At 71.8% G+C, this 115,343-nt stretch carries 87 protein-coding genes, 1 tRNA gene and 7 pseudogenes (1 of these 95 running past the window's edge); 50 read left to right on the top strand and 45 right to left on the bottom strand.

Annotated features, from left to right (window positions below):
* Positions 1-814, bottom strand: the 5' end (the start) of a protein-coding gene (locus ACWCRJ_RS24360; protein WP_450941263.1) for an AMP-dependent synthetase/ligase. 1,013 nt of this gene lie to the left of the window's left edge; only the first 814 of its 1,827 coding nucleotides appear in the window; it begins with the start codon at positions 812-814; the stop codon falls past the left edge of the window.
* A 330-nt stretch (positions 815-1,144) separates the two neighbouring features.
* Positions 1,145-2,020 (bottom strand): LysR substrate-binding domain-containing protein, encoded by an 876-nt coding sequence (locus ACWCRJ_RS24355; RefSeq protein WP_450941262.1) that lies wholly within the window; start codon positions 2,018-2,020, stop codon positions 1,145-1,147.
* Positions 2,021-2,105: 85 nt separating this feature from the next.
* Here ACWCRJ_RS24355 and ACWCRJ_RS24350 point away from each other — a divergent pair, with 85 nt between their 5' ends.
* Entirely contained in the window at positions 2,106-3,203 is a 1,098-nt protein-coding gene (locus ACWCRJ_RS24350) for a bile acid:sodium symporter family protein (protein WP_450941261.1), read from the top strand.
* Here the strand turns inward: ACWCRJ_RS24350 and ACWCRJ_RS24345 are convergent.
* The 7 genes and pseudogenes from ACWCRJ_RS24345 to ACWCRJ_RS24315 all read right to left on the bottom strand — a co-directional run bounded on the left by ACWCRJ_RS24345 (position 3,142) and on the right by ACWCRJ_RS24315 (position 13,160).
* The gene (locus ACWCRJ_RS24345) at positions 3,142-4,377 is read right to left on the bottom strand and encodes a hypothetical protein (RefSeq protein ID WP_450941260.1); all 1,236 of its coding nucleotides are present in this window, start codon (positions 4,375-4,377) and stop codon (positions 3,142-3,144) included. The genes ACWCRJ_RS24350 and ACWCRJ_RS24345 overlap by 62 nt on opposite strands.
* A 10-nt stretch (positions 4,378-4,387) precedes the next feature.
* A pseudogene (locus ACWCRJ_RS24340) lies at positions 4,388-6,297 on the bottom strand (exo-alpha-sialidase).
* A gap of 387 nt (positions 6,298-6,684) precedes the next feature.
* Positions 6,685-7,548: a formate dehydrogenase accessory sulfurtransferase FdhD gene (fdhD, locus tag ACWCRJ_RS24335; protein ID WP_450941259.1), complete on the bottom strand. Its 864-nt coding sequence runs from the start codon at positions 7,546-7,548 to the stop codon at positions 6,685-6,687.
* Between the two features lie 8 nt (positions 7,549-7,556).
* Positions 7,557-8,417, bottom strand: a complete 861-nt coding sequence (locus tag ACWCRJ_RS24330; protein WP_450941258.1) for a 2Fe-2S iron-sulfur cluster-binding protein — start codon at positions 8,415-8,417, stop codon at positions 7,557-7,559.
* Positions 8,414-10,246, bottom strand: coding sequence for an NADH-ubiquinone oxidoreductase-F iron-sulfur binding region domain-containing protein (locus tag ACWCRJ_RS24325; protein WP_450941257.1), 1,833 nt, complete (start codon positions 10,244-10,246; stop codon positions 8,414-8,416). The genes ACWCRJ_RS24330 and ACWCRJ_RS24325 overlap by 4 nt, the downstream gene beginning before the upstream one ends.
* A 6-nt stretch (positions 10,247-10,252) precedes the next feature.
* Entirely contained in the window at positions 10,253-12,178 is a 1,926-nt protein-coding gene (locus ACWCRJ_RS24320; protein ID WP_450941256.1) for a molybdopterin oxidoreductase family protein, read from the bottom strand.
* Positions 12,179-12,188: 10 nt separating this feature from the next.
* On the bottom strand, positions 12,189-13,160 hold the full coding sequence (locus ACWCRJ_RS24315; RefSeq protein ID WP_450941255.1) for a 2-dehydropantoate 2-reductase: 972 nt from the start codon (positions 13,158-13,160) through the stop codon (positions 12,189-12,191).
* Positions 13,161-13,430: 270 nt separating this feature from the next.
* Here ACWCRJ_RS24315 and ACWCRJ_RS24310 point away from each other — a divergent pair, with 270 nt between their 5' ends.
* The gene (locus tag ACWCRJ_RS24310; protein WP_450941254.1) at positions 13,431-14,771 is read left to right on the top strand and encodes an OFA family MFS transporter; all 1,341 of its coding nucleotides are present in this window, start codon (positions 13,431-13,433) and stop codon (positions 14,769-14,771) included.
* Positions 14,737-14,874 carry an MFS transporter small subunit gene (locus ACWCRJ_RS24305; RefSeq protein ID WP_450941253.1) on the top strand — a complete coding sequence of 46 codons (138 nt, stop codon included), beginning with the start codon at positions 14,737-14,739 and terminating at the stop codon, positions 14,872-14,874. Before ACWCRJ_RS24310 ends, ACWCRJ_RS24305 begins: the two co-directional genes overlap by 35 nt.
* 66 nt (positions 14,875-14,940) lie before the next feature.
* Here ACWCRJ_RS24305 and ACWCRJ_RS24300 read toward each other — a convergent pair whose 3' ends face one another.
* Positions 14,941-16,305 carry a hypothetical protein gene (locus ACWCRJ_RS24300; RefSeq protein ID WP_450941252.1) on the bottom strand — a complete coding sequence of 455 codons (1,365 nt, stop codon included), beginning with the start codon at positions 16,303-16,305 and terminating at the stop codon, positions 14,941-14,943.
* Between the two features lie 190 nt (positions 16,306-16,495).
* Positions 16,496-16,966 (bottom strand): GtrA family protein, encoded by a 471-nt coding sequence (locus ACWCRJ_RS24295; RefSeq protein WP_450941251.1) that lies wholly within the window; start codon positions 16,964-16,966, stop codon positions 16,496-16,498.
* A gap of 112 nt (positions 16,967-17,078) precedes the next feature.
* On the opposite strand from ACWCRJ_RS24295, the gene ACWCRJ_RS24290 reads away from it, so the two are divergent.
* Positions 17,079-18,077 carry a glycosyltransferase family 2 protein gene (locus ACWCRJ_RS24290; protein ID WP_450941250.1) on the top strand — a complete coding sequence of 333 codons (999 nt, stop codon included), beginning with the start codon at positions 17,079-17,081 and terminating at the stop codon, positions 18,075-18,077.
* A gap of 3 nt (positions 18,078-18,080) precedes the next feature.
* On the opposite strand, the pseudogene ACWCRJ_RS24285 reads toward ACWCRJ_RS24290, so the two are convergent.
* Positions 18,081-18,197 (bottom strand): annotated as a pseudogene (locus ACWCRJ_RS24285) (YciI family protein); the annotation flags it as partial.
* A 238-nt stretch (positions 18,198-18,435) separates the two neighbouring features.
* Between ACWCRJ_RS24285 and ACWCRJ_RS24280 the strand changes: the two are divergent.
* The 17 genes from ACWCRJ_RS24280 (at position 18,436) to ACWCRJ_RS24200 (ending at position 39,358) form a co-directional block, all read left to right on the top strand.
* On the top strand, positions 18,436-19,374 hold the full coding sequence (locus ACWCRJ_RS24280; RefSeq protein ID WP_450941249.1) for a beta-ketoacyl-ACP synthase III: 939 nt from the start codon (positions 18,436-18,438) through the stop codon (positions 19,372-19,374).
* A gap of 201 nt (positions 19,375-19,575) precedes the next feature.
* Complete coding sequence (locus ACWCRJ_RS24275; RefSeq protein WP_450941248.1) at positions 19,576-20,250, top strand: GntR family transcriptional regulator; 675 nt, start codon at positions 19,576-19,578, stop codon at positions 20,248-20,250.
* Between the two features lie 178 nt (positions 20,251-20,428).
* The gene (locus tag ACWCRJ_RS24270) at positions 20,429-21,610 is read left to right on the top strand and encodes an ROK family protein (protein WP_450941247.1); all 1,182 of its coding nucleotides are present in this window, start codon (positions 20,429-20,431) and stop codon (positions 21,608-21,610) included.
* Positions 21,611-21,743: 133 nt separating this feature from the next.
* Entirely contained in the window at positions 21,744-23,327 is a 1,584-nt protein-coding gene (locus ACWCRJ_RS24265) for a sugar ABC transporter ATP-binding protein (protein WP_450941246.1), read from the top strand.
* Positions 23,324-24,340 carry an ABC transporter permease gene (locus ACWCRJ_RS24260; protein ID WP_450941245.1) on the top strand — a complete coding sequence of 339 codons (1,017 nt, stop codon included), beginning with the start codon at positions 23,324-23,326 and terminating at the stop codon, positions 24,338-24,340. Before ACWCRJ_RS24265 ends, ACWCRJ_RS24260 begins: the two co-directional genes overlap by 4 nt.
* A gap of 36 nt (positions 24,341-24,376) precedes the next feature.
* A complete protein-coding gene (locus ACWCRJ_RS24255) occupies positions 24,377-25,414 on the top strand; it encodes a substrate-binding domain-containing protein (RefSeq protein ID WP_450941244.1) in 1,038 nt (345 codons plus the stop codon).
* 109 nt (positions 25,415-25,523) lie between these two features.
* Positions 25,524-26,810, top strand: coding sequence for a Gfo/Idh/MocA family protein (locus ACWCRJ_RS24250; protein ID WP_450941243.1), 1,287 nt, complete (start codon positions 25,524-25,526; stop codon positions 26,808-26,810).
* Positions 26,811-26,822: 12 nt separating this feature from the next.
* On the top strand, positions 26,823-27,827 hold the full coding sequence (locus tag ACWCRJ_RS24245) for a sugar phosphate isomerase/epimerase family protein (protein ID WP_450941242.1): 1,005 nt from the start codon (positions 26,823-26,825) through the stop codon (positions 27,825-27,827).
* A gap of 92 nt (positions 27,828-27,919) precedes the next feature.
* Entirely contained in the window at positions 27,920-30,418 is a 2,499-nt protein-coding gene (locus ACWCRJ_RS24240) for a PQQ-dependent sugar dehydrogenase (RefSeq protein WP_450941241.1), read from the top strand.
* A gap of 8 nt (positions 30,419-30,426) precedes the next feature.
* Positions 30,427-31,824, top strand: a complete 1,398-nt coding sequence (locus tag ACWCRJ_RS24235) for a ThuA domain-containing protein (RefSeq protein WP_450941240.1) — start codon at positions 30,427-30,429, stop codon at positions 31,822-31,824.
* Between the two features lie 126 nt (positions 31,825-31,950).
* Positions 31,951-33,171 (top strand): inositol-3-phosphate synthase, encoded by a 1,221-nt coding sequence (locus tag ACWCRJ_RS24230; RefSeq protein WP_450941239.1) that lies wholly within the window; start codon positions 31,951-31,953, stop codon positions 33,169-33,171.
* Positions 33,168-34,070, top strand: a complete 903-nt coding sequence (locus ACWCRJ_RS24225; protein WP_450941238.1) for a sugar phosphate isomerase/epimerase family protein — start codon at positions 33,168-33,170, stop codon at positions 34,068-34,070. Before ACWCRJ_RS24230 ends, ACWCRJ_RS24225 begins: the two co-directional genes overlap by 4 nt.
* Positions 34,067-34,777, top strand: coding sequence for an EboA domain-containing protein (locus ACWCRJ_RS24220; RefSeq protein ID WP_450941237.1), 711 nt, complete (start codon positions 34,067-34,069; stop codon positions 34,775-34,777). The genes ACWCRJ_RS24225 and ACWCRJ_RS24220 overlap by 4 nt, the downstream gene beginning before the upstream one ends.
* The gene (locus tag ACWCRJ_RS24215) at positions 34,777-35,625 is read left to right on the top strand and encodes a TatD family hydrolase (protein ID WP_450941236.1); all 849 of its coding nucleotides are present in this window, start codon (positions 34,777-34,779) and stop codon (positions 35,623-35,625) included. Before ACWCRJ_RS24220 ends, ACWCRJ_RS24215 begins: the two co-directional genes overlap by 1 nt.
* Positions 35,626-35,628: 3 nt before the next feature.
* Positions 35,629-36,798 (top strand): metabolite traffic protein EboE, encoded by a 1,170-nt coding sequence (eboE, locus tag ACWCRJ_RS24210; protein WP_450941235.1) that lies wholly within the window; start codon positions 35,629-35,631, stop codon positions 36,796-36,798.
* Positions 36,795-38,228, top strand: a complete 1,434-nt coding sequence (locus ACWCRJ_RS24205; protein ID WP_450941234.1) for an alkaline phosphatase family protein — start codon at positions 36,795-36,797, stop codon at positions 38,226-38,228. The genes eboE and ACWCRJ_RS24205 overlap by 4 nt, the downstream gene beginning before the upstream one ends.
* A gap of 80 nt (positions 38,229-38,308) precedes the next feature.
* The gene (locus tag ACWCRJ_RS24200) at positions 38,309-39,358 is read left to right on the top strand and encodes a sugar phosphate isomerase/epimerase family protein (protein ID WP_450941233.1); all 1,050 of its coding nucleotides are present in this window, start codon (positions 38,309-38,311) and stop codon (positions 39,356-39,358) included.
* 77 nt (positions 39,359-39,435) lie between these two features.
* On the opposite strand, the gene ACWCRJ_RS24195 is transcribed toward ACWCRJ_RS24200, so the two are convergent.
* The 4 genes from ACWCRJ_RS24195 to ACWCRJ_RS24180 all read right to left on the bottom strand — a co-directional run bounded on the left by ACWCRJ_RS24195 (position 39,436) and on the right by ACWCRJ_RS24180 (position 46,036).
* Positions 39,436-40,824: an OFA family MFS transporter gene (locus tag ACWCRJ_RS24195; RefSeq protein ID WP_450941232.1), complete on the bottom strand. Its 1,389-nt coding sequence runs from the start codon at positions 40,822-40,824 to the stop codon at positions 39,436-39,438.
* Between the two features lie 108 nt (positions 40,825-40,932).
* Positions 40,933-43,077 carry an acetate--CoA ligase family protein gene (locus ACWCRJ_RS24190; RefSeq protein ID WP_450941231.1) on the bottom strand — a complete coding sequence of 715 codons (2,145 nt, stop codon included), beginning with the start codon at positions 43,075-43,077 and terminating at the stop codon, positions 40,933-40,935.
* 3 nt (positions 43,078-43,080) lie between these two features.
* Positions 43,081-44,340, bottom strand: a complete 1,260-nt coding sequence (gene frc / locus ACWCRJ_RS24185) for a formyl-CoA transferase (RefSeq protein ID WP_450941230.1) — start codon at positions 44,338-44,340, stop codon at positions 43,081-43,083.
* Between the two features lie 10 nt (positions 44,341-44,350).
* Positions 44,351-46,036 (bottom strand): thiamine pyrophosphate-binding protein, encoded by a 1,686-nt coding sequence (locus ACWCRJ_RS24180; RefSeq protein WP_450941229.1) that lies wholly within the window; start codon positions 46,034-46,036, stop codon positions 44,351-44,353.
* A gap of 166 nt (positions 46,037-46,202) precedes the next feature.
* Between ACWCRJ_RS24180 and sucC the strand changes: the two genes are divergently transcribed.
* The 6 genes from sucC (at position 46,203) to fusA (ending at position 54,855) form a co-directional block, all read left to right on the top strand.
* Positions 46,203-47,333 (top strand): ADP-forming succinate--CoA ligase subunit beta, encoded by a 1,131-nt coding sequence (gene sucC / locus ACWCRJ_RS24175; protein ID WP_450941228.1) that lies wholly within the window; start codon positions 46,203-46,205, stop codon positions 47,331-47,333.
* An 11-nt stretch (positions 47,334-47,344) separates the two neighbouring features.
* Positions 47,345-48,229, top strand: a complete 885-nt coding sequence (gene sucD / locus ACWCRJ_RS24170; RefSeq protein WP_450941227.1) for a succinate--CoA ligase subunit alpha — start codon at positions 47,345-47,347, stop codon at positions 48,227-48,229.
* Between the two features lie 93 nt (positions 48,230-48,322).
* Positions 48,323-49,894, top strand: a complete 1,572-nt coding sequence (locus ACWCRJ_RS24165) for an aldehyde dehydrogenase family protein (RefSeq protein WP_450941226.1) — start codon at positions 48,323-48,325, stop codon at positions 49,892-49,894.
* Between the two features lie 174 nt (positions 49,895-50,068).
* A tRNA-Leu gene (locus ACWCRJ_RS24160) sits at positions 50,069-50,153 on the top strand.
* A 286-nt stretch (positions 50,154-50,439) separates the two neighbouring features.
* Entirely contained in the window at positions 50,440-52,455 is a 2,016-nt protein-coding gene (locus ACWCRJ_RS24155; RefSeq protein WP_450941225.1) for a glycosyl hydrolase, read from the top strand.
* A 324-nt stretch (positions 52,456-52,779) separates the two neighbouring features.
* Positions 52,780-54,855: an elongation factor G gene (gene fusA / locus ACWCRJ_RS24150; protein WP_450941224.1), complete on the top strand. Its 2,076-nt coding sequence runs from the start codon at positions 52,780-52,782 to the stop codon at positions 54,853-54,855.
* A gap of 162 nt (positions 54,856-55,017) precedes the next feature.
* Here the strand turns inward: fusA and ACWCRJ_RS24145 are convergent, their stop codons facing one another.
* Positions 55,018-56,388: a glycoside hydrolase family 43 protein gene (locus ACWCRJ_RS24145; protein ID WP_450941223.1), complete on the bottom strand. Its 1,371-nt coding sequence runs from the start codon at positions 56,386-56,388 to the stop codon at positions 55,018-55,020.
* 321 nt (positions 56,389-56,709) lie between these two features.
* Between ACWCRJ_RS24145 and ACWCRJ_RS24140 the strand changes: the two genes are divergently transcribed.
* The 3 genes from ACWCRJ_RS24140 (at position 56,710) to ACWCRJ_RS24130 (ending at position 62,234) form a co-directional block, all read left to right on the top strand.
* Positions 56,710-57,078 (top strand): hypothetical protein, encoded by a 369-nt coding sequence (locus ACWCRJ_RS24140; protein WP_450941222.1) that lies wholly within the window; start codon positions 56,710-56,712, stop codon positions 57,076-57,078.
* 183 nt (positions 57,079-57,261) lie between these two features.
* Positions 57,262-61,167 (top strand): nSTAND1 domain-containing NTPase, encoded by a 3,906-nt coding sequence (locus ACWCRJ_RS24135; protein WP_450941221.1) that lies wholly within the window; start codon positions 57,262-57,264, stop codon positions 61,165-61,167.
* A gap of 191 nt (positions 61,168-61,358) precedes the next feature.
* Positions 61,359-62,234 carry an NlpC/P60 family protein gene (locus tag ACWCRJ_RS24130; protein ID WP_450941220.1) on the top strand — a complete coding sequence of 292 codons (876 nt, stop codon included), beginning with the start codon at positions 61,359-61,361 and terminating at the stop codon, positions 62,232-62,234.
* A 78-nt stretch (positions 62,235-62,312) separates the two neighbouring features.
* On the opposite strand, the gene ACWCRJ_RS24125 is transcribed toward ACWCRJ_RS24130, so the two are convergent.
* Entirely contained in the window at positions 62,313-63,278 is a 966-nt protein-coding gene (locus tag ACWCRJ_RS24125) for a glycoside hydrolase family 6 protein (RefSeq protein WP_450941219.1), read from the bottom strand.
* 341 nt (positions 63,279-63,619) lie between these two features.
* Between ACWCRJ_RS24125 and ACWCRJ_RS24120 the strand changes: the two genes are divergently transcribed.
* Positions 63,620-64,633: a LacI family DNA-binding transcriptional regulator gene (locus tag ACWCRJ_RS24120; RefSeq protein ID WP_450941308.1), complete on the top strand. Its 1,014-nt coding sequence runs from the start codon at positions 63,620-63,622 to the stop codon at positions 64,631-64,633.
* A gap of 72 nt (positions 64,634-64,705) precedes the next feature.
* On the opposite strand, the gene ACWCRJ_RS24115 is transcribed toward ACWCRJ_RS24120, so the two are convergent.
* Positions 64,706-65,716 (bottom strand): Gfo/Idh/MocA family protein, encoded by a 1,011-nt coding sequence (locus ACWCRJ_RS24115; RefSeq protein WP_450941218.1) that lies wholly within the window; start codon positions 65,714-65,716, stop codon positions 64,706-64,708.
* Positions 65,717-65,794: 78 nt separating this feature from the next.
* On the bottom strand, positions 65,795-66,556 hold the full coding sequence (locus ACWCRJ_RS24110; RefSeq protein ID WP_450941217.1) for an SDR family oxidoreductase: 762 nt from the start codon (positions 66,554-66,556) through the stop codon (positions 65,795-65,797).
* A 216-nt stretch (positions 66,557-66,772) separates the two neighbouring features.
* On the opposite strand from ACWCRJ_RS24110, the gene ACWCRJ_RS24105 reads away from it, so the two are divergent.
* A complete protein-coding gene (locus tag ACWCRJ_RS24105; protein WP_450941216.1) occupies positions 66,773-67,816 on the top strand; it encodes a LacI family DNA-binding transcriptional regulator in 1,044 nt (347 codons plus the stop codon).
* Positions 67,817-67,965: 149 nt separating this feature from the next.
* Positions 67,966-68,517 (top strand): annotated as a pseudogene (locus ACWCRJ_RS24100) (zinc-binding dehydrogenase); the annotation flags it as partial.
* Positions 68,518-68,607: 90 nt separating this feature from the next.
* On the opposite strand, the gene ACWCRJ_RS24095 reads toward ACWCRJ_RS24100, so the two are convergent.
* Positions 68,608-69,423 (bottom strand): CDP-alcohol phosphatidyltransferase family protein, encoded by an 816-nt coding sequence (locus ACWCRJ_RS24095; protein WP_450941215.1) that lies wholly within the window; start codon positions 69,421-69,423, stop codon positions 68,608-68,610.
* A 107-nt stretch (positions 69,424-69,530) separates the two neighbouring features.
* On the opposite strand from ACWCRJ_RS24095, the gene ACWCRJ_RS24090 reads away from it, so the two are divergent.
* The 5 genes and pseudogenes from ACWCRJ_RS24090 to ACWCRJ_RS24070 all read left to right on the top strand — a co-directional run.
* Positions 69,531-70,511 (top strand): zinc-dependent alcohol dehydrogenase, encoded by a 981-nt coding sequence (locus ACWCRJ_RS24090; protein ID WP_450941214.1) that lies wholly within the window; start codon positions 69,531-69,533, stop codon positions 70,509-70,511.
* A 168-nt stretch (positions 70,512-70,679) separates the two neighbouring features.
* Complete coding sequence (locus tag ACWCRJ_RS24085; protein ID WP_005484824.1) at positions 70,680-71,078, top strand: 6-pyruvoyl trahydropterin synthase family protein; 399 nt, start codon at positions 70,680-70,682, stop codon at positions 71,076-71,078.
* Positions 71,075-72,316, top strand: coding sequence for a glycosyltransferase family 4 protein (locus tag ACWCRJ_RS24080; RefSeq protein ID WP_450941213.1), 1,242 nt, complete (start codon positions 71,075-71,077; stop codon positions 72,314-72,316). The genes ACWCRJ_RS24085 and ACWCRJ_RS24080 overlap by 4 nt, the downstream gene beginning before the upstream one ends.
* The gene (locus ACWCRJ_RS24075; protein ID WP_450941212.1) at positions 72,313-73,281 is read left to right on the top strand and encodes a methyltransferase domain-containing protein; all 969 of its coding nucleotides are present in this window, start codon (positions 72,313-72,315) and stop codon (positions 73,279-73,281) included. Before ACWCRJ_RS24080 ends, ACWCRJ_RS24075 begins: the two co-directional genes overlap by 4 nt.
* Positions 73,278-74,300 (top strand): annotated as a pseudogene (locus ACWCRJ_RS24070) (lysylphosphatidylglycerol synthase transmembrane domain-containing protein); the annotation flags it as partial. The gene ACWCRJ_RS24075 and the pseudogene ACWCRJ_RS24070, both read left to right, overlap by 4 nt.
* 65 nt (positions 74,301-74,365) lie before the next feature.
* Here ACWCRJ_RS24070 and ACWCRJ_RS24065 read toward each other — a convergent pair.
* Positions 74,366-75,160: a creatininase family protein gene (locus ACWCRJ_RS24065; protein WP_450941211.1), complete on the bottom strand. Its 795-nt coding sequence runs from the start codon at positions 75,158-75,160 to the stop codon at positions 74,366-74,368.
* A gap of 77 nt (positions 75,161-75,237) precedes the next feature.
* Here ACWCRJ_RS24065 and ribA point away from each other — a divergent pair, with 77 nt between their 5' ends.
* The 4 genes from ribA to ACWCRJ_RS24045 all read left to right on the top strand — a co-directional run bounded on the left by ribA (position 75,238) and on the right by ACWCRJ_RS24045 (position 79,423).
* Positions 75,238-75,897 carry a GTP cyclohydrolase II gene (ribA, locus tag ACWCRJ_RS24060; RefSeq protein ID WP_450941210.1) on the top strand — a complete coding sequence of 220 codons (660 nt, stop codon included), beginning with the start codon at positions 75,238-75,240 and terminating at the stop codon, positions 75,895-75,897.
* A 193-nt stretch (positions 75,898-76,090) separates the two neighbouring features.
* Entirely contained in the window at positions 76,091-77,236 is a 1,146-nt protein-coding gene (locus ACWCRJ_RS24055; RefSeq protein WP_450941209.1) for an NAD(P)/FAD-dependent oxidoreductase, read from the top strand.
* A complete protein-coding gene (locus ACWCRJ_RS24050) occupies positions 77,233-78,273 on the top strand; it encodes a saccharopine dehydrogenase (protein ID WP_450941208.1) in 1,041 nt (346 codons plus the stop codon). Before ACWCRJ_RS24055 ends, ACWCRJ_RS24050 begins: the two co-directional genes overlap by 4 nt.
* A gap of 7 nt (positions 78,274-78,280) precedes the next feature.
* Positions 78,281-79,423, top strand: a complete 1,143-nt coding sequence (locus ACWCRJ_RS24045; protein ID WP_450941207.1) for a saccharopine dehydrogenase family protein — start codon at positions 78,281-78,283, stop codon at positions 79,421-79,423.
* 26 nt (positions 79,424-79,449) lie between these two features.
* Here ACWCRJ_RS24045 and ACWCRJ_RS24040 read toward each other — a convergent pair whose 3' ends face one another.
* The 6 genes from ACWCRJ_RS24040 to ACWCRJ_RS24015 form a co-directional block, all read right to left on the bottom strand.
* The gene (locus tag ACWCRJ_RS24040; protein ID WP_450941206.1) at positions 79,450-80,706 is read right to left on the bottom strand and encodes a serine hydrolase domain-containing protein; all 1,257 of its coding nucleotides are present in this window, start codon (positions 80,704-80,706) and stop codon (positions 79,450-79,452) included.
* Between the two features lie 25 nt (positions 80,707-80,731).
* Positions 80,732-82,177: an MFS transporter gene (locus tag ACWCRJ_RS24035; RefSeq protein ID WP_450941205.1), complete on the bottom strand. Its 1,446-nt coding sequence runs from the start codon at positions 82,175-82,177 to the stop codon at positions 80,732-80,734.
* A complete protein-coding gene (locus ACWCRJ_RS24030; protein WP_450941204.1) occupies positions 82,174-82,752 on the bottom strand; it encodes a TetR/AcrR family transcriptional regulator in 579 nt (192 codons plus the stop codon). The genes ACWCRJ_RS24035 and ACWCRJ_RS24030 overlap by 4 nt, the downstream gene beginning before the upstream one ends.
* 88 nt (positions 82,753-82,840) lie before the next feature.
* A complete protein-coding gene (locus ACWCRJ_RS24025; protein WP_450941203.1) occupies positions 82,841-83,410 on the bottom strand; it encodes a hypothetical protein in 570 nt (189 codons plus the stop codon).
* Positions 83,411-83,579: 169 nt separating this feature from the next.
* Complete coding sequence (locus ACWCRJ_RS24020; protein ID WP_450941202.1) at positions 83,580-84,920, bottom strand: MFS transporter; 1,341 nt, start codon at positions 84,918-84,920, stop codon at positions 83,580-83,582.
* 316 nt (positions 84,921-85,236) lie between these two features.
* The gene (locus tag ACWCRJ_RS24015; RefSeq protein ID WP_046917344.1) at positions 85,237-85,902 is read right to left on the bottom strand and encodes a TetR/AcrR family transcriptional regulator; all 666 of its coding nucleotides are present in this window, start codon (positions 85,900-85,902) and stop codon (positions 85,237-85,239) included.
* Positions 85,903-86,168: 266 nt separating this feature from the next.
* On the opposite strand from ACWCRJ_RS24015, the gene ACWCRJ_RS24010 reads away from it, so the two are divergent.
* Together ACWCRJ_RS24010 and ACWCRJ_RS24005 are read left to right on the top strand one after the other, a co-directional pair.
* Positions 86,169-87,068: a shikimate dehydrogenase gene (locus ACWCRJ_RS24010; RefSeq protein ID WP_450941201.1), complete on the top strand. Its 900-nt coding sequence runs from the start codon at positions 86,169-86,171 to the stop codon at positions 87,066-87,068.
* Between the two features lie 61 nt (positions 87,069-87,129).
* Entirely contained in the window at positions 87,130-88,920 is a 1,791-nt protein-coding gene (locus tag ACWCRJ_RS24005; RefSeq protein WP_450941200.1) for a bifunctional sugar phosphate isomerase/epimerase/4-hydroxyphenylpyruvate dioxygenase family protein, read from the top strand.
* A 6-nt stretch (positions 88,921-88,926) separates the two neighbouring features.
* On the opposite strand, the gene ACWCRJ_RS24000 is transcribed toward ACWCRJ_RS24005, so the two are convergent.
* From ACWCRJ_RS24000 to ACWCRJ_RS23965, 8 genes and pseudogenes are all read right to left on the bottom strand, one after another.
* On the bottom strand, positions 88,927-90,402 hold the full coding sequence (locus ACWCRJ_RS24000; protein ID WP_450941199.1) for a membrane-associated oxidoreductase: 1,476 nt from the start codon (positions 90,400-90,402) through the stop codon (positions 88,927-88,929).
* Between the two features lie 589 nt (positions 90,403-90,991).
* Positions 90,992-91,405 carry a hypothetical protein gene (locus ACWCRJ_RS23995; protein WP_450941198.1) on the bottom strand — a complete coding sequence of 138 codons (414 nt, stop codon included), beginning with the start codon at positions 91,403-91,405 and terminating at the stop codon, positions 90,992-90,994.
* 71 nt (positions 91,406-91,476) lie between these two features.
* Entirely contained in the window at positions 91,477-92,355 is an 879-nt protein-coding gene (gnd, locus tag ACWCRJ_RS23990; protein ID WP_450941307.1) for a phosphogluconate dehydrogenase (NAD(+)-dependent, decarboxylating), read from the bottom strand.
* A gap of 10 nt (positions 92,356-92,365) precedes the next feature.
* On the bottom strand, positions 92,366-93,316 hold the full coding sequence (gene opcA, locus ACWCRJ_RS23985; protein ID WP_450941197.1) for a glucose-6-phosphate dehydrogenase assembly protein OpcA: 951 nt from the start codon (positions 93,314-93,316) through the stop codon (positions 92,366-92,368).
* Positions 93,313-94,842 (bottom strand): glucose-6-phosphate dehydrogenase, encoded by a 1,530-nt coding sequence (zwf, locus tag ACWCRJ_RS23980; RefSeq protein WP_450941196.1) that lies wholly within the window; start codon positions 94,840-94,842, stop codon positions 93,313-93,315. The genes opcA and zwf overlap by 4 nt, the downstream gene beginning before the upstream one ends.
* Entirely contained in the window at positions 94,839-96,020 is a 1,182-nt protein-coding gene (tal, locus tag ACWCRJ_RS23975) for a transaldolase (RefSeq protein ID WP_450941195.1), read from the bottom strand. Before tal ends, zwf begins: the two co-directional genes overlap by 4 nt.
* A gap of 19 nt (positions 96,021-96,039) precedes the next feature.
* Positions 96,040-96,402: pseudogene (locus ACWCRJ_RS23970) on the bottom strand (transketolase-like TK C-terminal-containing protein); the annotation flags it as partial.
* A 57-nt stretch (positions 96,403-96,459) separates the two neighbouring features.
* Positions 96,460-96,540: pseudogene (locus tag ACWCRJ_RS23965) on the bottom strand (hypothetical protein); the annotation flags it as partial.
* Between the two features lie 132 nt (positions 96,541-96,672).
* On the opposite strand from ACWCRJ_RS23965, the pseudogene ACWCRJ_RS23960 reads away from it, so the two are divergent.
* Positions 96,673-97,242, top strand: a pseudogene (locus ACWCRJ_RS23960) (AraC family ligand binding domain-containing protein); the annotation flags it as partial.
* 158 nt (positions 97,243-97,400) lie between these two features.
* Here ACWCRJ_RS23960 and ACWCRJ_RS23955 read toward each other — a convergent pair.
* Positions 97,401-98,789 (bottom strand): glycoside hydrolase family 16 protein, encoded by a 1,389-nt coding sequence (locus ACWCRJ_RS23955; protein WP_450941194.1) that lies wholly within the window; start codon positions 98,787-98,789, stop codon positions 97,401-97,403.
* Between the two features lie 542 nt (positions 98,790-99,331).
* On the opposite strand from ACWCRJ_RS23955, the gene ACWCRJ_RS23950 reads away from it, so the two are divergent.
* Positions 99,332-100,429 carry a serine hydrolase domain-containing protein gene (locus tag ACWCRJ_RS23950; RefSeq protein WP_450941193.1) on the top strand — a complete coding sequence of 366 codons (1,098 nt, stop codon included), beginning with the start codon at positions 99,332-99,334 and terminating at the stop codon, positions 100,427-100,429.
* Positions 100,430-100,454: 25 nt separating this feature from the next.
* Here the strand turns inward: ACWCRJ_RS23950 and ACWCRJ_RS23945 are convergent, their stop codons facing one another.
* Both ACWCRJ_RS23945 and ACWCRJ_RS23940 read right to left on the bottom strand, forming a co-directional pair.
* Complete coding sequence (locus ACWCRJ_RS23945; protein WP_450941192.1) at positions 100,455-101,348, bottom strand: IclR family transcriptional regulator; 894 nt, start codon at positions 101,346-101,348, stop codon at positions 100,455-100,457.
* 4 nt (positions 101,349-101,352) lie between these two features.
* Positions 101,353-101,778 (bottom strand): MarR family winged helix-turn-helix transcriptional regulator, encoded by a 426-nt coding sequence (locus ACWCRJ_RS23940; RefSeq protein WP_005484765.1) that lies wholly within the window; start codon positions 101,776-101,778, stop codon positions 101,353-101,355.
* A 240-nt stretch (positions 101,779-102,018) separates the two neighbouring features.
* Here ACWCRJ_RS23940 and ACWCRJ_RS23935 point away from each other — a divergent pair, with 240 nt between their 5' ends.
* The 4 genes from ACWCRJ_RS23935 to ACWCRJ_RS23920 all read left to right on the top strand — a co-directional run bounded on the left by ACWCRJ_RS23935 (position 102,019) and on the right by ACWCRJ_RS23920 (position 105,903).
* Positions 102,019-102,936, top strand: coding sequence for an SDR family NAD(P)-dependent oxidoreductase (locus tag ACWCRJ_RS23935; protein ID WP_450941191.1), 918 nt, complete (start codon positions 102,019-102,021; stop codon positions 102,934-102,936).
* A gap of 20 nt (positions 102,937-102,956) precedes the next feature.
* A complete protein-coding gene (locus ACWCRJ_RS23930) occupies positions 102,957-103,832 on the top strand; it encodes an amidohydrolase family protein (protein ID WP_450941306.1) in 876 nt (291 codons plus the stop codon).
* A gap of 76 nt (positions 103,833-103,908) precedes the next feature.
* Positions 103,909-105,417 carry an o-succinylbenzoate--CoA ligase gene (gene menE / locus ACWCRJ_RS23925; RefSeq protein WP_450941190.1) on the top strand — a complete coding sequence of 503 codons (1,509 nt, stop codon included), beginning with the start codon at positions 103,909-103,911 and terminating at the stop codon, positions 105,415-105,417.
* 30 nt (positions 105,418-105,447) lie between these two features.
* The gene (locus ACWCRJ_RS23920) at positions 105,448-105,903 is read left to right on the top strand and encodes a MaoC family dehydratase (RefSeq protein ID WP_239758770.1); all 456 of its coding nucleotides are present in this window, start codon (positions 105,448-105,450) and stop codon (positions 105,901-105,903) included.
* 70 nt (positions 105,904-105,973) lie between these two features.
* Here the strand turns inward: ACWCRJ_RS23920 and ACWCRJ_RS23915 are convergent, their stop codons facing one another.
* The 6 genes from ACWCRJ_RS23915 to ACWCRJ_RS23890 are packed head-to-tail and all read right to left on the bottom strand — an operon-like array spanning position 105,974 to position 115,250.
* Entirely contained in the window at positions 105,974-107,662 is a 1,689-nt protein-coding gene (locus tag ACWCRJ_RS23915) for a PHP domain-containing protein (RefSeq protein ID WP_450941189.1), read from the bottom strand.
* A 20-nt stretch (positions 107,663-107,682) separates the two neighbouring features.
* Entirely contained in the window at positions 107,683-109,515 is a 1,833-nt protein-coding gene (locus ACWCRJ_RS23910; protein WP_450941188.1) for a LamG-like jellyroll fold domain-containing protein, read from the bottom strand.
* Between the two features lie 28 nt (positions 109,516-109,543).
* Positions 109,544-112,501, bottom strand: a complete 2,958-nt coding sequence (locus ACWCRJ_RS23905) for a glycoside hydrolase family 2 TIM barrel-domain containing protein (RefSeq protein WP_450941187.1) — start codon at positions 112,499-112,501, stop codon at positions 109,544-109,546.
* Positions 112,498-113,472, bottom strand: a complete 975-nt coding sequence (locus ACWCRJ_RS23900; RefSeq protein ID WP_450941186.1) for an alkaline phosphatase family protein — start codon at positions 113,470-113,472, stop codon at positions 112,498-112,500. Before ACWCRJ_RS23900 ends, ACWCRJ_RS23905 begins: the two co-directional genes overlap by 4 nt.
* A 27-nt stretch (positions 113,473-113,499) precedes the next feature.
* Positions 113,500-114,369 (bottom strand): carbohydrate ABC transporter permease, encoded by an 870-nt coding sequence (locus ACWCRJ_RS23895; protein ID WP_450941185.1) that lies wholly within the window; start codon positions 114,367-114,369, stop codon positions 113,500-113,502.
* Complete coding sequence (locus ACWCRJ_RS23890; protein ID WP_005484753.1) at positions 114,366-115,250, bottom strand: carbohydrate ABC transporter permease; 885 nt, start codon at positions 115,248-115,250, stop codon at positions 114,366-114,368. Before ACWCRJ_RS23890 ends, ACWCRJ_RS23895 begins: the two co-directional genes overlap by 4 nt.
* Between the last annotated feature and the right edge of the window lie 93 nt (positions 115,251-115,343).

Below are 115,343 nucleotides of genomic sequence, written 5' to 3'. Positions count from 1 at the left end.
AGGCGGCGAGGTCGGGCAGCAGGACGGCGGCGTTGAGCTGCGGCTGGTGGCCGAACTTGACCTTTCCGCGGATGCCCGCGACCTGCACCATCCGCCCGAAGACATGGGCGAGCGGCAGGAACAGCAGCGTCGCCGCCGCGTCGCCCTTGCGGGACTTGAACAGCGGCGCCCAGCGCTCGATGACCGTGTCCGCCTCCACCATGAAGTTGGCGTGCGAGATGACACAGCCCTTGGGGCGGCCCGTCGTGCCGGAGGTGTAGATGATCGTCGCGATCGACTCCGGGGTCACGGCGAGGCGGTGCCGGTGCACCACCTCGTCGTCGAGATGCGCCCCCGACTCGTACAGCTCCTGTACCGCGCCGACGTCCAGCTGCCAGAGCCGGCGCAGCTGCGGCAGCCGGTCGATGACCGTGGCGATGGTCATCGCGTGGTCCTCGTGTTCGACCATGGCCGCCGTGCACTGGGAGTCGTACAGCATCCAGAAGACCTGCTCGGCGGAGGAGGTCGGGTAGACGGGGACGACCTGGGCGCCGACGGTCCACAGCGCGTAGTCGAACAGGGTCCACTCGTAGCGGGTACGGCACATGATGGCGACCCGGTCGCCGAACCGGATGCCCTGCGCCAGCAGCCCCTTCGCGAGCGCGAGGACCTCGTCGCGGAACTCGGCGGAGGTCATGTCGCGCCACTCGCCCCGCTCGTCCTTGCGGCCGAGCGCGATGTGGTCCGGGTCCTCCTGGGCGTGCTCGAAGACGACGTCGGCCAGGCCGCCCACCGGCGGCGCCGACGCCAACGGGGGGGTGGTGAACTCGCGCAAACCCGCTCCTCGTGGCGCTCCGAACAGCGCGTGAAAGCTACCTCACCGCGAGAACGGACGGGAGGGTTGTGGAGGGGGCGCATAGGGATGCATGGCGCGAGTCGGTGCCGGAAAACGACCGCAGAAGCGGAGGTATCCGGCATAGCGCCGGACCTCGCGGTAAGTCCCGTGAGGTCAATCTCCACTGAACCCGCACGCCCCGGTCGCGCTGCGTGTCCTCGTGAACACCGTCCGCCCTGGTCGGACGCGAACATCCCTCACCTCTGCCGGACGGCTCGTCGGGCTGTCCGACGGTCGGGCCTCGGCCCGGGATTCCGCCCCCGCCTCCGGTCAGATCTCTCGTGCTCGGCCGTGCAGTCGGTTTCCGCCGGAGAGGATGGCCGCCGCGAGGGCGTCCGCCGCGCCGGCGGCCGCGCCGGGGCGGCGGCCGTGGACGAGGACGAAGTCGACCTCGCCCAGCTCCGGCAGCCCGGCCCGCTCCGGGACCCGGACCAGTCCGGGAGGCACCAGGCGGCGGGAGTGCGCCATCACGCCGAGGCCCGCCCGGGCGGCGGCGATGAGCCCGTTGAGGCTTCCGCTGGTGCAGGCGATACGCCAGGAGCGGCCCTCGCGCTCCAGGGCCTCCAGCGCCAGGGCGCGCGTGATGCCCGGCGGCGGGTAGGCGATCAGCGGGACCGGGCGGTCGGGGTCGACACGGAGCCGCTCCGCTCCGATCCAGACGAGCCGGTCCGTCCACACGGGTTCGCCGCGCGGGTCCTGCGGGCGCCGCTTCGCCAGCACCAGGTCGAGCCGGCCGGCCGCGAGCCGCTCGTGCAGCGTGCCCGACAGTTCGACCGTCAGCTCCAGATCCACCTCGGGATGGTCGTGCCGGAAGGCCTCCAGGATCTCCGGGAGCCGGGTGAGCACGAAGTCCTCGGACGCGCCGAACCGCAGCCGCCCGCGCAGCCGGGTCCCGGTGAAGAACGCCGTCGCCTGCTCGTGCACCTCCAGCAGCCGCCGGGCGAAGCCGAGCATCGCCTCGCCGTCCTCCGTCAGCTCCACGGAGTGGGTGTCCCGCGAGAGCAGCTGCCGCCCGACCGCGTCCTCCAGGCGGCGGACATGCTGGCTGACCGTGGACTGCCGCAGCCCCAGCCGCCGGGCGGCCTGCGTGAAGCTCAGCGTCTGGGCCACGGCGAGGAAGGTGCGCAGATGGGAGGGCTCGTACACGATCGCCACCCTACTCGGTCATCGCGAAACGTGATGACAGTCAGAACGGTATGACTGATTCCCGATCAAGGGGTCGAGGAGGACGATGGAGAGGGGCCTTCCGGTCCCGGACACCACCCTCGTCGACAGCACGTGGAGCACCGTGAAACGCCTGAAGTGGCCGAGCCGGCTGCCGATCGACCCCTACATCCTGCTGCTGCTCGCGACCGTGGGCGTCGCGGCGCTCCTCCCGGCGCGGGGAACGGCCGCCGAGGTGGCGTCGGGCGCGTCCACCGCCGCGATCGCCTTCCTCTTCTTCCTCTACGGGGCCCGGCTCTCCACCCGCGAGGCCCTCGACGGCCTCAAGCACTGGCGGCTCCACGGCACCGTCCTGGCCTGCACGTTCGTCGTCTTCCCGCTGCTGGGCCTGGCGGCCCGGGGCCTGGAACCGGTGTTTCTGAGCCACTCCCTCTACACCGGGCTCCTCTTCCTCACCCTCGTCCCGTCGACCATCCAGTCCTCGATCGCCTTCACCTCGATGGCCCGGGGCAACGTGCCCGCAGCGATCTGCGCGGGCTCCTTCTCCTCCCTCGCCGGCATCGTCCTCACCCCGCTGCTCGCGGCGGCCCTGCTCGGCGGCAGCGCCGGCGGGTTCTCCGCCGACTCGGTGCTGAAGATCGTGCTCCAGCTGCTGGTCCCGTTCGTCGCCGGGCAGCTCGCCCGCCGCTGGATCGGCGCCTTCGTCACCCGGCACAAGCGGATCCTCGGCCTCGCCGACCGGGGCTCCATCCTCCTCGTCGTCTACGTCGCGTTCAGCGAGGGCATGGTGCGCGGGATCTGGAGCCAGGTCAGCCCGCTGCGGCTGGCCGGACTCCTCGTCGTCGAGGCCGTCCTGCTCGCGGTGATGCTGCTGCTCACCTGGTACGGCGCCAAGGCCCTGGGCTTCGACCGGGCGGACCGGATCGCCATCCAGTTCGCCGGCTCCAAGAAGTCCCTCGCCTCCGGACTGCCCATGGCGAGCGTCCTGTTCGGCCCCGAGGCCTCCCTCGCCGTCCTGCCGCTGATGCTGTTCCACCAGATGCAGCTCATGGTCTGCGCGGTCATCGCCAAGCGCCGCGCGCACGACCCGGTGGAGCCGGCCGTCACGGAGGAGCGAGACGAAGCGATACGAACCGCGGTCGGTACAGGGACACGTTCCGCGTGATGTTCAGCTGCGCCGCCGCCGCGTCGGCGTCCAGCCAGTTGACGTCGTAGCTGAGCACCAGGCGCCCGTCGTCCGCCGGCCGGTGCGCCTGGGGGTTGTACGCCGCGACCCCGCTGTTCGGCAACGGGGGACTGAACCCCTTGGTGGGCCCGTGCCACGGCCCGGTGGGGGAGCAGGCCCAGTACGCGGTCACGGTCGTCAGCCCCGCCGTCCCGGCCGCCATGGTGAGCAGCACATACGTACGCCCGTCCCGTACGACGGTGAAGGCGCTGCCCACCCCCTTGTCCGCCCCGTTCCCGAGCACGGGCGCCCGTCGCCCCCGCACCTCCCAGCGCGCGCCGTCCCAGTACTCCCACGCCCCCGGCTCCCCGAGCCTGCCGCGCGGCACCCGGGCGACGTACGCGTGCGAGGTCGGCCGGGAGGCGGCCTGCGCGTCGGTGCCGCCGAAGACGTACGTCCACTCACCCGCGTCGACGGCCGTCGTCCCGAACAGCACCCGCCGGGCCGGATCGGCGACCGACGCCTGGTCCAGCACCGTCGTGATCCCCTCCAGCCGCAGACCGGGCAGCGACAGCGTGGCCACCTCCGTCGAGGTGGGCACCCCGTAGATCCACGGCGCCCTGCCCGCCGTACGCGTCCACAGCAGCACCCGTACGACCTTCTCGTCCGAGCCGGGGGAGCGGGGCTCGACCCGGGCGGCCACCGGCCAGCGCCAGTGCTGCGGGGCCGGGTCCGGGAACACGGGGGCCGGGAGCGTGGCTTCGAGACGCCCCGAAGGGGACATCACCACGGCCGAGTTGCGCACCAGCGGCGTCGCGGTGTCCCGCCACGCCACGGACTCGCCCGCAGGGTTGGGCGGGGGGTGCACCTGGCCCAGATACGTGTCCGAGAACAGCCACAGCAGCCGCCCGTCCGGGAGCCGCACCGAGTGGGTCCCGTCGCCGCCGGTCCAGTCGTCGGTACGGGTCGCGTCGTCGCCGTACCGGGTGAACTCGCCGGTCAGGGCCGGGTCCGGGTCCCAGTCCCGGACCGTACGCGCCGTGCAGGCGCCGCCGCCCTCCCGGTCGTCGTCCGGGAGGGCGGTGAGCAGCACGGCCGCGAGGGCCAGGACCAGGGCCAGGATGAGGACCGGTCCGGCCCCCGTCCGCTGTCGTGCTCCTGCGTCATCGGGCACGGGAGGGACGTTAGTTGCCCGCGTCCACCCGGTCCATGGGCAGGCGCAGGATCTCGCCCCGGGTCGGGGCGTCCCGCGTGGCGAGCCCGGCCACCTCCACGTCGCTCAACGCCCGGTCGTACACCCGTACCTCGTCGATCGCACCGGTGAAGTGGGCCCGGCTGTCGACCCGTTGCCCGATGTGCACGCCGAACGGCGCGTTGCGGCTGACCGAACCGGGGACGTCGGCGGTGGCGAACGGGGTGCCGTCGACGAACAGGGTGAGCTGCCCGCCCCTGTCGCGCCGCAGCACCAGCTGATGCCACTGCCCGTCGTTGTACGCGCCCGTGGACCGCACCGATGCCGTCCGGGGCGGCGAGGCGCCGTCCCGGACGGTGATCAGACCGGTCAGCCGCCCGGCCGCGGGCTCCCCGCGCACCCACACCTGCGGCTGGGTCGTCCCGACCCCGCCCATCCACAGCATCGGCTGCTCCCCGGCGGTCGCGGTGTACCGGAACGGGAGCGAGGCGGTGAAGTCCTTGGCGCCGAGCGGGAGGCGGGGCCGGTAGGGCAGGCGGACGGCGTCGTCGACGCCGTCGAACTCGATCGCGCCGCCGGCCGTCCCCTCCGTCGGCCGGGCGCCGCCGAGGACGGCCGCCGGACGGCCGCCCGGGGCCCGGTCGGGCGTCCTCGGGTCGGGGCCCCGGCGCGGCTTCAGCCAGCCTTCGGTGAACCGGGCGAAGCGGATCTCGTCCCGGGCGTCGACCGCGCCGCCCTCGTACAGCAGCCCCACGACATCGTTGCCATGGGGTCCGGCGCCGATCCGGACCAGGTCCGAGTAGCCGGACCAGTCCGTGGTGACGACCGTGCCCCGGTCCACGCTTTCCCAGGTGCGTCCGCCGTCGTAGGAGGAGCGGACGGCCATCGTCCGGCGGCGGTCGGGGTCGGCGGGGGCGGCCAGCAGCATCCGGCCGCCGAGGCGCAGCACGGACCCCTGCACCTGGGGTGTGTACAGGTCCGGGAGGGTCCGGAAAGGTGTGGCGAACGTGGTGCCGCCGTCCCGGCTGACCGTCTGGGCGCGATGGCCCAGGTCGGTGCCGTCCTGCTCGCGCCCGCTGACGAGCACCGAGCCGTCCCCGCGTTCGGCGAGCGTCAGCTCCGACGGCTTCTGGCGGAACGTGCCGTCGTCGGCGATCGGCCACGAGTCGGTGGCGCCGACCTTCCAGTTCTCCCCGCCGTCGTCGCTGGTCACCAGCGCCGCGTGGTTGGCGGTGACCCGGCCGTCCGCCCAGGTCTCGGCGTTGACCCCGAGGACCAGGCGTCCCGCGTGCCGGCCCCGGGTGAGCTGGACGCCGTGCACGGGGCCGGTGGCGTACCAGGAGTTCCAGCCGGCCGGGCGGATCTGGTCGCCGAGGCTGCGCGGCTCGGACCAGGTGAGTCCGTCGTCGTCGCTGTACTGCAGGTGTGGGGTCCGGTCGCAGGGGACCTCGCAACTCGCGCTGTCCGGGCGGCCCGTGTTGTACGTCTCCGCCAGTACGACGCGGCCGGTCTCCCGGTCCACGACCGGCGCGGGATTGCCGTGGGTGTCGCCCCCGCCCTCGTTGACCACCCGCAGCGGCCCCCAGGTGCGGCCGCCGTCCGTGGACCGCTGACCACGAGGTCTATGTCGGCGGCGTCCCCGCAGTTCAGTACGCGTCCCTCGGCGAAGGCGAGGAGGGTGCCGGTGGTGCTCCGCACGACCGCCGGGATCCTGAAGCAGGCGTACCCGGGGTCCTGGGAGGCCTTGCAGAGGACCTGCTGCTCGAACTCGGCGGTGGGGGAAGCGCGTTGGGGTTCGGCCCCGGCGGGGTGGGAGAGCGCGAGGAGGGCGGTGGTGGTGAGCACCGCTGTGAGGGGGGAGGTGAGGGGTGTTCTGAGACGTGCGTGAAGACTCGACGGCATGGTGCGGCCAGCCCTTCATCCGTCTGGGTGATGGGACATCGGACGTCCCACGTCCGATGTGCGGCCATGACGGTACTGGTGGGTTCTGGGGCCCACAAGAACCGTGCGGGTGGTCGGGCGTGTTTTCGCGGGAGGGGGTGGGGGTTCGGGGGTGCGGGCGTGTGCGGGTCCGGTGGGGGCTTCTCGCGCAGTTCCCCGCGCCCCTGAAAAGCAGGGGCTGTGCCCTGCCCTTTTCAGGCCCGCAGGGCCCGTGTCTTTCAGGCCAGCAGGGTCTGGTCTTCCAGGGGCGCGGGCCTGGTCTTTCAGGGGAGCGAAGTGACGGGGCCCCCAGGGCGCAGGGGGCGCTCCCCGCCACCGGGGGCCCCGCCGTCGTGGACGCGGACCCGGTCAGCCCCGGTCGGCCGCGGCCCGCAGAGCGATCCGGTGCTCGCCCGCGTACACGTTCATGGAGGATCCCCGCAGGAACCCCACCAGCGTCAGCCCGGCCTCGGCCGCCAGATCCACCGCGAGTGACGACGGCGCCGACACCGCGGCCAGCACCGGTATCCCCGCCATCACCGCCTTCTGCGCCAGCTCGAACGAGGCTCGCCCGGACACCAGCAGCACCGCCCGGGACAGGGGCAGGCCGCCGTTCTGCAGGGCGCGGCCGACCAGCTTGTCGACGGCGTTGTGCCGGCCCACGTCCTCCCGTACGTCGAGGAGTTCGCCGTCCTCGCCGAACAGGGCAGCCGCGTGCAGACCCCCGGTCCGGTCGAAGACCCGCTGCGCCGCGCGGAGCCGGTCGGGGAGGCTCGCGAGGAGTTCGGGGTCGAGCCGGACCGGGGGAGCCTCACCCCCGTGGGTGTCGTCGACGGCCCAGCGGGCGGTCGTACGGACGGCGTCCAGCGACGCCTTGCCGCACAGCCCGCAGGACGAGGTCGTGTACACGTTCCGTTCGAGCGTGATGTCGGGGACGACGACCTCCGGAGAGGTCCGCACGTCCACCACGTTGTACGTGTTCGAACCGTCCTCAGTGGCGCCCGCGCAGTAGACGATGTTCTGCAGGTCCGACCGCTCGGCGAGCACCCCCTCGCTGACCAGGAACCCCGCCGCCAGCGCGAAGTCGTCGCCGGGCGTGCGCATGGTGATCGCGAGCGGTTTGCCGTTCAGCCGGATCTCCATCGGCTCCTCCGCGACGAGCGTGTCCGGGCGGGTGGAGACCGCGCCGTCCCGGATGCGGATCACCTTGCGTCGTTCCGTGACTCGTCCCATGTCGTGTCTCAGTCCCGGTTCTGTACGTGCTGGTAGCCGAAGCGGCCCTTGATACAGAGGTTGCCGTGGGTCACCGGGTTGTCGTGCGGCGAGGTGACTTTCACGATCTCATTGTCCTGCACATGGAGGGTGAGGTTGCAGCCCACTCCGCAGTACGCGCAGACCGTGGTCGTCTCCGTCTGCGCCGACTCGTCCCAGGTGCCCGCCGCCCGCATGTCGAACTCCGACTTGAAGGAGAGCGCGCCCGTCGGGCACACCTCGACGCAGTTCCCGCAGTACACGCAGGCCGAGTCGGTCAGTGGGGCGTCGTGCTCCACGGCGATCCGCGCGTCGAAGCCGCGTCCGACGACCGAGATCGCGAACGAGTTCTGCCACTGCTCCCCGCAGGCGTCCACGCACTTGTAACACAGGATGCACTTGTCGTAGTCCCGTACGTACAGCTCGTTGTCGACCCTCGGTTCCTCGTTCAGCCGGGCCGCGTCCGGGCCGAAGCGGTCCGGTTTCGCCTCGTACTCCTTGATCCACCCCGCGGCCTTCGGGGTCGTCGAGAGGTCGACCGACGACGCGAGGAGTTCCAGGACGACCTTGCGGCTGTGCCGGGCGCGCTCGGTGTCCGTGCGCACCTCCATACCGGGCTCGGCCCTGCGGGAGCAGGCCGGGACGAGGGTCCTGGCCCCCTCGACCTCGACGACACAGACCCGGCAGGCGTTCTTCGGTGTGAGCGTGTCACCCTCGCAGAGGGTGGGCACGTCCTTGCCGGCGGCCCGGCAGGCGTCCAGGATCGTCGAGCCCTCGGGCGCCCGCACCGGCTCACCGTCGAGGGTGAACTCCAGCAGGCGACGCGGCACTCCCAGCGGGATCACGGTCATTCGTACGCCCCCAAGCGGTCGATCGCGGATTCCACGGCGTTCCACGCGGTCTGCCCGAGACCGCAGATCGAGGCGTCCCGCATCGCGCGGCCGACCTCCCTGAGCAGCGCGATGTCACCGGCCGCCGCCGCGCCGGTCCGCTCGGCGATCCGGTGCAGCGCCTCCTCCTGCCGTACGGTCCCGACCCGGCACGGCACGCACTGTCCGCAGGACTCGTCGCGGAAGAACTCCGCGATCCGCAGCAGCAGCCGGGGCAGCGGCACGGTGTCGTCGAAGGCCATCACGACCCCCGAGCCGAGCGTGGTGCCCGCCTCCCGTGTCCCCTCGAAGGTGAGCGGGATGTCCAGCTCGTCGGGCCGTACGAAACCACCGGCCGCGCCGCCGAGGAGCACGGCCCGCAGCCGCTCCCGCACCCCGGCGAGGGCGAGCAGGTCGCCGAGGGTCGCACCGAAGGGCAGCTCGTAGACGCCGGGCCGGTCCACGCTTCCCGACACGCAGAACAGCTTCGGTCCGGTGGAGCGGCCGGTGCCGATCGCCGCGTACGCCGGGGCGCCCATGGTCAGGATCGGCAGGACGTTCACCAGGGTCTCGACGTTGTTCGCCACGGTGGGCTTGCCGAACAGGCCCTTCTCCACCGGGAACGGCGGCTTCGAGCGGGGCTCGCCCCGGTAGCCCTCGATGGAGTTGAACAGGGCCGTCTCCTCGCCGCAGATGTAGGCGCCCGCGCCCCGCCGGATCTCGATGTCGAAGGCGTAGCCCTGGCCGAGGACGTCGTCGCCGAGCAGGCCGCGGGCGCGGGTCTGGGCGAGGGCGTTCTCCAAGCGGCGCAGGGCCCGTGGGTACTCGCCGCGCAGATACAGGTGGCCCCGGTGCGCGCCGGTCGCGTACGCGGCGATCGTCATCGCCTCGACCAGGGAGAACGGGTCGCCCTCCATGAGCACGCGGTCCTTGAACGTGCCCGGCTCGGACTCGTCCGCGTTGCAGACGAGGTAGTGCGGACGGTCGGGCTGCGACGCCGTGGCCTGCCACTTGCGGCCGGTGGGGAAGGCGGCGCCGCCGCGCCCGACCAGGCCCGAGTCGGTCACCTCGCGGATGACCCCGGCGGGGCCCAGCTCGAAGGCCCGCCGCAGGGCCGTGTAGCCGCCGTGGGCGCGGTAGTCGTCGAGGGAGGTCGGATCGACGACGCCGACGCGGCCCAGCAACGTCAACGACGGGTCCCCGGCCTGGGGCACCGCCAGGGCGTCCGGCGGTTCCTCGTCCGCCGAGTCGGGCGCGCTCGCCGCGAGCACCGCCGCCTCGACGGTCGCCGGCGCCGCCACGGCCGTACGCACCGGGTCCCCGGCCCGGACCGCGAGGGCGGCCGGCGCCCGCTCGCACAGCCCCAGACACGGGCTGCGCTGCACGCTCACCCCGCTGCCGGGGCCGAGACGGGCCTCGACCCCGGCGCACAGGTCGGCCGCCCCGGCCGCCGCGCACGCCAGGTCCGTGCAGACGTGCAGCACGGTGGCCGGGCGCGGCTTGACCGAGAACATCGCGTAGAAGGTGGCCACGCCGTAGGCCTCCGCCGGCGGCACGGTCAGCCGTCGGCAGAGATAGTCCAGCGCACCCTCACTGATCCAGCCGATCCGGTCGTTGAGGGCGTGCAGCCCCGGCAACAGCAGGTCACGGCGGTCCCGGGCCTCCCGGCCGCCCCGCGCCCACCGCAGATCCTCGGCCCTCATCGCGTCGCGGGCCGCGCCCTCCCAGGAGGATTCCGGCGGGCCGAGCAACGCGTCGACGGCCGCCCTCTCCTCATCGGTGGGCTTGCTGTCACCGAAGTGCAGGTCCACTTGACATCACCTCACGATGGTCGCGACGGGCAGCTTCTCGATCCGGACCGCCGACGCCTTGAACTCCGCCGTGCCCGCGATCGGGCAATTGGCCTCGATCGTCAGCTGGTTGGTGTCCACCTCGTCGGGAAAGTGCATGGTCATGAAGGCGAGGCCGGGCCGCAGGGCGAGGTCGATCCACACGGGCGCCACCACCGATCCGCGCCGCGAGGACACCTGCACCTCCTCGCCCACCGCGACCCCGTAGCGTTCCGCGTCCTCCGGACACAGCTCGATGTACTCCCCGCGCCGCAGCGGCGAGGCGTAACCACCGCTCTGCACACCGGTGTTGTACGAGTCGAGCCGCCGCCCGGTGGTGAGCCGGATCGGGAACCGCTCGTCGGTCAGGTCCACCGGCGGATCGTGCTGGACGATCCCGAAGGGCGCGAGCGGGCCCCGGTGCGCGGGGTCGGGGTCCCACAACCGCCCGTGCAGATAGGAGGGTTCGAGCCGGTCCGGGTCCGGGCAGGGCCACTGGATGCCCTGCTCCCGCGCGAGCCGTTCGTAGGTCATCCCGTAGTGGTCCGGCGACACCGACCGCAGCTCGTTCCAGACGGCCTCGGCGTCGGCGTACTTCCACTCGTGCCCGAGCCGCGAGGCCAGGTCGCAGATGATGTCGATGTCCTCGCGGGCCTCGCCCGGCGGAGTGACGGCACGGCGGACCCGCTGGACCCGCCGTTCGCTGTTGGTGGTGGTGCCGTCGGTCTCGGCCCATCCGGCGGTCGCGGGCAGCACGACGTCCGCCAGCTGGGCCGTCCTCGTCAGGAAGATGTCCTGGACGACGAGGAAGTCCAGCTGTCCCAGCCGCCGTACGGCCTGTTCGCTGTCGGCCTCGGACTGCGCCGGGTTCTCCCCGATGCAGTACACGGCCTTCAGCGAGCCCTCCTCCATGGCCTCGAACATCTCCGTCAGGTTCAGCCCGTAGTGCGGCTGGATGACGGTGTCCCACGCCGACTCGAACTTCAGCCGGGACTCCGGGTCGAGGATGTCCTGGAAGCCGGGCAGCCGGTTGGGGATGGCGCCCATGTCGCCGCCGCCCTGCACGTTGTTCTGGCCGCGCAGGGGCTGCAGGCCCGAGGCGTAGCGGCCCACGTGGCCGGTGAGCAGCGAGAGATTGATCAGCGCGCGGACGTTGTCCGTGCCGTTGTGGTGCTCGGTGATGCCGAGCGTCCAGCACAGCTGGGCCCGTTCGGCCCGGGCGTAGGCGTGCGCCAACTGCCGTATGGCGGCGGCCGGTACGCCCGTCACCTTCTCCGCCAGCGACAGCGTCCACGGTTCTACGAGCGCCCGGTACTCCTCGAAGCCGGTGGTCGCCCGCTCGATGAACGCCTCGTTGGCGAGGCCCGCGTGGATGATCTCCCGGCCGATCGCGTGGGCCATCGGGATGTCGGTGCCGACGTTCAGCCCCATCCAGCTCTCCGCCCACTCGGCGGTGGAGGTCCGCCTCGGGTCGACGGCGTACATCCGGGCGCCGTTGTGGATGCCCTTGAGCACGTGCTGGAAGAAGATCGGGTGCGCGAAACGGGCGTTGGAGCCCCACATCACGATGACGTCGGTGTGCTCGATCTCCTCGTACGAGGAGGTGCCGCCGCCCGAGCCGAAGGCGGCCGAGAGGCCGGCCACGCTCGGCGCGTGACAGGTGCGGTTGCAGGAGTCGACGTTGTTGGTGCCCATGACCACGCGGGCGAACTTCTGGGCCACGTAGTTCATCTCGTTCGTGGCGCGGGCGCAGGAGAACAGGCCGAACGCGTCGCGGTTGCGGGCGAGGCCCCGTGCGGCGCGGTCCAGCGCCTCCTCCCAGCCCGCCCGCCTGAAGGGCTCGTCGCGGGAGTCGCGGACGAGGGGATGGGTGAGGCGGGTGTAGGTCTTCGGGGTCCGGTCGCGTTTCCTCATACGACGCTCCTCATGCCGCGCTCCTCAGCGCGAGCAGGTCCGAGATGGCGTGGACGGTGCGCAGGGTGGGCACCTCGACACCCGTGATGTCCGCCAGCTCGACGACGGCGGCCAGCAGGACGTCGAGTTCCAGCGGTTTGCCGCGCTCCAGGTCCTGGAGCGTGGAGGTGCGGTGGTCGCCGACCCGTTCGGCGCCGGCCATCCGCCGTTCGATGGAGACACCGACCTCGCAGCCCAGGGCCCGGGCGACGGCGAGGGTCTCGGCCATCATCGTCTCGATGACCTGGCGGGTGCCGCCGTGCAGACACATCTGTCGCATGGTCGCCCTGGCCAGGGCACTGATCGGGTTGAACGAGATGTTGCCGAGCAGCTTGATCCAGATGTCGCCCCGCAGATCGGGCTCCACCGGACACTTCAGGCCACCGGCGATCATGGCCTCGCTGAACGCCCGGCAGCGTGCCGAGACCGTACGGTCCGGCTCACCGACGGAGAAGCGGGTGCCTTCCAGGTGCCGTACGACACCGGGCCCTTCGAGCTCGGTCGCCGCGTAGACGACACATCCGACGGCCCGTTCGGGCGCGAGCACCGCACTGACCGCGCCTCCCGGGTCGACGCTCTCGACACGGTGGCCGTCGTGCGGGCCGCCGTGCCGGTGGAAGTACCACCAGGGGATGCCGTTCTGGGCGGCGATCACCGCCGTGGTGCTGTGGAGCAGGGGCTCGATCAGCGGCCCGCACGCCGCGTACGAGTTGGCCTTCAGGCCCAGGAAGACGAAGTCGACCGGGCCGATCTCGGCCGGGTCGTCGGTGGCGTGGGCGCGGGCGGTGAAGTCCCCGCGCGAGCTGAGCACCCGCACCCCGTTCCGCCTCATGGCCGCGAGATGCGGTCCACGGGCGACGAGGTGGGTGTCCGCGCCGGCGCGGTGGAGCGCGGCGCCGACGTAGGCGCCGATCGCACCGGCGCCGAGAACTGCGACTTTCATGGCGAGGGAGCTCCGTTCGGTCGAGGGATACCGCGGAGATGACGCACTGCTGAAATCTGTCGACGAAATATTGTCTACAGTATGGAAGTTGGGGCGGCAAGGGTTCACGCAACGGCCAGGCAAGGCATTACCGGGACATGACGGTGGCCGGTCCTCGGGCGTGCGGGTGGCCGAGGAACGACCGTTCGGCGCGCGGTGCATACCGCTCACCGCATACGGTCGACGCGCCGCCTTTCCAACTCCCCTCGGCACTCCCTACCGTCCGGGATCATGAGTCCCCCCGTCGCGCCTCCGGGCTGGAGCCGCTGGCTCGTCCCCCCGGCCGCGCTCTCCGTTCATCTCTCCATCGGGCAGGCCTACGCCTGGAGCGTCTTCAAGCCGCCGCTCGAATCCGCGCTCGGCCTCAGCGGCACCCAGAGCGCATTGCCCTTCCAGCTCGGCATCGTCATGCTGGGCCTGTCCGCCGCGTTCGGCGGCACCCTCGTCGAGCGCAACGGGCCGCGCTGGGCGATGACGGTGGCGCTGCTCTGCTTCTCCTCCGGCTTCCTGATCGCCTCGCTCGGCGCGGCCACCGAGCAGTACTGGCTGATCGTCTTCGGCTACGGCTTCGTCGGCGGGATAGGCCTCGGCATCGGCTACATCTCGCCCGTCTCCACCCTGATCAAGTGGTTCCCGGACCGGCCCGGCATGGCCACCGGCATCGCGATCATGGGCTTCGGCGGCGGCGCGCTCATCGCCTCGCCGTGGTCCGCCCAGATGCTGGAGTCCTTCGGCTCCGACTCCTCCGGCATCGCCGTCGCCTTCCTGGTCCACGGACTGTCGTACGCCGTGTTCATGCTGCTCGGGGTGCTGCTGGTACGGGTGCCGCGCGGCGAGGACCGCGCGAGCACCGACACGGGACCGGGCGTCCTGGACGGTCCGCAGGTCTCGGCCCGCAACGCCATTCGCACCCCGCAGTTCTGGTGCCTGTGGGTCATCCTCTGCATGAACGTCTCCGCGGGCATCGGCATCCTGGAGAAGGCCGCCCCGATGATCACGGACTTCTTCGCCGACTCCTCCACCCCGGTCACCGTCACCGCGGCCGCCGGCTTCGTCGCGCTGCTCTCGGCGGCAAACATGACCGGCCGGATCGTCTGGTCCTCGACCTCCGACCTGATCGGACGCAAGAACATCTACCGCGTCTACCTGGGCGTCGGCGCGCTGATGTACCTGCTGATCGCCCAGTTCGGCGACTCCTCCAAGCCGCTGTTCGTCATCTGCGCTCTGGTCATCCTGTCCTTCTACGGCGGCGGCTTCGCCACGATCCCCGCCTACCTGAAGGACCTCTTCGGCACGTACCAGGTCGGTGCCATCCACGGCCGGCTGCTCACCGCCTGGTCCACGGCCGGCGTCCTCGGACCGCTGATCGTCAACTGGATCGCGGACCGGCAGGAGGAGGCGGGCAAGTCCGGGCCCGACCTGTACGGCACGTCCTTCTTCATCATGATCGGCCTGCTCGTGATCGGCTTCGTCGTCAACGAACTGGTCCGGCCCGTCGACCCCCGCTTCCACATCCCCGCCCCGAGGGAGGCCACCGATGTCGTCCAGCGCCAGCAGCCCGAATCCGCCTGACCGGCGCCCCCTGATCGTCTTCGCGTGGATCTGGGTGGGCGTACCGCTCGCCTACGGTCTGTACGAACTCGTACGGAAGGCCACGCAACTCTTCACCGGGTGAGAGCCACGAGCGAGCTGTGCCGATGCCGATGCCGATGCCGATGCCGATGCCCCGGCATCGGCACACTCACGTCGCGGACCGGTCCTCGGGAGCCGTCGGCCGATGCGCCGTCACGACGGTGGGGAGGATGACGGCGGCGCTGTCGCGCCGGACGCCGGAGCCGGCCGTGGGCCGGTCGGGGACGGCGCGGTCCAGCCAGAGCAGCAGGAGACCGAGCGCGCAGGCGAGCGCAGGCCAGTAGACGTAGCGGTAGTTCGTCGCCGGCACGATGGGCAGGTAGCCGAGCACGTAGGCCAACGAGCTGATGCCCAGCGCCCGGATCGGCAGGGAGAACCTCCCCCGGCCCGGCCGGACGGTGAGCACGAGCGCGACGGCGAGCCAGAACCACCCCCGGAAGAGGGGCCGCAGATCGGTGGCCGCGCCGATGACGTACGAGGCGAGGGTGGCTTCCAGCCGGGGGCGGGCCACTTCGATGCCGAGGTCGTTGGCGAAGACCCCTTGCTGGTACACGTAGCCCGTCTCGAAGAGCAGGGCGGTGAAGAGCCGCAGCCGGTATTGGACGTAGCCGGAGGCATGTCCGGGCATCTCGCGCAGCCACAGGGAGGTGAGCTGGTCCGCGTCCCGGGACAGTCCGTCCGCCGAGCGTTGGTAGCAGGCCCAGTAGGCGTCCGACACGGCGTTGACGCGGTCGCACTCCTCGGCGGCGGCCACCAGGCGGTCCCGCAGCTCCGGCCGGACGTCGGCCGACCGCAGTTCCTCCACGGTCAGGACGTGGACGAGATCGTCGAGCAGGATCTGCGCCCCCTGATCCGTCTGCACGGGCCGCGCGAACATGGAGATCGCTGCGGCGGGCAGCACGACGGCGGCCACCAGCGCCGCCGTGCACGCGGCCCACGTGCGACGCCCGGGGGAGTGCCACAGGGCGAGGACGAGCAGGACGAACATCGGAAGGGCGGCGAGGAACGCGTTCTTGCGCACGAGCACGGCGTAGGCGAGGAAGAACACGCCGAGCCAGAGCAGGCCCCAGCGCATCCCGGGGGACAGGCCGCGGTCCCGCAGCCGCAGCCCGACGAACGCCACCGCGCAGGCCGCCAGCAGCGCGCAGGCCGCGTGCACGTCCTTCCACACCACGCCGACGAACGTGAGCACGGGGGGAGTCAGTCCGAGGCCGAGGACGGCGAGCGAACCGGCACGGCTCGCGGTCATCTCCCAGACGCACCGGGCGAGCACCCACAGCGCGCCCCACAGGACGACGGACTGGAGGACGGCCATGGACGCGGGCGTGCCGGTGACGGCGATCAGCGCGCGCCACAGCAGGCTCAGCACGGGCGGATGCCAGTCGGTCAGCGGCGTCCTGCCCATGGCCTGTCGGAGCTGGTCGATGCTGTCGGGACTCATGAACCCGGGGCTGAAGACGATGGTCGTGGCCACGCAACACACCACGGCGACAGCGGTCAGCCACCAGATCCAGTGCTTTTCACCCCGAATGTGCACCATTCGTCCCATGCGGCGGATGCTAACAGCGTCGACGGGACCGTACGGGTCAGGGCGCGGCGCGGCGCGGCGCGGATCGGAACGCGGCGCGGATGGGAACGCGGCGCGGATCGGAACGCGGCACGGATCAGGGTGCGACGAAGACGTAGCGTCGGTAGGTGAAGAAGCGGAACAGGGTGGCGAGGGCCCAGCCGAAGACGCGGGCCGCGTTGTCGCTGCCCATCGACTCCAGCCCGAGCAGATGCCGTGAGGCGAAGACCGTGCCCGCGGTGATGGCGACACCGACCACGTTCACGAAGAGGAACAGGGCCAGTTCCTGCGTCATGTTCGCGCGATGCCGGTGGCGGTAGGTCCAGTAGCGGTTCCCCGCCCAGCTGAAGAGCGCCGCGGCGGCCGTCGCCAGGACGGAGGCCCGCACGGGGGCGGCCCCCATCACCCCGCCCTCCGTGCCGCCGGGAAGGCCGAACACCAGCAGGTTGTAGCCGCCGTTGTCCACCACGAAGGCCAGCGCCCCGACGGCCCCGAACTTGGCGGCCTCGCGCCAGACGCCCCGGATGGCGTCACGCACACGCAGCACCGTGGATACGAGGACCAGCACACGGCGAGAGTAACGACCCGGCGCGTCCCGACCGTTCGGACGCGCCCATAACGCATTATTTCCTATCATCATCCGAAATTCTGTCGTCATCCGACGCCGGATCAGGTAGGGAGTGGCCGTGCAACCGACGATCGCGTGTGTCGTGCCGTGTCACAACGAGGAGGCCGCCGTCGGCAAGGTGGTGCGCGACCTGCGGATGGCGCTCCCCGAGGCGGACATCTACGTGTACGACAACGCCTCGACCGACCGCACGGTGCAGGTCGCCCGTGAGGCGGGTGCGATCGTCCGCGAGGAACCGCGCAAGGGAAAGGGCAACGTCATCCGGCGGGCCTTCGCCGACGTCGACGCCGACGCCCTCCTCCTCATCGACGGTGACGACACCTACGACGCGTCCCGGGCGCGCGACCTGGTCAACCTGCTCTTCGAAGGGCCGTACGACCAGGTGGTCGGCGCCCGCCGCGAGACGGTCAGCGCCGCCTACCGGGTGGGACACGCGACCGGCAACAGGCTGCTCACCGGAGCGGTGCGGTCCCTGTTCGGCAACGACGTGACCGACATGCTGAGCGGCTACCGCGTTTTCTCACGCCGCTTCGTCAAGTCCTTCCCGGCGCTGGCCCGCCAGTTCGAGACCGAGACCGAGATGACCATCCACGCCCTCCACCTCCGGCTCCCCACGGCCGAGGTGGAGGTGGACTACCGGGTCAGGCCCGCCGGGAGCGAGAGCAAGCTGCGCACCTTCCGGGACGGCTGGCGCATCCTGCGGGTCATCCTCGATCTCGCCCGGCGCGAGCGGCCCTCGCTCGTCCACACCGTGGTCGCGGGAGTCCTGGCCTTCGTCTCGGTCGTGCTCGGCATCCCCGTCATCGCCGACTTCATCCGCACGGGCACCGTGCCGCGCATCCCCACGGCGATCCTCGCCGCCGCGATCATGACGATCGCGGTGCTCATCCTGCTCGTCGGGTACATCCTGGAGTCCCTGATGCACATGCGTCAGGAACACTCCCGCCTCGTGCACCTCGCCTACGCGGCGCCGGGCCGGCCACCGCGCTACACCGGCCACCGGCCCGGCACCGGTCCCGTCCCCGCCAGGAACATCTCGGGCCGACGTTAGCCCGATCAGCACCGCCGTCCCGGCCCGCGTGCCGCCGTCGTCGTCCCGTCCGGACGGTACGTCGACGTCGGCGGCCCGCCCCGAACCCAGGCCGAGCACCAGGTACCGGTCGCCGCCGGTCGGGCGGAGGTCGCACACCCGGAAGCGGAGGGCGCCGGTGCCGTCCGCCGGCTTTTGGACGTCACCTGGGACGAAGGTCACCGCGGCAGACTCGCCACGCGGCCGGGACTCATCACGGCTCTGACGGAAGCCCACAACTCGGGCCGCGCTTTACTGTCGCCTCAGCCGCCCTCATACCCGTGAGTCACTGATCAGACTGGTGGATCCCGCTGACCACAGGCTACGAGGGGAACCACTCATGAACGGCTCGCGCATCGTCGCCGTCGGCCACTACCAGCCCGCCAAGGTGCTCACCAACAAGGACCTGGCGGGTCTGGTCGAGACAAGTGACGAGTGGATCACGAGCCGGGTGGGCATTCGCACACGGCACATCGCAGGACCCGACGAACCGGTCGACGAGCTGGCCGGCCATGCCGCCGCCAAGGCGCTGGCCTCGGCCGGTCTCGGCCCGGAGGCCATCGACCTGGTCGTGGTCGCCACCTCCACCGCCATCGACCGCTCCCCGAACATGGCGGCCCGGGTCGCGAACCGGCTCTCCATCCCGAACCCGGCCGCCATGGACGTCAACGTCGTCTGTGCCGGGTTCACCCACGCCCTGGCCACCGCCGACCACGCGGTGCGCGCGGGGGCCGCCACCCGGGCGCTCGTCATCGGCGCCGACAAGATGTCCGAGGTCACGGACTGGGCCGACCGCACGACCTGCGTCCTCGTCGGGGACGGGGCGGGCGCGGCCGTCGTCGAGGCCTCCGAGGAACCCGGCATCGGGCCGGTGCTGTGGGGATCGGTGCCCGAGATGGGCAACGCCGTGCGGATCGAGGGCACCCCGCCGCGCTTCGCGCAGGAGGGCCAGAGCGTCTACCGCTGGGCCACCACCAAGCTGCCGCCCATCGCCCGCGCGGCGTGCGAGAAGGCCGGACTCACGCCCGCCGATCTCGCCGCGGTCGTCCTGCACCAGGCCAACCTGCGCATCATCGAGCCGCTCGCCGCGAAGATCGGCGCGGTCAACGCCGTGGTCGCGCGGGACGTCGTCGAGTCCGGCAACACCTCGGCCGCGAGCATCCCCCTCGCCTTCTCCAAGCTCGTCGAACGCGGCGAGATCTCCAGCGGCGACCCCGTCCTGCTGTTCGGCTTCGGCGGCAACCTGTCGTACGCCGGACAGGTGGTCCGCTGCCCGTGAGCCGCTGAGCAGGGCGTTCGTGGTGCCGCTCTGGGCGGTGTGACGAGGCATACTCGTCGGTCCTCTGGCCATCACGGGTCGTAGACTGTAGACGAAAGACAATCCATACTGGCTGTTGACTCGGACTTTCCAGTTCTTTCCAGTACGGGCCGTTGACTTTCCGTGTGCAGTACACCCAGTGGTGCTCTGGAGGGGGACCCGATGTTGTCGACAGGACTTCCGCAAGGAGCGGTGCCCAAGCTCGAACGCCCCGGCCCGCTGCGCGACCGCGTCTACGAGGCCCTGCTCGAACTCATCACCACGCGCGCGCTGCGCCCCGGCCAGCACCTCGTCGAGAGCGAACTCGCCGGGCACCTCGGGGTGTCCCGGCAGCCCGTGCGCGAGGCCCTGCAGCGCCTCAACACCGAGGGCTGGGTCGACCTCCGGCCCGCGCAGGGCGCCTTCGTCCACGAGCCGACGGAGGCGGAGGCGGACCAGCTGCTGACGGTCCGTACCCTGCTGGAGGCCGAGGCCGCCCGCCTCGCCGCGGCGAACGCCGGCACGGCGGGCATCACGGCCCTGGAGGAACTCTGCGCGCAGGGCGAGGGGGCCGTCGGCGTCGACGACGTGGACGCGGCCGTCGCCCTGAACGCCCGCTTCCACGCCAAGGTCATGGAGCTGGCCGGCAACACGGTCCTCGCCGAACTCGCCGCCCAGGTCGACCGCCGGGTCCGCTGGTACTACACCCCGGTCGCCCGGCAGCGCGGCAACCAGTCCTGGATCGAACACCGCGAACTGATCGCCGCCATCGCCGCCCGCGACGAGGCCCGCGCGACGCAGGTCATGCGGGCGCACACGGAGCACACGCGCAAGACGTACCACGAGCGGGAGAAGTAGAGCGGGGTTCGAGCCGTCGCTCCCGCCCTCTTCCTTGCCCCCTCCTTTGTCCACTCAGTGGAGAAAGTCTGCGCCAATTGATGCGCGACTTCTTCCCAGGCCCGGCAGCCGCTGCTACGTTCCCCTCGAAAGCCAAGCACGGCGGTGCCGATGAGGCGGGGAGGGGCTCGTGAGACGTATGACGGCTCGACCTGCCAACGCGCACCAGGCCAAGCTGCTGCGGCTGTTGCGGGACGGTGGGCCCAACTCCCGGGCGCAGCTCGGTGACCGGGTCGATCTCTCGCGGTCGAAGCTGGCCGTGGAGGTGGACCGGCTGCTGGAGACGGGGCTCGTCGTGGCGGACGGACTCGCCGCCTCGCGCGGTGGGCGCCGCTCGCACAACATCCGGCTCGCCCCCCAACTCCGTTTCCTCGGCGTCGACATCGGCGCCACCTCGATCGATGTGGCCGTCACCAACGCCGAGTTGGAGATCCTCGGCCACATCAACCAGCCCATGGACGTACGGGACGGCCCGGTCGCCGTCTTCGAACAGGTGCTGTCCATGGCCGCCAAGCTGCGCGCCTCCGGGCTCGCGGAGGGGTTCGACGGCGCCGGTATCGGCGTCCCCGGACCGGTCCGTTTCCCCGAGGGCGTCCCCGTCGCCCCGCCGATCATGCCGGGCTGGGACGGGTTCCCGGTGCGCGAGGCGCTCAGCCAGGAACTCGGCTGCCCCGTCATGGTCGACAACGACGTGAACCTGATGGCGATGGGGGAGCAGCACGCGGGCGTCGCCCGTTCCGTGGGCGACTTCCTGTGCGTCAAGATCGGCACCGGCATAGGCTGCGGCATCGTCGTCGGAGGCGAGGTCCACCGCGGGACGACGGGCAGCGCCGGAGACATCGGGCACATCCTCGCCGTACCGGACGGCCGCCCCTGCGCCTGCGGCAACCGGGGCTGCCTGGAGGCCCACTTCAGCGGCGCCGCCCTCGCCCGGGACGCCAACGACGCCGCCCAGCAGGGACTTTCGGCGGAACTCGCCTCCCGGCTGGAGATCAACGGCCCTCTGACCGCCGTCGACGTGGCCGCCGCGGCCGCCGCCGGCGACGCCACCGCGCTCGACCTCATACGCGAGGGCGGCAACCGCACCGGCCAGGTCATCGCCGGACTCGTCAGCTTCTTCAACCCCGGCCTGGTCGTGATCGGCGGCGGGGTGACCGGCCTCGGCCACACCCTGCTCGCCGCCATCCGCACCCAGGTCTACCGCCAGTCACTTCCCCTCGCCACCAACAACCTGCCCATCGTGCTGGGGGAACTCGGACCCACCGCCGGAGTCATCGGCGCGGCCCGCCTCATCAGCGACCACCTGTTCTCACCCGCGTAGGCCGTTTCCCGCCACAAGGCCTCACCGGTCGGCGCCCCGCTCCGCCCCGCGTCGCCCCGCCCTGCCCTGAACACGCCTGCCCTCGCACGCGCAACGCCCTGCAACCGGCCCGCACGCCCGCCAAGGGGAACTCATGGCACCAGAATTACCGCTGCTCACCATGTCCGGCATCACCAAGTCGTTCCCCGGAGTCCGGGCCCTGGACGGCGTGGACCTCGACGTCCAGGCCGGAGAGGTCCACTGTCTGCTCGGCCAGAACGGCGCCGGGAAGTCCACGCTGATCAAGGTCCTGGCCGGCGCCCACCAGCCCGACGAAGGCACCATCACCTGGCGGGGCGAGCCCGTCACCCTGAAGTCCCCGATCGCCGCCATGCGCCTCGGCATCGCCACCATCTACCAGGAACTCGACCTGGTCGAGGGCCTGTCGGTGGCCGAGAACGTCCACCTCGGCCATGAACCCACGGCCGCCGGCTTCGTCGTACGAGGGAAAGCGGCGCGTACGTCGACAGCCGCCCTGCTCAAGCGACTTGGGCACCCGGAGGTCGATCCGGCGCGGCTCGTGGGTGAGCTGTCGGCGGCCCAGCAGCAGATCGTCTCCATGGCGCGGGCGCTCTCCCACGACGTACGGCTGATCGTGATGGACGAGCCGTCGGCCGCGCTCGATCCGGACGAGGTCGACAACCTGTTCAGGATCGTGGGGGCCCTGACCGCCGCCGGGGTGGCCGTCGTCTACATATCGCACCGCCTGGAGGAGATCCGGCGGATCGGCGACCGGGTGACCGTACTGAAGGACGGGCGGGCCGTTGCCGGCGGGCTGCCCGCGAAGTCCACGCCGACACGCGAGGTCGTGGCACTGATGACGGGACGGAACGTCGAGTACGTCTTCCCCGACCGGCCCGTCGCGCCGCCCACCTCCGGCACACCCGTGCTGGAGGTGCGGGGGCTGGCGCGCGCCGGTGAGTTCGAGCCCCTCGACCTGGAGGTACGGCCCGGCGAGATCGTGGGCCTCGCCGGACTCGTCGGCTCGGGGCGGTCGGAGATCCTGGAGACGATCTACGGCGCCCGGAAGCCGACGGCGGGTCGGGTGAGCGTCGACGGGCGGCCGTTGAGGCCCGGCAGCGTACGCGCCGCCGTACGGGCCGGGCTCGGGCTCGCCCCCGAGGAGCGCAAGGCGCAGGGGCTGCTGATGCTGGAGTCCGTCACCAGGAACGTCTCCGTGTCGTCGATGGGCCGCTTCGCGCGCGTCGGCTGGATCGACCGGAGCGCCGAGCACCGCGCCGCGCGGGCCGCGACCCGCGAGCTGTCCCTGCGCCCCGACAACCCCGACGTACCGGTCCGCACGCTCTCCGGCGGCAACCAACAGAAGGCCGTCCTCGCCCGCTGGCTGCTGCGTGGCTGCCGGGTCCTGCTGCTCGACGAGCCCACCCGGGGCGTCGACGTGGGCGCCCGTGCCGAGCTGTACGCGGTGGTGCGCCGGCTCGCCGACGAAGGGCTCGCCGTGCTGCTGGTCTCCAGCGAGGTGCCCGAAGTCCTCGGCCTCGCCGACCGGGTGCTCGTCCTGCGCGAGGGCCGGGTCGTGCACACGGCGCCCGCCCGTGAGCTGGACGAACACCGCGTCCTCGACCTCGTGATGGAAGGAAGCCCGGTGGACAGTGTGGCAAGTCCGGCGGCCGGTGCGGGAAGTCCCGTGACCGGCGAAGGGAGCCCGGCGTCATGACCCAGCCCGTGTCCCCGCCCCGGGGGGCGGACAAAGTGACACCTGTCGACGCGCCGCCCGCCTGGCGGGCCCGCGTGTTCCGCGCCGACGTCCGCACCCTCTCGCTTCTCGGTGTCCTCGCCGCGCTGATCCTCATCGGCGGCTTCACCAGACCCGACGAGTTCCTCGACACCCGCAATCTCCAACTCGTCCTCACCCAGGCCTCGGTGATCGGTGTCGTCACCGTCGGCATGACCTTCGTCATCACCTCCGGCGGCATCGACCTGTCCGTCGGGGCGATCGTCGCCCTGGCGTCCGTGTGGGCGACGACCGTGGCCACCCAGGAGTACGGGTTCGCCGGCATCCTCTTCACGGCGATGATCGTCGGCGTCGGCTGCGGACTGGTGAACGGGCTGCTCGTCGCCTACGGAAGGGTGGTCCCCTTCATCGCCACCCTCGCCATGCTCGCCTCGGCCCGCGGGCTCGCCCTGCAGATCACCGACGGCAGCACCCAGGTCGTCACCGTCGACTCCGTCCTGGACCTCGGCGAGCGCGACGCGTACGTCCTCGGCATCCCGCCACTCGTCCTGGTCTTCGCGGTCGCAACGACCATCGGCTGGTTTGTGCTGAACCGCACCACCTTCGGCCGGCGCACGGTCGCCGTCGGCGGCAACGCGGAGGCGGCCCGGCTCGCGGGCATCGACGTCCGCCGCCAGCGGCTCTACATGTACCTGCTCTCCGGGCTGTGCTGCGGCATCGCCGCGTTCCTGCTGATCGTGCTGTCCGGCTCGGGCCAGAACACCAACGGCAACCTCTACGAACTCGACGCCATCGCCGCCGTGATCATCGGCGGAACCCTGCTCAGCGGGGGACGGGGCACCATCACCGGCTCCGTCCTAGGCGTCCTGATCTTCACCACGATCACCAACATCTTCGCGCTCAACAACCTGCAGAGCGACGTCCAGCAGATCGCCAAGGGCGCGATCATCGTCGCCGCGGTCCTGGTCCAACGACGTACGGCAAGCACGACCTGAGACACCGAAGAGCCGACACGGGAAAGGTCCACCGCCATGCCAGAGATCACCAGCCGCAGAAGACTGCTCTTCGGAACCGCCGCCGTCTCGGCCGGCGCCCTCCTCGTCGGTTGCACCAGCAACGAGCCTGACAGCGACCCGGCCGCCGACAAACAGCCGGCCGCCGACGACAAGCCCGGCAAGGCGGTCACCATCGGCTTCGCCGGACCGCAGGCCGACCACGGCTGGCTCAACGCGATCAACCAGAACGCCAAGAGCCGCGCCGAGCGGTACGAGGACGTCACGCTGGAGATCACCGAGGGCTCCAACGACACCGCCCAGCAGATCGGGCAGATCGAGACCCTCATCAACAAGAAGGTCGACGTCCTGGTGGTGCTGCCCGCCGACGGCAAGGCGCTCACCCAGGTCGGTCTCAAGGCGATGCGGGCCGGCATCCCCGTCGTCAACCTCGACCGGATCTTCAACTCCCCGCAGGCGTACCGCTGCTGGATCGGCGGCGACAACTACGGCATGGGGCTCAACGCCGGGCACTACATCGGCGAGCAGCTCAAGGACAAGGGTGACGCCCGGGTCATCGAGCTGGCCGGGCTCGACAACCTGGAGCTGACCAAGCAGCGCACCAAGGGCTTCGACGACGCGCTGAAGAACTATCCGAACATCAAGAAGGTGGCACGCCAGGCCGCCGAGTTCACGGTCGAGTCGGGCCAGGCCAAGATGGCCCAGCTCCTCCAGGCCCAGTCCGACTTCGACGCCCTGTGGAACCACGACGACGACCAGGGCGTGGGTGCCCTGCGCGCCATCGAGCAGGCCGGGCGCGACGACTTCCTCATGGTCGGCGGCGCGGGCGCGCTCTCCGCGTTCCAGGCGATCAAGAAGGACGACGGGGTGCTGAAGGCCACCGTCCTCTACCCGCCGACCATGGCCGCCTCCGCGATCGACCTCGCCCGCGCCCTCGGCCAGGGCAAGGGCGTCGGCGGCCTCGCCGAGTTCGAGATCCCGTCCTCGCTGACCCTGTACTCGGCCGTCGTGGACAAGGCCAACGTCGACCAGTACATGTCCACGGGCTTCAAGTGACCGGACCCGCCGACGGGGCCCGACCGCCGACGGGACCCGAACCCCCGGCCCCCGCACTCGCGGTCAGGCCCCACCCCCACCGCGCCGCCACCACGAGGAGGACACACGCATGGGACAGCCGCAGCAGCCCGACCAGGCCGAGGCGGAGGAGTCAGGAAGGCCCCGGCCCGGGGGAGGGGCCTGGCCCGCCGGGCACGCCGGGGGGCTCGGCACGCCACCGCTGCGCGTCGGCATGGTCGGCTACGCCTTCATGGGTGCCGCCCACTCCCAGGGCTGGCGCACGGCGGGCCGGGTCTTCGAGCTGCCGCTCAGCCCCGTGCTGGCCGCCGTGTGCGGGCGGGACGCCGACGCGGTGCGGACCATGGCGGACCGGCACGGGTGGGCCTCGACGGAGACCGACTGGCGGGAGCTGATCGCCCGGGACGACATCGACCTGGTCGACATCTGCACCCCCGGCGACAGCCACGCCGAGATCGCCCTCGCCGCTCTCGCCGCGGGCAAGCACGTGCTCTGCGAGAAACCCCTCGCCAACACGGTCGCGGAGGCCGAGGAGATGGCTGCGGCGGCCGAAGAGGCTCACGCGCGCGGCCAGTTGGCCATGATCGGCTTCAACTACCGCCGCGTACCCGCCACCGCGCTCGCCCGCCGTATGGTCGCCGAGGGCCGGCTGGGAGCCCTGCGGCACGTGCGGGTGACGTACCTCCAGGACTGGCTCGTCGACCCGGAGTTCCCCCTGACCTGGCGTCTGCGCAAGGAGTCGGCCGGCTCCGGGGCGCTCGGCGACCTCGGCGCCCATATCGTCGACCTCGCGCAGTACATGGCCGGCGAGCCGGTGGTCGGCGTGTCCGCGCTGATGGAGACCTTCGTCCGCGAACGCCCCCTGCCCGCGGGCGCCTCCGAGGGTCTCGCGTCCACCGGCGGCACCGCGGGCCGGGGCGCGGTCACCGTCGACGACACGGCGCTGTTCACCGGCCGCTTCGCCTCCGGCGCCGTCGCCTCCTTCGAGGTCACCCGCTTCGCCACCGGCCGCAAGAACGCCCTGCGCATCGAACTCAACGGCGAGCGCGGCTCGTTGGCCTTCGACCTGGAACGCCTCAACGAACTCGCCTACCACGACCACACCGAACCCGCCGCCCACGCCGGGTTCCGCCGCATCCTCGTCACCGAGCCGGACCACCCCTACCTGGACGCCTGGTGGCCGCCGGGCCACGGCCTCGGCTACGAGCACACCTTCGTCCACCAGGCCCGTGACCTGGTCCACGCCGTCGCGGCGGGCCACCGGCCCGAGCCGTCCTTCGCCGACGGCCTCCAGGTGCAGCGTGTGCTCGCGGCGGTCGAGGAGAGCGCCGAGAAGAACTGCGTCTACACCCCGACCCACACCCCCACCACGGTCTGAGGAGACCCGGACATGCCGCGCGACTTCACGCTCTTCACCGGCCAGTGGGCCGACCTGCCCCTCGAAGAGGTCTGCCGCCTCGCCCGTGACTTCGGCTACGAGGGTCTCGAACTCGCCTGCTGGGGCGACCACTTCGAGGTCGACAAGGCCCTCGCCGACCCGTCCTACCTGGACTCCCGGCACCAACTCCTGGAGAAGTACGGACTGAAGTGCTGGGCCGTCTCCAACCACCTCGTGGGCCAGGCCGTGTGCGACGCCATCATCGACGAGCGCCACCGCGCCATCCTGCCCGCCCGCATCTGGGGTGACGGGGAGCCCGAGGGCGTGCGCCGGCGGGCCGCCGCCGAGATGGCCGACACCGCGCGGGCGGCGGCCGCCTTCGGCGTCGACACCGTCATCGGTTTCACCGGCTCCGCCATCTGGCACCTGGTCGCCATGTTCCCGCCCGCCCCCGAGTCGATGATCGAGCGCGGCTACGACGACTTCGCGACGCGCTGGAACCCGATCCTCGACGTCTTCGACGCCGAGGGCGTGCGGTTCGCCCACGAGGTCCACCCCAGCGAGATCGCCTACGACTACTGGACGACCCAGCGCGCCCTCGAAGCCGTCGACCGCCGCCCGGCGTTCGGCCTGAACTTCGACCCCTCGCACTTCGTGTGGCAGGACCTCGACCCGGTCGGCTTCCTGTGGGACTTCCGCGACCGGATCTACCACGTGGACTGCAAGGAGGCCCGCAAGCGCCTCGACGGCCGCAACGGCCGCCTCGGCTCGCACCTGCCCTGGGGCGACCCCCGGCGCGGCTGGGACTTCGTCTCGGCCGGCCACGGCGACGTCCCCTGGGAGGACGTCTTCCGGATGCTGCGCTCGATCGACTACCGGGGGCCGATCTCCGTCGAATGGGAGGACGCCGGCATGGACCGGCTCCAGGGCGCCCCCGAGGCCCTGACCCGCCTCAAGGCGTTCGACTTCGAACCGCCGTCGGCCGCCTTCGACGCGGCGTTCGGCGGCAACGAGTAGCGCTTTCCCGTCTTCCGGGGTGACGGCGCACCCCGGCGTACCGCACACACCCGTACACCTCCGTACGACCAGCCCCACTCTGGAGGCATTTCGTGCACCCGTACGACGACAACAGACACCCCACCAGCGCCACCAGCATCTTCAGACGCCGCGGACTGCGCGGACCGATCGCCCTGCTGAGCGGACTGCTGCTCGCGGGCGCCTCGCTCTCGCTCACCGCACCCCCGGCGGGCGCGACCGGTGCCGAACCGAAGGCCACCGCGGCCGAGGACTTTCAGCAGGTCACCCTCGCCAAGGGCGAACCGGAGGTCGGCGAGCCCATGTCACTGGCCGTCCTCCCCGACCGCTCGGTCCTGCACACATCGCGCGACGGCGAACTGCGGCTGACCGACGCGGCGGGCAACACCAGCCTCGCCGGCAAGCTCGACGTGTACAGCCACGACGAGGAGGGCCTCCAGGGCATAGGCGTCGACCCGGACTTCGCCGACAACCGCTTCATCTACCTGTACTACGCGCCCCCGTCGAACACCCCGGCCGGTGACGCCCCCGAGACCGGTACGGCCGCCGACTTCGCGCCCTTCGACGGCGTCAACCGGCTCTCCCGCTTCGTCCTGAAGACCGACGGCACGCTCGACAGGGCCAGCGAGAAGAAGGTCCTCGACGTCCCCGCCTCCCGGGGCATCTGCTGTCATGTCGGCGGCGACATCGACTTCGACGCGGCGGGCAACCTGTATCTGTCGACGGGCGACGACAGCAACCCGTTCCAGTCCGACGGCTTCACCCCCATCGACGAACGCGCCAACCGCAACCCCGCCTTCGACGCCCAGCGCACCTCCGGCAACACCAACGACCTGCGCGGCAAGATCCTGCGCATCAAGGTCGGCGCCGACGGCTCCTACACCGTCCCCGACGGCAACCTCTTCGCCCCGGGCACGGACAAGACCCGCCCCGAGATCTACGCGATGGGCTTCCGCAACCCCTTCCGCTTCAGCGTCGACAAGAAGACCGGCGTCCTCTACGTCGGCGAGTACGGCCCCGACGCGGGCACCGCCAGCCCCTCGCGCGGCCCGGCCGGACAGGTCGAGTTCGCCCGTGTGACCAAGCCGGGCAACTTCGGCTGGCCGTACTGCACCGGCAAGAACGACGCCTACGTCGACTACGACTTCGCCACCGGCACCTCGGGCGCGGCCTTCGACTGCGCGGCCCCGAAGAACACCTCGCCGAACAACACCGGCCTCACCGACCTGCCCCCGGCCGAGCCCGCCTGGATCCCCTACAACGGGCCCAGCGTCCCCGAGTTCGGCGACGGCTCCGAGTCACCCATGGGCGGCCCGGTCTACCACTACGACGCCTCGCTCGACTCCCCGGTGAAGTTCCCCGAGGCCTACGACGGCGACTTCTTCGCCGGTGAGTTCGGCCGCCGCTGGATCAAGCGCGTCACCAGCGACGGCGACGGCACCGTGCGGTCCATCAGCGACGTGCCCTGGACCGGCACCCAGATCATGGACATGGCCTTCGGCCCGGACGGCGCGCTGTACGTCCTCGACTACGGCATCTCCTGGTTCGGTGGTGACGAGCACTCCGCCCTCTACCGCATCGAGAACGCCACAGACGGCCACTCCCCGGTCGCCGTCGCGTCGGCCGACCGCACCTCGGGCCAGGCGCGACTGCGGGTCCGCTTCTCCTCCGAGGGCACCAGCGACCAGGACGGCGACGCCCTGACCTACAGCTGGGACTTCGGCGACGGCGGCACCTCCACGGCCGCCAACCCCCGGTACACCTACCGGACGAACGGCACCTACACCGCGACCGTGACCGCCAGGGACAGCACCGGCCGCACCGGCAGCGCGAGCGTACGGATCGTGGTCGGCAACACCGCGCCCGAGGTCGAACTGCGACTCCCGGAGGACGGGCAGCTGTTCACGTTCGGTGACGCCGTGCCGTTCAGGGTGAAGGTGAGCGACAAGGAGGACGGCACGCCCATCGACTGCGCCAAGGTCAAGGTCACCTTCGTCCTCGGCCACGACAGCCACGGCCACCCGGTGACCTCCGCCAACGGCTGCACCGGCACCATCCAGACCAGCGCCGACGGCGGCCACGACGAGAACGCCAACATCTTCGGGGTGTTCGACGCCGAGTACACCGACGGCGGAGGCGGCGGCCAGGCCCCGCTGACCACCCACGACCGGCACGTCGTCCAGCCCACCCACCGTCAGGCCGAGCACTACGGCGACTCCTCGGGCATCGCGGTCCAGTCGAAGGACACGGCCCACGGCGGAAAGACCGTCGGGAACATCGACGACGGGGACTGGATCTCCTTCGAGCCGTACGTCCTGTCCGACGCCAAGAAGATCACCGCGCGTGTCTCCTCCGGGGGCGCCGGCGGCACGCTGGAGGTCCGCGCCGGCTCGCCGGCCGGCCGTCTCCTCGGCAGCGCCACCGTGCCGGTGACCGGCGGCTGGGACACCTTCCAGAACGTCACCGCCGACCTGGCCAAGGGCCCGCGCGGCAGCACCACGCTCTACCTGGTCTTCAAGGGCAGCGGCGGCGGACTGTTCGACGTCGACGACTTCACCTTCACGAAGCGGTGAGGGGCGCCATGCAGTTCGCCACGCAGCGGAACGGACGATTGCTGACCGCGTTGACAGGCGCCGCCCTGCTGATCGGAGGCGTGTCGGGACCGGCCGTGTCCGATGAGGCGGGCCGCTCCGGGGGCCACGAGGACGAACGCCGGGTGCTGGTCTTCTCCAAGACCGCAGGCTTCCGGCACGACTCGATCCCCGAGGGCGTCACGGCCGTACGGGAACTGGGCGCGGCCCACGGCTTCGCGGTCGACGCCACGGAGGACGCGGGCGCCTTCACCGCCCGCAACCTCCGTCGCTACGACGCCGTGGTGTTCCTCTCGACCACCGGTGACGTCCTCGACCCGGCCCAACAGCGCGCGTTCGAGCGGTACATCAAGCGAGGAGGCGCCTACGTGGGCGTCCACGCGGCTGCCGACACCGAGTACGACTGGGCCTTCTACGGCGGACTCGCGGGCGCGTACTTCCAGTCGCACCCCGCGATCCAGCCCGCCACGGTCGACGTCGAGGACCACGCCCACCCGGCCACCGCCGGGCTGGGCGCGACCTGGAACCGCACGGACGAGTGGTACAACTACCGCTCCAACCCCCGTGACCGGGCCCATGTCCTCGCCTCGCTCGACGAGTCGTCGTACAGCGGGGGCACCATGAACGGCGACCACCCCATCGCCTGGTGCCAGGACTACCAGGGCGGCCGAGCCTTCTACACCGGCGGCGGCCACACCAAGGCGTCCTTCGCCGAACCCGCCTTCCGCCGGCACCTGCTCGGCGGCATCCGGTGGGCGATCGGCGAGTCCCAGGCCGACTGCCGCCCGGAGAACGGCTACCGGCCGCTGCTGGACGGAACCTCTCTGGACGGCTGGCGGCAGGCGGGTCCGGGCTCGTTCACCCTGGCCGACGACGGCACGATCACGTCGTCCGGCGGGATGGGCATGCTCTGGTACGCCGACCGGAGCTTCGGGTCGTACTCCCTGAAGCTCGACTGGCGGATGTCCGGCGCCTCCGGCGACGACAACTCCGGGGTGTTCGTGGGCTTCCCGCCCTCGGACGACCCCTGGTCGGCCGTGAACAACGGCTACGAGATCCAGATCGACGCCACCGACGTGCCCGAGAGGACCACCGGGTCCGTGTACGGCTTCCGGTCCGCCGACCTCAGGAAGCGCGACCGCGCCCTGAATCCGCCGGGGGAGTGGAACACGTACGAGATCCGCGTCGAGGGCGAGCGCCTGCGCGTCTGGCTCAACGGCGTGAAGATCAACGATTTCACCAACACCGATCCGGTACGGAGCCTGCGCGAAGGGCACGTCGGCATCCAGAACCACGGGGCCGGGGACCAGGTGTCCTTCCGTGACGTCCGGATCAAGGAACTGCCCGCACGGGCCGCCGACAGGGCGGACCCGCCGCCGGGCGACTGAGCGACGGCGGGCGGGGGACGCCGGACCTCCGCCCGCCGTCCTGCCCCTTCTCCCTTTTTCTGATCCCTCTTCCCCCACGGAGGGTTCCCGGCCCTTCCCACCGCTGGCCCGACGAGGAGGCTGCCCATGTCCGCGTCCGTGTCCGTCACCCCACCGAGCGTCGGCGTCTGGCTGATCGGAGCACGGGGTTCCGTCGCCACCACCGTCGTCGCGGGCTGCGCGGCCGTCACGGCGGGCCTGCACGCCCCGTCGGGCATGGTCACCGAGACCCCCCTCTTCGCCGGGACGCGCCTTCCGCCCCTGTCCGCCCTCGTCTTCGGCGGCCACGACACGGTCGACTGCCCCCTGCCCAAACGGGCCGAGGCCCTCGCGGCCGGGGGCGTCCTGCCGCACGGCCTTCCGGCGGCCGTCGCAGCCGAACTGGCCGCCGCCGACCGGGAGATCAGGCCGGGCGGCCCCCTCCCGGGCGACACCAGGACCCCCGACGAGCTGATCTCCTCCCACGCCGCCGACATCCAGGACTTCGTACGACGCCGGAACCTGACCCGAGCCGTGGTGGTGAACGTCGCCTCCACGGAACCCGCGCCCACCGGCGCCGCCCTTCCTCCCAGCTCTCTCTACGCGGCGGCCGCCCTCCGCGCGGGCTGCCCCTACGTCAACTTCACCCCCTCGACCGGTCTCCACCACCCGGTACTCGCCCCGCTCGCCGTCTCCGCCGGCCTCCCGTCCGCGGGCCGCGACGGCAAGACCGGCCAGACCCTGCTCCGGTCCGTCCTCGGCCCGATGTTCGCCCAGCGGGCCCTGGCCGTCCGGGCCTGGTCCGGCACCAACCTCCTCGGCGGGGGCGACGGCGCCGCCCTCGCCGACCCGGCCGCCGCCGCTGCCAAGAACGCCGGCAAGGAACGCGTCCTGACCGACAGCCTGGGCGCCACCCCCGAGGGCGAGACCCATATCGACGACGTCCCAGCCCTCGGCGACTGGAAGACCGCCTGGGACCACATCGCCTTCGACGGTTTCCTCGGTACCCGGATGGTCCTCCAGACCACCTGGCAGGGCTGCGACTCCGCCCTCGCCGCCCCTCTGGTCCTGGACCTCGCCCGCCTCCTGGCCGGGGCCCACGCGGCGGGCCTCACCGGGCCCCTGGCCGAGCTGGGCTTCTACTTCAAGGACCCGGTGGGGGACGGTCCGACGGCCCTGGGGGAGCAGTACGCGGCGCTGGCGGGGTTCGCAGAGCGGCTGCGACCGGGGGCGAGGTCCAGGACGCGGCCCCGGCACGACCCGGAAGCCGACCCGGAAGCCGGGCCGGAACCGGGGCGTGCGGCCGAACCGCGAGAGGAGACGCGATGAGCCACCACGACACCCCCCTCTCCTTCGGCTACGGCACCAACGGCCTCGCCGACCTCCGACTGGACGACGCCCTCGCCCTCCTCGCCGACCTCGGCTACGACGGCGTCGGTCTGACGCTCGACCACATGCACCTCGACCCACTCGCCCCCGACCTCGCCGTCCGCACCCGGCGCCTCGCCCACCGGCTGGACGCCCTCGGCCTGACCGTCACCGTGGAGACGGGCGCCCGCTATGTCCTCGACCCGCGCCGCAAACACGGCCCCACGCTGCTGGACGCCGACCCCGACGACCGTGCCCGCCGTGCCGACCTGCTGATCCGCGCCGTGCGGGTCGCCACCGACCTCGGCGCCCATGCCGTGCACTGCTTCAGCTCAGTCGCCCCGCACGGCACGGACGAGGACACAGCCTGGAAACGTCTGCCAGACGCGCTCGCCCCCGTCCTCGACGCCGCCACCGCCGCCGGCGTCCCCCTCGCGATCGAACCCGAACCCGGTCATCTCCTCGCCACGCTCGCCGACTTCCACCGCCTGCGCGAAGCCCTCGACAGCCCCGCCGCCCTGGGCCTCACCCTCGACATCGGCCACTGCCAGTGCCTCGAACCCCTGTCCCCCGCCGAATGCGTCCGCGCCGCCGCGCCCTGGCTCCGCCACGTCCAGATCGAGGACATGCGACGCGGCGTCCACGAGCACCTCCCCCTCGGCGAGGGCGAGATCGACTTCCCGCCCGTCCTCGCGGCGCTGGCCGCCGTCGGCTATCGAGCCCTGACCGTCGTCGAACTGCCCCGCCACTCCCACGCCGGCCCGCACTTCGCCGAGCAGTCCCTCGCGTTCCTCGAACGGTCCCTCGGCCGCCGCCACAGCGCGACCGGCCGCACCACCCTTCCCGGGAGCACCCCGTGATCCACCACCACACCCCGGCCGGACCGACAACCCACCCGGCGCACACCGCTCCCGCCGACCTGCGCCGCCACCTCGACGCCCACCTCACCGAGGCAGCCCGCACCTGGCTGGCACGGGCGCTCGACGAGGCCGCCGACCATCCGGGCACCCATGGCCCCCTCGCCGTCTGGGAGCTGCGCCTCGCCGAGGCCGGCCGGCGCTGCGGCACCGAACACGCCGACGGCGTCCGCGTCCTGATCCTGCACGCGGCCCGCGCCGACGCCGACGCCCTCACCCGGGTCTACGACCAGGGCACCGCCGACGAACGCAGAGCGGTGCTCCACGCGCTGCCCCACCTCGTGCCCGGCCCCGAGGCGCTGCACCTCGTCGAGGACGCCCTGCGGACCAACGACACCCGTCTCGTCGCCGCCGCACTCGGCCCGTACGCCGCCCGCCGTCTGGCCCCGCACCACTGGCGGCACGCCGTGCTCAAGTGCCTGTTCACCGGAGTGCGCGTCGACGAGATCACCGACCTGGCCCGCCGCGCCCACGGAGACAGCGAACTCGCCCGCATGCTCGGCGCCTTCGCCGAGGAACGCGACCGCGCGGGCCGTCCCGCCCCCGGGGACCTGCACCGCGTCCTGGCCCTGACCGCGCCCCCACCGGCCGACGAGCACGACCTCGACAGCGCCCACGGCATCCACGGCACTCACGGCAAGGAGTCCTGATGCGCATCTTCGACCCCCACATCCACATGACGTCACGCACCACCGACGACTACGAGGCGATGCACGAGGCGGGCGTGCGCGCGGTCGTCGAGCCGGCCTTCTGGCTGGGCCAGCCCCGCACCTCGGCCGCCTCCTTCGTCGACTACTTCGACTCCCTGCTGGGCTGGGAGCCCTTCCGTGCCGCGCAGTACGGCATCGCCCACCACTGCGCCCTCGCCCTCAACCCCAAGGAGGCGAACGACCCCCGGTGCACGCCGGTGCTGGACCGGCTGCCCCGCTATCTGCTCAAGGACCGGGTCGTCGCCGTCGGAGAGATCGGCTACGACTCCATGACCCCGGCCGAGGACCACGCGCTCGAACACCAGCTGCAACTGGCCGCCGACCACGGCCTGCCCGCCCTCGTCCACACCCCGCACCGGGACAAGCTCGCCGGTCTGCGCCGCACCCTGGACGCCGTACGGGCCTCCGCCCTGCCCGTCGAGCGGGTGCTGCTCGACCACCTCAACGAGACCACCGTCAAGGAGGCCAGGGACAGCGGCGCCTGGCTCGGTTTCTCCGTCTACCCGGACACCAAGATGGACGAGGAACGCATGGTCGCCGTGCTCAAGGAGTTCGGCCCGGAGAGGGTCCTGGTCAACTCGGCCGCCGACTGGGGCAGAAGCGACCCTCTCAAGACCCGCAAGGTCGCGGACGCCCTGCTCGCCGCCGGGTTCGACGAGGACGACGCCGACCTCGTGCTGTGGCGCAACCCCGTCGCCTTCTACGGGCTCAGCGGGCGCCTCGCCCTCGACGTCACCGGCACGGACCCCACGCACGAGGGCAACAGCATCCTGCGCGGCGGTGAGTGACCCGTGCGCTTCCGCCACCCCGACGGCTCCACCGTCCACCTCGCCTACTGCACCAACGTGCACCCGGCCGAGACCCTCGACGGTGTCCTCGCCCAGCTGCGCGACCACTGCGAGCCCGTACGCCGCCGCCTCGGCCGCGACCGTCTCGGCATCGGCCTGTGGCTGGCCAGGGACGCCGCCACGGCCCTGGTGACCGACCCGTCCGCCCTGCGCGGCCTGCGCGCCGAACTCGACCGGCGCGGCCTGGAGGTCGTCACCCTCAACGGCTTCCCCTACGAGGGCTTCGGCGCCGAAGAGGTCAAGTACCGCGTCTACCGGCCCGACTGGGCCGACCCCGAGCGCCTCGACCACACCACCTCCCTCGCCCGCGTCCTCGCCCGGCTGCTCCCCGACGACGTGACCGAGGGCACCATCTCCACCCTCCCCCTCGCCTGGCGCACCGCCTACGACGACACCCGCGCCGCCCGCGCCCACGCCGCCCTGCGTACCCTCGCCGAACGCCTCGACGCCGTGGCCGAACTGACCGGCCGCTCCATCCGCGTCGGCCTGGAACCCGAACCCGGCTGCACCGTGGAGACGACCGCCGACGCCATCGGCCCGCTGACCGCCCTCGGCCACGACCGCATCGGCGTCTGCGTCGACACCTGCCACCTCGCCACCTCCTTCGAAGACCCGCACACCGCCCTGGACGCGCTCACCCGAGCCCGCGTCCCCGTCGTCAAATCCCAGCTCTCCGCCGCCCTGCACGCCGAACACCCGCACCTCCCCGAGGTCCGCGAAGCCCTCGCCGCCTTCGACGAGCCCCGCTTCCTGCACCAGACCCGCACCCTCCCCGCCGCCGGCCTGCGCGGCACCGACGACCTCGGCGAAGCACTCACGGGCGACGTGCTGCCCGACGCCTCCCCCTGGCGCTCCCACTTCCACGTCCCGCTCCACGCGGCCCCCGCCGCCCCCCTCACCTCCACGCTTCCGGTCCTCAAGACCGCCCTCGCCCACCTCGTCGGCGGCCCCCACCCCCTCACCCGCCATCTGGAGGTCGAGACCTACACCTGGCAGGCCCTGCCACCGGAGCTGCGCCCCGGCACCCGAGCCCAGCTCGCCGACGGCATCGCCGCCGAACTCGCCCTCGCCCGAGACCTGTTGACCGACCTCGGCCTCAAGGAGCTGCCATGAGCCGGGACGACACCGCCCCGCACCCCGGACGCGCGTCCGCGCCCGCGTCCGGCCCCATCCCTCTCCTCGTCCTGGACGTCGTCGGCCTCACCCCCCGTCTCCTCGACCACATGCCCCACCTCAAGGCCCTCGGGCAGTCCGGCTCCCGTGCCCCGCTCGGCACCGTGCTGCCCGCCGTCACCTGCGCCGCCCAGTCCACCTTCCTGACCGGCACGCTCCCCGCCGAGCACGGCATCGTCGGCAACGGCTGGTACTTCCGCGAACTCGGCGACGTCCTGCTGTGGCGCCAGCACAACGGCCTCGTCGCCGGCGACAGAGTCTGGGACGCCGCCCGGCGCGTCCACCCCGGCTACACGGTCGCCAACATCTGCTGGTGGTACGCCATGGGCGCCGACACCGACTTCACCGTCACCCCCCGTCCGATCTACTACTCCGACGGCCGCAAGGAACCCGACTGCTACACCCGGCCCCCGGCCCTGCACGACGAACTCACCGACAAGCTCGGCACGTTCCCCCTGTTCCACTTCTGGGGACCGGGCGCCGACCTCGTCTCCAGCCGCTGGATCATCGACGCGACCCGCCACATCCTCCGCACCCGCCGCCCCGACCTGGCCCTGTGCTACCTCCCCCACCTCGACTACGACCTGCAGCGCCACGGCCCCGACGACCCGCGCTCCCTGAAGGCGGCCGCCGACCTCGACCGGGCCGTGGCACCCCTGCTCGACGACGCCCGCGCGCAGGGCCGAACCGTCGTCGCGCTCTCCGAGTACGGCATCACCCGCGCCGACCGTCCCGTCGACATCAACCGCGCCCTGCGCCGCGCCGGCCTCCTGGACGTGCACACCCAGGACGGCATGGAGTACCTCGACCCCATGGCCTCACGGGCCTTCGCGGTCGCCGACCACCAGATCGCCCATGTCTACGTACGCCGCCCCGAGGATCTGGACGCCACCAGGGAGGCCCTCGCGGACCCGCCCGGCATCGATCAACTCCTCGACGACGAGGGCAAGAAGGCCCACCACCTCGATCATCCGCGCTCCGGCGAACTCGTCGCCGTCGCGGAGCCGGACGCCTGGTTCACGTACTACTACTGGCTCGACGACGACCGTGCGCCCGACTTCGCACGCACCGTCGAGATCCATCGCAAACCCGGCTACGACCCGGTCGAGCTGTTCATGGACCCGCTCGACCCGTATGTGAAGCTCAAGGCGGCCTCGGCACTGGCCCGCAAGAAACTGGGCCTGCGCTACCGCATGGCGGTCGTGCCGCTGGATCCCTCGCCTATTCGCGGCAGCCACGGCCGCCTGCCCACGAGCGACGACGACGGTCCACTCATCATCTGCTCCACCCCCCGAGCCGTCGGCGACCGTATGGCGGCCACCGATGTGAAAGCACTCCTGCTGCGCCTGGCCGGTCTCTCCGACCGGTGACAAGCACCCCCATGTCCGAACTGGTCACAAGTGAAGCACTCACCACTGACAACGCCCGCCCACCCAGAGGAGTTCCAGGCATGAGCCGCACCGACAAGACGGATCCCGAACTCACCCACCGCCTCAGCAGACGAGGCATGCTCGGCGTCGCCGCGGGCGCCACCGTCGCCGCCCTGCTGGGCGCGGCCGCCCCCGCCCAGGCCGCCGCCGGCACCGAGGCGGCCGCCGCGGGCAAGGGCCGGGGCCGCCCCGTCCTCCCGCCCGGCCGTCTCGGCATCCAGCTCTACAGCCTGCGCGACAAGGTCTCCACCCTCGGCTTCGCCCCCGTCTTCGCGGAGCTGGAGAAGTACGGCTACGACGAGATCGAGTTCGCCGGCTACACCCAGGGCTCGGCGGGCGCCATCACCCTCAAACAGCTGAAGCGGCTGGCCCGCGACCACGGCCTGAACCCGATCGGCAGCCACGTCGGCTACTACGCGAGCGACCCGAACGCGTACACCTTCGCCCAGAACCTCACCAAGGTCCTCGACGACGCCCAAGCCCTCGGCCTGAAGCACATCGGCACCGCCGCCGGCCCCTTCCGCTACGGCACGACCGTCGACGCGATGAAGCGTGCAGCCCACGAGTTCAACACCTACGGCGCGGCCGCCAGGGCGCGTGGCATGAAGTTCTACCAGCACAACCACTCCGAGGAGTTCTCCTTCGCCACCGACGACCCCAAGGTCCGCCTCTACGACGTCCTGCTCCGCGAGACCGACCCCGACCTCGTCTTCCTGGAGATGGACATCTTCTGGGCGTACGTGGCCCAGTTCCGATTCTCCAAGCGGCCCGACGGCACCGCCGCGCCCTTCGAGCCGCTCGACTACGTCGTGCGCCGCCCGGACCGCTACCCGCTGTTCCACGTCAAGGACGGCGAGAGCGACCCGTCGAACCCGTACGGCTACCGCATGACGGACGTCGGCGACGGCGACATCGACTACCAGAAGTTCATCTCGGCCGTCAACGATCTGAAGGGTTCCCGACGCGCCCACCACTGGCAGGCCGAGCACGACAACCCCGCCGAGTCCTTCACCTTCGCCCGCCGCTCCAGCGAGCACCTGCACTCGCTGCGGGAGAAGAGCGGCGAGTAGAGGTCGAGAACGAGGACGCAACGCCGACGCCCGGCTGGGAGAACCCAGCCGGGCGTCGGCGGAAACATCGTGCGGCTCTAGTCCGTGTCCCGGCTGATCGGCATCGGGTTGGCCGTCAGGCTTTTCGCCTTCGGTCGGCCCGGTGGGGTCAGGAAGAGGGCGATGAACGCGGCGAACAGTGAGATCGAGCCCGCCAGGGTGAATGCCCCGTTGTGGCCCCAGTTGTCCACCACGACCTTTCCCATACCGGCGCCGAGCAGGCCGGACACCAGCTTGGAGCTGTAGACCAGCCCGTAGTTGGACGCGTTGTTGTTCTCGCCGAAGTAGTCCGCCGTCATCGCCGCGAACATCGGGAAGATGGCGCCCCCTCCGAACCCGGAGATGCTGGAGAAGAGCAGGAACAGCGGCAGGTTCTCGAGGTCGGCCGACCACAGGATTCCGTACTGCGAAAGGCCGAGGACGATACAGACGAAGATCAGGCAGCGCTTGCGTCCGTAACGGTCCGACAGCCAGCCGATCACACCCCGGCCGGTGCCGTTGACGATGGCCTTCATCGACATGGCCGTCGCGACGATGCCGCCGGCGAAGCCGGCCTCCTCGCCTATGTCGACCTGGAAGGCGATGCCGAAGATGTTCACGCCCGAGGTGCACAGCAGGCAGAACCACATCAACGCGACGCGCCCGGTCCGCCAGGCCTCCCCGGGGGTGTACTGCCGCACGGCCGGCGGGTTCATCGCCAGTGCGCGACGGGCCCGCGGGTCGTCCGGCGGCCGCAGCGGGTCGACCTCGGCAGGCCACCAGTTCTTCGGCGGGTCGCGGAAGAAGTAGCCGGCCACGGCCACCGTCGTGGCCAGGAAAAGGCCGACCGAGACGAGGACCCAGCGGAAGTTCGTCAGGTCCATGTAGTTGGTGAAGAGGAAGACGAACGGCACGGAACCGTAGGCGAACCCGCCGTTGACGAAGCCGGTCTTGCCTCCCTTGCGCTCCGGGTACCACTTGCCGACCATGTTCACGCAGGTCGCGTACACCATGCCCGCACCCATACCGCTGAACATGCCGAACCCGACGTACGCGACGATCACATGCGGCGCGAAGGCGAGGGACAGATATCCGAGCAGCGTGCCGAGTGCGCCGAGCATCATCGCCCAGCGGGCGGGCAGTTTTCCGCTCTCCCTGAGCTTTCCGGCGGGGAAGGCCACGGCTGCCTGGAAGAACACCCAGACACCGAGCATCCAGAAGATGTGCCCGTCGTTCCAGCTGTGTGCGATGTGCAGTGTGTCCTCGGCCGATGCGAACGCGTACTCGGCAGAGCTGATGCCCATCATGCCGATCCACGGCAGGATGACCATCCACTTGCGCCTACGGCCCATGATGTCGATATCGGTCTCACCGAGCCGATACACACGGCCGTTCCGGTCCGTCACCTCCCTGTAGGGGACGGGTGTCGAGATGTCGGTGGTAGTCATGACGGATTGCACCCCTTGTGTCGAAAGAGCTGGCCAGCGCCCCCTGTCCCATTCCTTTCGTGCTTTCGGGGTCGGGGGCGGTCCCAGGCCGCCCCCTCCTCGATCACCTCATCGCCCGCCCCCCAACAACCCCGCGGCCCGCGCCCACCGATACTTCGCGCCGAGGACGGCCACCGGCTTCTCGGTCGTGTACGGGTACGCCACGACCCCGTGCTCGAAGAGGTACTGGCACGCCTCCTCGACCTCGACGTCGCCCGCGAGCGACGCGACGACCGGCTTCTCGACGCCCCGTTCGCGGAACTCGGCCACCACGCGCGCGGTCAGCTCGGCGAACACCATGGGCGGGGTGACGATCGTGTGCCAGTAGCCGAGGACGAGCGCGTGGATGCGCGGGTCCTCCAGGCCCAGCCTGATCGTCGCCTCGTACGTCGACGGAGGCTCGCCGCCGGTGATGTCGACCGGGTTGCCGGCGGCCCCGAAGGGCGGGATGAACGCGCGGAAGGACGCGTCCAGGTCCGGCGGGATCTCCATCAGGGTCAGCCCGTTGTCGGTGACCGCGTCGGACAGCAGTACGCCGCTGCCCCCGGCGCCCGTGATGATCACGACGTTGTCACCCTGCGGAGCGGGCAGCACCGGCAACGCGCGCGCGTACTCCAGCATCTCGTTCAGACCCGGCGCCCTGATGACACCGGCCTGTTTCAGGATGTCCTCGTACACGGCGTCGTCGCCCGCCAGCGCGCCCGTGTGCGAGCCCGCCGCCTTCGCCCCGGCCGCCGTGCGCCCCGCCTTGAGGACCACGACCGGCTTCTTCGGGACGGTCGCCCGCGCCGCCTCCACGAAGGCCCGCCCGTCCTTCAGGTCCTCCAGGTGCATCGCGATGCACTCGGTGCGGGGGTCCTCGCCGAACCAGGTCAGCAGGTCGTCCTCGTCCAGGTCCGACTTGTTGCCGAGCCCGACGATCGCCGACACACCCGTCTTCGTGGTCCGCGCGAAGCCCAGGATGGCCATCCCGATGCCACCGGACTGCGAGGTCAGGGCCACCCCGCCCTTGACGTCGTAGGGCGTGCAGAACGTGGCGCAGAGGTCCTGCCACGTCGAGTAGTAGCCGTAGATGTTCGGCCCGAGCAGCCGGACGCCGTGGCGTTCGGCGATCGCCACGATCTCGTCCTGGAGTTCGTGCTCGCCGGTCTCCGCGAAGCCCGACGGGATCAGTACGGCGTTGGGGATGCCCTTGCGGCCCACCTCCTCCAGCGCGGCGGCCACGAACTTGGCGGGGATCGCGAAGACCGCCACATCCACCTCACCGGGAACGTCCGTGACACTCTTGTACGCCTTGCGGCCCAGAATGTCATCGGCCCTGGGGTTCACCGGGTGGATCTCGCCGGAGAAGCCGCCGTCGACGAGGTTGCGCATCACCGAGTTGCCGATCTTGCCCTGCTCGTTGGAGGCCCCGATCACGGCCACCGCCGAGGGCTGCATCAGCCGGCGCATCGACGTGAGGATCTCCTCGCGCGAGTACCGGCGCCGCGGCTTGGGCACCGACTCCGCGAGGATCACCCGGATGTCCGCCGCGACCGCGCCCTGCGGGGTCGCGATCACCGGGTTGAGGTCCACCTCGGCGATCTCCGGGAAGTCCGCGACGAGTTCGGAGACGCGGCGGATCTGCTCGGCGATCGCCCACCGGTCCACGGCGGGCGCCCCTCGCACCCCGCGCAGGATCTCCGCCGCTCGGATCGAGTCCAGCATGGACAGCGCCTCGTCCGCGTCGACCGGCGCGAGCCGGAACGTCACGTCCTTGAGGACCTCCACCAGCACCCCGCCGAGCCCGAACGCGACCACCTTCCCGAACGTCGGGTCCGTCACCGCGCCGACGATGACCTCCTGCCCCTTCGGCAGCAGCTCCTGCACCTGGACGCCCTCGATACGGGCGTCCGGCGCGTACGCGCGCGCGTTGTCGACGATCCGGTGGAACGCGGCCTTCACGTCCGCCGCGCCCTCCACCCCGACGATCACACCGCCCGCGTCGGTCTTGTGGAGGATGTCCGGCGAGACGATCTTCATCACCACCGGCCCGCCGAAGCGCGCCGCGTACGACACGGCCTCCTCGACGTCCCGCGCCAGCTCCTCGCCGGGTACGGCGATCCCGTACGCGTCGGCGATCACCTTGCCCTCGGGAGCGGTCAGCGCGCTCCGGCCCTCGGCCCGTACGGCGTCGAGGAGGCCACGCACCCTCAGCACCCGGTCTTCGGCCATCAATCAGATCACTCCGTTCGACTTGAGCAGGCGCAGCTCCTCGTCGCCGAGCCCCAGCTCGCCGACGTAGACCTCTTCGTTGTGCTCTCCGAGCAGCGGTGAACTGGTGACGTCCACGGGGGAGTCGGACAGCTTCAGCGGGCTGCCGACGGTCACGAACTCGCCGCGCTCGGGGTGCGGCACGGTGACGACCATCTCGTTGGAGACCAGGGACTCGTCCTCGATGATCTCCTTGGTGGAGAGGATCGGCCCACACGGGATGTTGTGGGCGTTGAGCCGCTCCAGCACCTCCCACTTGGGCAGGGTGGCCGACCACTCCTCGATGAGCTGGAACATCTTGCCGAGCTTGGGCAGCCGGGCCTCCGGCGTCGCCCACTCGGGGTCCTCCGCCAGTTCGGGCCGGCCGATCAGCTCACTCATCGGCCGCCAGCCGACGGGCTGCACGATCACGTACACGTAGTCGTTCGGGCCGCCCGGCGCGCACTTCACGGCCCAGCCGGGCTGACCGCCGCCGGACGCGTTCCCGGACCGGGGAACCTCGTCGCCGAAGTCCTCGTTGGGATATTCACGGAGCGGGCCATGGGCCAGCCGCTGCTGGTCCCTCAGCTTCACCCGGCAGAGGTTGAGGACGGCGTGCTGCATGGCCACGTTGACCCGCTGGCCGCGCCCGGTGCTCTCCCGCTGGTACAGCGCGGCGAGAATCCCCGCCACGGCGTGGACGCCCGTGCCCGAGTCCCCGATCTGGGCCCCCGTCGCCAGCGGCGGCCCGTCCTCGAAGCCGGTGGTCGCCATCGACCCGCCCATCGCCTGCGCGACGACCTCGTACGCCTTGAAGTTGGTGTACGGACCGTCCCCGAACCCCTTGATGGAGGCATAGACGATCCGCGGATTGATCTCCTGGATGCGGTCCCAGGTGAAGCCCATGCGGTCGACCGCGCCGGGGCCGAAGTTCTCGACCATGACGTCGGAGCGCCGGATCAGCTCGGTGAGGATCTCCTTGCCGCGCTCGGTCTTGGTGTTGAGGGTGATGCTCCGCTTGTTGCAGTTGAGCATCGTGAAGTAGAGGGAGTCGACGTCCGGGAGGTCGCGCAGCTGTTTGCGCGTGATGTCCCCGCTGGGCGCCTCCAGCTTCACCACGTCCGCGCCGAGCCAGGCGAGCAGCTGGGTGGCGGACGGGCCGGACTGGACGTGCGTCATGTCGAGGACGCGGACACCTTCGAGGGCCTTGCCGGGCGGGGCGGTCCTGACGGTCTCGGTGGTCACCGGGGTCACCTCACTTGTACATCGTCTGGTTCATGGTTCCGGGGGCGTACGCGTCCGGGTCGACCCAGACGTTGATCAGCGACGGCTTGCCCGACTCCCTGGCGCGCCGCAGCGCGGGGGCGATGTCGGCGGGGTCGCGCACCTCCTCGCCGTAACCGCCCAGCATCTGGGCGAACTTGTCGTAGTGGACGTCGCCGAGGGTGTTGCCGATCCGCTCGCGTTCCTCGCCGTACTTGGCCTTCTGGCCGTAACGGATCTGGTTCATGGAGGAGTTGTTGCCGATGATCCCGACGAAGGGGAGGTCGTAGCGGACGAGGGTCTCGAAGTCCCAGCCGGTGAGGGAGAAGGCGCCGTCACCGAAGAGGGCCACCACCTCCTTGTCGGGCCGTGCCTTCTTGGCGGCGAGCACGAAGGGGACGCCGACGCCGAGCGTGCCGAGAGGGCCTGGGTCCATCCAGTGCCCGGGCGACTTGGGCTGCACGACCTGACCGGAGAAGGTGACGATGTCGCCGCCGTCGCCGATGTAGATCGAGTCCTCCGTCAGGAATTCGTTGATCTCGCTGACCAGCCGGTACGGGTGGATCGGGGAGGCGTCGGACTTCAGGCTGGGCAGCCGCTTCTCGATGGCGGTCTGCTCGGCGGCGCGCAGCTCGTCGAGCCACTCCTTGCGCTTCGACGCGCCCCCGTTGATGCGCCCGGAAGCCGCCTCCGTCACCGACTTCAGCACCAGGCCCGCGTCGCCGACGATCCCGAGGTCGATGTCGCGGTTCTTGCCGACGGTCCGGTAGTCGAGGTCGATCTGTACGACGGTCGCGTCCGGCGACAGCCGCTTGCCGTAGCCCATGCGGAAGTCGAAGGGTGTTCCGACGATCACGATGACGTCGGCGCCCGAGAAGGCGTACCGGCGGGAGAGCTGGAAGTGGTGCGGGTCGCCGGGAGGCAGGGTGCCGCGTCCGGCGCCGTTCACGTAAGCGGGGATGTTGAGGGTGCGTACGAGGTCGATGGCGGCCTCGGTGCCCCGCGTCGTCCACACCTGGCTGCCCAGCAGGATCGCGGGCTTCTCGGCGTGCACCAGCAGGTCGGCGAGCTTCTCGACGGCCTCGGGGTCACCGGCCGAACGGGTCGAGGCCCGGTAGGCACCGGCCTTCGGCACGCGCGCCTTCTCGACGGGCACCTTGGCGTCCAGGACGTCGCGCGGGATCTCCAGGAAGGAGGGGCCGGGGGCGCCGTGGTAGCACTCACGGAACGCCATCGACACCATGTCGGCGGCGCGGGCCGTGTCCGGCACGGTCGCCGCGAACTTGGTGATCGGCGTCATCATGTCGACGTGCGGCAGGTCCTGCAGCGACCCCATCTTGTGCTGGGTGTGCGCTCCCTGGCCGCCGATCAGCAGCATCGGGGACTCCGCGCGGAAGGCGTTGGCGACACCGGTCACGGCGTCGGTCGTACCGGGGCCGGCGGTGACGACCGCGCAGCCGGGCTTGCCGGTGATCCGGGCGTAACCGTCGGCGGCGTGGGCGGCGACCTGCTCGTGACGGACGTCGACGACCTCGATGCCCTCGTCGACGCAGCCGTCGTAGATGTCGATGATGTGGCCGCCGCACAGGGTGTAGATGACCTCCACACCCTCGGCCTTGAGTGCCTTGGCGACGAGGTGACCACCGGAGATGAGGTCCTGGCTGTTGCCCTCGGGCATGGCGAAGTCCTGTCCCTTCGTAGGGGTTTTCGTGGGTCTTCGTTGAGCGTGGGGAGCGCACTCGCGGTTGATTGCATACAGTCGACGAATACTGTATGAACCTTGTTATCCCGCATCCCATCGATGGTGTCCAGGGGGCGTGCGGCACTTTGAGTCAGGAGCCGGAATGGACCTTTTCGAGCACCAGGCAAGGGAACTCTTCGAGGAACACGGCATCGCGGTCCCGCGGGCCGAGGTCACCGACTCGCCCAAGGAGGCCCGCGAGATCGCCCGCAGACTGGGCGGACGCGTCGTCGTCAAGGCACAGGTGAAGACCGGCGGACGCGGCAAGGCGGGCGGGGTGAAGCTCGCCGCCGACCCCGCCGCCACCGAACTGACGGCACGGCAGATCCTCGGCATGGACATCAAGGGCCACACCGTCCGCACGGTGATGATCGCCGAACCGGTCGCCATCGAGAGCGAGTTCTACGTCTCCTACGTTCTCGACCGCGCGGCCGGCCGTTTCCTCGCGATCGCCTCGGCCGAGGGCGGCATGGACATCGAGGACGTCGCCGCGACCCGCCCCGAGGCCGTGGCCCGCATCCCCGTCGACCCCGCCGAGGGCGTCACCTCGGCGAAGGCGTCCGAGATCGCCGAGGCGGCGGGCCTGCCCCCGCAGAGCGTCGACGTGCTCATGCGGCTCTGGCAGGTGCTGACCCGCGCGGACGCGCTCCTCGTCGAGGTCAACCCCCTCGTCCGCACCGGACAGGGCCGGATCCTCGCCCTGGACGGCAAGGTCACCCTCGACGACAACGCGGGCTTCCGGCAGGCCCGCCGGGGCGACGAGGGCTTCGCGCACGACGACCCGTTGGAGGCCGCCGCGGCCGCCAAGGGCCTCAACTACGTGAAGCTGGACGGCGAGGTCGGGGTCATCGGCAACGGCGCCGGACTCGTCATGTCCACCCTCGACGTGGTCGCCGGCTGCGGCGCCCGCCCCGCCAACTTCCTCGACATCGGCGGCGGCGCCTCCGCCCAGATCATGGCCGACGGTCTCTCCGTCATCCTCTCCGACCCGGCCGTGAAGTCCGTCCTCGTCAACGTCTTCGGCGGCATCACCGCCTGCGACGCGGTCGCCGACGGCATCGTGCGGGCCCTGGACAGCGTGCGGTTGACCAAGCCGCTCGTCGTCCGCCTCGACGGCAACAACGCCGTACGCGGCCGGGCGATCCTCGACGACCGCGACCATCCGCTCGTCCACCAGGCCACCACCATGGACGGTGCCGCGCGCCGCGCCGCCGACCTCGCCCACGCGAACTGAGGAGCCCGGACATGGCCATCTACCTCACCCAGGAGAGCAAGGTCCTCGTCCAGGGCATGACCGGCGGCGAGGGCATGAAGCACACCCGCCGCATGCTCGCGGCCGGCACGAACGTCGTCGGCGGCGTCAACCCCCGCAAGGCCGGCCGCACCGTCGACTTCGGTGACCGCGCCGTCCCCGTCTTCGGCTCGGTCGCCGAGGGCATCGAGGTCACCGGCGCCGACGTCACCGTGGTCTTCGTGCCGCCCGCTTTCGCCCGGGCCGCCGTCGTCGAGGCCGCCGACGCCGGCATCGGCCTCACCGTCGTCATCACCGAGGGCATCCCCGTCCACGACTCCGTCGCCTTCACGGCGTACGCGCGCTCCAGGGGCACCCGGATCATCGGCCCCAACTGCCCCGGCCTGATCACCCCCGGCCAGTCCAACGCCGGCATCATCCCGGCCGACATCGCCAAGCCGGGACGCGTCGGCCTGGTCTCCAAGTCCGGCACCCTCACCTACCAGCTCATGTACGAACTCCGCGACACCGGCTTCTCCACCTGCGTCGGCATCGGCGGCGATCCCGTCGTCGGCACCACCCACATCGACTGCCTGGCCGCATTCCAGGACGACCCCGACACCGAACTGATCGTCCTCATCGGCGAGATCGGCGGCGACGCCGAGGAGCGGGCCGCCGCGTACGTCCGCGACCACGTCACCAAACCCGTCGTCGGCTACATCGCCGGCTTCACCGCCCCCGAGGGCAGGACGATGGGCCATGCCGGCGCTATCGTCTCCGGCTCCTCGGGCACGGCGCAGGCGAAGAAGGAGGCGCTGGAAGCGGTCGGGGTGCGGGTCGGCGGCACACCCACCGAGACGGCCCGGCTGGTCCTCGCCGCCCTGGAGGCGGGGGCCTGACCCCACCACCCGCGAGGCACCTGCTCGCCCCCGGCCCCTCGTGGCCGACGCATGCCCCCCGCCCCCGACCGTGCACCGAGAGCGGAGCAACCCATGGCACCACCCACCCTCACCCCCACTGCCACCCTCACCCTCAAATCCGGCACTGCCTGGACCGACGCCTGGCAGCGCTGTCTGACCATCGCCCCCGAGGCCTTCCGGGACGACCGCGTCCTCAACCACTGGGCCGCCGCCTGGCGGGCCGACGGCCGGGCCCTGCCCGCCACCAGCCCCGTCGACGGACGTCCCGTCGCCGGCCCGCCCCGCCTGGACTCGATCACCGCCCACCAGGCGGTCAGGGCCTCCCTCGACCAGCACCGGGCCTGGCGCCACGTCCCCCTCGACGAACGCCGCGCCCGGGTCGCCGCCACCCTCGACGCCCTCACCCAGCACCGCGAACTGCTCGCCCTGCTCCTCGTCTGGGAGATCGGCAAACCCTGGCGGCTCGCGCAGGCCGACGTGGACCGGGCCGTCGACGGCGTGCGCTGGTACGTCGACGACATCGAACCCATGCTCGAAGGCCGGGTCCCCCTCGACGGGCCGGTCTCCAACATCGCGAGCTGGAACTACCCGATGAGCGTCCTCGTCCACGCGATGCTGGTCCAGGCGCTGGCGGGGAACGCGGTCATCGCCAAGACCCCGACCGACGGCGGCGTCGCCTGCCTCACCCTGGCCAGCGCCCTCGCCGCCCGCGAGGGCCTGCCGGTCACCCTCGTCAGCGGCAGCGGGGGCGAGCTGTCGGAGGCGCTCGTGCGGGCCCCCGAGATCGGCTGCGTCTCCTTCGTCGGCGGCCGCGACACCGGCGCCGCCGTGGCCACCGCCGTCGCCGACCTGGGCAAACGGCACGTCCTGGAGCAGGAGGGGCTGAACACCTGGGGCATCTGGAACCACACCGACTGGGACACCCTCGCCGCCGTCGTCCCCAAGCTCTTCGACTACGGCAAGCAGCGCTGCACGGCGTATCCGCGCTTCGTCGTCCAGCGGGAACTGTTCGACGAGTTCCTCGCGGCCTACCTCCCGGCGGTCCGCACCCTCAGGGTCGGCCACCCGCTGGCGGTGGAGCACCCCGACGACCCGTACCCGAAGCTCGACTTCGGGCCCGTCATCAACGCGGCCAAGGCCAAGGAGCTGACCGACCAGGTCGCCGAGGCCGTCGACCGGGGCGCCGTCCCGCTGCATCGGGGCCGGCTCGCCGACGCGCGCTTCCTGCCGGGCCAGGACACCGGCGCGTACGTCCAGCCCGTCACCCTCCTCAACCCGCCCCCGTCCTCCCCGCTCCACCACGCGGAACCCTTCGGCCCCGTCGACACGATCGTCCTGGTCGACACCGAGGTCGAACTGCTCGCCGCCATGAACGCCTCCAACGGAGCGCTCGTCGCCACCCTCTCCACCGATGACCGGGCGACGTACGAGCGGCTGGCACCCCAGATCCGGGCGTTCAAGGTCGGCCACGGCACACCCCGCTCCCGCGGCGACCGCGACGAGCTGTTCGGGGGCTTCGGCGGCTCCTGGCGGGGCGCCTTCGTCGGCGGCGACCTGCTGGTGAAGGCCGTCACGCGCGGCCCGGCGGGGGAGCGGCTGCCGGGGAACTTCCCCGAGTACCACCTCATGCCCCCCGCGGCCTGACACGGCCGCGACGTGATCGTCCGATCACCGCGGGTGAGGTCGTGCGGGTCTGCTTGAGGAGGGCCCGCACGACCCCGTCCGGACCCGGATATGCAGGTGAAGGGCACTCCGAAGTCTTGGTATTGTTGTCCATGTCGCCGCCGGGAACACCCCTGGCGAGGCGGCGGACACCTGGTCCGGGTGGCGGAATGGCAGACGCGCTAGCTTGAGGTGCTAGTGCCCTTTATCGGGCGTGGGGGTTCAAGTCCCCCCTCGGACACTCGCTACGGCGATGAGCATGCGAAGGGCCCCGACCGGTCGGTCGGGGCTCTTCGCGTTCTCGTGACCCCAGGTGATGCCTCAGGTGTTTCACGGATGCCGAGTCCCGTGATCCTTTCAGGCGACCCGCTCGCGCTCAGGCTCTTTCCTTTCCCCTCAACCTCTAGTCAAATAGCGGCACTTGAACCACACGCGTGTCACGCGCCGGCGCTGTCCCCGACCAGGACGCCCTTCTCGGCCGGCCGACCGCGTCACGGGAAGGACCCCCACACGTGCCGGAGAGACGCATGCCCATTTCCCCCCTGAAGCGTCGCGCGTTCATCCTCCTGGGTGCCGCGGTCGCCGCGGCGGCCGGCACCCGGACATCCGTGGCCGCCACGGCGACCTCCCCCTCGGGGCCGCCCGGCACGCCCACACCGGTCCGGATCGTCGACGACAGGGCGACCCCCGCCACCCGCGCGCTGTTCGCGTACCTGAAGCTGCAGCAGGGCAGAGGCATCCTGTTCGGGCACCAGCACGACCTGACCTACGGCTTCACCTTCACCACACCCGACGGCAGGGCGTCCGACACCAGAGCGGCGGTGGGCGACTACCCCGCGGTCTTCGGCTGGGACACCCTCGTCCTCGACGGCGACGAACGCCCCGGCGCCGAGAACGGCACCGACGCCGAGAACATCGCCGCGCTCAGCCGGTGCATCCGGCAGGGGGACGCGCGCGGCGGGATCAACACCCTCAGCGCCCACATGCCGAACTTCGTCACCGGCAAGGACTTCCACGACACCTCCGGCCGGGTCGTCGGCCAGATCCTCCCCGGCGGCGCGCGGCACGCGCGCTTCAACCGGTTCCTCGACCGCGTCGCGAAGGCCGTCAAGGGCGCGCGGCGCCCGGACGGCACCGCCATCCCCGTCATCTTCCGCCCTTTCCACGAGAACAACGGGGGCTGGTTCTGGTGGGGCGCCGGTCACACCACCTCGGGCGAGTTCATCGAGCTGTTCCGCTACACCGTCGAGTACCTGCGCGACACCAAGGGCGTACACAATCTCCTCTACGCCTACTCGCCCAACGCGAGTCTCGGTGGGGACCCGACCGGCTACCTCAGGACCTACCCCGGCGACCGTTTCGTCGACGTCCTCGGCTACGACTCCTACGACGAGGGCGCCGGACCGACCCCCTGGCTCGACGGTCTGGTGCGGGACCTGGCGATGGTGGTCCGGCTGGCCAACGCGCGGGACAAGGTGCCGGCCCTCACGGAGTTCGGGGAGAGCGGCACCGAGGTCCGCGACCCGCAGTGGTTCACGCGGCTGCTGCGGGCCGTCGAGGCGGACCCGCTGGCCCGCCAGGTGACCTACATGCCCACGTGGGCCAACTTCGGAGGCACCAGGCGCGCCTATGTGCCGTACCCGGGCCACGCCCTGCTGCCGGACTTCGTCCGGTTCCATCAGGATCCCTACACCCTCTTCGCCTCCGATCTGCGGGGGGTGTTCGCCGCCCGCACCACCGCCGTCAGGAACGGCCCGTCCGTGCATCTGGTGACACCCACGGACCGACAGCGCGTGACGGCCGCCAGGACCACCGTCCGGGTGCGGGTCACGCCCGCGCGGGCGAGCCGGGTCACCTACTCCGTGGACGGCGGGCGGGCCCGACCCCTGCGCCTGGACGCGGACGGCTACCACTCGGCCATCTGGTCGATCGGCGCGGCCCCGCGCAAGAAGGGCTCGGCGACCCTCACCGTGCGCGCGCGGGTGGACGGTGAGACCCTCACCGACTCCGCCGTCGTCCTCCTCGGCGAGGCCGCCCCCCTGCCCGCAGGCTGGATCGACGACTTCGAGGGGTACGCCGGGGACGATGTCGCCCTCGGCGAGGCGTACACCCACCTCAACGCCCACACCCTCACCCTGTCGCCCGACCACAAGTCCTCGGGCTCCTACGGACTGGCCTACGCCTACGACTTCACCGGCGCGGAGTTCACCGGCATCGGCCGGCCGGTCGTCGCGGACTGGTCCGGCTTCACCTGCCTGGCGCTGTGGCTGCGGGGCGACGGCTCGGAGAACGCCGGGGCGCTCGAGGTCGTCGCCGACGGAGTCCAGTTCCAGTACAGGTTTCCGCTGGACGACACGAGCGGGCAGGAGATCAAGGTCCCCTTCGGCGATTTCCAGCCCGCTCCCTGGGACACCGAGCACGCCACCGCCGTGCTCGACGCGGCCCGCTTGGCCAAGGTGACGGCGTTCCATCTGTACCTCGGCCACGGAGGCGGCACGGTGACCAAGGGCGTCGTCCACGTGGACGACATCAGGGCCGAGTGAGGCACCCGGCGGAAAATGCGGTGACCCGGCCCTGTCGCTGTCCCTAGACTCACCGCACCAAGTGACGAGAGAGGGGAGCCCGGCCATGTGCGACCGCACCGCCGTCGTCGTTCCCCGTTCCCTGTACGAGGTGATCCTCGTGTCCTCGTCCGTCCGGTGCCCGCTGCGCGGCCGGTACCGGATGCCCGTGACGCACGTCTGACGTCGAACCCCTGTGGGCGCGGAAGGAGCGACAGCTCCGTCCGCGCGCACGTTCCCGCCGTCCGCCGTACCCGCACGGGAATCGCGCTGCCCCGAAACAGCTCAGCTGAAAGGCCACGGGCCATGCGCAGCACCGTCACCACCCACGCCGACCCTCTGACCGCCGTCCGCAACCTGGGCATCCTCGCCCACGTCGACGCCGGCAAGACCACCGTCACCGAGCGGTTCCTGTACGCCACCGGGACCACGCACAAGCGCGGAGAGGTCCACGACGGCACCACCGTCACCGACTTCGACCCGCAGGAGCGCGACCGTGGCATCACCATCTTCGCGGCGGCCGTGAGCTGCGCCTGGGACGGGCACAGGATCAACCTGATCGACACCCCGGGCCATGTCGACTTCGCCGACGAGGTGGAGCGTTCGCTCAGGGTGCTCGACGGCGCGATCGCCGTCTTCGACGCGGTCGCCGGGGTCGAGCCGCAGAGCGAGTCGGTGTGGCGGCAGGCCGACCGGCACGGCGTCCCGCGTATCGCCTTCGTCAACAAGCTGGACCGTGCGGGTGCCGACCTCGACACGGCCGTCGACTCGATCCGGCGGCGGCTCCATCCGGTGCCGCTGGTGGTGCAGTTGCCGATCGGCCGGGAGGACGCCTTCGTCGGAGTGGTGGACCTGCTCCGGATGCGGGCGCTGGTCTGGGCGGACGGCGACGACACGGCCGCGGAGGTTCCGGTGCCGGACGACCTGCGGGAGGAGGCGCGACGACGCCGACGGCTGCTGGAGGAGGCGGTGGCGGAACTGCATCCCCTGGCGCTGGAGGAGTTCTGCGCCGAGTCCACGCTGAGCGCGCGGACGCTGGCCGCCGCGCTGCGCGACCTGACCCGCACGGGTGAGGGCGTGGTCGTGCTGTGCGGCTCGGCCTACCGCAACCGTGGCATCGAACCGCTGCTCGACGCGGTCGTGGCGTATCTGCCCTCGCCGCTGGACGTACCGCCCGTACGCGGTACGCACGACGGAACGGAGCGGGAGCGCCCGGCCGACGCGACCGTGCCGCTCGCGGCGCTGGCGTTCAAGGTGAGCGCCACACCCACGGGACGGCTGACCTACCTGCGGCTGTACTCGGGAACGATCCGGAAGGGGGACACCGTGCTGGACGCGGGCACGCGGCGCACCGAGCGGATCGGCCGGATCCTGCGGGTCCGGGCCGACCGGCACGCCGAACTGGACCACGCGGTGGCCGGGGACATCGTCGCGGTGGTCGGGCTGAAGTCGGCCCGCGCGGGTACGACGCTGTGCGCGCCGGCGGCGCCGCTGCTCCTCGAACCCCCGTCCGTCGCCGACCCGGTGGTGTCGGTGGCCGTCGAGGCACGCAGGAGCACCGACACCGACCGGCTCGCGACGGCCCTCGCGCGGCTGGCCGAGGAGGACCCCTCGCTGGTCGTCCGGACGGACCCCGAGACCGGGCAGACCCTGCTGTCCGGCATGGGCGAACTGCATCTGGAGGTGGCGGTGGAGAAGGTCCGGCAGAGCCATGGGCTCGACGTCGCCGTCGGCCGGCCTCGCGTCGCCCATCGCGAGACGGTCGTGCGCGGGGTGTCCGGGCTGGTCTACCGGCACGTCAAACAGGACGGCGGGGCGGGGCAGTTCGCCCATGTCGTCCTCGACGTGGCACCCCTGGAGGCGGAGGGCGACGGTGCCGCGACGGGCTTCGTGTTCCGCTCGACCGTCACCGGCGGGCGGGTGCCGCAGGAGTACGTCCGCGCGGTCGAGGCCGGCTGCCGGGACGCCCTCGCCGAGGGGCCGCTCGGCGGTCACCCGGTGACCGGGCTGAGCGTGACCCTGACGGACGGGGCGACCCACTCCAAGGACTCCTCGGAGATGGCGTTCCGCACGGCTGGGCGGCTGGCGCTCCGCGAGGCCATGCGGGTCGCGGTGATGGGCCTCCTCGAACCCGTCGCCGATGTCACCGTCACCGGGCCCGCGGATGCCGTGGGCGGGGTGCTCGGTGATCTGGCGGCGCGGCGGGGGCGGGTCACGGACTCCGTGCCCCGGGGTGGCTCGGTGGTGGTCACCGCGACCGTGCCGCTGGCGGAGCTGTTCGGGTACGCGACGCGGCTGCGGAGCCGGACGCAGGGGCGGGGGACGTTCACCGCGCGGCCTGCGGGGTACGCCACGGCGCCGGGGACGGTGCCGGTGAGTTAGGCGTGACGGGGTGGTGGGCGGCGGGGGTTCTTCTCGCCCCCGCCGCCCCTACCCGTCCCATCCTCAAGGGGCTGTGCCCCTTCGACCCGCATCCGCGGGTTCGGTGGGGGCTGGTCGCGCAGTTCCCCGCGCCCCTGAGGGGGCGCGGGGTTCCCCTTTGCGTCAGGCCCAGGGGCTTACGGCCGTGAAGGAGCTGTCGGCGCGGAAGGTGTCCGTGGCCTCGTAGGTGTCCAGGCGCAGTTCGTAGTTGTAGTGGCGGATGTAGCGGCCGGGGTAGTTGTACGACTCCAGCCGGACCGAGCCGGAGGCCGTGCCCGGGCGGGCGCAGTACGTGGCGTCCTTGTCGAACACGGTCGTGCCGTCGTCCGCGTCGGAGCGGATCCGGTAGTCCCAGTGGCGCAGGTAGCGGCCGGTGGAGGTGCGGAAGGAGTAGCAGTTGGCGTCCGCGAGGCCGGGCACGACCGTGAAGGTGGCGCTCTGCTTGACGGCGGTGGTGCTGGAGGACGTCACCGGGTCGACGTAGCCGAGGTTGTCGGAGCGGGTCACGGCGTAGCGGCCGGTGTAGTTGACGGACTGCAGGGAGCGGGTGGTGTTGGCGGGGAGGGTGACGCCGCCGGAGACCGTCTCCTTGAGGACCGTCAGATGGCGGACGAAGCCGGTGAGGCCGGGGAGTTGGGTCGGGGTCGACCAGGTGGCGAAGTTGTCGTAACTGTCGCTGTACCAGTACTGCCCGGCGCCGTAGGCGTCGTAGTAGATCCGCCAGCCTCCGTTGTCGAGCTGGACGAGCGCCGGGCCCTCCATCCCGGAGCCGAAGCCCGCCCAGTTGCCCGTCTTCGTGATGGTGTACGGGCCGGTGAGGCTGGAGGCGGTGCCGTACTCGATGTACTTCGTCGTCTCGTTCTTGGTGAACGCGTGGTAGGTGGAGCCAATCTTGACGATGAAGGTGTCGATGTAGTTCGGGCCGATGCCGGAGAGCCGGGTGGGCGCCGACCACGCGGTGAGGGCGGAGTTCGTCGCCGTCAGTTTGTACGGTTTGAAGATGTACTCGCCGTCGGCCGCGACGGACGCGGACAGGATGATGTTGACGCTGCCGTTGGTGTCGACGAACCACTCGGGCGCCCAGGCGCGCTGCAGGCCGCTGATCGGGACCGTGTAGTCGTACAGGAAGGTCCAGTTGAGGCGGTCGGTGGAGCGGGCGAAGCCGATGGTGGTGGAGAGCGCCGACCAGGTGCGCGTGGTGTAGGTCAGGTAGTAGTAGCCGTCCGTGTGCTTGAAGATGCTGGGGTCGCGGATCAGGCCGGAGGGCGGGGTGTACGCCGGGCCCTTCCGGAGGGTGAAGCCGGTCGCGTCCGGCGAGTCGTAGACGTACATGTTCGACTCGCTGCTGTTCGTGAACGCGGTCATCGTGTACCGCGTCGCCTGCCCGGCCGCCGGATGGGCGGCTCCGGCCGGGGAGGCGAGGGCGGTGGTGAGGCCCAACAGGGCGGCCACCGAGGTCAGGAGGGCGAGGACCGCCCTGCGGGTTCTGTTCAACGCTCGTCCCGTCTTTGCGCGAACTGCCCTGAGGCGTGGGATGTTGTTCGAAATATCGGCTCTTGTGCGGAAGTTCGATCAGAAGATAAGAGGGGGGCATGTGCGCGTCAATGGATCGCGCAGGTTTTGTGCGAGGCGAGGTTCCGCTTGTTTGCCGCGCGATGCGACGGCGTTGCCTCCGGCCGGGTGTTTCCCCAGGTCAGGGCCAGTTTCCCGGGGCGGCTCACAGGAGGGCAACAGGAAACCCGTCGACCTCGGTCGGTGGCCGGGGCAACTCTGATGTCGACAGCACACAGCAGGACCCACGACCAAGGGGGAACGATGCGCAAGCTCAAGGCGATGCGGACCGCGGCGGCACTGGTACTGGCGGCCGGCGCGGTGATGACCGCCACCGCGACCCAGGCGCAGGCCGCCACCAGCCACGGCTGCCCGGACGGGTACGTCTGTATCTACCCGGAGAACGCGGGCTGGAACAACGACGTGCCGTCGCACAAGTACTACACGTACGGCTACCACAACCTCAGCAACATGGTCGGGACCCACCGCATCATCAACAACCAGACCGGTGGCGCCACCATGCAGACCTGCACCGGGTACAACGGCACGGGCTGCGAGGGCTACCTCCCCGGCGGCGGCTGGTGGATCGACAAGAACATGACGCCGATCAACTCGATCCGCCTCAACCCGTAACCCTCGGGCGCCACGGGGGACGAGGCGCCGAGGCACGGGGGAGACGACGTCCGGAACCGCATCTGCCCGCGGTTCCGGGCGTCGTGTTTTCGCCACTCCGGGTGAAAGATTTGGTTGCTCTCACCACCCCGACAGTAACCTGGGCATCCGCCGTCTCACGGCCGCACTGCCTTGGGGGACACCTTGGGGAACCCGCAGCTCGGAGCTGACCCAGATCACCGCGACGACCGGGACGGGACAGCGCCGACCACGCCTTCTCTCCCCCTTCAGCAGTCCTTCCCCGCCCAACTGCGCCGACTGCGGCGCGAACGCGGACTGTCGCTCACCGACCTGGCCCGCCGCACCCACTACAGCAAGGGCTACCTCAGCAAGATCGAGACCGGTACGAAACGCGCCACTGTCGACGTCGCCCGCCTCTGCGACGAGGTCCTGGGCGCCGAGGGCGAACTGCTGCGCCTGGTACGCCGGACACCGCCCAGCGAGCCCGGCCCCGACACCACGCCACCCCGGTCCGACGGAGTGTGTCCGTACCGCGGCCTGTCGGCGTTCACCCCGCAGGACGCGGAGTGGTTCTTCGGCCGCGAGCGCGCCACGGCCGCACTGGTGGAGCGGATCTTCGAACGGGTGGGCGGCGGACCGCTGATGCTCGTCGCCCCGTCCGGCGCCGGCAAGTCGTCCCTGCTCAACGCCGGTCTCGTCCCCGCGCTCGGACGCGGCGACCTCCCCATGCCGGGTGCCGACCGCTGGCCGGTGGTCCAACTCACCCCCACCGCGCGTCCCCTGGACGAACTGCTGGAACGCACCGCGAAGGCGCTGGGCAGCGACCTCGGCCTCACCGCCGAGGAGGTGCGGGACGACCCGGGCGCCCTCCTCGGCGCCGTACGGGCCGGATCGCACGCCCCGCCGGAGACACCCGGCGAGCGGCGCCCCCCACCGCCCCGACCGGTCCTGATCGTCGACCAGTTCGAGGAACTGTTCACCCTCTGTACGGACGAGGACGAACGCCGCTCCTTCGCCCGTGTGCTGTGCGCCCTGGCCACCGCCCGGCCGGCGGAGTGTCCGCACCCGCCCGCCGTCGTGGTGCTCGGGGTCCGCGCCGACTTCACCGGCAGTTGTCTCGGCCTGCCCGAGCTGGCCCCCGTCTTCACCGACGGGCTGTTCGTCCTCTCCCCGATGACCGTGGCGGAACTCCGGGAGTCCGTCACCCTCCCGGCGGAACTCGCCGGGCTCACCCTCGAACCCGGCCTGGTCCCGCTGCTGCTGCGGGACGCGGGGCTGCGCGACGACCCGGACGCGCGCCCCCGGGGTTCCGCGATCGGCTCCGACGAGACACCCTCCGGCGCGCTCCCGCTGGTCTCCCACGCGCTGCTCGCCACCTGGCAGCGGCGCCGGGACTCCGCGCTGACCGTCGACGGGTACGAACGGGCGGGCGGCATCCAGGGAGCGGTCGCCCGCACCGCCGAGAACGTGTTCGCGCGCCTGTATCCCGCCGAGCAGAAGACGATCCGCCGCATCCTGTCCCGGCTGGTGCTCGTCATGGACGGAACCGGGGCGACCCGCCGCCGGATGAGCCGGGACGCCCTGATGGCGCGGCTCGGCGACGCGGACGGGGCCGCCGCCGCGCTCGACGCCTTCGTCCGGGCCCGGCTCATCACGATGGACAGCGACACCGTCGAGATCACCCACGAGGCGCTGCTGCACGCCTGGCCCCGGCTGCGCGGCTGGATCCACGCCGACCGGGCCGGACTCCTGCTGCACCAGCAACTCGCCCACGCGGCCGCCGAATGGGAGCGCGAGGGCCGCGACCCGTCCGCCCTCTACCGGGGCACCCGCCTCGACACCGTGCGGGCCTGGGCCGAGGAGTCGGACGGCTGGAGCAGGCTCGGCCCCGACGAGGAGGCGTTCCTGAGGGCCAGTCAGGCCGAGGAGGACGCGCGGCGCGGCCAGGCCCGGCGGCAGGTTCGACTGCGGCAGTCCATGCTCGCCACGCTCGCCGTGCTGCTGGGCCTCGCCGTCACCGCCGGAGGGCTCGCCTACCAGCAGCGCGAGGGCGCCCTCGACCAGGAACGCGTCGCCCGCTCCCAGGCCCTCGCCGCGCGCTCCGCGTCGCTCGCCGGGGGCCGGCCGGAGGCGTCGATGCTCCTCGCGGAGCAGGCCTACCGGACCGCGCCCACCGCAGAGGCCCGCGGCGCCCTGCTCAGCACCCAGTCACAGCCCTTCTCCGCCCGGCTCGACGGACACCGCGGCCCGGTCAACGCGGTCGCCTTCGCGCCCGACGGCCGCAGCCTCGCGACCGCCAGCTCCGACGGCACGGTCGTCCTGCGCCGCACGGCAGGCGGTCACCGCGTCCTCGCCCGGATCACCGTCGCCGGGCGCGTGCGCTCGGTCGCCTTCGGCGCGGACGGCCGCACGATCGCGGTGACGTCGACCGACGGACCGGTGACCCTGTGGAGCACCACCGGCGGCCATCGCAGGACGGGCACGCTCGGCGATCGTACGCAGGGCGCGCGTGCGGTCGCCTTCGACCCGCGCGGAGGGACGCTCGCCGTCGCCGCCGCCGACGGGACCGTCCAGCTGTGGGACACCGGCCCCCGCCCCCGGCTCACCGCCACCCTCCCCGGACACGGGGGCGGCGTCAACGCGCTGGCCTACGCCCCCGACGGCCGGATGCTCGCCTCCGCGGGCACCGACCGCGCCGTACGGCTCTGGGACACCGGCCGGGCACGGCTCGTCGACGCGCTCAAGGGGCACGCCGACGACGTGCTGGGTGTCGCCTTCTCACCGGACGGCAGGACGGTGGCCTCCGCCGGTGTCGACCGGACGGTCCGGCTGTGGGACGTCGGCGGCAGACGGCTGACCGACACGTTCACGGGGAGCAGTGACGACATCAACGCCGTCGCCTTCACCCCGGACGGGACCACGGTCGTCGGCGCGGTCGGCGACGGGACGACCCGGCTGTGGGACGTGCGCGGCGGCCGGCAGACCCTGGTCCTCGCCGGACACACCGACTACGTCCTCGGGGTGGCCGTGACCTCCGACGGCGCCCTGCTGGCCACGGCCGGTTTCGACCAGTCGGTCGTCCTGTGGGACCTGAACGGGGCGGTCCTGACGTCGCGTCCGTTCACGGAGGTCTGGCAGACCGCCTACAGCCCCGACGGGAAACTGCTGGCCACCGCCGACGCCGACCACTCCGTACGGCTGTGGGACGCGCGGACGCACAACCTCGTGGCAGCCCTGGAAGGGCACACCGAGACCGTGTTCTCGGTGGCCTTCTCGCCCGACGGGCGGACGCTCGCCTCGGCGGGCTCCGACGGCACGGTCCGGCTGTGGGACGTCGCGGGGCACGAGGCGCTGAAGAAGCTGACCGGGCACGGCGGACAGGTCTTCTCCGTCGCCTTCTCGCCCGACGGGCGGACCCTCGCCTCGGCGGGCTCCGACCACACGGTGCGCCTGTGGGACGTGGCGGGACGCCGGCAGCTCGCCGTGCTCCGCGGCCACAAGGACTTCGTCAACGACGTCGCGTTCAGCCCCGACGGCCGCACCCTGGCCGGCGCCGGCGACGATCTGACCGTACGGCTGTGGGACGTCGCCGGACATCGCCAACTCGCCTCGCTCACCGGCCACTCGGGCGCGGTGCGGGGGGTGGCGTTCAGCCCGGACGGGCGCACCCTCGCCAGCAGCGGCAACGACGGGACCGTACGCCTGTGGGACGTCCGGAGCCGCCGCTTCGAGACCGCGCTGAGCGGTCACTCGGGCGCGGTGCGGGGGGTGGCGTTCAGCCCGGACGGCCGTACCCTCGCCAGCAGCGGCAACGACCGTACGGTACGCCTGTGGGACATCGCCGGACGGCGGCCGTGGGCGACGCTCACCGGTCATACGAACGCGGTGTGGGGCGTCGACTTCGCCCCCGACGGGCAGACCGTGGCCAGCAGCAGCACGGACGGCACCGTACGGCTGTGGGACCTCGATCCCGCCGCCCGGCTGGCGGACATCTGCCGGTTGCGTGCCGGCATCGGGCCCGAGGAGCGCGCGACACTGCTGCCCGGGGTGCCCGTCCCGGCGGACTCGTCACCGTGCGGGCCGCGCTGAGCGACAGGCCGGGGCGATTCGTTGCCGCTCGGCAACCGCCCTGGTCGCGAGGGGTTTCCCAGGTGTTTCCCGTTGCCCGTCGGGAGGGGGCGACACCCCGGATCTCGACGAGCGGGGCGCGGGTCGAGCAGGCTGCTGTCCGACCACCACCACCCAGTCCATCGAAACCGACAGGAAACGGGGGTTCCGGCATGGTGAGCCGGACCAATGTCATCCGCACACTGATCGCACTCATGGCCCTGCTCCTCTGGGCGCCGGTGTCCACGGCCTCGGCGGCACCGGCCGCCCCCGCCGCCGGCTGCGGCGTCCTCGCGCCCGGCGCCTCGGCCGCCGCCGAGCGGGCGATCGCCGCGGCCTGCGCCGAGGTCGCCGCGGGCACCTGGTACTCGTGGGGCGGCGGCCACGGCGCCCTGCCGGGGGCCACCTACGGGCAGGTGGACCCCACCGACCCGGCCAGTGAACACGACCCCGAGCGGCGCGGCTTCGACTGCTCCGGCCTCGTGCGGTACGCGTACGCCCAGGCCGCGGGCGGCACGGACATCCTCAACGGCGTGGCCGGCCAGCAGTACTACACGCACCGCGCCGCCGCCCGCTTCACCGCCGCCCAGGGCCTCGCCCCGCTCGTCCCGGGCGACCTGCTGGCCTACGGCAACAAGAAGGACCTGCACCACATCGCCATCTACCTCGGCGCGGGCAAGATGGTCGAGGCCAAGCAGTCCGGCACCCGGCTGATGGTCAGTGACGTCCGCCTCGGCGGCGACTACTTCGGCGCGGTCCGCGTCAACACCGGCCAGGTCACCGGCCACATCCACCAGACCTGGGGCACCGGAGTCTGGACCAAGGCCGAGCCCCGCCTCGCGGCCGAGCGTGTCTACGCCTTCCCGTACTCGACCACCATCCGCGTGTACTGCCAGAAGCACGCGGAGCTGGTACAGGCGGAGGGCTACGAGAACGACGTCTGGTCCTACCTGCCCGACTACAAGGCCTGGGTCACCAACATCTACATCAAGGGCCCGGCCTGGCTGGACGGCGTACCCGACTGCAAGGACGTGCCCCCCGTCTCCTGACGGACGCGTGCCGGTGACCGTCGGGGGGCGGCCACCGGCGCGAGCGCTGATCCCGTACGCCCGCGAGGGGGGCCGGGATCAGTAGCCGTAGATCATCTTGTAGGCGACCTCGGGCAGGAACTGGCCCGCCGAGGAGCCGGATCCGACGCCGCAGTTGCCGTCGGACTCACCCGGGACCTTGATCCACAGCAGCATCTCGGCGCCTCCGCCCTGCTGGGTGGCGGGGCCGATGCGGCGGCCCGAGGGGTTGCACCACTGGCCGTTGGAGCCGTTGCCGTTGCGGCTGGTGTCCACGACGAAGGGCTTGGTGTAGCCGTAGCGGGCGCTGAGCTGACTGTTGACGGCGTTGCCGTAGGCGGTGTTCTCGGCGGTGGTGAGGTAGTTGGAGACGTTGAGCGAGAAGCCGTGGGCCTGCCGGACGCCGGCCTCGTGCAGACGCCGGGCCATGGTCCCCGCGTCCGTCCAGGCGGGGTTGCCGGCGTCCATGTAGACCCAGGTGTTGGGGGCCTGGCGGGCGAACTGGGAGAGGGCGCCGCTGAGCATGTTCTGGCGTTCGGTGATCTGGGCCTGGTTCATGCAGCCGTAGTCGCCGAGGGAGTCCGGTTCCAGGACGACCAGGGCCGGGCGGTTGCCGATCCCGCCCGCGAACTGCGCGATCCAGCTCGCGTAGGCGGACGGTGAGGCGGCCCCGCCGGCGGAGTGCCCGCCGCAGTAGTCGCGGTTGTAGATGTTGTACGCGACGAGAAGGGGCAGCTTGTCGCGGCTGTCCGCGGCGCCCGCGTACGCGCCCGCGGCGGTGCCGACGGCCCCGCTCCAGGAGCCGAACCAGCGGGCCGTCGGGGTGTTGGCGATGGAGGCGTTGATCGCGGACGCCCGGCCGTCGCCGGGGTTGGCGGCCACCCACCTCTTCGCGCTGGAGTCGGGGTCCACGTAGAACCCGCTGGTCATGGAGGTCGGGTCGGCCGCGTGGGCGGACGGCGCGACGGTGAGCGCCAGTGGCAGGGCGAAGAGCGCTGCCGTCAGGACGCGGAGTCTGCGGCGCATGACATCACCTCGAATTCCTGGGAGGGACACGTCACGCGCTCTCGTCCCGAGCGGGTGACGCGCTGAGGAAGTGCGGTGGTGCGGCGTTCCCCGGATGCTGGGAGCGCTCCCACTGGAAGCGCTCCCAGTGACGCTGAGAACCTTCGGGGTGTGGTGGGTATCGTGTGGCCGCCTGGGAGAACTGTCAAGGGCCGGAGTGTGAACTGCCCTCTGTACAGGGTGAGTTCGAGGCTCTACGGTCCTTGGGGCCGGAAGCGCTCCCAGTTTTCGGACCGGCGGCGGCCGACGGGGTCCGATGGGGCTGACGGGGGCCGATGGGGGACGGGAAGGGGCTCGTGGTCATGGTGGTGGATCCGGCGCGTCGGCGGCCCACGCTCGACGCCGTGGCCGAACTCGCCGGGGTGAGCCGGTCCGTGGCCTCCCGCGTCCTCAACAACGCACCGCACGTCAGCCGTTCGAAGCGCGAGGCGGTCGAACGGGCCGTCCGGCAGCTCGGTTACGTACCCGATCCGAGCGCCCGCGCGCTGGCCACCCGGCAGACGGGAGCGGCCGCCCTGGTCATCTCCGGAGAGGAACCGTCGATCTTCGCGGATCCGTTCTTCGCCCAGGTGATCGTGGGGGCGTCGGCCGCTCTGGAGGAAGCCGACCTGCATCTGATGCTGTGCCTGGCCGCCTCCGACCGGGGTCGCAAACGGGTGGCGGAACTGCTCCGCTGCAAGGGCGCCGACGGTGTGATGATGATGGCGCTGCGCGAGGACGATCCGCTGGCCCGGGCGGCCGAGGAGTCGGACCTGCCGGTGGTGTTCGGCGGACGCCCGGTCGGGACGGTCCCCCGCTGGTACGTGGACGTCGACAACACCGGCGGAGCCCGCGCGGCGACCGAGCACCTGCTCGCACGCGGCAGAACGCGGGTGGCGGCGATCTGCGGGCGCATGGACACCGAGGCGGGGCGTGCCCGGTACCGCGGCTACCGGGACGCCGTGCTGGCGGCCGGGCTCGATCCGTTCCCCCCGCGCGAGGGCGACTTCACCGAGGCCGGGGGAGCCGCCGTCATGGCCGCGCTGCTGGCCGAACACCCGGACGTGGACGGGGTGTTCGCGGCCAGCGACAACATGGGGGCGGGGGCGCTGCGCACCCTGCGTCAGGCGGGCCGGCCGGTCCCCGGGGACGTGGCGGTGGTCGGTTTCGACGACCTGGCCGTGGCGCGGATCGCCGATCCGCCGCTCACCACCGTCCACCAGCCCATCGCGGCCCTCGGGCGCGAGATGGCGCGCATGCTCGTCGCGATCGTCGACGGCCAGGACCCCACGCCGCTGATCCTGCCCACCCGGCTGGTCGTCCGTTCCAGCACCTGACACGGCAAGGGCGCGTGGCCGGGCGGGACCCCCACCCGGCCGCGCGGCCCCGCCCGTGCCGGGCTCGGACCGTCAGCCGGCCTGTCGGCGCACCTCGTCCAGCCTCACCGGCCGGTGCTCGGCCACCGAGAGGGTCGCCGCCTCGGCGATCCAGCTGGCCTCGATGGCGTCGGCGACGGTGCAGGGGGAGGTGCGGGTGCCGGCGACGACCTCGGTGAAGGCGGTGAGTTCGGCGCGGTAGGCGGGGGCGAAGCGGTCCATGAAGAAGTTGTGCGGGGGACCGGCGGGGAAGGTCACGCCCGGCTCGGCGGAGCGCAGCGGCAGCTGGGTGTCGAGGCCGGCGGCGATGCTGTCCTTCATGCCGTGGAGTTCCAGGCGGACGTCGTAACCACGGGCGTTGTGGCGAGAGTTGGAGATGACGCCGATCGTGCCGTCGTCGAAGGTGAGGAGCGCGGAGGCGGTGTCGACGTCACCGGCCTCCTTGATGTACGCCGCGCCGCGGTTGCCGCCGGTCGCGTAGACCTCCACGACCTCCCGGCCCGTCACCCAGCGGACGACGTCGAAGTCGTGCACCGCGCAGTCCCGGAAGATGCCGCCGGAGGACGCCACATAGCCGGCCGGCGGGGGCGCCGGGTCCAGGGTCGTCGAGCGGACGGTGTGCAGGTCGCCGAGTTCGCCGTCGAGGAAGGCCTGCCGCGCGGTCACACAGCCCGCGTCGAAGCGGCGGTTGAAGCCGATCTGGACCTGCACGTCGCCGCCTTCGACGGCGCGCAGCACAGCGAGGCTCTCCTCGATGGTCTTCGCCACCGGCTTCTCGCAGAAGACGGGGATGCCCGCCTCGACCGCGGCCAGGATCAGACCCGGGTGCGCGTCGGTCGCGGCGGTGACCACGACGCCGTCGATGCCGGAGGCGAAGACGGCCTCGGGCGAGTCGGCCACGGTGGCGCCGTACTTCTCGGCGGCGGAGGCGGCGGCCGCGGCCAGCGGGTCGGAGACCACCAGCTGCTCCACCACGTCGAGCCCGGCGAGAGTCCCGGCGTGGAAGGCGCCGATGCGGCCCAGCCCCAGAATGCCAATGCGCATGATCGAGTGTCCCTTTCGGATGTGCTGAAGAAGCGGGAGAAGCAGAAGGAGGCGAGGGGAAGAAGCGGGGCGGGGCGGTCAGTCCTGGGCGCCGAAGACGTTCTGGTCCCAGTCGATCACGGAGCCCGTCACCACGCCGCTGCGGTCGGACAGCAGGAGGACGACGAAGTCGGCGATCTCGTCCACCTGACCGAGCTTGCCCATCGGCAGGCGCTCGGCGGCACGCTCCCGCCAGTCGTCGCCCGCCCCGTGGAACTCCCGCTGGATCGCGTCCTCACCCTCGGTCTCCGTCCAGCCGATGTTGAGGTCGTTGATCCGGATCCGGTCCCAGCGGTGGGCGTGGGCGGCGTTGCGGGTCAGGCCCGCGAGGCCGGCCTTCGCGGCGGAGTAGGGGGCCAGGTTCGGGGGGCCGCCGTGCGCGCAAGTGGAGCCGATGTTGACGATCGTGCCGGGCGCCGAGCGGCCCACCAGGTGCTCGACCACGGCCTGCATCGCGAAGAAGGGGGCGCGCAGGTTGACCGCGATGTGCGCGTCGAACAGGTCGGGGGAGGTGTCGAGGAGCGAGCCGCGGGAGGTCAGACCGGCCGCGTTGACCAGGCTGTCGACCCGGCCGTGGGCGGCGACCACCCGGTCCACGGCGCCGCGCACCTGCGCCGGGTCCGTCAGGTCGGCCCGGACGAACGTGGCGCCGGTGTCCGCCGCCAGCTTCTCGCCGATCTCGGCGCGACGGCCGGTGAAGGCGACGGTCGCGCCCTCGCCGAGGGCCGCCCGGACGATGCCCGCGCCGACACCCTGGCTGCCGCCGTTGACGAGGACGACCTTGTCCTCCAGTAGTGCCATGCGGGGTGTGTCCTTTCGGTCCGCTGCCGGCGGGTGCCGCCGTACCCGGTGGTGGCCCGCGCGCCGGCGAGCTTTCGCGGCGTCCTCGCCTCTGTCAGTCTTGGGGCGCGGGGCCCCTCGTACAACCCGCAGCGGACCATCAAAAACCCATCATCCGGTTCCCCGCGGCCCACCGGGCATCGGCGCCGGCAGCGTCGACATCCGGGACACATCGCCATGACACACCCCTACACGATCCGTGAGATCGCCCGTCAGGCCGGGCTGAGCCAGGCCACGGTCGACCGGGTGCTCAACGGCCGGGGCGGGGTGCGGGAGAGCACCGCCCGCGAGGTGCACCAGGCCGTCAAGGACCTGGACCGCCAGCGGACGCAGGTGCGCATCGGCGGCCGCACGTTCATGGTCGACATCGTGATGCAGACCCCGGAGCGGTTCTCCACGGCGGTCCGGGAGGCGCTGGAGGCCGAGCTGCCGTCCCTGCATCCCGCCGTCGTGCGGTCCCGGTTCCACTTCCGGGAGACGGGGTCCGCGTCGGAGATGGTCCGGGTGCTGGACCGGATCGGCCGGCGCGGCTCGCAGGGCGTGGTCCTCAAGGCGCCGGACGTCCCGGAGGTGACCGCCGCCGTCGAACGGCTGGTCGCGGCCGGGACACCGGTGGTCACCTACGTGACGGACCTGCCCGGCAGTGCGCGCGGAGCGTACGTCGGGATCGACAACCGGGCGGCCGGGGCGACCGCCGCGTATCTGGTCCGGCAGTGGCTCGGCGACCGGCCGGGTGCCGTGCTGGTGACGATCAGCCGCGGCTTCTACCGCAACGAGGAGGAGCGCGAGATGGGATTCCGCGGGGTGATGCGCGCCGTCGACCCACGGCGGACCCTCGTCGAGGTCACCGACAGCGACGGCCTCGACGCCACCCAGCGCGACCTCGTCCTCGCCGCGCTGGAGCGCGCGCCGGGGATCGCCGCCGTCTACTCGATCGGCGGCGGCAACACCGCGACGCTCGACGCCTTCGCCGCGCTCGGCCGGGAGCCGCACGTCTTCGTCGCCCACGACCTCGACCACGACAACACCCGGCTGCTGCGCGAGCACCGGCTCTCCGCCGTGCTCCACCACGACCTGCGCCAGGACGTCCGCCGCGCCTGCCAGATGATCATGCGCGCCCACCAGGCCCTCCCCGACGAGGGCCCCTTCCTCCCGTCGGCGATCCAGGTGGTGACGCCCTACAACATGCCGCCCGGGGCCGGGGCGGCCGTCACCGGCTAGCCGGTGCGGGAGTATCGGCCCCCGCCCGGAACGTACGCCGGTACGTCAGCGGCGACACCCCGATCGCCGCGTGCAGGTGCAGGTGCAGGTGCAGGTGCAGGTGCTGGCGCAGCGACGTGCCCGTGGCGAAGCCGACGTGGCCGGCGATCGCGTACCGGGCGCTCGTCGACACCGCCGGCGTCGGGCCGGGGCAGCGCGTCCTGATCCACGCCGCCGCCGGGGGAGTGGGCCACCTCGCCGTGCAGATCGCCAAGGCGCGCGGCGCGTACGTCATCGGCACGGCCGGCGCGGGCAAGCACGAACTGCTGCGCGAGCTGGGCGCGGACGAACTGATCGACTACCGGATCACGGACCTCACCGAGGCCGTCGCCGACGTCGACGTGGTCCTGGACACCCTCGCCCTCGCCGGTGACGTCCGCAGCCGGTCCCTTGACGTCCCGCGCACGGGCGGCGTCCTCGTCACGATCCTCCCGCACGGCTACGAGGAGGACCTGAAGCGGGCCGCGGAGCTGGGCGTACGGCTGGAGCCGATGCTCGTCGAGGCCGACCACGCGGGGATGCGGACCGTCGCCGGACTGGTGGAGAAGGGCCAGGTGCGCCCTCTCGTCGACGCGACCTTCCCGCTCGCCGAGGCGGCCGAGGCACACGCCCACGGTGAGACCGGCCGGACCACGGGGAAGATCGTCCTCAGGGTCCGCTGAGTCGCTGCCGCGATTCCCCTCGTGCGAGGGGCCCCTGAGCCGGGCCCCGCACGGGATGGGCTCGCGGTGAGCCCGTCGTTCGGACGGCGGTCAGCTCGTGACGAGTTCGGCGGTCCGGCGCGCGGCGGGGGTCACCATGGCCACGGTCATCGTCTCCCCGGCGGTCGCCGTGGCCGTCGTCGGCTCGACGCCGGCCGTCCGGTTGCGGAACAGCCAGGCGATGTCCCGCCCGAAGGACCAGAGCAGCGAGCCCAGCGCCAGCGCGACCAGGGCGAAGCCGGCCGCGTAGGGCAGCAGACCGGAGGCGGCGACCAGCAGGAAGACGCCCTGGACCGCGGCGACCGTCTTGCGGGCCATGCTGTGCGGGAGGGAGTTGTTCAGCCAGGGCAGAACCTTGGCGGCGGCGACGAAGCCGTACCGCATGAGGCCGATCAGCAGCACCCACGGGCCCATCGACATCGCCACGTACACGCTCAGCACCAGGATCAGGAACGCGTCGACCTCCATGTCGAAGCGCGCGCCCAGCGCGGTCGAGGTGTTCGTGCGCCGGGCCACCTGGCCGTCGACACCGTCGAGGATCAGGGCCACGGCGGTCAGGCCGACGAACAGCGAGACCGGCGGCGATCCCTGGAAGGAGTCGGCGACCAGGGCGGTCACGGCGCCGACGAGTATCGCCCGGCCGAGGGTCACGCGGTTGGCGGGGCCGAAGGTGCGGGTCCGGGTGCGCAGCAGGGCGCGGTTGAGGACGGCCCAGGTGGCGAGCCCGAAGGCCAGCCCGGTCAGCCAGCCCGCCGGGCCCAGTCCGATCGCCGTGCCCAGGAAGGCGAGGAGCAGCACCTGGGCGCCCGCGCCCACAGTCGTCTCCGAGAGCAACAGCCGGCCGTCGTATGTGTTGATCAGGGCCACCGCATACCTTCCGAACGTGTGACAAGTGGATCATCGCCGCGTACCGTGTCCGCGAACTTCCACCGCTGCGTACGTGGCGAACCGCTCGACCGTTCACGGAGACGCACATGAAACCGACAGCCCGAGCCTTCTGGCTACGCTCCCCCGAAGTGGGTGAGATCCGCGAGGAGATGCTCGCCACACCCGCTGACGACGAGGTTCTCGTCCGCGCGCTGTACTCGGGAGTCAGCCGGGGCACCGAGACGCTCGTGTTCCGCGGCCAGGTGCCCGAGAACCAGTACGCGACCATGCGCGCGCCCTTCCAGGACGGGGACTTCCCCGCCCCCGTGAAGTACGGCTATCTCAGCGTCGGGCGGGTGGAAGAGGGGCCGGACGCACTGGTCGGCAGGACCGTCTTCTGCCTGTATCCGCACCAGAGCCGCTACGTCGTTCCCGTGAGCGCCGTCACCGTCGTGCCGGAGTCGGTGCCCGCCGCGCGGGCCGTCCTGGCCGGGACCGTGGAGACCGCCGTCAACGCCCTGTGGGACGCGGCCCCGCTCATCGGGGACCGGATCGCCGTCGTGGGCGGCGGCATGATCGGCTGCTCGGTCGCCGCGCTGCTCGCCCGCTACCCGGGCGTCCGGGTCCAGCTCGTCGACGCCGACCCCGCGCGCGCCGACATCGCCCGCGCCCTCGGCGTGGACTTCGCGCTGCCCGAGGACGCGCTCGGGGAGTGCGACCTCGTGGTGCACGCCAGCGCCAGCGAACAGGGACTCGTCCGCTGTCTCGAACTCCTCGCCGCCGAGGGCACGGTCATCGAGCTGAGCTGGTACGGCGACCGCCGCGTCGCCCTGCCGCTGGGCGAGGCCTTCCACTCGCGCCGGCTCACCGTCCGCAGCAGCCAGGTCGGAACCGTCTCCCCGGCCGCCCGCGCCGGACGCACCTACGCCGACCGGCTGGCGCTCGCCCTCGAACTCCTCGCCGACGCCCGTTTCGACGCGCTCGTCACCGGAGAGTGTGGCTTCGAGGAACTCCCCGACGTCCTGCCGAAGCTGGCGAGCGGAGAGCTGCCGGGCATGTGTCATCGTGTCCGCTACGAGGCCGAGTGAGCCCGAGGCCGACCGTTCCGGGTTGTCCCACCCGCCCCTGAACTGCCCGAACGGAACATCGACCTCCAAAGAAACAGCAAAACTCGGCTGAACAACGGGTAGGGAGCAGCCGTACTACACGGCATGCCCCGGCCCGGGGGCAGACGTACCGCACTGGAGGGTCGTCCGTTGTTCAGCATCACCGTCCGCGATCACATCATGATCGCCCACAGCTTCCGCGGGGAGGTCTTCGGACCCGCGCAGCGCCTCCACGGCGCCACCTTCCTCGTGGACGCCACCTTCCGGCGCGCCGAACTGGACGACGACAACATCGTCGTAGACATCGGGCTGGCCACGCAGGAGCTGGGTGCCGTGGTGAGCGAGTTGAACTACCGCAACCTCGACAACGAGCCCGCCTTCGCCCACACGAACACCTCGACGGAGTTCCTGGCGAAGGTGATCGCGGACCGCCTCGCCGAGCGGATCCACAAGGGGGCCCTCGGGGAGAACGCCAAGGGCATCGCGGGCATCACGGTCACCCTGCACGAGTCGCACATCGCCTGGGCGAGTTACGAGCGTGCCCTGTGACCGACGTGACCATCGACCGGGCGGTCGTCGGCACCGCCCAGGCATACGGCAGCGCTGTCCAGGCAGACGGGGGAGAGCAAGTGCGGCTCGGCTATGTGCCCGTGCAGAACGCGGTGCTGAAGAACGCGGCGATCGTCCCCATGTCGCTGCGTTCGATGCACTTCGTGATGCCGGGCGGCGTGGACGACCTGGCCCGCCCCAGCGGGGGCAACGCCTACGACCGCCGGATCTGTCTCGACCTGCCCGGCTTCGGCTGGCAGGTGCACAAGCACACCGTCGACGGCAGCTGGCCCAGCCCGTCCGAGCCGGCCCGCGCCGAACTCGCCCGTACGCTGCGCGAACTCCCCGACGGCACGGTCGTCCTGCTCGACGGCCTGGTCGCCTGCGGGGTCCCCGAGATCATCCTCCCCGAGGCCGAGCGGCTGTGCCTGGCCGTGCTGGTGCATCTGCCGCTCGGCGACGAGACGGGCCTGGACCCCGTGCTCGCCGCCGAACTCGACGCCAAGGAGCGGGCCACCCTGCGGGGCGTGTCCGCCGTGATCGCGACCAGCGAGTGGGCCGTCCGCAGACTCGTGTCACACCACGGGCTCGCCCCCGAGCGGGTCCATGTCGCCGCCCCGGGCGCCGACATCGCGCCCCTCGCCTCCGGCACCGACGGCGTCTCCCGGCTCCTGTGCGTGGCCGCGGTCACCCCCCGCAAGGGCCAGCACCGGCTGGTGGAGGCCCTCGCGACCGTCACCGAACTGCGCTGGAGCTGCGTCCTGGTGGGCGGCCTCGATCAGGAGCCCGAGTACGTCGACCACATCCGCACGCTGATCGCGAAGTTCGGTCTGGAGGACCGTTTCCACCTGGCCGGACCGCAGGCGGGCGCGGAACTCGACGCCAGCTACGCCGCCGCCGACCTCATGGTCCTCACCTCCTACGCCGAGACGTACGGCATGGCGGTCACCGAGGCCCTCGCGCGCGGGATCCCCGTGCTGGCCACGGATGTCGGCGGACTGCCCGAGGCCGTCGGCCGCGCCCCCGACGGCGGGGTCCCCGGCATCCTCGTACCGCCGGAGAACCCCGCGGCCATCGCCGCGGAGCTGCGCGGCTGGTTCGGCGAGGCCGACGTGCGGCGCCGGCTGAAGGCCGCCGCGCGCGGCCGCCGGGCCGCGCTGGACGGCTGGGCGACCACGGCCCGCAGCCTCGCCCATGTACTGGGACGGCTGCGGCACGAACCCCGGAGGGCGGCATGACCACTTCCGCCGACATGACCGCGTCCGCGGGCGGCCCGCTGTCCGTGGGCCCCACCGCCGCGGCGGCCGGTGCGTCCGCCGTCGGGGCCGCGCTGAGCATGGCGGGGCGCGGCGGTGACACACCCGCGCCCGAGGGGCACCAGTACGCGCCGCAGTGGCTGGAGCTGCGCGAGAGCGCCGACGCCGACGCCCGTGCGGCGGAGCTGCTGGACCCGCTGCGGATCCGGCTGGCGAACCTGCCCGGGCGGGCCACCGCGCTGACCGTCCACGACCTGGGCTGCGGCACCGGCTCCATGGGCCGCTGGCTCGCGCCCCGGCTCGACGGCGCCCAGCGCTGGGTCCTGCACGACCAGGACCCGAACCTGCTGCGGCTGGCCGTCGCGCGGGCGCCCCGCGCGGCCGCCGACGGCAGCCCCGTCACGGTCACCACACGGCGCGGCGACATCGGGCGGCTGACGTCGGCCGATCTGGCCGGTGCCTCGCTGGTCACCGCGTCCGCGCTCCTCGACGTGCTCACCCGCGAGGAGATCGAGGCGCTCGCCGCGGCCTGCGCGGGCGCCGGGGTCCCCGCCCTGCTGACGCTGTCGGTCGTGGGCCGGGTGGACATCGCCCCCGCCCACCCCATGGACGCCGAGTTCGCCGAGGCGTTCAACGCCCACCAGCGCGCGAGCGATCTGCTCGGCCCGGACGCCATCACCGTGGCCTGCGAGGCCTTCGCCCAGCAGGGCGCCACGGTCCGCGTCCACCCGAGCCCATGGCAGCTCGACACGCGGTACACCGCCCTCGCCGAGGAGTGGCTGCGCGGCTGGGTCGGCGCCGCCTGCGAACAGCGCCCCGAACTCGCCGGGCGCGCCGAGGCGTACCTCCGCGACCGGCTCGCGGCCGGCGCGGCCGGTGACCTCCGTGTCGTCGTCCACCACAGCGACCTGCTGGCCCTGCCCCGGCCCACGGGCGGGGTCTCATGACAGCGCCGGTGGAGGAGACGGTCGGGGCCCGCGCGCTCACACCGGGCGCCGGCCCGCGCGGGGCGGCCTCGGAGCCGAGCGCCACCCCCGCGGCCGTTTCCGACCCCACCGCCCAGGACGGGCCCACGGCGTCGAAAGCCGGCGGCTCGGCGTTCACCCGCGCCCTGCGCACCCACTTCGGCACGCTCGCCGGAACGGTCATCCTCGTCGTCGTGTTCTGGCGGATGGGGACCGGCGTGTTCGTGGACGGGCTGCGGCGGATCGACGGCGGGACGCTGGCGGCGGCCGTCGCGATCGGTGTGTTCACCACGGTGTGCAGCGCGTGGCGCTGGTGCGCGGTGACGCGGGCGCTCGGCATCGGACTGCCGCTCGGGCCCGCCGTCGCGGACTACTACCGGGCGCTGTTCCTCAACGCGGCCCTGCCCGGCGGTGTCCTCGGCGATGTGCACCGCGCGGTGCGGCACGGCCGGAGCTCCGGGGACATGGGCCGGGGCGTGCGCGCGGTGGTCATCGAGCGCACAGCGGGCCAGTTGGTGCTGGCGGTCCTGGGCGTGACGGTTTTGCTGGTGCTGCCCTCGCCGGTGCGCGAGCAGACCCGCCACGCGGTGGGCCTGACCGCGCTCGTCGCGCTGGGCGCGTCGGCGATCTGGGCCGCGACCCGGATCGGCCGCGGGCCGGGCGCGGGCGCGGGCCGGGGCCGCCGGGTCCGGGCCGCTCTCGCCGAGGCGCGCGGCGCACTGCTGGACCGCGACAGCGGCCCCGCCGTGCTGGTCTCCTCGGTGGCGGTCCTCGCCGGGTACGTGGCGACGTTCCTGCTCGCCGCACACGTCGCCGGGTCCGGCGCGACCACGCCGGAACTCCTGCCCCTCGCGCTGCTGGCCCTGATCGCCATGAGCCTGCCGCTCAACGTCGGTGGCTGGGGCCCCCGCGAGGGCGTCACCGCCTGGTCCTTCGGCGCCGCCGGTCTGGGCGCCTCCCAGGGCCTGACCGTGGCCGTCGTCTACGGTGTGCTCAGCTTCGCGGCCGCCCTCCCGGGGGCCCTCGTGCTCGTCGGACGCTGGTACGGCTCCCTGCGGGCCCGCCGTCAGCCGGCGGACGAGGCGGTTGCCGAGGGCGTCCCGGGCGGAACCGTTCCCGTGTCCCAGGCGTCCGAGGTGACCAACGAGAAGTACGCGCCGAAGGAATGGACGAACCCTGCCAGCAACTCCTTTCCCTTCGCGGCGGATGCCAGGGACGGACGGCCGATGACACCGGAATCGGTGTAGGCCGACATACCGAGGGAGAGGAGATGACGGCGGTCGTCGGCAAGGAAATCGGTGGTCTCGTGACCGGGCCGGACCAATTCGGGATGGCAATGCAGAAGTATGGAGGTCTCTATTTCTCCCGCATGCATATCACTGAGCAACGAGGTCTGTACGCCCGCCCGTTCACGGGCGGCTTCCCAGTCCTCCATCGCCGGGAAAAGCGCCATTCGATGTCCCGCCGCGGTGGATTCCTGGACGACGTTGCCCAGGACATAATTCCCGCCGTGACCGTTCACCACCACCAGCGCCTCGACGCCCGAGCGGCGCAGCGATGCGGCGATGTCGCGGACCATCGCGTGCAGGGTCGTCGCGGAGATGCTGACGGTGCCCGGCCAGGCCGCGTGCTCGTGCGAGCAGGCGATGGTCACCGGCGGCAGGAGGTGCACCGGATACGCGGCCGCTATCTCCCGGGATATGGCGCAGGCGACGAGGGTGTCGGTGGCCAGCGGCAGATACGGGCCGTGCTGCTCGTAGCTGCCGACGGGAAGCACCGCGACCTGAGGACCGGCCGCCCGCTCCCCCCGCGCGCGGACGTCCGCGGTGGTGTCCGTCGGAACAAGACTCGAACTGCTCATCTTTACACGGCCTTTCGTCTCTGCTGATGCTCCGTCATTTTCGCATGACGCCAGGGCTTACCAGATTGGAACAGATCATGACAGAAAATGTTGGTGTACTCGGCACGAATGCCCAGTCCTCCGGCGCCCTACGTGTGGTGAACGCCCCCCTGCCCACGACCTACGGCGACTTCGAGGCCGTAGGTTATCTCGACCAGGACCGCGGCGAGGAACAAGTGGCACTGGTGTACGGCGACATCAGCGGTGGTGAGGGAATTCTCATACGGTTGCACTCGGAGTGCCTGACCGGTGACGCGTTCGGCTCCCAGCACTGCGAATGCGGTGAACAGCTGGACAGCGCGCTGCGCGCGATAGTCGCCGAGGGTCGCGGTGTTCTCGTCTATCTGCGCGGCCACGAGGGCCGCGGGATCGGCCTGCTCGCCAAGCTCCAGGCGATGAAGCTCCAGGCGGAGGGCCTGGACACCGTCGAGGCGAACCTCGCCCTCGGACTGCCGGTGGACGCCCGCGACTACCGGGTGGCCGCCGAGATGCTGCACGACCTCGGCATACGGTCGGTCCGGCTGATGTCGAACAACCCCCGCAAGCGGGAGGCGCTGCTGCGCCACGGCATCACGGTCTCCGAGCAGGTGCCGCTGCTGATCACGCCGTGCGAGGACAACATCACCTACCTGCGCACCAAGCGGGAGCGGCTCGACCACTACCTGCCGCACCTGGACGCGGTGGTCCACTCGTCCTGAGCGCCGGGGTCCGCGCGGCGGCCGCCCCGGAGGCGGCCCACGGCTCCGACACCGGCCGCCGCGCCCGCCCGGAGCGCCCCACGCGCCGCCCCCGCACGGGCCGGTACGCGGGCGCTCCGCATGAACGTTCGCCCGTGGTGGAAGACCTGATTCGGTCGGGCCGTCCGACCGGGGTCGGGCGAAGGGAGCGTTCGTGATCCGCAGCGCACGGGTCGTCGTCATCGGCGGAGGCGTCATCGGGACGAGCATCGCCTACCACCTCGCCGCCGCCGGAGTGGAGGACGTCGTCCTCGTCGAACGCGACGAACTGGCCTCCGGATCGACCGCGAGGGCCGCCGGCGGGGTCCGCGCGCAGTTCTCCGACGAACTCAACATCCAGCTCGGCGCCCGCAGCCTGGAGGCGTTCGGCCGCTTCCGGCGGGAACCGGGCCACGACATCGGACTGCACCGGGTCGGCTACCTCTTCCTCCTGACGACCCCCGGCGAGGTCGCCCAGTTCGAGGCGGGGGTGCGGCTCCAGAACGACCTGGGCGTCCCCAGCCGCATGCTCGACCCGGCCGAGGCCCGGCGGCTCTCCCCGCTGATCTCCACCGAGGGCCTGCTCGCCGCCGCGTTCTCGCCCGACGACGGACACTGCACGCCGGAGTCCGTGGTCCACGGCTACGCCGCCGGGGCCCGCCGCCACGGGGCGACCGTGCTGCGCAACTGCGAGGTCCTCGGCATCGAGACCTGGCGGGACACGATCACCGCGGTGGTCACCGGCAAGGGCCGGATCGTCACCGACACCGTGGTGTGCGCGGCCGGCGCCTGGTCCCGGTCCGTCGGAGCCATGGTCGGCGTGGACCTTCCCGTGGAACCCCTGCGCCGCCAGATCGCCGTCACGGAAGCCGTCCCCGGCCTCCCGCCGAACCTCCCCATGACGATCGACTTCACCAGCAGCCTCTACTTCCACACCGAGGGCCCCGGCCTCCTGGTCGGCATGTCCGACCCCGACGAGCGGCCCGGCTTCTCCACCGACACCCACGACCGCTGGATCCCCCGCCTGTACGAGGCCATGGAGCGCCGCGCACCCGGCCTGCTCGACCTGCGCCGGACAGGCGGCTGGGCGGGCCTGTACGAGATCACTCCGGACCACAACGCCCTGATCGGCGAGGCCGGTTCGTGCTCCCGCTTCCTGTACGCCACCGGCTTCTCCGGCCACGGGTTCCTCCAGGGCCCGGCGGTCGGCGAGGTGGTCCGTGACCTGTACCTCGGACGCGTACCCTTCGTCGACATCAGCCCGCTGAGCGTCGACCGGTTCACGGCCGACACCCTGCGCCCGGAGGCCAACCTCGTATGACCGATCTCCACTTGTGGCTCCGCCACGAGACCCGCACCACCGAACGCCGCACCCCGATCGTGCCGTCCGACGCCCGGCGGCTCGTCGAAAGCGGAGTACGGATCACCGTCGAGGAGTCCCCGCAGCGGATCTTCCCCCTGGAGGAGTACGAGGAGGCCGGCTGCCAGGTCGCCGACCCCGGCTCCTGGGTCTCGGCGTCGGCGCGCGCGGTGATCGTGGGCCTCAAGGAACTCCCGGACACACCGGACGAGTTGACGCACCGTCATATCTTCTTCGGGCACGCCTACAAGGGGCAGCCCGGTGCGCGGGCGCTGCTGCGCCGGTTCGCGGCCGGGGGCGGCGCGCTGCTGGACCTGGAGTACCTGGTGGACGACCGGGGCCGCAGGCTCGCCGCCTTCGGCTTCTGGGCGGGCTATCTGGGCGCCGCCCTCGCCGTGCTGCACCACCGGGGCGCCCTGCGCGGCCCTCTCCAGCCGACCACCAAGGAAGCCATGGAGTCCGAACTCCGGGCGTCGACAGGTGACGTGCGCGCGTTGGTGATCGGCGCCCTCGGCCGCAGCGGCCAGGGTGCCCGGGTGGCGTTCGGTGAGGCGGGCGTCGAGCCGACCTGCTGGGACTTGGCCGAGACCCGCGACCTGGACCGGCCCGCCCTGCTCGCCCACGACCTGCTGGTCAACACGGTACTGACGACCAGTCCGGTCCCGCCGTTCCTGACGGACAAGGACCTCGACGGCCCGGACCGCCGCCTGCGGACCCTGTCCGACGTCACCGTCGACGTCGGTTCCCCCATGAACGTCCTGCCGGTCTACGACACGACCACGGAGTGGGACCACCCCGTGCGGCGGCTGCGCGAGCACCCGCCGCTCGACCTCATCGCCATCGACAACCTGCCCTCCCTGCTGCCCCGTGAGGCGAGCACCGACTTCTCGGCCGCGCTGCTGCCGCAGCTGCTGGACTTCGGGACCGGCGGGGCGTGGGGCCGGTGTCTGGACCGTTTCCGTCAGGTGAGCGCCGAATCGGGGCTCACAGAGAGGTAGGTGCCCGATGACCGCCGAGGTGGTTCCCGCGAGCGGTACCGTCCACTGGGTCGGCGCCGGCCTGTCCACGGGCAGCGGCCTGGCGGCGCTGTGCGACGGCGCCGCCCGGGTACGGCTGTGGCACCGCAGCGAGGAGCGCGCGGGGCAGGCCCTGGCCGCGCTGGGCCTGACGGGCCGCGCCGAGCCCCGTGCGTACACCCTGCCGGCCCTCGCGGCCGAGCTGGCACCGGGCGACGTCGTGGTCTCGATGCTCCCCGCGCCGGACCACGGGCCGCTGCTCGGGGCGTGCGTCGGCGCGCGGGCCCACTTCGCCTGCTCCAGCTATGTCTCGGACGCGGTCCTGGAGCAGGTCCCGGCGGCCGAGGCCGCCGGGGTCACCGTGCTCACCGAGGCAGGCCTGGACCCGGGCATCGACCACCTCTTCGCGCACAGCCTGATCGCCCGGGCGACCCGCGCGATCGGGCCGGAGACCGCCGCCTCCTACACCTTCACGTCGTACTGCGGCGGTGTGCCGGCCGTGCCCAACGACTTCAGGTACCGCTTCAGCTGGGCACCTGCCGGGGTGCTGGGCGCGCTGCGCTCGCCCGCCCGTTACATCGAGGACGGAGCCGAGACGACGGCCGACCGGCCCTGGACGGCCACCCGCCCCCATGTCATCGACGGCGAGACCTTCGAGGCCTACCCCAACCGCGACAGCGTCCCCTTCGTCGCCCAGTACGGCCTGCCACCGGCCTGGAAGCCGCGGACCTTCGTCCGGGGCACCCTCCGCCTCGACGGCTGGCTGGCGGCCTGGGCGCCGGTGTTCGCCGAGCTGGAGGGCGGCGACGACCGGCGCATCGCCGCGCTGGCACGCGAACTGGCGGCCCGCCATCCGACGACCGACGCCGACCGCGACCGGGTGGTCCTGGCCGTCTCCCTCGACGTGCGCACCGGTTCGGGAGAACACTGGTCCGGCCGGCACCTCCTCGACGCCGTCGGCACCGAGGAGGAGAGCGCGATGGCCCGCCTGGTGTCCCGCCCGCTGGCCCTGGGGGTGGGACACATCCTGGACGGATCGCTTCCGGCGGGCCTGAACCGGGCCGCGGAGACGGGAGAGCGGTCGCAGGCGTGGCTGGCCGAACTGGCCCGGACGGGTGTGGAGTTCACGTAGCGAGGCCACCGACAGGGGCCGGGGCACTACGCGACGGGCCCCTGTCGGAGCGGCGGCTGGATCACCGCCTGGTGCACCAGCCGCTTCAGGTCGGGATAGACCGAGAACGACGACCGCCGCCGCACCTGCGTCATGAACTGCACCGTCAGATCCCGCGCCGGGTCCACCCAGAAGATGGTGGTCGCGGCCCCGGTCCAGCCGAACGTGCCCAGGGAAGAGGGATGCTCGGTCACGGCGGGGTCGATGACGACGGACACCCCGAGCCCGAAGCCGACGCCCACGTTGCCCGGCTGCCGGTGGAACGGACTGCCGTGCGTGTGGATGTCGACGCCTCCCGGCAGCTGGTTCGTGGTCATCATGTCGACGGACCCGGCGGAGAGCAGCCGTACGCCGTCGAGTTCGCCGCGCCGGCGCAGGAACTCGGCGAAGCGGTGGTAGTCCAGGGCGGTGGCGGCGAGGCCGCCGCTGCCGGAGAGGAAGCGCGGCCGGCCGCCGCGCAACGGCAGCCCCGGCACGGGCGCGATCGAGCCGTCCTCCTGCTCGCCGTACAACTCGGCCAGCCTGCCGGCCTGTTCGGGACCGACCTGGAAGCCCGCGTCCGTCATGCCGAGCGGACCGAGGATCCGCTCGGCGAAGAACGCGTCGAGGTCCTGCCCCGACACCACCTCGACGATCCTCCCGAGGACGTTGGTGGAGACGGAGTAGTTCCACTGCGAGCCCGGCTCGAACTGCAGGGGCAGACGCGCGTACTCCGCGCACGTCTGCGCCAGGGTGGCCCCCGGCCGTACGGAGTTCTCCAGGCCCGCGTCGCGGTAGAGCGCGTCGACGGGGTGGTCGTAGTAGAAGCCGAACGTCAGGCCCGAGGTGTGGGTCAGCAGATGGCGGACGAGGATCGGCTGCCCGGCCGGCCGGGTCCGGACGTCGGCGCCCTCCCCGGACTCGTACACGCGCGGCTCGGCGAACTCCGGGAGGTAGCGGGAGATCGGGTCCGTGAGTGACAGCCGGCCCTCCTCGACCAGTATCAGCGCGGCGACCGAGGTGACGGGCTTGGTCATGGAGTAGACCCGCCACAACGTGTCGGTCTCGACGGGGAGCCCCGCCTCGCGGTCGCGGTGTCCGTACGTCGTCAGGTGGGCGACGCGGCCGCCGCGGGCCAGGGACAGCAGATAGCCGGGCAGCCGGCCCTCGTCGACCTGCCGGGCCAGGTGCGCGTCCAGACGGGCCAGGGTCTTCGGGTCGAGGCCCGCCTCGCGCGGGTCGACCTCTCGGCGCAGTCGTTCCATGGTGGTTCTCCTCCGGTGGCCCGGCTCACGGCTCTCGTTCAACGCTGTTGTCCTCATCGTTCCGTACTGATCGCGTTCCATCCCTCGCGGGGCGGGCGGGTCGAGGCATTCGTACGGCGAGAGGCGCACCGAGCGCGGCCACGCCGGCCAGGAGCAACAGGGCGGGGCCCGTGCCGAACGGCATGAGCGTCGTCGCGGCCGCCACCCCCAGCGCGGGCCCGACGTTCATCGCGGTCTGCTGCAGCCCGCCCGCCACTCCGGCCGACTCGGGCGGCGCCTGTCGTACGACGACGGCGGTCGCGGTGACCATCAACGCGCCGAAACCGGCGCCGAGCAGCAGGAATCCCGCGCCGATCACCGGCGTCGACGATCCCGGGCCGAGCCGGGACAGCGCCAGCACACCGGCGGTCAGCAGCCCCGTGCCCGTCAGGGCCGTGGGGCGGGCCCCCCACCGGCGCAGCAGGACGGCCGACAGCGGCGCCCCCAGCACCATCGTCACGCCGCCGGGCAGCGCGACGAGGCTCGTACGCAGCGGGTCCATGCCGAGGACGTCCTGGAGGACGAAGCTGCACACGAACAACGCGCCGAGCATCGCCGCCGAAGCGGCCACCAGCACCCCGAGCGCGGCGCGCACCGGCGGCGAACCGAGCACGGCGGACGGCAACAGCGGGTTCGGCGTGCGCCGCTCGTGCCGTACGAGGGCGAGGGCGGACGCGCCGGCGATCAGCAGGCCGAGCGCACCGGTGGCCGTCCAGCCGTGCTCCGGCACCCCGACCAGCGTGTGCACGAGAGCCGCGAGGGTCACGGCGAGCAGCGCGGCGCCGGGCAGGTCGAGCCGGGGGCCCGGAGCCCTGCTCGCGGGCCGCGCCGCAGGGGTGCGCACCGCCAGCGCCGCCAGACCCATGACCAGCGCCGGTACGACGTTGAGGAAGAACACCGCCCGCCAGCCCAGCTGCGCGACGAGCACACCGCCGACCAGCGGACCGGCGGCGACCGCCACACCGATGGCGCTGGTCCGCAGCGCGATGGGCATCCCCAGCCTCTCGGGCGGGAAGGCGGCCCGCAGCATCCCGAGCGTGGCGGGCTGCAGCAGCGCTCCGAAGACACCCTGGACGACCCGCAACCCGATCACCCAGCCCACCCCGGGCGCGAACCCGATGCCGGCGGAGGCCGCGCCGAACCCCAGCACGCCCCAGGCGAAGACACGCCGATGGCCGAACCGGTCGCCGAGCCGTCCCGCGAACACCAACAGCCCCGCCACCGCGATCAGATAGCCGGTGCTGGTCCACTGCACCTCGGTGAGGGACGCGCCCAGATCCTCGCGCAGCGCCGGCTGGGCGATCATCAGCACCGTTCCGTCGAGTGCGACCAGCACGGCACCGAGCACGCTGTTGGCGAGGGTCAGCCGACGGTGGCGCGCGGATACCGGTGTGTTCCCCTCGACGCCGGCCTCGGCCGTGGACGCCGTCATCGCCCTTCGCTCCCCAGATGCGCGTCCAGCGCGGTGCGCAGCAGGGGCGCGAAGTCGGCGGCGCCTGTGGTGAGCTGGAGACTGCCCCAGGTCCACAGCTGGGCGATGCCGTAGAGGTTCGCCAGGAGGGCGCCCGCCACGAGGCGGGCGTCGGCGTCGGGCCGGGCCCGTGCGACGAGGTCCACCAGCAGGCCGAAGATCGGCAGGCTGGCGTCCCGCAGCCGCAAACCGTCGCTCTCCAGCAGATCATGACGGAACATCAGCTCGTGCATGCCCCGGTGGGTGAGCGCGAAGTCGAGGTACACGCGCCCCAGCGTCGCGATCTGCTCGCGGGGGCTCGCCGTACCGTCCCCGAGTGCGGTCGCCCCCCTGGCCGCCAGGTCCTCGAAGCCCCGGCGTGCGATGGCCGAGAGCAGCTCCAGATGGGTGGGGAAGTAACGGCGCGGCGCCCCGTGCGACACCCCCGCCCGCCGTGCGATCTCCCGCAGGGACAGCGCCTGGACCCCCTCCGCCGTCACCAACTCGACGCCCACGTCCACCAGCCGGGACCGCAGCCCCGTGTTCGGCTCGTTCATGGACACTGTCTACCAAGGAAAGGTAGACAGTGTCTACTCGATGCTGGCCCGCTGGCCCGCTGGCCCGCTGGCCCGCTGGCCCGTCGGCCTACTCGCTGCTGCGCCCGGCCGCCTTCCTCAGCACGCACAGGTTGGCTTCGTCGGGGTCGCCGACGTAGTCCCACAGGAGTGGGTTCTTCGCCGTGCCCCGGGCGTCGTACTGGGTCCAGACCCCGCCCGGCGTGAACGTGAGACGGATCGTCGATGCGGGGTCCCCCGTGTCGACGTCCGGCATGGTGTCGTGTGTCCAGGTACCCGTGCCCGGGTTCGGCGCGACGGCGGTGTCGAGGTCGGCGTCGTTGAAGTCGCCGCAGATCCCGTGCGAGGCGAACGTCCCGTCCGCCTTCAGCTCCAGCCGTCCGCCCTGCCCGTCCACCCAGGTGCCCGCGACCTCGGCCGGGCGCATGGCCCGGGGCTCCCCCTCGGGAACGGGGACCGACAGCCGGCTCACCAGGAGCAGCAGCGCGAACGCCCCGAACAGCAGGAGCAGCCCGCACCCCGCCAGGCCGACGAGCGGGACGAGCAGGGCGATCCGCCGGCGCCGTCTGCTCGTCTCTGCCGAAGGCCACCCCTGCCACGGAGGCGGAGTGGTTCTGCAAGGGTCTTCGGCGCGCTTCACATCGTCCCCCCCGACGCGGTGCCGCCTCGTCGCGGCGGTGTGCGGTCATCCTGCCGCTGAGCCGCGCCGCCCTTCGCGTCGGGGTCGCTCACGTGAGGGCCGCCGCGACGCACGGGTCCCCGGACACCTCGGGGGTGTCCGGGGACCCGGAGCGGGATGCGGCCGGGTTTCAGGCCGCGACGCGCTCCCGGTCGTTCTTCTCGCGCGGGGTGCGGACGCCGAGGAGTTCGGTCGGGATCCTGTGGGTCTCGCGGGCGGTGAGCGCGGCGATGACCGGCGGGACGCACAGGGCCGCGGTGAACAGGGCCACGGCGAACCAGTCGTCGCCGTCCGGGCCGGCGATCTGCGCGGCGAAGGTGACGGCGAAACCGGCGACGGCGAAGCCGATCTGGGTGCCGATGGCCATGCCGGACAGCCGGACGCGGGTGGAGAACATCTCGCCGTAGAAGGAGGGCCAGATGCCGTTCGCGGCGCTGTAGACGACACCGAAGGTGACGATGCCGAGGACCAGGACCAGCGGGTAGGCGCCGGTGGAGATCGCCCACAGGTAGACGAACATCATCACCGCGCTGCCGCCCGCGCCGATCGCGAACACCGGGCGGCGGCCGATGCGGTCGGAGAGCGTGGCCCACAGCGGGATCGCGCCGAGCGCGACCAGGTTGGCGAGCGCGCCCACCCACAGCATGGAGGAACGGGACAGGCCGACCGACTCGCTCGTGCCGTACGCCAGCGCCCACACGGTGAAGATCGTGGAGACCGAGGCGACCAGCGCGCCCGCGATGACCCGCAGCACGTCCGCCCAGTGCTCGCGCAGCAGGACGGCCAGCGGCAGCTTCGCGACACCCTCGGACTCGGTCTGCCGGGTGAAGGCCGGGGTCTCCTCCAGCGTGCGGCGGATGACATAGCCGACGACGGCCACCGCGATGCTCATCCAGAACGGCACGCGCCAGCCCCAGGACAGCAGCTGGTCCTCGGGGAGCGCCGCGATCGGGATGAAGACCAGGGTGGCGAGCAGCTGGCCGCCCTGGGTGCCGCTGAGGGTGAAGCTCGTGAAGAACCCGCGCCGGTCCGACGGCGCGTGTTCCAGCGTCATGGAGTTCGCGCTGGCCTGCTCACCGGCCGCCGAGATGCCCTGCAGCACCCGGCAGAGCACCAGGAGGACCGGGGCGAGGGAGCCGACCTGGTCGCGCGTGGGCAGGCAGCCGATCAGGAACGTCGACACGCCCATCAGGATCAGGGTGAAGACCATGATCTTCTTGCGGCCCAGCCGGTCGCCGAAGTGCCCGAGGAACAGCGCGCCGATCGGCCGCGCCGCGTACGCGACACCGAAGGTGGCCAGGGAGAGGAGGGTCGCGGTGGCCGGGTCGGACTCGTCGAAGAAGACCGTCGGGAAGATCAGGGCGGCGGCGCTGCCGTAGATGAAGAAGTCGTAGTACTCCAGGGCGCTGCCGATCCAGGCGGCCGTGGCGGCCTTCCTGGGCTGGCCGGGCGGTGCGGCGGGGACGGACACGGCGTGCTCCTTCGAGGGGTCTCCACCGTAGGCGGAGTGTGGCGGAGGGAGGCAGGGGGTGCTGCCGGGGGAGAGGTGCCGGAACCCTGGGGGTGATCGGGGCGGCCGTGCCGGGTGCTGCCCGGCTAATTAACCCACTGGATAGTTAGTAGCGGTTGGCTACGGATGTTGCGCCGACGTTTCCCGGGTGTCAAGAGGTCATGCCGAAGGATCTTCCCGGCGCGGGGCGGCCGGGACGGGGGCGACGCGGCCGACGGCCGCGCACCCCGCCGCCGTGTTCCCCGTGTTCCCCGTGATCCCCGTGGTCTCCGCGTGCTCAGTCCGCCGCGCGGTCCGCCGTCAGGTACGCGATCACCATGTCACCGAGCATCGTGCGGTAGTGCTCGCGCTGACCGGGATCGACCAGGTCGCGCCCGAAGAGGGCGCCGAAGGTGTGCCGGTTGGCGACCCGGAAGAAGCAGAACGCGCTGATCATCGCGTGCAGGTCGACGGCGTCGACCTCGGCCGTGAACAGGCCCGAGCGGCGGCCCGACGCCAGGATCCGGCGGATCACGTCCAGCGCGGGCGAGCCGATCCTGCCGAGCATCTCGGAGGAGGCGATGTGCTCGGCCTCGTGGATGTTCTCGATGCTCACCAGACGGATGAAGTCGGGGTGCGCCTCATGGTGGTCGAACGTCACCTCGGCGAGCCGGCGGATGGCCGCGACCGGGTCCAGATGCTCGACGTCCAGCTCCTGCTCGGTCTGCCGGATCACGGAGTACGCCCGCTCCAGCACGGCGGTGAACAGCTGCTCCTTGCCGCCGAAGTAGTAGTAGATCATCCGCTTCGTGGTGCGGGTCCGGGCCGCGATCTCGTCCACCCGGGCACCGGCGAACCCGGAACGGGCGAACTCCCTGGTCGCGACGTCGAGGATCTCGGCCTTGGTGCGGGCGGCGTCACGGATGCGCCCGTTCGGTCGTGCCGGTTCTTCGACGCTGGTCATCGCGTTCCTTCGGGCAAGGGGCCAGTGTCGGCGATTGTAGAAGCCCGCGCCCGGCGGCCGGGCGCCGAGTTCCCTTGCCGGTCCGGGTCCGGGTCCGGGTCCGGGTCCTGGTCCTGGTCCTGGTTCTGGTCCGGGGCGCGATCCCTGTCGTGCTCGCGGTCGTGCTCGCGGTCGGGTTCGGGCCGGGGTCTTCCCAGGGCTGATTCCCGGGTGCTATGACTAACGTACTAGTTCGTACATTAGTGAGCCGCTCAGGAGGCCCCGCCGTGCCCCAGGTCTCGAACCCCGCCTCTTCGCGGGACTCGTATCTCGTCGGCCTCATCGGTTCCGGTATCGGGCCCTCGCTCAGCCCCGCCCTGCACGAGCGGGAGGCCGACCGGCAGGGCCTGCGCTGTCTGTACCGGCTGATCGACATCGACGACCTCGGAGTCGCGCCGGAGGCGGTCGGCGACCTCGTGCGCGCCGCCCGTGACCTGGGCTTCGACGGACTGAACATCACGCACCCGTGCAAGCAGCTCGTCATCGGGCACCTCGACGGACTCGCTCCGCAGGCCGCCGCGCTCGGCGCGGTCAACACCGTCGTCTTCGAGGAAGGCCGGGCCGTCGGCCACAACACGGACGTCACCGGCTTCGCCGCGTCCTTCGCCCGCGGGCTGCCCGACGCCCCGCTGGAGCGGGTGGTGCAGCTGGGAGCAGGGGGCGCGGGCGCGGCCGTCGCGCACGCCACGCTCACGCTCGGCGCGGAGCACGTCACCGTCGTCGACGCGATGCCCGACCGGGCGACCGACCTCGCCGGCTCCCTCACCCGGCACTTCGGTCCGGGGCGGGCCGCCGCGGCGACGCCGGACGCGCTGCCGGCGCTGCTGAGGGCGGCCGACGGGGTCGTGCACGCGACGCCCACCGGGATGGCCGCGCACCCGGGACTGCCCTTCGCCGCCGAGCTGCTGCACCCCGGGCTGTGGGTGGCGGAGGTGGTGTACCGGCCGCTGGAGACGGAACTGCTGCGCGCGGCCCGGGCCGCGGGGTGCGCCACGCTGGACGGGGGAGGAATGGCGGCGTTCCAGGCCGCGGACGCGTTCCGCCTGTTCACCGGGCGTGAGCCGGACACGATGCGGATGCTGGCCGACATCACCGAGCTGGCCGGGATCGCGGGCGCCCGCAACTGACCGCCGTCGGGCGCGCGGCGTCACCTCATTGAGCCTCGATGAGCCTCCAAGGAGCACCACCATGCGTACATCCATCGCCACCGTCTCGCTCAGCGGGTCCCTCACCGAGAAGCTGACCGCCGCCGCGCGGGCCGGCTTCGACGGGGTGGAGATCTTCGAGAACGATCTGCTCGCCAGTCCGCTCGCGCCCGAGGAGGTACGGGCCCGCTGCGCGGACCTGGGACTGAGCATCGACCTCTACCAGCCGATGCGGGACATCGAGGCCGTACCGGCGGAGGTGTTCGACCGGAATCTGCGGCGGGCCCGGCACAAGTTCGAGGTGATGGGGCGGCTCGGCTGCGACACGGTGCTCGTCTGCTCCAGCGTGCATCCGCTCGCCGAGGACGACGACGCGCTCGCCGCGTACCACCTGCGGCAACTCGCCTCCCTGGCGCAGGAGTTCGGCATCCGGGTCGCGTACGAGGCGTTGGCGTGGGGGCGGCACGTCAGTACGTACGACCACGCCTGGCGCATCGTGGAGGCGGCCGACCACCCGGCGCTCGGCACCTGCCTGGACAGCTTCCACATCCTGGCCCGGGGCTCCGACCCCAAGGCCGTGGAGGACATCCCCGGCGAGAAGATCTTCTTCCTGCAGCTCGCCGACGCGCCGCTGATGGCGATGGACGTGCTGCAGTGGAGCCGGCACTACCGCTGTTTCCCGGGACAGGGCGGCCTCGACGTCACCGGGCTGGTGCGGCACGTCATGGCGGCCGGATACGACGGACCGCTGTCGCTGGAGGTCTTCAACGACGTCTTCCGGCAGGCCGAGGCCGGCCCCACCGCCGTGGACGCCCACCGCTCGCTGCTGATGCTCCAGGAGGCGGCGGGCATCGCCGCGCTGCCGGAGCGGGTGGTGCCCACGGGGGTCGCCTTCACCGAGCTGGTCACACCCGACGCCGAACCGGTGGGCGCGCTGCTCGGCGCGCTCGGCTTCGCCCGCACCGCCCGGCACCGCAGCAAGCCGGTCGACCTCTGGCAGCAGGGCGAGGCACGCGTGCTGGTCAACACCGGCCCGGCCGCCCGGCGCGAGGGCACCCAGCTCGCCGCGATCGGCCTGGAGTCACCGGACCCGGCCGGCGCCGCCCGCCGGGCCGAGGCCCTGCTCGCACCGGTGCTGCCGCGCCGCCGCGCCGCCGAGGACGCGGCCCTGGACGCGGTGGCCGCCCCCGACGGCACGGAACTCTTCTTCTGCGCCACGGACCGACCCGGACTCCCCAGCTGGACCGCGGACTTCCGGCCCGTCGACCACACCGGGCCGGCGGACCACGTCCGGGGCGTCGACCACCTCGCCCTGACCCAGCCCTGGCACCAGTTCGACGAGGCCGCCCTCTTCCACCGCACGGTGCTCGGCCTCCGGGCCAGCGGCAGCGTCGACGTCGCCGACCCCTACGGCCTGTTCCGCAGCCGGCCGGTGACCAACGAGGACGGCACCGTCCGGATCGCCCTCGGCGTCGGCCCCGCCCCGACCGACGACACCGCCCGCCCCCAGCACATCGCCCTCGCCACGGCCGACGTGGTCGCGGCGGCCCGCGCCTTCCGCGCGGCCGGGGGCCGGCTGCTGGCCGTCCCCGCGAACTACCACGACGACCTGGCCGCACGGTTCGCGTTCGCCGACGGCGAGCTGGAGACGTACCGCGAACTCGGCATCCTCTACGACCGTGACGAGGACGGCGAGTTCCGTCACTGCTACACCGAGACCGTCGGCCGGGTCTTCTTCGAACTCGTCCAGCGGGACGGCGGCCACCAGGGCTACGGCGCGCCGAACGCGCCCGTGCGCCTCGCCGCCCAGCACGCCGGGCGGCCGGTCGGCTGAGGGGAGTCACTGACGGCTGACGGTGCGCGTCACACCCGTGACGACCGTCGTCGCCAGGATCCAGCCGGTGATGACGAGAACGTACGACAGCCACTGGCCCGGACCCTCGGGCGCGTACGCCCGCTCCTGTCCGAAGTCGATGATCGGCAGAAGGAGGTCGAGGGTGTAGAAGACCGCGTTGAACGGCGGGGCCTCGTCCGCCTTCAGCGGGCTCGGCGGCTGCGCCGCGTAGGCGACCGACCCCACCGCCATCAGCGACAGCATCCAGACCGCCGCGCGCAGCGGACGGAAGCCGTAGCCGACGGTGGCGTCCTGGGCGTAGCCCCAGAGCCGCCCGTACCAGCGGAGCGTGGCGCGGTGCCGGCGCTGCTTCGCGAGCTGGACGCGCCGGGCCGCGTCCTCGTCACCGATCCGGCGGTACGAGGCCGTCAACTGCTCGTAGGCGTACGGCAGATACGCCTCCCCGTCCCGCTCCAGCATGGGCAGCCGCCGCTGGGCGGGCTCGTGCGGGATGAGGGAGGTGTAGGTGAGGCTGTTCAGCAGGACCGTGTCCGGCAGCATGTCCGGCTCCGCGAACAGCACCTCTATCTGGGCGCGCCGCATGTTGAGGATGCCCTCCATCGGGGGGCCGTCGCGCAACCACAGTTCGCTGATGACGGAGCTGCTCACCCGCAGCGCCGTGCCCCCGGGGTTCGACAACCGCGCGTACGACAGCTCCAGCCAGCCGCCCACCCGGGCACCGCGCAGCTCGACCCGGCCGCGTACGTCCGCGTGGCGCAGCACGATGTCGGACTCGGTGGCGAGCGCCTCCGCGCCGAGGGCGGTGCCGCCGGGCCGGTGCAGCCGTGCGCGCTTCAGATCGACCGCGCCGGCGACATGGGCACCGCCGAGCCGGACCTCACCGTCCGCGCGAAGTCCGGGGGCGCACAACTCCTCGCCGATCTCCGCCTGGTTGAGCCGCAGCGCGGGCTCGTCGTCCGACCCGGTGAACTCGGCGCGCTCCATGAACAGGGTCCCGGAGATCTGCGCTCCGGTGAGCCGGACCGGGCCCCGGAACCGGCATGCGGTCAGCCGCAGGCCGCCGTCGACCCGTACCCGCGCCGAACGCAGGCCGGGCAGCGCGGACCTGCTCAGATTGAGATAGGTGAACCGCGCGCCCGAGAAGTCGGGGACCTCGTCGAAGTGGCAGCCGCTCAGCCGGACGACGCTGTCGACCGAGGCGTACTTCAGCTCCAGTCCGCCGGTGATCCGGGCGCCCTCGATCTTGAGGGCGGCGACCTCGCCCTCCTCCTGGGGAGCGGTGAGCAGCAACGCCCGCAGCACCCGGGCCCGGACGGTCCGCTCGGGCCCCCAGCCGGAGCCGTCCGCCGCGGTCCGGTCCTCGGCCGTTCCCGGACCGGCGGTCGTGAAGTCCACCGCAGCGCCGAGCGGAAAGGCGTCCCACACCCGCCGCTCGGCCGCCGTCAGATCGTTGATCATCATCAACGGGCATCTCACCCGCAACGCCTGTACCTGTCAACCACGCCTGGTGGGACCACACTTCGGCGTGCGCCCGGTGCGCGTCCGTGAGGCCGTGGGTGAGGAACCGCTCGTAGTACTCGTTCTCCACATGGTGGACCTGGAGCCAGACGCCCGGGACATGCATCGCGTCCGTGTGGGCGGGGAGGCGGCCGTGCGTGCGGAGGATGTACTCACAGATGTCACGGGCGCAGTCGATCACCCGCTCGTCGTACTCGCTCGCCTCCGTGAGATAGCACTGCCCGTAGTCCTCGCGGTAGATCCGGGCGAAGACGTCGCGGTCGGTGTGGACGCCGCCGCGGCCGAACTTCTGCCGGACGACGCGGTCCACGGCCTGCGACATCGTCCCGACCATGGGCGGGCAGGCGGCGGCGATCCGCGGGTTGCCCTCCTCCAGCCGGAGTTCGGCGCGACCGTCGGCCGTCCGCAGGATCCGCGCGGTCCGCTCGTCCGCGCCGTACACCTCGGAGCCGTCCCACCAGTGGGAGGCGCTGTTGGCGAACAGGATCGGCGGCTCGCCCGGCCGTGCCGAGACCCACCGCGAGCGGCAACTTCACGAACAGCCCGAACGGCTTCCGCAGCGGGCTCCGCGCGCCCGCCATGGCCTGGCGAAGGCCACGAACTCCCGCGCGTTCGCCGCGTGCGACACCGGGAAGCCGGTGGCCGGCAGGTCGTGGCTCTCGTCGTCCGACACCCGTACGCGTATCGCCGCGCCCCGCAGGTAGGCAGAGCCTTCGCCCTGCCGGATGCCGCTCGCGTTGGACAGCCGGACCACCGCCGCACAGTCGGCTCCGGGCTGAGCGAAGCCGACCCACAGGGCTGCCGGAAGGTCGTCGTGGAAACGCAGCCGCGCGTTCTCCACGGCCACCGGGGCCTTCGCGTGGAACGCCCGCGCGATCCCGCCGCCCCCGGCGCGCCGGTTCCTGAGCTGGACGTCCATCAGCTCCCGGGCCGGCCGTTCGAACACGAGCTGTCCGAATCCCCGCGCCCTGGCGGGGCGCGGGGAACTCTCCGGTCGGCGTTGCGGGACGCTGTCGCCTACTTGTTCGACTCCACCGCGTGCCCGCCGAACTGGTTGCGCAGCGCGGCGATCATCTTCATCTGGGGGGAGTCGTCCTGACGGGACGCGAAGCGGGTGAACAGCGACGCGGTGATCGCCGGCAGCGGCACCGCGTGGTCGATGGCGGCCTCGACGGTCCAGCGCCCCTCGCCCGAGTCCTCGGCGTAGCCGCGCAGCTTCGCCAGGTGCTCGTCCTCGTCGAGCGCGTTGACGGCGAGGTCCAGCAGCCAGGAACGGATCACGGTCCCCTCCTGCCAGGAGCGGAACACCTCGCGCACGCTCGTCACCGAGTCGACCTTCTCCAGCAGCTCCCAGCCCTCGGCGTAGGCCTGCATCATGGCGTACTCGATGCCGTTGTGGACCATCTTGGAGAAGTGCCCGGCACCCACCTTGCCCGCGTGGACATAGCCGTACGGCCCCTCCGGCTTGAGGGCCTCGAAGATCGGCTGGAGGCGCTCCACGTGCTCCTCGTCGCCGCCCACCATCAGGGCGTAGCCGTTCTGGAGCCCCCACACGCCTCCCGAGACACCCGCGTCGACGAAGCCGATGCCCTTCGCGCCCAGCTCGGCGGCGTGCTTCTCGTCGTCCGTCCAGCGGGAGTTGCCGCCGTCGACGACCGTGTCGCCGGGCGACAGCAGCTCCGCCAGCTCGTCGACGACGGACTGCGTGGCGGCGCCGGCGGGCACCATCACCCAGACCGTGCGCGGGCCGTCGAGGCGCTCGACGAGTTCGGCCAGGCTGCCCACGTCGGAGACGTCCGGGTTGCGGTCGTAGCCGACGACGGTGTGGCCGGCGCGGCGGATCCGCTCGCGCATGTTGGCGCCCATCTTGCCGAGACCGATGAGGCCCAGCTGCATCGTTGTCATGTCAGTGCGCTTCCTTCTGTGCGTCAGGAGTGGGGGCCTGGCGGTCGCCGCCGCGCAGGGCGACGGCGTACATCTCGTCGGCGTCGAGACGCCGCAGTTCCTCGGCGATCAGCTCGGAGGTGGCGCGCACCTTCAGGGCCAGGGTGCGGGACGGCTGTCCCGGCAGCGTGAGGGTGGCCAGCGGGCCCTCGGGGCGGTCGATGACGACCTCGCCCCTGGCGGTGCCGAGGCGTACTCCTGTCACCACCGGCCCGGCGGTCAGGACCCGCTCGACGGACACGCCGAGCCGGGCCTCCAGCCAGCGGGCCAGCAGTTCGGCGCTCGGGTTGTCGGCCTCGCTCTCCACGGCGGCCGAGGTGATGGTCTCCTTGGCCTGGTCGAGCGCGGCCGCCAGCATCGAGCGCCACGGCGTCAGCCGGGTCCAGGCGAGATCGGTGTCGCCGGGCGTGTAGGAGGCGCCGCGCTGCTCCAGGGCGGCGAGCGGGGACTCCACGGCGTACATGTCGGTGATCCGGCGCTGGGCCAGCGCGCCCAGCGGGTCCTTCGCCGGGTTCTCCGGCGCGTCCACCGGCCACCACACCACCACCGGCGCGTCCGGCAGCAGCAGCGGCAGGACCACGGAGTCGGCGTGGTCGGACACCTCGCCGTAGGTCCGCAGTACGACCGTCTCGCCGGTGCCCGCGTCGGCGCCGACCCGTACCTCGGCGTCCAGGTGCGACTTGGTGCGGTCCTTCGGGGTACGGGCGTGCCGCTTGATGACGACCAGGGTGCGCGAGGGGTGCTCGTGCGAGGCCTCCTCGGCCGCCTTGATCGAGTCGTAGGCGTTCTCCTCGTCCGTCACGATCACCATCGTGAGGACCATGCCCACGGCGGGCGTGCCGATGGCCCGGCGGCCCTGCACCAGGGCCTTGTTGATCTTGCTTGCCGTGGTGTCCGTCAGGTCGAATTTCATGGCCTGCGCCAGCTCCGTCCGTCTCGTGCGAGCATCTCGTCCGCTTCCTCGGGGCCCCAACTGCCCGAGGCGTACTGCGCGGGCCTGCCCTGCTTGGCCCAGTACTCCTCGATCGGGTCGAGAATCTTCCAGGACTCCTCCACCTCCTGATGGCGGGGGAAGAGGTTGGCGTCGCCGAGCAGCACATCCAGGATCAGCCGTTCGTACGCCTCCGGGCTGGACTCGGTGAACGACTCGCCGTACGCGAAGTCCATGGTGACGTCCCGGATCTCCATCGAGGTACCCGGCACCTTCGAACCGAAGCGCACGGTCATCCCCTCGTCCGGCTGCACCCGGACGACGACCGCGTTCTGCCCCAACTCCTCGGTGGCGGTGGAGTCGAACGGGGAGTGCGGCGCGCGCTGGAAGACCACCGCGATCTCCGTCACCCGGCGGCCCAGCCGCTTGCCGGTCCGCAGGTAGAACGGCACTCCCGCCCAGCGCCGGTTGTCGATGCCGAGCTTGACCGCCGCGTACGTGTCCGTCGTCGAGGAGCGGTCGATGCCCTCCTCCTCCAGATAGCCGGGCACCTGCTCACCGCCCTGCCAGCCGGCCGCGTACTGCCCGCGCACGGTGTGCCGGCCCAGATCCTCCGGCAGCTGTACGGCCTTGAGCGCCTTCAGTTTCTCGGTCAGCAGCGACTCCGCGTCGAACGCGGCCGGTTCCTCCATGGCGGTCAGGGCCAGCAGCTGCAGGAGGTGGTTCTGGATGACGTCACGGGCCGAGCCGATGCCGTCGTAGTACCCGGCGCGACCGCCGATGCCGATGTCCTCGGCCATCGTGATCTGTACGTGGTCCACGTAACTCCGGTTCCACAGGGGCTCGTACATCTGGTTGGCGAAGCGGAGCGCCAGGATGTTCTGGACGGTCTCCTTGCCGAGGTAGTGGTCGATGCGGAACACCTGCTCGGGGTCGAACACGTCGTGCAGCACCGCGTTCAGCTCGCGGGCGCTGGCCAGGTCGTGGCCGAACGGCTTCTCGATGACCGCGCGCCGCCAGGATCCCTCGGGCGGACTGGCCAGCTTGTGCTTCTTGAGCTGCTTGACGACCTTCGGGAACATCTTCGGCGGCACCGAGAGATAGAACGCGAAGTTGCCGCCCGTACCCCGGGAACCGTCCAGCTCCTCGACGGCCTCGCGGAGCCGCTTGAACGCCTCGTCGTCGCCGAAGTCACCGGGGATGAACCGCATCCCCTCGGCGAGCTGCTGCCAGACCTCCTCACGGAACTCGGTACGGGCGTGCTCGCGGACCGCGTCGTGCACGATCTGCGCGAAGTCCTCGTCCTCCCAGTCCCGGCGCGCGAAGCCCACCAGCGAGAAGCCCGGCGGCAGCAGGCCCCGGTTGGCCAGGTCGTACACGGCCGGCATCAGTTTCTTGCGGGACAGGTCACCGGTCACCCCGAAGATGACGAGCCCGGACGGGCCCGCGATCCGGGGCAGCCGGCGATCCTCCGCGTCCCGGAGCGGGTTGTGCCACTCGGCGGTCATTTCCCATCAACTCCCTTGCTGTTCAGCGACTTCGCCACCATGTCCGACAGCTCCTGCCACGCCGCTTCGAGCGCGGCGACACCCTGGTTCTCCAGCAGACCCACGACCTCCTCGTAGGAGATGCCGAGCGCCTCCACGGCGGCGAGGTCGGCACGTGCCCGCGTGTAGCCGCCGCTCACCGTGTTCCCGCGGATGCCGCCGTGGTCGGCGACGGCGTCGAGCGTGGCCTCGGGCATGGCGCTGACGGTGCCGGGCGCGACCAGCTCGTCCACGTACAGGGTGTCCCTGTACGCCGGGTCCTTCACGCCGGTCGAGGCCCACAGCGGGCGCTGCTTGTTGGCGCGGGCCCCGGCGAGGGCGGTCCAGCGGCTGCCGGGGTGCGCGGTGTCGCCGGCCTCGCCGAACACCTCCTCGTACGCCTCGTGGGCGAGCCGCGCGTTGGCGAGCGCGGCGCGGCCCCTGAGGGCGAGTGCCTCCGGTGTGCCGAGCAGCGTCAGCCGCTTGTCGATCTCGGCGTCGACGCGGGAGACGAAGAAGGAGGCCACGGAGTGGACGGCGGTCAGGTCGAGGCCCGCCCCCCGCGCCTTCTCCAGGCCCGCCAGATAGGCGTGCATCACCTCGAAGTGGCGCTCCAGCGAGAAGATCAGCGTGGCGTCGACGCCGATGCCGAGCCCGATGACCTCGGTGATCGCCGGGAGGCCCGCTCTCGTCGCCGGAATCTTGATCAGCACGTTGGGGCGGTCGACGAGCCAGGCGAGCTGCCTGGCCTCGGCGACGGTCGCGGCGGTGTCGTGAGCGAGCCGGGGGCCGACCCCGATGGAGACCCGGCCGTCCCGTCCCGCCGTCGCCTCGTACACCGGGCGCAGGACGTCGGCGGCGGCGCGCACATCGGCGGTCGTCATCATCCGGACGGCCTCGTCGACCGTCACCCCGCGCACGGCGAGGTCGGCGAGCTGCTCCTCGTAGCCCTCCCCGGAGCCGATGGCGGCCCGGAAGACGGACGGGTCGGTCGTCACGCCGACGACGTGCCGCTTCTCGACGAGCTTCGCGAGGTTGCCGGAGGAGACGCGGGTGCGGGAGAGGCCGTCGAGCCAGACGGAGACGCCCTCGTCACGGAGGCGCTCCAGAGGGTCCGTGACGGTGTCCGCCACGGCTGTTTCGGTGGTCACAATGATCATCTTCCTTCAGGCGCTCGCGTCAACCGCGCACGGCGGTGTGTGATTCCCTCGCGGCGGCGACGACGTGCTCGGAGGTGAAGCCGTACTCGGCGAACAGCGTCTTCGCGTCGGCGGAGGCGCCGAAGTGTTCGAGGGAGACGATGCGGCCGTGGTCACCGACGTAGCGGTACCAGGTCAGACCGATCCCCGCCTCGACCGCCACGCGGGCCTTCACGGACGGCGGCAGCACGCGCTCGCGGTATTCGCGCGGCTGTTCCTCGAACCACTCCACCGACGGCATCGACACGACCCGCGTCCCGACCCCCTCGGCCTCCAGCCGCTCCCGCGCGCCGACGGCGAGCTGCACCTCGGAGCCCGTGGCGATCAGGATCACCTCCGGGGTCCCATGAAAGAGCGTGTACGCGGCGGGCGCGAGGCTCATCGCCGTACCCGGGTGCCCGTTGCCGGCCTTCTGCACGGCGTCGGCGGCCAGCAGGCGGGCGGTGTCGACGGCGTGCCGGTCGAGTTCTGTCCAGTTCATGTTCAAGAAGTCCTCGATGAGACGGCGAGAGTGCTCTGACACATGCAAAAGTGAAGTCTGACTTTTGATGGGTAGGTCGTCGTGCCCCAGCCTTCGGTGCAACCGGGACACCGACGACGCGGCGGCGAGGACATGACGGAGAGAGACTTCCCGGACGGCGACCGGATCAAGACCTTCCCGTTCCCCGTCGACGACGGCCTCTCCGGTATCGGGATGCGGGTGGGCCCGATGAGCGACCACGAGCTGTGGCGCGCGGACATACCCCTGGAGGGGGTGCACCGCATCGACTTCACCGTGGTGCTGCTGTTCGACGACGGTCCGGTGCGCCACATGGTCGACTTCACCGAGTACGAGGTGGGCGCGGGCGATCCGTTGTGGATCCGTCCGGGGCAGGTGCATCGATTCTCACGCGTGAGCGAGTACCGCGGGAGGGCCCTCACCATGCAACCCGGCTTCCTGCCCCGCGCCACCGTCGAGGCGACCGGCCTCCACCGCTACGGCCTGCCGCCGTTGCTTGGCCCCGGCAAGAAGCAACTGACGGCCCCGCGCGCCTCGTTGGCACAACTGGAACGCGAGTACGCCGACGCGACCGCGCCGACCGCCACCCTGCCGCTCGGTCTGCACGCCGCCGTGCCGCGGCACTCCCTGACGGCCTTCCTGCTGCGCCTGACCCATCTCGCCGCCCCCTCGGCCGAGTCGGCTACTCCCGCCGTGGCGCAGATGCGGTGACCGGCCGGGCGAGAGCGCCGGGGGCCTGGCAGGGAGGGGCTCTGCGGGAAGTGCTCCGCGGGGAAGTGCTTCGCGGGAAGGGGCTCCGCGCCGATGCGCGAAGCCCCTCCTCGTACGTGCCGACCAGCCGCTCAGCGGCCGAAGTTGAACCAGTTCACGTTCACGAAGTCCTGCGACTGCCCGCTGGTGAAGGTCAGATAGACGTCATGGGTGCCGGTGACCCCGCTGATGTTCGCCGGCACCGTCCGCCAGGACTGCCAGCCCCCGGTGTCGGCGATCGAGAAACTGCCCACCGGCGCGTTCGACCGGCTGTCGAGCCTGACCTCGACGAGGCCGCTCACCCCCGAGTTGGCGCCGGAGGCCACGCGGGCGACGAACTGCCTCGCGGCCGTGGTACCGAAGCCGACGTCTCGGAACAGCGCCCAGTCGCCGTTGGCCAGCGCGCCGATGTTCTGGCCGCCGCCGGAGTCGGTCGTGGTCTCGGTGAGGGTGCCGCTCTGGCTGTTGTACGACTCGGCCTGGATGGCGCTGTAAGCGTCACGGGTGCCCGTCGGGGGCGGGGTGGTCGTGCCGCCACCGGCCGACAGCACCTGCACGTAGTCGACGACCATGGGAACACCGGAGCGGGTGTCGCCGTCCAGGCCGCCGCCGAACGCGTCCGGGAAGGCGCCGCCCATCGCCACGTTCAGGATGATGAAGAAGCCGTGGTTGGTGGCGTTGGACCAGGTGGTCGCGTCGACCTGGCCCGCGTTGACCGAATGGAACTGGGTGCCGTCGACGGAGAACCGGATCGTCTCGGGGGTCACCGAGCGGTCCCACTCCATGGTGTACGTGTGGAAGCCGGACTGGCAGGTCGTGCCCGGGCACGCGGTGGAGTTGCCGATGCCGGTCGTCTCGTTGCACGGGCCGCCGGGGTTGGTGCCGCAGTGGATCGTGGCCCAGACCTGGTTGCGGCCCTGCACGTTCTCCATGATGTCCAGCTCGCCGACGCTCGGCCAGTTCTGGTAGTTGCCCCGGTAGGGGGCGCCCAGCATCCAGAACGCCGGCCAGTAGCCCTCGGCGGCCGTCCCGGTGACGTTCGGCATCTGGAGCCGGGACTCGACCCGGAGCTTGCCGCCCGCCGGGGGCTGGAAGTCGGTGCGGTTGGTCTCGATGCGGCCGGACGTCCACCTGCCCGCCGAGTCGCGGACCGGGGTGATGCGCAGGTTGCCGTTGCCGTCGAGGGAGACGTTGCTGGTGCTGTTCGTCATGGTCTCGACCTCGCCGGTGCCCCAGTTGGCGGGGCCGCCGGGATACGAAGTCCCGCTCGCGTACTGCCAGTTGGAGGTGTTGACGCCGGTGCCGGCCGTGCCGTTGAAGTCGTCGACGAAGACCTGGGTCCATCCTGCGGGCGGTGTGGGGGCGGCGCCCTGCGCGGTCGTCGCCCACGCCGTGGCCAGCGCCAACGCGCCGGCCATGGCGAGGAACGCGCGCCTGAGCGGGCGGCGACGTCCGAGGGGTGTGCCGGAGGGTTCACTCATAGCGGCCTCTTCGGGTGTACGGAGTGAATGCGCGGGTGGGGGAGCGCTCCGTGGAGTCCCGTCCTGAGAGCGCTCTCAAGAAGAGCGTGCGGTCAATGTGCGCTCCGGCGCCGCGGCCGTCAAGAGTCAAAGCGGAGAAAGTCCTTGTGCCAGGGACGAGTTCACCCTGTGAAGATCGGCCGTTCTCGGGTGGTATCCGGCCGAGGAGTGGGGGCCGGTGCCGCCGACGGCGCCCGATGCCTGGCGGCGGACGCGCATGGCCGGGCTTTCGGTTCGCCCGGGTTCACGAAGAACGCCATGGCGCCGGCGGTCGCCACGATCGCGTCGTCCACGAGCGGGACACGCGGCGGGGGCTCGGTCGCGGTGTCCCCCGGGTCGTCGAGCGCGCCCGTGCGCCACAACTCGCCACTCGTGTCGCTCTCCAAGGCCGGACGCGGCGGCGACGCCCCGCGGCGAGCACGACTGCTTCGGTGACCTGAACGGCGGTGTGCCGACGAACAATTCGATGGCTCCGCCCTGGGAGGCCCCGCTACCTTCCCCTCATGGCGATGACTCATGGCACGTGCACGGACAGGTTCGCCGGAGTGCGCGAGGCGCTGTCGGCCTCGCTGGACGACAAGGACGTGGGTGCGTCGGTCGCCGTGTTCGTGGACGGTGAGCCGGTGGTCGACCTGTGGGGCGGATACGCCGACGCGGCGCGCACCACACCCTGGGAGCGGGACACGCTCACCCATGTGTGGTCCACCACCAAGACGATGACCGCCCTGTGCGTGCTGATGCTCGCCGACCGGGGCGTACTGGACCTGGATGCGCCGGTGGCGACGTACTGGCCCGAGTTCGCGGCGGCGGGCAAGGAGAACGTACGCGTCAGCCATGTGCTCGCGCACACGGCCGGTCTGCCCCGCTTCGAGGCCCCCATGACGCTGGAGGACCTGTACGACTGGCCGACCGTCACCTCGCGGCTCGCCGCGCAGGCACCGGCCTGGGAGCCCGGCACCCAGGCCGGTTACCACGCGGTCACCCAGGGGTATCTGCTCGGGGAGATCGTCCGCCGGGTCACCGGCCGCAGCCTCGGCACCTTCCTCGCCGAGGAGGTCACGGGCCCGCTGGGGGCCGACTTCCACATCGGGCTCGCCGCCGAACACGACCACCGGGTGGCGCCGATCATCCCGCCGCCCTCCTCCCCGCCCCGGAGCGGTCCGCCGCCCAACCCGGTGATCCCGGAGGGTGCCGCCAACACGACCGCCTGGCGCCGCGCCGAGATCCCGGCCGCGAACGGTCACGGCAACGCCCGCTCGGTCGCCGCCGTGCAGTCGCTGCTGGCCTGCGGCGGCGCGGCGCGCGGGGTGCGGCTGCTGTCGGAGAAGGGCTGCGAGCGGGTTCTGGAGGAACAGTTCGACGGCGTGGACAGCGTCCTGGGCGTGCCGATGCGCTACGGCATGGGCTACGGGCTGAACGGCGGCCAACTGCCCAACCCCCGCACCTGTTTCTGGGCCGGCTGGGGCGGCTCGATCGTCCTGGTCGACTTCGACGCCCGGATGTCCGTGGCGTACGTGATGAACCAGATGATCGACGAAGGACTCTCCGACGACCGGGCCTTCATGCTCCTCGCGGCCGTCTACGAGGGCCTGTCGGCCTGAGCCCGACGCCCCACCCGCACACCCCTCACGAGGGGGACGAGCCCCGGCCCGGGATCAGTGACCCCCGGCGGGGCTCGTCCGGCTGCCAGCCCAGGGCGCGGGAGATCCCGCGAGCCGCCACCCGTACGGCGGGTGTCAACACCGGTACCTGGGCGCCTGCCTGGGGCACCACGACCGAGACGGCCGCGACGACGCCACCGCCGGGGCCGCGTACCGGCGCGGCCACCGACAGCGCGTCCTCGGTGACCTGACGACTGCTCACGGCCACGCCCGTGCGCCTCACCTCGGCCAGGACGCGCCGCAACCGGGGCGCGTCGGCGATGGTGTACGGCGTGAACGAGGTCAACGGCCCCTGGCAGTAGGTCTCCTGGGACACGGTGTCGCCGTGGGCGAGGAGCGCCAGGCCCACCCCGGTGGCGTGCAGGGGCCAGCGGGCGCCGACCCGGATGTGGACGCCGACGGCCGAGCGCCCGGAGAGCCACTCGATGTAGACCACGTCGTCGCCGTCGCGTACCGCGAGCTGCACGTTCTCGTGTGTGGCCTCGTACAGGTCCTCCAGGTACGGCAGTGCGATCTGGCGCAGCGCGAGCCCGCGCGGGGCGAGCGCGGCCAGCTCCCACAGGCGCAGGCCGACGTGGTAGGTCCCGGAGCTGTCCCGCTCCAGGGCGCCCCACTCGGTGAGCGCGCCGACCAGCCGGTGGGCCGTGGTGAGGGACAGCCCGGCCCGGCGGCCGATGTCGCTCAGGGAGAGCGCCGGGTGCTCGTGGTCGAAGGCGGCCAGGACGGCGAGGAGCCGGTCCGGCGCGGAGCGGGCGGCTCCCGCGGACGCGGGCGCGGCCGTCCGGGGCGCGGTCCCCGGCGGCGACGGCTGCCCGGGCACGGGCCCCGGCCATGGGAGCGCGTCGGTGGTCATCGGCATGGCGTCACCCCAGTCCGGCCTCGGCGACCTTCTGCAGCAGTACGTGGAGGGTCTCGCGCTCGTCGGCGTCGAGGGGTTCCAGCAGCTCGTTCGTGACGCGTTGTCCGGCCTCGTCGGTGTCCCGCAGGAAGGCGCGGCCGTTCTCGGTCAGGACGACGATCCGGCTGCGGCGGTCGTCGGGGGCGGGGCGCCGCTCGGCGAAGCTCAGTTTCTCCAGGTCGTCCACCAGACCGACGATCGCGCTCGGGTCGTACCCGAGCGACGCGCTCAGCTCGCGCTGGAGCGCCCCCGGGGACGTGGCCAGGAAGCGCAGCAGCGCGTAGTGCCGCAGCCGCAGCCCCGACTCCTGGAGGGAGGAGTTGAACAGCTGCCCGGACCGCATCCCCAGGCGGTACAGCAGATAGCCCGTGTCCGCGTGCAGGGCGCGCATCCAGGGCTCGCGCGCGTCGATCGGGGCGGCGTTCTGCGTCTGCTGGCGGGCGATGGCGGGCTCCCGTGGTCGAGGCCCCGGACAGGGGGCGTGCTGGTGTTCCGTCCCAGCATGACGCAACGCCCGGGGAACAACAACTATTGACGTCAACAACTATTGCTCTTAGCTTCGATCTCGTAGCCGCAGTCGGCGGGCGTTCGTCAGCGTCCGCCGTCGCACCCCACCCGAAGGGATCCCCTCGTGCCCAGCATCGATCTCACCGGCAAGGTCGCCGTCGTCACGGGCAGTGGCCGTGGCCTCGGTCTGGCCTACGCACAGGCCCTCGCCGCCGCCGGCGCCTCCGTCGTCGTCAACGACATCGACGAGGCCGTGGCCGAAGCGGCCGTGAAGTCCCTCACCGAGGCAGGCGGCAAGGCCGTGGCCGAGGTGGTCCCGGTCGGCACGACCGAGGCCGCCGACCGGCTGGTGGGACGCGCGGTGGAGGAGTTCGGGCGACTCGACATCCTGGTCACCAACGCGGGCATCCTGCGCGACAAGGTGCTGTGGAAGATGTCCGACGACGACTTCGACGCGGTGATCACCACCCACCTCAAGGGCACCTTCACCTGCGCCCGCGCCGCCGCGATCCGCATGCGCGAGCAGGGCGAGGGCGGCTCCCTGATCCTCGTCGGCTCCCCGGCCGGCCAGCGCGGCAACTTCGGCCAGACGAACTACGCCGCCGCCAAGGCCGGCATCGCGGCCTTCGCCCGTACCTGGGCGATGGAGCTGGGCCGCGCGAACATCACCGTCAACGCGATCGTCCCGGTCGCCGCCACCGCGATGACCGAGACCATCCCGGTCTTCGCCCCGTACGTCGAGGCGCTGCGCGAGGGCAAGCCGTTCCCGGACTTCCTGCGCAAGGGCGAGGGCTTCGGCACCCCCGAGGACTGCGCGGCCCTGATCCCGTTCCTCGCCTCCGAGGCGGCGCGCGGAGTCACCGGCCAGGCCATCGGCATCGGCGGTGACAAGGTGGCACTCTGGTCGCACCCGCAGGAGATCAAGACGGCGTACGCGAACGGCGGCTGGACCCCCGAGGCCCTGGCCGACGTGTGGCCGACCTCCCTGGGCGCCGAACCGCAGACCGTGGGCGTCCCCGCCCCGAAGATCCCGGAGGCGTGATGACTGCCGCGGAACCCGTCATGAACGTGGACGAGCTGGTCGCGATCGACGTCCACACCCACGCGGAGGTGTCCTCCAAGGGCCACGCCTCCCTGGCCGACGACCTGCACGACGCCTCCTCCGCGTACTTCAAGGTCGAGGGCAAGCGGAAGCCGACCCTGGAGGAGACGGCCGCCTACTACCGCGAGCGGAAGATGGCCGCCGTGATCTTCACGGTCGACGCCGAGTCCGCGACCGGCACCGAGCCCGTCCCCAACGAGGAGGTCGCCGAGGCGGCCGCCGCCAACGCGGACGTGCTGATCCCCTTCGCCTCCATCGACCCCTTCCGCGGCAAGGCGGGCGTGAAGCAGGCCCGGCGGCTGGTCGAGGAGTACGGGGTCAGGGGCTTCAAGTTCCACCCCAGCGTCCAGGGCTTCTTCCCCAACGACCGCGCGGTGGCGTACGCCCTGTACGAGGTCATCGAGGAGACGGGCACGATCGCCCTCTTCCACACCGGCCAGACGGGCATCGGCGCCGGCGTGCCCGGTGGCGGCGGCATCCGCCTGAAGTACTCCAACCCGCTGCACGTCGACGACGTGGCCGCCGACTTCCCGCACCTCAAGATCATTCTCGCGCACCCGTCCTTCCCCTGGCAGGACGAGGCGCTGGCGGTCGCCACGCACAAGCCGGGCGTGCACATCGACCTGTCCGGCTGGTCACCGAAGTACTTCCCGCCGCAGCTCGTGCAGTACGCGAACACCCTGCTCAAGGACAAGGTCCTCTTCGGCTCCGACTACCCCGTCCTCACCCCCGACCGCTGGCTCGCTGACTTCGCGAAGCTGCCGATCAAGGACGAGGTCAGGCCGAAGATCCTGAAGGAGAACGCCGCCCGGCTGCTCGGACTGACGAAGCCATGACCGTGGCCGTCACGACGAAGCCATGACGAGACCGTGAGGGACACCCCCATGTGCAACGACGGACAGGGGCACAGACATGCGCAATGAGGGACTGGGATCGTGGCCCGCCCGCCGTGCCCGCAAGACCCCCCAGCGCACCGCGCTGATCCACGGCGACACGAGCCTCACCTACAAAGAGCTGTTCGAGCGCACCACGCGCCTCGCCCACGCCCTGCGCGCCTCCGGCGTGCGCCGCGGCGACCGTGTCGCCTACCTGGGGCCCAACCACCCCTCGTACCTGGAGACGCTGTTCGCCGCCGGCACCCTCGGCGCGGTCTTCGTCCCGCTCAACACCCGCCTCGCGGGCCCCGAGATCGCCTACCAGCTGGCGGACTCCGGGGCCAAGGCACTGGTGTACGGGCCCGCTTTCACCGGGCTCGTCGCCGGACTGCCCGGCGACGGCACCGACGTGCGGACGTTCCTGGAGACCGGCGCGGAGTACGAGGCGCTCCTCGCCGGGGCCGAGTCCGAGCCGATCGACCAGCCCGTCACCGCCGACGACACCTGCATCATCATGTACACCTCGGGGACGACGGGCCGCCCCAAGGGCGCGATGCTCACCCACGGCAACATCATCTGGAACGCCGTCAACGTGCTCGTCGACCAGGACGTCATCACCGACGAACGCGCCCTGGTCTCCGCCCCGTTGTTCCACACGGCCGGGCTGAACATGCTCACCCTGCCCGTGCTGCTCAAGGGCGGCACCTGCGTCCTGGTCGAGTCCTTCGACCCGGACGCCACCTTCGACCTGATCGAACGCCACCGGATCACGTTCATGTTCGGCGTGCCGACCATGTTCGACCAGATCGCCCGGCACCCGCGCTGGGCCGACGCCGACCTGTCGTCGCTCAGGATGCTGTCCTGCGGCGGTTCCCCGGTACCGACCCCGCTCATCGCCCGCTTCCAGGAGCGCGGACTCACCTTCCTCCAGGGCTACGGCATGACGGAGGCGGCCCCCGGCACGCTCTTCCTCGACGCCGAGCACGCCGTCAGCAAGGCGGGCTCGGCGGGTGTGCCGCACTTCTTCAGCGATGTGCGGGTCGTACGGCCGGACATGACGCCGGTCGACATCGACGAGCCCGGCGAGGTCGTGGTCCGCGGACCGCACGTCATGCCCGGCTACTGGGGCCTGCCCGAGGAGACGGCCGCCGTCTTCGCCGACGGCTGGTTCCGCAGCGGGGACGCCGCCCGCGTCGACGAGGACGGCTACGTCTTCATCGTCGACCGCATCAAGGACATGATCATCTCCGGCGGCGAGAACATCTACCCCGCCGAGATCGAGGACCAGCTCCTCGCCCACCCCGACATCGTCGAGTGCGCGGTCATCGGCATCCCCGACGACAAGTGGGGCGAGGTGCCGCGCGCGGTCGTCGTGCCGCGCGAGGGCTGCGTCCTGGACGCCGACGAGGTACTGGCCTCCCTGGCCGGGCGGCTCGCCAAGTACAAGATCCCGAAGTCGGTGGTGATCGCGGACGAACTTCCGCGCACCGCCTCCGGGAAGCTCCTCAAGGCCCGGGTGCGCAAGCGCTACGGGACCGACTCCTAGACGCACCGACTCCCAGACAAGGAACGCCCCATGAGCATCACCGTGAACGGCATCGACGAGCTGAAGAAGCTCGCGGGCAGCGACCTCGGCACCAGCGAGTGGATCGAGGTCACCCAGGAGCGCATCGACACCTTCGCCGACGCGACCGGGGACCACCAGTGGATCCACGTCGACCCCGAGAAGGCGGCCGAGGGCCCCTTCGGCGCGCCGATCGCCCACGGCTACCTGACCCTGTCGCTGTTCATCCCGCTGTTCACCGAACTGCTGGACGTCGAGGGTGTGTCGACGAAGGTCAACTACGGTCTGAACAAGGTGCGGTTCCCCTCGCCGGTCAAGGTGGGGTCCAAGATCCGCCTCGTCGGCAAGCTGGCGTCGGTGGAGGACGTGCCGGGCGGCGTCCAGATCACCGTCGACGGCACGATCGAGATCGAGGGGGCGCCGAAGCCGGCGGCCGTGCTGCAGAGCCTGTCCAGGTTCTACGCGTAGGGCGTCGTGGGGAACCGTGGGACCGTCGTGGCGGTCGCGCGGTTCCCCACGCCCTGTCAGGCCCTGGTGTTCACCGTATGTCCACGAACACCGGGTTGGAGTAGAACCACGTGTCCTCCCACGGGTTCCCGTCGCCCGGCGCGTGCGGGATCGGGCCGTGCGGGTCCACGGACGCTCCCAGGTAACCGGCCCCGTTGCGCCTGCCGTCGCTGCCCCGCAGGCGGAGGTAGAAGGACTCGTCCCCGGCCGTGACCGGGATGCGCAGGGTGTACGTGCCCTTGCGGCCGCTGACGTCCTTCGTGTGGACGACCTTGGTGGCGGGGGCCTGCCAGGCGTCCCGGTCGGTCACCGGGCCGAGCACCGCGCCCCGGATGACGTCGACATGGGCCAACTCGGGCAGCATTCCCTGGGAGTTGGGGCGCGAGGCGGTCGTCACCGTCACCTCCAGGGTGAGCTTCTCGCCCTTGCGGACCCGCAGCCGGCCACCCAGGGTGACGCCCCGGCCGGGGCTGCGGTCGCGCTTCACCCGGACGTCGAGGCCGTCGAGCAGGTGGCCGTGGTCGACCCAGACGCGGCCCTCGCGCAGGCCCCTCATCACCGCGCGGTACCCGTAGCGGGTCACGCCCACGTGGGTGCGGCTGAACTGGCCGGGCCAGAAGTCGCTGCCGGGCTGCGGGGCGTCGGTGTTCACCGGGTCGGGCAGCTTGCCCGTGTTGTCGAAGTTCTGTCCGGCCGGCCAGTCGCCGTTCCGCCAGGTGTCGAAGACGATCCGGTGGGCGTCGGAGTTGGTGGTGACCGAGAACAGCCTGCCCTCGGCCAGCATGGCGTCCCAGAGGCCGCCCACGGTCGCCGTCGCCCAGTCGAAACCGCCGTACGTGAGGAACGCCTGCGCCGGGTAACCGGGCCAGGACTGGGCCGACGGCTTGTTCTCGTACTCGCCGCGTATCGAGGTGGCCCCCCGCCAGCCGGGGATCGCCGCGCCCTGGGCGCCCGGCGCGCCCTCCATGCCGATCATGATCTCGGGCGCCGCGTCCCGCCAGTTGCGCAGCTCGTGCGGAGAGTCGATGCCGAGGCGCAACGGGTGGTTGGCGAGGACCAGCACGTCGTCCACGTAGCCGGAACGGCGTTGTTCGGCGAGCCACTTGATCGCGTTCACCGCGTGCGCCTCGTTGCGGGCGGTGTCCGTGCCGCCCGCGGAACCGTCCGTGTAGTTCAGCAGCTTGCCGTCGTAGGCGCGCTCGAAGCGGGTGAGGAGGTCGACCTCGTGCCGGCCGGGCGTCGTGAAGACCGTGCAGTGCTCGGCGGCCGGGATGTACCACTCCAGACCCTGGAAGATCAGCTGCCGGGGATTCTCGGCCCGTGCCTCGAGGATCTCCTGGTGCTCCAGCGCGGCCCCGAAGTCGGCGTGCCCGAAGTTGGAGTGCTCGGTGAACACCATCCAGTCGAGGCCGTACTTCGCGCCCGCGGCGGCCAGTTGGGAGAACGTGTACTTGGCGTCGTGGCTGTAGACGGTGTGGATGTGGTGGTCGCCGACGAGGTAGGCGAGGCGCGGGTCCTCGCCGCCGTAGGGGCGGGACGCGGCGGAGGCCGGTGCCGCCAGGGCGCCCGTGGAACCCATCGCGAAGGCGGCGCCGAACAGGCCCGCGCCGCGCAGGAGCCCGCGGCGCGACACCCCCTGTGCGTCGAGGTCGGCGGCGGAGACGGACGGATCGGCCCAGGTGGGCAGCTGCTGCTCGGGTGTGGCGGACAGGTCGGACATGATCGGTGTTCCTTCGCGTCTCAGTGGTTCATGAACGACTCGACGGGCAGCGCCCGTTCGACGATGCGGACGTCACCGAGACGCCCGTGCAGGATCTGGTCGATCTTCCCGGCGTACTCGTAGCCGCCGAGGATCCACGGCAGTCCGACCGAGGTCAGCCCGACGGCCCTCGCCTTCGGGTTGCGCACGACCGGGCAGCCCTGCACGTAGAGCGTGGTGCGCTTCCCGTCGTTGACGATTCCGAGGTGCCACCACGTCTCCAGCGGGGTCTCCTGCCCCCAGTTGGTCGCGATGCCCTGCTGGTTGAGCGGGCGCACCGCCCACTGCGGCTCCCGGTCGTTCGACAGCGACAGCGTGGCCAGCGGCTCGTCGGGGTCGTCGGCGGTCTTGCCCGCCGCGCCGCCCGTGCCGGTCCGGCCGAGGAGGCCGGCCCAGGCGTGGTTCGAGGGGTTCCAGTCGGCTGGCAGGCGGTAGAACGCCTCGATGGTGTAACCGTCCTTGAACGTCTTGGAGTTCAGCGGCGCTCCGTCGACCGTCCGCAGATACGCGCCCTTCAGCGGGGGCTTGCCGCCGTGGAACTCCAGACTGCCGTGGCCGGGCTGGTCGGGGTGGTGGTCGGCGGACCAGGTGAGCGTGCCGCCGCCCACGGTGACCAGAGCGAGGTCGTTGCCGTGGCCCGAGCGGTCACGGACCGTGCCGCCGACGGCCGCTCCGTCCTCCTGCCCGTCGAAGCGCCAGTACGCGACCGTGCCGGGCACCAGCATCCGCGCGACCGGACGCGACGGACGCGCGGGCATGGGCGCGAAGCCGGCGAACCGCTCGTCGAAGTCGATCTCGACCGTGAACCGGTCGGCGTCGCCGGTGAGTTCGCTCTCCTGCCGCTCCAGCTCGTTGAGCCCCTCGGCGGCCCGGCCCAGGATCCACGGGGAGACCGTCTCCACGTCGATGGTGTTGCGGTCGAGGTCGAAACGGTAGAGACGGATCATCGCCGCGCCGCCGAAGTACCGGTTCTGGTAGTTCGTGAGATGCAGATGGACATCGTTGTCAGCGGTGTTCTTCCGCGTCGCGCGCGCCGCCGGCCAGTAGTGCCCGTTGAGGGTGAGGAAGATCTGGTCGTGGTCCTTGACCAGCCGGTCCCACAGCGTCTGCCCGTACGGGGAGAGGGAGTCGTCCCCGTCGACCAGCTCGTGCGTGGTGAGGACCACCGGGGTCCTCGGGTGCCGGGCCAGGACGTCCTTCGCCCAGGCGACCCCCTTCGCGGACAGCCGCCAGTCCAGGGCGAGCACCATCCACTCCCGGCCGCCCGCCTCGAACAGGTGGAAGGAGTTGTAGCCGTCCGGCGAGGCCCCGCCGAAGGTGGGCCGGCCCTCGAAGCGGTCCGGCCCGAACTCGTCGAGGTACGGGGTCGGACCCCGCTGGTCGTCGGTGGAGGAGCGCACGTCGTGGTTGCCCGCGAGGACGCTGTAGCCGACGCCCTGGCGGTCGAGCAGCCGGAACGCGCCGCCGATCGCCGCGGTCTCCTGCGCGGTGCCGTTCTGGGTGAGGTCGCCGAGGTGGGACAGGAACACGATGTTCTCCTCCTCACCGTGCTCCAGGAGGTACTTCAGGGACGCCTCCACGGGCTTTTCGTCGATGCTCGGTCCGTCGAAGAGGTACTGGGTGTCGGGCATGACGGCGAGCGTGAAGCGGCGGCTTCCGGGGTCGGGCTTCGGGCGCCGGGGCGCCGCCTGTGCCGTGGCGGTGGGCAGCGCGACGGTCGCGGCCGCGCCCAGCAGGGCCGTGGCACGCAGGAAGTTGCGTCTGCCCGAGTGGGCGTGGGCAGACTCCTGCCCCGGTTCGTGCGAGATGCACACAGTGACTCCGTGGAAGAGGGTTCGTGGGTCAGAGCGCCCGCAACGTCCACGACCAGCGGTGGACGCCCGGCGGGACGAGGTAGGCGGGCGAGGTGTCCGGACCGCAGGAGGCGGTGCCGAGGCCCCGGTGCGCCGCGTCGATGTGGACCACGCAGCCCGGCCGGGGTGTCAGTTCGTCGTGGTGCGCGGCGGCCACCAGGTCCCTCGCGCGGTGTCGGGTGACCGAGACCTGCCGGGGGCCGTCGAGCCGTACCGACAGGGCGTGGCCACCGCCGGAGAGCGTGAAGTGCCGGACACCGTGCCGGCCTCCGCTCTCCTGCGGACGCAGATAGGGGGTGAACAGCGCGTCCACGGGGGCGACGTGGTGTCCGACGGGCGCTCCGGCCGCCCGGTCCGGGTAGCTCTCCCAGGGGCCCTGCCCGTACCAGGCGAGCTGGTCGAAACCGTCCTCGGTCTCGAACACCGTGCCGACGCGGGCCACGTCCGTCAGCTCCTCGGGCAGCACCGCCGTCTCCTCCACGAGGACCCGGCCGTCCACCAGCGCCGTGCACGCCTGCTCGTGCTCGACGACCCCGGCGCCCGTCGCCCAGCGGGACCGCACCCGCACGGTGGACCCCTTGCGCTCCACGGCGACCAGCTCGCGCTCGGCGCGGTCCAGCCCCCATGCGCGCCAGCGCTCGGCCATGCCGCCGAGGACGTCGTTGTCGGTCGGGGCCCGCCACAGGCTCAGGACCGGCGGGGAGGCCAGCAGCGGGTGCAGCAGCAGCCCCGCCTCGTCCGTCTCCGGCGGGGGGACGTGCCCCGGGTCCTCCTCGGCGCCCACCACCGGCTCGCCCTCCTCCGCCGGGTACCAGCGGACCTGCGGGCAGCACACCTCGGTGCCGCGCGAGGCCCAGGGCTCGTCGGCGGCCGTCGTCACCCGCAGGGTCAGCCAGATCTCGCCGGCCCCGCCCGCCGGCTCGGGCCGGTCGATCACCGCCGAGCCGCCGGGCGGTACGTCCGGCAGCTGGGCCGGCAGAGTCCAGGTGCCGCCGTCGGCCGCCGCGAACTCCCACTCGGCGGCCAGCCACGACAGGTCGCGGAAGTGCTGCCGGTTGTGCACCCGCAGCACCCGCCAGGTGCCCTCGCCCTCCACGGACAGCCGCACCGGGGCGGCGATCTCCCGGTGTTCGAACATCACCGGTTTGGGCGTGCGGTCGGGGAAGACCACCCCGTCGGCGATGAAGGCGCCGTCGTGGATCGTCTCGCCGAAGTCACCGCCGTAGGCCCAGCGCAGGCCGGGTCCGGCGACGCCGTTCTCGTACAGCCCGGCGCCCCCACGCCCGGCCGGTCGTCCGTCGTTCACACGCTGGAGGATGCCGTGGTCCCAGAACTCCCAGATGAACCCGCCCTGAAGACCTGGTGTGGCCTCGATGGCCGCCCACGTGTCGGCGAGGGTGCCGTTGCTGTTGCCCATGGCGTGCGAGTACTCGCACTGGATCAGCGGCCTGGTCTGCTCGCCCGACAGCGCGTGCGCCACACAGTCCTCGATGGGCGCGTACATCGGGCAGGCGATGTCGGAGGCGTCGTCCGTCGCCGCCCAGTCCAGCTTGGCCGCCCCCTCGTACTGCACCGGCCGCGTCGGGTCGTGCCGCCGCAGCCAGCCCGCCGCCGCGTCGTGGTTGGCGCCGTAGTCGGACTCGTTGCCCAGCGACCAGACGATCACCGACGGGTGGTTCCGGTCCCGCAGGACCATCCGGGAGACGCGGTCCACGAAGGCGTTCAGATAGCGCGGGTCGTCGGCGATCTCATGGGCGTGGTCGTGGGACTCGATGTCCGCCTCGTCCACGACGTAGAAGCCGAGTTCGTCCGTGAGGTCGTACAGCGCCGGGTCGCCCGGACAGTGGGAGGTGCGGATCGCGTTGAACCCGAACCGCTTCAGCGTCAGCAGGTCCGCGCGCATGTCCTCGTACGACACCGTCCGCCCCGTCAGCGGATGGAAGTCGTGCCGGTTCACGCCCCGGATGTAGACGCGCTCCCCGTTGACCAACAGGTCCCGGCCGCTGATCTCGACGTCGCGGAAGCCGACCCGGTGGTGGGAGGTGTCGGCGACCGTGCCGTCCGCGCGGTGCAGCCGGACGGTGAGGCCGTACAGCTCGGGGGTCTCGGCGGTCCAGGTCCGTACGCCGGGGACGACCGTGCCCATGCGGGCCTCGCCGAGGAAGTCGGAGACCCGGTCGTCCTCCGCGTTGCACCGGTCGAACTCCCGGTCCTGCGCCAGCTCCCGGCCGTCCAGCTCCCCGCTGACGTACCACCCGGCGGGCAGCGCGCCTGTCCCCGTCCCCGCCGCCGAGCGCACCCGGCAGTCCACCCGCAGTTCCCCGTCGCGGCTCGCCCGCACGCCCACGTCCGCGAGATACAGCGGATCGGTGGCGTACAGCAGCACCGGGCGGGTGATCCCGCCGAGCCACCACTGGTCCTGGTCCTCGATGTGCGAGGCGTCGGACCACTTCACCACCGTGAGCCGCACGGTGGCCCGCCGGCCGGGCCGGACCAGTGCGGACAGGTCGAACTCGGTGGCCAGGTGGGAGTCCTTGGAGAGACCTGCCGGCCGCCCGTCGACATGGACGAGCAGCACGCTCTCGGCCGCCCCGACGTGCAGGACGATCCGGCGTCCGGCCCAGTCGGCGGGTATGTCGACCTCCCGCTCGTACACACCGGTCGGGTTCTCGGGCGGCGAGTCGGGCGGGAACTGAGGCCACGGCATACGGACGTTGGTGTACTGCGGCGGGTCCTCCGCCGCGTGGAGCGCCCAGGAGCCGGGGAGTTCGGCCGAGGACCAGCCGGGGCCGGGCTCCCGGTCGGGCGAGGGCAGCAGCTGGAACCGCCACCGGCCGTCGAGCGACAGGGCCCGGTCGCGCCGGTCGACGGCGTTCATGGGCAGCCGCCGCCAGGAGGTCACCTCGGGGGCTTCCCAGGGGCGCAGGGCGAAGAGTGCGTCGGTCATGACCGTTCCGGAGTAGGGGGCGAGGAGGGGGAGGCGGCCGGCCGGGGCAGGACACGGCCCCGCAGGCCCCAGGCGGGGTCGACGGGGATGCCGAGCCGGTCCAGGGCGGTGGGGGCGAGGTCGACGAGGCGTGGCGAGTCCATCCGGGTACCCGCGGGCGTACCGGGCTCGGCGAGGACCACGAACACCTCCCGCTCGGCGCGGGTGTCGCCGCCGTGGCCGCCGGTGTCGAGGTGCCCGTGGTCGGTGGTGACCAGGACCGTCCAGCGCTCGTCCGCGCGGCGGGTGTCGCGGCGGCGGGCCGCGATCGCGTCGAGCAGCCGACCGAGGTGGGCGTCCTGGGCGAGCAGCGCGCGGTCGTACGCGGGACCGAGGGGGCCCGCCGAGTGGCCGGCCTCGTCGGTGGCGCCGAAGTACACGAACAGGGCGTCCGCGTCGTCCTGCGTGATCCACCGCTCGGCGGTGTCGGCCACGAGGCGGTCCGCGTCCTCGTATCCGTCCGACTCGCCGTCGTGCACCACGCGCCTGCCGACGGCCGGGCCGAGGGCGCCCCGGCGCACCAGCTCCGGCCAGGACACCACGGCCGCCGTACGCAGGCCGGGCCGCGCGGTGGCGGCACGGCTGAGGAAGTCGGGGTGGCGGGCGTAGTCGGCGCCGGCGAAGTCGTTGCCGGTCACGCCGTGCCGGTCGGGCCACACCCCGGTCAGCACGCTGGACCAGCCGGGTCCGGAGTCGGTGTAGGCCATGCTGGTGGACGGTCCGCCTTCGGCCTGGCCGTCCACCTCGCCGTAGGGCAGCAGGCTGCTGCCGTGGGCGCCCGCGGCCATCAGGCCGTGCAGCACGGGCGCCGTGGCCGGCGGGCGGGACGGGCCCGCCGGGGGCCGGGGCAGCCGGTCGTAGCGCAGCCCGTCCATCCCCACCACGAGCACCTTGCCGCGTCCCTGCCGCCCGGCGCCGTCGGCGTCCGCCATCTCGCACCTTCCTCGGGAGCGGTCGGTTCAGCTGCCCTGTACGGCGCCCTCGGTGGCGCCCGCGATGAACCCGCGCGCGAAGATCGCGAAGACGGCGACCAGCGGGAGGGACGCCATCAGGACCCCGGCCATGACCATGCTGTAGTCGGTGTTGTGGCCGACGTTGAGCTGGGCCAGCTCCACCTGGAGCGTGACGTGCTGCGGGTCGGTGAGCACGATCAGGGGCCAGACGTAGTCGTTCCAGGCACCGACGAAGGCGTAGATGGCGAGGAAGGACATCGCGGGCTTGATCATCGGCAGCGCGACGTTCCAGTACTGCCGGAAGAAGCCGGCGCCGTCGATGCGCGCCGCGTCGAGCAGCTCGTCGGGCACACCGGTCTCGATGTACTGGCGGAGCCAGAAGATGCCGAAGGCGTTGGACAGGGCGGGCCAGACCAGTGCCTTGAGCATGCCGACCCAGCCCAGCTCGGACATCAGGATGAACTGCGGCAGGACGGCCAGCTGGAGCGGCAGCATCATGAACACCAGCAGCGTGCCGAAGAGGAGCCTGCGCCCGGGGAACTCGAACTTGGCGAAGGCGAAGGCCGCCAGGGAGTCGACGAACAGCACCAGCACCGTGGTGACGGCCGCGACGACGACCGTGTTGAGCATCGACCCGAAGAAGTCGACCGTGTGGAGCACACCCCGGATGTTCTCCAGCAGATGGGAGCCGAAGGTCAGCTTCGGCGGGCTCTTGTAGATGTCACGGGTGGTGTTGGTCGCCATCACGATCGTCCACACGAAGGGGAAGACCGAGATCAGGACGGCGACGCCGAGGAAGACGTGCGCGGACAGGCCCCTGGGGCGGCTGATCCGCTTCGCGGCCGTGGCCGGCCGTGGCGTGGCGGCTGTCGTCATGACTTCCTCCCTCGTTGCACGATCCGCCAGTTGACGACGACGAGCACGATGATCAGGACGAAGAAGGCCCACACGATGGCCGCGCCGTAGCCGTAGTCGTTGTCGAGGAAGGCCGACTGGTAGAAGTACAGCAGCGTGGTCAGGCCCGCCTGGCCCGGTCCGCCGAGGTTCTGGTTGGCGGCGTTGCTGGCGAAGAGGACCTGGGGTTCGCTGAAGCTCTGCAGACCGTTGATGGTCGAGATGACGACGGTGAACAGGATGATCGGCCGCAGGATCGGGATGGTGATCTGGAAGAACGTACGGATCGGCCCGGCGCCGTCCATCCGGGCGGCCTCGTAGACCGACTGCGGGATGGCCTGGAGGCCGGCCAGATAGATGATCATGTTGTAGCCGGTCCACATCCACGTCATCAGCAGCGCGATGACCACCTTGATCAGCCACGGGTCGCTCAGCCACGGCACGGGCGAGATGCCGACCACGCCCAGGATCGCGTTGACCAGACCGAAGTCATTGCTGAACACCGCGCCGAAGAAGATCGCCACGGCGACGATCGACGTCACGTTCGGCACGTACAGGGCGATGCGGTAGAAGCCCTTGAAGCGGCGCACCGAGTGCAGCAGCGTCGCCAGCACCAGGGCGCCGAAGAGGGTGGGCACGGTGGACAGCACCCAGATCGCCAGGGTGTTGCGGATCGACAGCCAGAAGACCGGGTCGCTCCACAGGAACTCGAACTGCTGCAGCCCCACGAACTGCTTGGTGCCCAGGCCGTCGTAGCGCTGGAAGGACAGATACAGCGAGTACAGGACGGGGACGAAGGAGAAGGACAGGAAGATCAGGTAGAAGGGTGAGATCGCCAGGTACTGCCGCCAGTACGACAGCACCCCGCGACGTGCGGGCCGCGCCGCGCCCGCGGGCGGGGTGCGCCGCGGGCGGAAGCGGGCCGGGCCCCGGGCGCCCCGGGGGCCCGGCCCCGG

It is taken from the genome of Streptomyces sp. NPDC002324 (genome assembly GCF_053593335.1).
Note: the sequence above shows the minus strand (reverse complement) of the source record. Positions and strands in the feature narration are given on the sequence as shown.

Bases quoted from the DNA above. Each gene is read 5' to 3' on its own strand.
- menE (WP_450941190.1), top strand. From the start codon at position 103,909: ATGCGCAATGAGGGACTGGGATCGTGGCCCGCCCGCCGTGCCCGCAAG.
- sucC (WP_450941228.1), top strand. From the start codon at position 46,203: ATGGACCTTTTCGAGCACCAGGCAAGGGAACTCTTCGAGGAACACGGC.
- ACWCRJ_RS24140 (WP_450941222.1), top strand. From the start codon at position 56,710: ATGCGCAAGCTCAAGGCGATGCGGACCGCGGCGGCACTGGTACTGGCG.
- ACWCRJ_RS24280 (WP_450941249.1), top strand. From the start codon at position 18,436: ATGAACGGCTCGCGCATCGTCGCCGTCGGCCACTACCAGCCCGCCAAG.
- ACWCRJ_RS24270 (WP_450941247.1), top strand. From the start codon at position 20,429: ATGACGGCTCGACCTGCCAACGCGCACCAGGCCAAGCTGCTGCGGCTG.
- ACWCRJ_RS24320 (WP_450941256.1), bottom strand. From the start codon at position 12,178: ATGAGGAAACGCGACCGGACCCCGAAGACCTACACCCGCCTCACCCAT.
- ACWCRJ_RS24305 (WP_450941253.1), top strand. From the start codon at position 14,737: ATGTCGTCCAGCGCCAGCAGCCCGAATCCGCCTGACCGGCGCCCCCTG.
- ribA (WP_450941210.1), top strand. From the start codon at position 75,238: ATGACAGAAAATGTTGGTGTACTCGGCACGAATGCCCAGTCCTCCGGC.
- ACWCRJ_RS24040 (WP_450941206.1), bottom strand. From the start codon at position 80,706: ATGGAACGACTGCGCCGAGAGGTCGACCCGCGCGAGGCGGGCCTCGAC.
- ACWCRJ_RS24200 (WP_450941233.1), top strand. From the start codon at position 38,309: ATGAGCCGCACCGACAAGACGGATCCCGAACTCACCCACCGCCTCAGC.
- ACWCRJ_RS24090 (WP_450941214.1), top strand. From the start codon at position 69,531: ATGAAACCGACAGCCCGAGCCTTCTGGCTACGCTCCCCCGAAGTGGGT.
- ACWCRJ_RS24105 (WP_450941216.1), top strand. From the start codon at position 66,773: ATGACACACCCCTACACGATCCGTGAGATCGCCCGTCAGGCCGGGCTG.
- ACWCRJ_RS24155 (WP_450941225.1), top strand. From the start codon at position 50,440: ATGCCCATTTCCCCCCTGAAGCGTCGCGCGTTCATCCTCCTGGGTGCC.
- ACWCRJ_RS24065 (WP_450941211.1), bottom strand. From the start codon at position 75,160: ATGAGCAGTTCGAGTCTTGTTCCGACGGACACCACCGCGGACGTCCGC.
- ACWCRJ_RS24115 (WP_450941218.1), bottom strand. From the start codon at position 65,716: ATGCGCATTGGCATTCTGGGGCTGGGCCGCATCGGCGCCTTCCACGCC.
- ACWCRJ_RS24230 (WP_450941239.1), top strand. From the start codon at position 31,951: ATGTCCGCGTCCGTGTCCGTCACCCCACCGAGCGTCGGCGTCTGGCTG.
- sucD (WP_450941227.1), top strand. From the start codon at position 47,345: ATGGCCATCTACCTCACCCAGGAGAGCAAGGTCCTCGTCCAGGGCATG.
- ACWCRJ_RS23940 (WP_005484765.1), bottom strand. From the start codon at position 101,778: ATGCGCGCCCTGCACGCGGACACGGGCTATCTGCTGTACCGCCTGGGG.
- ACWCRJ_RS24195 (WP_450941232.1), bottom strand. From the start codon at position 40,824: ATGACTACCACCGACATCTCGACACCCGTCCCCTACAGGGAGGTGACG.
- ACWCRJ_RS24310 (WP_450941254.1), top strand. From the start codon at position 13,431: ATGAGTCCCCCCGTCGCGCCTCCGGGCTGGAGCCGCTGGCTCGTCCCC.
- ACWCRJ_RS24205 (WP_450941234.1), top strand. From the start codon at position 36,795: ATGAGCCGGGACGACACCGCCCCGCACCCCGGACGCGCGTCCGCGCCC.
- ACWCRJ_RS24330 (WP_450941258.1), bottom strand. From the start codon at position 8,417: ATGACCGTGATCCCGCTGGGAGTGCCGCGTCGCCTGCTGGAGTTCACC.
- ACWCRJ_RS24125 (WP_450941219.1), bottom strand. From the start codon at position 63,278: ATGCGCCGCAGACTCCGCGTCCTGACGGCAGCGCTCTTCGCCCTGCCA.
- ACWCRJ_RS24035 (WP_450941205.1), bottom strand. From the start codon at position 82,177: ATGACGGCGTCCACGGCCGAGGCCGGCGTCGAGGGGAACACACCGGTA.
- ACWCRJ_RS24180 (WP_450941229.1), bottom strand. From the start codon at position 46,036: ATGCCCGAGGGCAACAGCCAGGACCTCATCTCCGGTGGTCACCTCGTC.
- ACWCRJ_RS24260 (WP_450941245.1), top strand. From the start codon at position 23,324: ATGACCCAGCCCGTGTCCCCGCCCCGGGGGGCGGACAAAGTGACACCT.
- ACWCRJ_RS23955 (WP_450941194.1), bottom strand. From the start codon at position 98,789: ATGAGTGAACCCTCCGGCACACCCCTCGGACGTCGCCGCCCGCTCAGG.
- gnd (WP_450941307.1), bottom strand. From the start codon at position 92,355: ATGCAGCTGGGCCTCATCGGTCTCGGCAAGATGGGCGCCAACATGCGC.
- ACWCRJ_RS24165 (WP_450941226.1), top strand. From the start codon at position 48,323: ATGGCACCACCCACCCTCACCCCCACTGCCACCCTCACCCTCAAATCC.
- ACWCRJ_RS24225 (WP_450941238.1), top strand. From the start codon at position 33,168: ATGAGCCACCACGACACCCCCCTCTCCTTCGGCTACGGCACCAACGGC.
- ACWCRJ_RS24245 (WP_450941242.1), top strand. From the start codon at position 26,823: ATGCCGCGCGACTTCACGCTCTTCACCGGCCAGTGGGCCGACCTGCCC.
- ACWCRJ_RS24255 (WP_450941244.1), top strand. From the start codon at position 24,377: ATGCCAGAGATCACCAGCCGCAGAAGACTGCTCTTCGGAACCGCCGCC.
- ACWCRJ_RS24235 (WP_450941240.1), top strand. From the start codon at position 30,427: ATGCAGTTCGCCACGCAGCGGAACGGACGATTGCTGACCGCGTTGACA.
- ACWCRJ_RS23930 (WP_450941306.1), top strand. From the start codon at position 102,957: ATGAACGTGGACGAGCTGGTCGCGATCGACGTCCACACCCACGCGGAG.
- opcA (WP_450941197.1), bottom strand. From the start codon at position 93,316: ATGAAATTCGACCTGACGGACACCACGGCAAGCAAGATCAACAAGGCC.
- ACWCRJ_RS24275 (WP_450941248.1), top strand. From the start codon at position 19,576: ATGTTGTCGACAGGACTTCCGCAAGGAGCGGTGCCCAAGCTCGAACGC.
- ACWCRJ_RS24005 (WP_450941200.1), top strand. From the start codon at position 87,130: ATGCGTACATCCATCGCCACCGTCTCGCTCAGCGGGTCCCTCACCGAG.
- ACWCRJ_RS23900 (WP_450941186.1), bottom strand. From the start codon at position 113,472: ATGGCGGACGCCGACGGCGCCGGGCGGCAGGGACGCGGCAAGGTGCTC.
- ACWCRJ_RS23920 (WP_239758770.1), top strand. From the start codon at position 105,448: ATGAGCATCACCGTGAACGGCATCGACGAGCTGAAGAAGCTCGCGGGC.
- ACWCRJ_RS24000 (WP_450941199.1), bottom strand. From the start codon at position 90,402: ATGATGATCAACGATCTGACGGCGGCCGAGCGGCGGGTGTGGGACGCC.
- ACWCRJ_RS23895 (WP_450941185.1), bottom strand. From the start codon at position 114,369: ATGACGACAGCCGCCACGCCACGGCCGGCCACGGCCGCGAAGCGGATC.
- ACWCRJ_RS24110 (WP_450941217.1), bottom strand. From the start codon at position 66,556: ATGGCACTACTGGAGGACAAGGTCGTCCTCGTCAACGGCGGCAGCCAG.
- ACWCRJ_RS23950 (WP_450941193.1), top strand. From the start codon at position 99,332: ATGGCGATGACTCATGGCACGTGCACGGACAGGTTCGCCGGAGTGCGC.
- fdhD (WP_450941259.1), bottom strand. From the start codon at position 7,548: ATGGGACGAGTCACGGAACGACGCAAGGTGATCCGCATCCGGGACGGC.
- ACWCRJ_RS24250 (WP_450941243.1), top strand. From the start codon at position 25,524: ATGGGACAGCCGCAGCAGCCCGACCAGGCCGAGGCGGAGGAGTCAGGA.
- ACWCRJ_RS24315 (WP_450941255.1), bottom strand. From the start codon at position 13,160: ATGAAAGTCGCAGTTCTCGGCGCCGGTGCGATCGGCGCCTACGTCGGC.
- ACWCRJ_RS24350 (WP_450941261.1), top strand. From the start codon at position 2,106: ATGGAGAGGGGCCTTCCGGTCCCGGACACCACCCTCGTCGACAGCACG.
- ACWCRJ_RS24030 (WP_450941204.1), bottom strand. From the start codon at position 82,752: ATGAACGAGCCGAACACGGGGCTGCGGTCCCGGCTGGTGGACGTGGGC.
- ACWCRJ_RS24015 (WP_046917344.1), bottom strand. From the start codon at position 85,902: ATGACCAGCGTCGAAGAACCGGCACGACCGAACGGGCGCATCCGTGAC.
- ACWCRJ_RS24045 (WP_450941207.1), top strand. From the start codon at position 78,281: ATGACCGCCGAGGTGGTTCCCGCGAGCGGTACCGTCCACTGGGTCGGC.
- ACWCRJ_RS24130 (WP_450941220.1), top strand. From the start codon at position 61,359: ATGGTGAGCCGGACCAATGTCATCCGCACACTGATCGCACTCATGGCC.
- ACWCRJ_RS24190 (WP_450941231.1), bottom strand. From the start codon at position 43,077: ATGGCCGAAGACCGGGTGCTGAGGGTGCGTGGCCTCCTCGACGCCGTA.
- ACWCRJ_RS24120 (WP_450941308.1), top strand. From the start codon at position 63,620: ATGGTGGTGGATCCGGCGCGTCGGCGGCCCACGCTCGACGCCGTGGCC.
- fusA (WP_450941224.1), top strand. From the start codon at position 52,780: ATGCGCAGCACCGTCACCACCCACGCCGACCCTCTGACCGCCGTCCGC.
- ACWCRJ_RS23945 (WP_450941192.1), bottom strand. From the start codon at position 101,348: ATGCCGATGACCACCGACGCGCTCCCATGGCCGGGGCCCGTGCCCGGG.
- ACWCRJ_RS24050 (WP_450941208.1), top strand. From the start codon at position 77,233: ATGACCGATCTCCACTTGTGGCTCCGCCACGAGACCCGCACCACCGAA.
- zwf (WP_450941196.1), bottom strand. From the start codon at position 94,842: ATGACCGCCGAGTGGCACAACCCGCTCCGGGACGCGGAGGATCGCCGG.
- tal (WP_450941195.1), bottom strand. From the start codon at position 96,020: ATGATCATTGTGACCACCGAAACAGCCGTGGCGGACACCGTCACGGAC.
- ACWCRJ_RS24075 (WP_450941212.1), top strand. From the start codon at position 72,313: ATGACCACTTCCGCCGACATGACCGCGTCCGCGGGCGGCCCGCTGTCC.
- ACWCRJ_RS24215 (WP_450941236.1), top strand. From the start codon at position 34,777: ATGCGCATCTTCGACCCCCACATCCACATGACGTCACGCACCACCGAC.
- ACWCRJ_RS24265 (WP_450941246.1), top strand. From the start codon at position 21,744: ATGGCACCAGAATTACCGCTGCTCACCATGTCCGGCATCACCAAGTCG.
- ACWCRJ_RS23905 (WP_450941187.1), bottom strand. From the start codon at position 112,501: ATGACCGACGCACTCTTCGCCCTGCGCCCCTGGGAAGCCCCCGAGGTG.
- ACWCRJ_RS23915 (WP_450941189.1), bottom strand. From the start codon at position 107,662: ATGTCCGACCTGTCCGCCACACCCGAGCAGCAGCTGCCCACCTGGGCC.